The sequence below is a fragment of the Nocardioides pyridinolyticus genome (assembly GCF_054653575.1).
Window position 1 is genome coordinate 1 of the sequence record NZ_BAAIFY010000020.1, and the last position, 86,626, is coordinate 86,626.

Consider the following 86,626-nt stretch of genomic DNA (forward strand, 5'->3'; position numbering starts at 1 on the left):
GGTCGAGGTGATCATCTCGCCGCCGGCGCGCGCCTGCGAGACCAGCTGGTGGGCCCGGCGGGTGCGCAGGGCGCCGTGCACCCGCTCCCAGGAGTCGTCGGGCAGCCGGACGGCCAGGTCGAAGGAGTCGAGCCGACCGTCGAGTGACTCGCCGCGGCGCAGCGCGCCGACCACGTGGGACTCCAGCCGCGGCAACGCCTCCTCGTCGAAGTGGCCACGGGCGAGCTTGGTCGCGGCGACGGAGGACGCGGCCCGGCGCAGGTACTTGTTGTCGCTGTCGGCCCCGAGCATCCGGAGCGTGAGCGCGGCCGCCGCGGGGTCGGGCACCTCGGTCAGCAGGTTGAGGACCGGTGCGACCACCTGGGTGTCCGGGTCGGTCACGAACTGGCCGACGGCCATGATCAGGTGGCGCCGGGCGTTCTGGTGCCGGATGAAGGCGGCCGCGGCCTCGTAGCGGCGGACGTAGGCGGGGCCGGCGGCGACGCCCAGCTCCTTGACCAGTGTCTGGCACAGCGCGGTCCAGGCCGACTCGCGCAGGAAGACCCGATCGAAGCGGTTGAAGTGGTCGGACAGATGGAGCCAGTCGGCGCCGGTCGCGCCTCCGGACTCGGCGCGGTCGAGGAGCGAGTTGAGCTCGGGCTCCGCGAGCTCGGTGTCGCGCAGCGCGTTCTCGCGCGGCGTGGGCCCGGTGCCGAACGAGCGTCGCAGGCCGCCGGCCACCGCGACCAGGGAGCCCTCGGTCAGCCCCAACACGTCTTCGTAGGTGGACGCCACGCGCGTGGGCAGCGGCTGGAGCCCGGACTCCCAGCGCGAGACGCGCGAGGCGTCCGCCGGGACGCCTCGCGCGCGGAGCGCCGCGATGAACCCGTCGCGACGTGCGAGGTCGGGATCGGGACCGAGCACGCGGGCGACGGTGAGGAGCCAGGCGATCCGCTGCTCGCAGCCGACGACGCCAGTCGGGAGAGGGTGCGGGTCGTCGGGCAGGCGTTGCGGACGTCCACGCCGCCTGGTGGGCGGAGGCGTGTTCTCGACTGACATGAGCCCCCGATCGGTCCGTGCCCCCAGCATCTGTAGAGCATCCGTCGAGCACCTGGGGTCATTTATTGCAGGTTTCTGCGAGCCCTGCAACAACCGCGCCGTGACCTGACCAACCCCCTAACGTTCTGGGCGGCACCCGGGATCCGTGTACGGGTGCTGCACACACGAGGTCTCGGGCCTCATGTTCGGGATCGGGGGGAACCTCCCGGTCCATTCACTCCGGAAGGAAATTTCAGCATGAACAGCAGCGGCATCAAGCGCGGACTGGCCGGCTCGGCCGTCGCCGCGCTGGCGGTGACGGGTCTTCCGTTCCTCGCCTCTTCGGCTTCCGCCGCGTCCGATGACGAGCTCCACTTCGTCTCGGCCGGCCCGACGCGTGACGGCATCACCAACGCCGTCGGTGGCTACGTCACCCTCAAGGCCAAGGGCGTCGTCAGCACGGCGGACGCGCAGGCTCGAATCAAGGCGATCAACACCGACCTCGACGGTACGCCCAACAACGCGAACCAGACTATCGACGTGATCGAGACCGGCATCGTCTGGATTGCCGACGCGGCCAGCAACCCCAACGGTGGTCTCGACGGCTACGACGAGATCCTCGTTCCCGTCGCGGTCGACACGGCCACCACTGGCGCGACCGCGAGCTACGCCCTGTTCCTCGACGACTTCGCGGCGCCTGACACGACCGGTGACGGCGTAGTCCAGTCGACGGAGGCTCGTGTGCAGGTCAAGCAGACCACCTCCGGCGCTCCCGCGTCCCTCACGCTCGACCCGGTGACCCAGACCGCCCCGGCGAACGTGCAGAGCGGCGACTACGTCGGCACCGTGAAGGACTCGGCCGGTCGGACCACGCAGTTCCTCAGCACCGAGTCCGCCACGATCGACCCCGACGCCACGACCCAGGTCCAGAAGGCCGGCGATGCTGAGGGCGCGGCAGACGCTCCCGTGACCATCGCCGCGGCAGACGTCGCTCAGCGGGGCACCTTCTCGTTCAAGGCGCGCAGCTCGACCACGACCCTGCACACCATCCCGGTCGACGGTCCCGGCACCGCCGACGCCACGGCGCAACTCGACGTGGTGACCGCCGCTACTGGCATCACCCAGGGCCAGGTCGACGTCGTGACCGGCGCCGACACGCGCGAGGGCTTCGACGACGCCAACACCGCCGCCGTGACGGTCCGCCCGGACCAGTCGAACATCAAGCTCGACATCAACTCGCTCGCCAACGCCAACTCGACGGTGAGCGTCACCGCGGCCAGCGCTGCTGCTCCGAACAACGTCACCTTCGGTGGCGCTGCGTCCAAGACCTACACCGTCCGCCTCGACGCGCAGGGCAAGGGCTCCATCACGGTTGCTGTCGACGCGGCGTCGATCCAGTCGGGCGACCAGCTCGCGATCGACGGCTCCGGCATCGACATCGATGTCACCTACGCGGCGCCGGCCGTTACGGCCGCCACCGTGGCGACGGACGCGCAGACCTACCTCTCCTCCTTCGGCGGGACGGTCAACCCGACCGTCACGGTGACCGACCAGTACGGCAACCCGGTCACCGGCGTGTACGTCACGGTCGACCGCCGCAACGGTGCCAACGCCGCGGACAGCGAGTCGGCTCGCGTGGGCACCAACGCCGTCGGCAAGGCGTCCTTCGCTCTGACCGACACCTCCACCGGCACTGGTCCGAAGGCCAAGGACGACCTGTTCCTCACGATCTACCCCGGCCAGCTCGGCACCGAGCTCGTGGCGGCCTTCGACGCGGCGGACATCGTCTACTCGCAGGACGGCCGGGGCGAGGACTTCACGGTCACCGCCGACGGCTTCCTGCCGGCGGGTAGCGCGTACGACCCGAACGCCGTCTTCGCCCGCCCGCTGACCGACACGGCCGCGGCGGCGGGCGCGACCACCGACACGATCGACCTGGCTCTCACTGGCGGCACCGCCGGTGCTCCGGTCACCGTGACGGTCAGCAACGGCGCGCTGCTCCTCAAGGGTGCCGAGAACCGTCTGTCGCAGGCCTCCGCCACCGACAGCAGCACCGTCGGGGGTCCGGCGTTCCGCATCGTCGGCACCAAGTCCGGTCTCGTGGACGTCACCGTCACCAGCGGTGGTCGCACCAAGACCTTCCAGGTCTCGGTCCGCTCGCTCGCCCAGGACAACCAGGACGCGGCCGGCGACGCCCGCAACATCTCGCTCGCGGGCCCCGCGTCCGGTAGCGGCGAGGCTGGCGAGGTCGTCAACTTCACGGCCACCGTCACCGACGCGTTCGGCAACCCGGTTCGTGGCGTTGCTGCCAACACCATCCAGACCATCGTCACCGGCGGTGGCCAGGTCATCGGCAACAGCGGTGCGTCTAACTCGCTCGGCCAGATCGTGTTCCAGGTCCAGCTCGGCGAGGCTGCGGACGGCGACGTGGCCCTGCGGGTCACCGGCACCGGTGCGCAGTTCGGTGCGGCGGCGAACCGCCTCGCGGCGACCGACACCACCGACACCGGCACTGGCCTCACGGCTTCGAAGGCCTCGGACGCGGCGACCGTGAACGCGATCAACATCGAGAAGCTCGAGCAGGCTGTCGAGGAGGCGCAGGCCAAGGTCGACGCCGCGCAGGACGCTGTCGACGCCGCCAACGGCGACCTCTCGGTCGCTCAGGCCGAGAGGCGGGTCGCTCAGCAGGCCGTCAAGGCTGCGAAGAAGGACCTGCGTCAGGCCAAGAAGCAGGGCAAGGGCGTCAAGGCCGCCAAGGCTGCCCTCGCCGACGCGAAGGGTGACCGCGCGGTCGCCAACACCAAGGTCAAGGCCGCTCAGGGCAAGGTCAACCGTGCCGAGAACCGCCTCGACGCGGCCCAGGCCCAGCTCGAGGCTGCTGAGCAGGAGCTCGAGGACGCCCAGGGCTGAGCTCGGCCCTGAACGATCCCAGGTGAGGGAGGCCCCCGGAACCGTCCGGGGGCCTCCCGAACCGAAGATCTGACGGCGGGTCGGCTCTCAGGCAGATGAGTGACTGACTGAGGAGTCGGCCCCCTCCGGGGGCGCTGCTCCCGCAACCCCCGAGCACCACAACTGAACCAAGAAGTCGGGACACACAGACGCGGTCCGGGCCATTCTCTGTTTGCCGCTGCGCGAGAATGGTCCGGACCGCCTGTCTCACCCTAGGGCATGCGATTCCCGACGCCCGGCAAGCAAGCGCCACCGACCCCGGTGGCGCTTCTCGCCTGTCTGGACCTCTCTCAGAGGCGGGAACGCTTCACCGAGAGCACCCAGCGGCGGTGCGGGTGCTCGGTGACCGTCCAGAGCCGGTCTTGCCCGGGGTCGTGGGCCAAGTCCTCCGGCCCCATCGGCAGCGCGAGGCGACGCTCGCGGAGCGCACCCTCGCGGCCGCTCCAGAGCGAGCCGGGCGCCCACGGGCCGTGCGAGGCCGTGACGTACCACTGGTCGTCCACGTGGACGGCGCCCTGGGCCCGACGGACGCCGGCGTCGTGCACGACCAGGGGCGCGTCGACCGGGCCGTGGCCCAGGCGGCCGCCCTTGCCTTCGTACTCGCCCACGACGAGGTTCTCCCCGGCCAGCGAGGCGAACGAGAACCGGAAGGGCTCCGAGGGCTCCAGCCGGTGGTGCACGGGCAGCAGGTAGCCGTCCGGGCCGCGCACGATGTCGTCGGTCCGGCAGACCCAGAGACCCTGGCGCGTGGCTGCGACGTAGAGCCGGGTGCCCAGCCACACGATGCCGCCCGCGTGGGCGCGCAGCGGCTCGTGACCGTCCGCGGTCGCCGCGACCAGCTCGACGTGGCGGTAGCGCCGCCGGTGGGTGTCGAGGAAGGACAGCCGCACGCCGCCGTCCTTGGCGTACCAGGTGGTGACCACGTGGCGCCCTCCCGGCGCCACCGAGATGCCCTGGGGCCACCAGCGCGGGTCGGCCCGGTCCGCGCGCTCCCAGGTCCACGCCCGGTGCGGGGTGAGGCAGGGCGCGACGGTACGCCGCAGTCGCCGGTCGAGGTCGACGAGGACCGCCGGGAGGCCGACCCGGCCCCCGTGCCGCGCCGCGAGCGCGTCGATCTCGGTGCCGTGGTCGGGCGTCGGGGTCAGGTGCATCTCCTCAACGGTAGCGTCGCGCCGTGGCCGGTCGGGTGAGCATGGTGGTGGGCGCAGCGATCCTCCGGGACGGGCGGGTCCTCGCCGCCCGGCGCACGTTCCCCGCGGAGGCTGCCGGGCGCTGGGAGCTCCCCGGCGGGAAGGTCGAGCCCGGCGAGATCCCCGCGGACGCGCTCGTGCGCGAGGTCGCCGAAGAGCTCGGCTGTGCGATCGCGGTGACCGGCTGGCTGCCCGGGGAGGTCGCGATCGGGGAGCGGTACGTGTTGAGGGTCGCGGTCGCGGTGCTGCTCGACGGCGAGCCGGATCCCCGCGAGCACGACGAGATCCGCTGGCTGGCCGCCCAGGAGCTCGGCGAGGTCGACTGGCTGGAGCCCGACCGGCCCTTCCTGGCGCACCTCCCCCTGCGATGATGGAGCCGTGCGCGGCATCTTCTTCGACGAGGACCACGCCCGGGCGGCGGTGGCCCGGCTCGTCGCCGACGGGTACGACGCCCACGTCGAGCGCGAACGGCTGGCCGGCGAGGACGACGACGAGGACCACCCCTGGGCGGTGCTGACCGACGCGCCCGACCTCGTGCTCGAGCTGCTCGTCGACGAGTACGACGGCTGGCTGGACGGGGAACACGACGACCACCCGGTCGGTTGGCCCGCTCAGAGCCCCCTTGAGCTCCCGACGCAGCCGCGACGGATCAAGCGACCCACAGAGGACCATCGCCCATGACGTTCGACCAGCGCCTCCTGCTCGTGCACGCCCACCCCGACGACGAGTCGATCGGCCAGGGCGCGACGATGGCGAAGTACGCCGCCGAGGGACGCGGCGTCACGCTCGTGACCTGCACGGCCGGGGAGATGGGCGAGATCCTGGTGCCCGAGCTCGAGCACCTCGCCGCCGACCGCGAGGACCGCCTCGGCGAGCACCGCCGCGAGGAGCTCGCGGCCGCGATGAAGGAGCTCGGCGTCACCGACCACCGGTTCCTCGGCGGCTTCGGCACCTACCGCGACTCCGGCATGAAGTGGCACGAGGACGGCCACGCCGTCGCCGCGGACGACATCCACGCCAATGCCTTCTGGCGGGCCGACCTCACCGAGGCCGCCGACCACCTCGTCGCGGTCATCCGCGAGGTGCGGCCCCAGGTGCTGGTCACCTACGACGAGTTCGGCGGCTACGGCCACCCCGACCACATCCAGGCCCACCGCGTCGCGACGTACGGCGCGGCGCTGGCCGCCGTGCCGTCGTACCGCAAGGACCTCGGCGAGGCCTGGGACATCGCCAAGATCTACTGGGGCGCGATGTCGGAGAGCCGGTTGCGCGCCAGCCTGCGGGCGCTGCGCGAGGCCGGCGACACCACGACGTTCGAGGGCATGGACCCCGACGGACCGCTGCCGCACTTCATCACCGCCGACGAGGACCTCGCGGCCGCGGTCGACGCGACCGCCTACGTCGAGCGCAAGCTCGACGCCATGCGCGCGCACGCCACCCAGATCACCACCGACGGCCCGTTCTTCGCGCTGTCGAACAACCAGGGCAACGTGGTCTGGGGCACGGAGTTCTTCCGCATCGCCAAGGGCGAGCGCGGCCCGGTGGGGGAGGACGGCCTGGAGACCGACCTCTTCGCCGGCCTGGAGTGAGACGGCTCGCCGCGGCGACCGGCCTCCTGGTCGCCGGCGCGGCCACGGCCGTGGCGGCCGTGGCGCTGCACGACCTGGGATGGGGCTTCGCGCTCACCGTCGCGGCCGTCCTGGCCGCGGTCGTCGCGCTGCCGGCGGGGTGGTGGTCGCGGCTGGCGTTCGTCGCCGGCTTCGACGCCGTCCTGGGCTGGCTGGCCGTCCCCCGGCCCGAGGGCGACTACCTCGTCAGCCAGGACTGGCAGGGGTACGGCCTGCTCGCGTTCGGGCTGGTCCTGCTGGTCGGTGCACTGGCGACCCTCCCGCGGAACCTAGGATGACGGCCGTGACCGAGCGCGAGAACGAGGGCGGCAAGGTCGTCCTGCTCATGCTGCTGGGGCTCGCCCTGCTCTGCGGCGGCCTCTACGTGGCGGCGTACCTCGCCGCCGGCGACCAGGTGCCGCGCGGCACCACGGTCGCCGGGGTGGACATCGGCGGGCGCAGCGCGGACGAGGCCGAGAAGGCCCTCCGTGCCGGCCTCGCCGACCGCGAGAACCGCGCGGTCACGGTCACCGACGAGAACGGCACCACGGTCCGGCTCGTCCCCGACGAGGTCGGACTCTCGGTCGACCACGAGGCGTCCGTGGCCGCCGCCGGCGCCGAGCGGAGCTGGAGCCCCGGGCGGCTCTGGGACTACTGGACCGGCGGCGACGACCTCGACGCGGTGATCAACGCCGACGGCGCGCTCGACGCGCTCAGCGAGGACGTCGGCACCCCCGCACGCGACGGTGACATCCGGTTCCGCGACGGCGAGATCGTCGTCGTGGACCCGCGGCCGGGCGAGACGTTCGACTCCGCGGCGGCGTACGCCGCGCTCCAGGACGCCTACCTCTCCGACGACCCCACCGTCGAGCTGGAGAGCGTGGTGGTCGAGCCCGAGATCGGCCAGGACGCCGTCGACGAGGCGCTCGAGACGTTCGCGAACCCGGCCATGTCGGGCCCCGTGTCGCTGGTCTTCGGCGACTCCCCGGTCCAGCTCCAGCCGGAGGACTTCTCGCGGGCGATCGGGATGAAGCCCGAGGCCGGCGAGCTCGTGCCCGATCTCGACGTGAAGGCGCTGGTGAAGCTCGTCGACGCCGGTGTCAGCGACGAGGACCAGCCGGTCGACGCGACGGTCGCCCTGGTCGACGGCGAGCCGAAGGTGATCCCCGCCAGGCCGGGCGTGACCTACGACCCCGAGGACGTCAGCAGCGTCTTCCTCGAGCTGGTGACCCGCGAGGGCGGCGACCGGGAGATGGAGGTCGACGCCACCGTCGCGGAGCCGGAGTTCACCACCGCCGACGCCCGGGCCCTGAAGATCAAGGAGCAGGTCTCGACGTTCACGACGTACTACCCCTACGCGGAGTACCGCAACGTCAACATCGGTCGCGCCGCCGAGATCATCGACGGCACCGTGCTCAAGCCGGGCGACGTGTTCTCGCTCAACGGCATCGTCGGCGAGCGGACGGTCGAGAACGGCTTCACCGAGGGCTTCATCATCAGCGACGGCATCTTCAAGCAGGACCTCGGGGGCGGCGTCTCGCAGATGGCGACCACGACGTTCAACGCCGCGTTCTTCGCGGGCCTGAAGGACATCGAGCACAAGCCGCACTCGTTCTACATCGACCGCTACCCGGTGGGCCGGGAGGCGACGGTCGCCTGGGGCGCGGTCGACCTGCGCTTCGAGAACGACACGCCGTACGGCGTGCTGATCCACGCCACCGTGCAGCCCAGCACGCCGTCCTCGCAGGGCGTCGTCACGGTGTCGATGTACTCGACGAAGTACTGGGACATCACCTCGACCACCTCGGAGCGCTACAACTTCCGCGAGCCCGCGACCCGCACGCTGAGGACGCCCGACTGCTACCCGAACACCGGCTACGCCGGCTTCGACGTCGACGTCACCCGCACCTTCCGCAAGCCCGGCTCGGACGAGGTCGTGAAGACCGAGAGGTTCCACACCTCCTACACACCGTCCGACACCGTCATCTGCAAGCAGCCGCGGAACGGCTGACGGGACCCCGATCAGCTCACCGCCGACCTCGGCTCACCGTCCCCCGCCGAGTCGGCGCTGTTTCATGGTGAATCAGCGCCGGCTCGGCGTCGGAGCGTGCCCGGCGTCGCGGCCGTGGTGCTCGCCGCCGACCTCGGCGGGGACACGATCACCCGGCTGCGCACCGTCGCCCAGAACAGGTAGCCGTCGTCGTTGTCGGGCGCGATGTCGGGCTGGACCCGGCCGAGGCTGTCGGTGGCGCGGGTGACGACCGTGTGGTCGCCGGTGACGGTGGGGATCCAGGGGTGCTCCCACTCGACGCAGCCGGAGACCTCGTTGGGCCCGGTCAGCGACGCCTCGTCCCACGTGCGCCCGCCGTCGACGGAGACCTCCACGAGTCGGATCGACGCCTCGCCGGCCCACGCGCGGCCGCGCAGCACGGTGAGCGCGCCGACCGCGGGCTCGCCGGCCGCGTCGAGGACGCTCTTCACCGGCATCCGGCCGAGCTCGCCGACGGGGCCCTCCCAGCCCGCGCCGTGCATGCGGTACCACCGGGTGTTCCAGGGTGAGTCGACCCGCGTGGTCGTCACCCGCAGCTCGCCGAGCCACTTGATGCTCGCGATGCCGACCCAGCCCGGCACGACCAGGCGCACCGGGTGGCCGTGCTCGCGGGGGAGCGGCTCGCCGTTCATCTGCCACGCCACCAGCACGTCGTCCAGCGCCTTGGCGATCGGCATGGGGCGGCGCACGTGGCCCCAGTCGACGCCGTCGTCGACGTAGGTGTCGTCGAGGCCGACGCCCATCACCTGCACCGCGTCGTCGCGCAGGCCGGCGTGCCGCAGCACCGTCCGCAGGGGTACGCCGGTCCAGCTGGCCACGCCGATCGCGCCCAGGCCCCACGGGGTGCCGGGCCGGGGCGTGCCCTGCTGCTCGGCGAACAGCGCCCGCCCGTTGCCGGTGCACTCGACCGCGCGCTCGTAGGTCTCGGTGGTGAACGCCTGGAGGCCCTCCAGCGAGTAGACCCGGTCGCGGAGCACCCCGTCACCGCTGACCAGGAGCCGCCACGCTCGGGCGTCGATCCGGGGCGCGGTGGTGTGGTTGCGCACGTAGAACCGGTCGTTCGGGGTCAGGCGCGGCACGTCCTCGTCCCAGACGGTCTCGGAGTCGGTGCCGTGCCGGACGGTGTGGCTGGGCAACATGGACAAACCATACTGAAGAACTCGGGATAGGTGAGGACGTCCCGTCAGGTGTCGAGCAGTCCCGCCGCGAGCGCCCGGGCGAAGGCGGGCGACGCCGGCAGCCGAGGGACGAGCGTGGCCTGGAACGCGTGGTACACGTCCGGCTTCCCTGACCAGGTGCCTGCGCCGGGGCGGTTGTCCGGCCGCAGCTCGTGGTGCCACGAGCCGTGCTCCCGGTCGACGAGGTGGCGCTCGGCGTACCCCCACCAGTGCGCGTGGCAGACGGCGTACACGGGGTCGCCGGTCGCGCGGTGCAGCGTGGCCGCCGCCGCGAGGGCCTCGGTGACCACCCAGTGCATCCGCTGGCGCACGACCGGCGTTCCGTCCCAGTCGACGGTGTAGACGAAGCCCTCGGCGCCGTCGACCGCCCAGCCCTCGCGCACGCCGGCGTCGAACAGCGACCGCGCGTCGTCGAGCATCCACGCCGGCGCGTCCACGCCGAGCGCCTCGCGCAGCGACAGCGTCAGCCGGCTCCACTCGAACCAGTGGCCGACGGTCGCGCCGTAGGGACGGAACGGGTGGGCGGGCTCGTCGCGGTTGTAGGAGGGCAGCGGGTTCCAGTCGGCGTCGAAGTGCTCGGGGATCCGCCATCGGTTCGCGCGCGCGAATCCGTGCACGACCCGGGTCAGGATCCGCGACGCCCGCTCGAGGTCGCCGACCGCGAGCAGTGCCTCGACCGTGTGCATGTTGGCGTTCACGCCGCGATAGCCGTCCAGCGACGTCCACGCCTGGTCCCACTCCTCGACGACCATGCCGGCGTCCTCGTCCCAGAACCGGCGGTCGAGCACGTCCAGCGCGTCGGCGAGCAGCGCGTCGGCGCCGGGCCGGCCGGCGATCGCGGCCGAGGACGCCGCCAGCACCACGAAGGCGTGCTCGTACGCCGTCTTCGACCGCGTCACCGGCCCGCCGGCGTCGACCGCGGCCCACCAGCCGCCGTGCTCGTGGTCGCGCAGCCGCCCGGCGAGCGAGGCGACGCCGTGGTCGACGAGGTCGGCGGCGTACGGGCGGCCCATCAGGTGGGCCAGCGCGAAGACGTGCGTCATCCGGCAGGAGATCCACAGCTCCACGGGCCGGTCGAGCTCGGGCCGGCCGTCCTCGGACAGCCAGGCGAAGCCGCCGTCGGGGTGCACCGACGCCCGGGCGAACTCCAGCAGCCGGTCGCCCTCCGCCTCGAGGTCCGCGCGGTCCACGGGGTCAGCCTAGGGCGAGGTAGCGGTAGGCGTGGTGGGTGCTGAAGCCGAGCTGCTCGTAGAGCGCGAGCGCCGGAGTGTTGTCGCCGAGCACCTGGAGGTACGCCGTGGTCGCGCCGCGCTCGGCGCCCCACTCGAGCAGCGCCGCCATCACCGCCATGCCGAGGCCCTGACGGCGGTGCGCCGGGTCGACCTCGATGCCGCGGAACCCGATCCAGTCGTCGGCGTACGCCGCCACGCCGCGCGCGCGGTCGCCGATCCGGACCGTCACCAGGTCGCCCCGCTCGTCGTAGCCCGCGTCGTCGGGGACGGTCAGGCCGCGGAGCGCCCGGGATACACCGGCGATCTGGAACAGCGTGTCGGCATCCTGGCTCTCCAGGCCCCAGCCGTGGGAGCGGAACAGCGCGTCCTCGTCGGAGTCGGGCAGCACGGCCGCGATCGGGCGGCCGGTGCGGGCGGCGTAGAACTCGACCACCCGCGCGTAGTCGCCGTCGGCGCCGGAGGGTCCCAGGGCCAGCACCGAGTTGGCCCGGCGCGCGGTGGAGGTGGGGGAGTGCCGCAGGATCCAGTCGCCGAGCGGCTCGGTCTCCAGGTCCGGCCACAGCGCGAGCGCCCGGCGCTGCGCCTCGGCGGGGGAGACCCGGTGCCGCGACGGCGGCCGCGGCGGGACGGGCTTGCCGGAGACGATGTCGGCGACGGCGATCGCGAGCGTCGTCCCGTCCTCGCGCCGCAGCACGCAGGTCCCGTCGGCCCAGGAGAGGCAGACGCCGAGGGCGTCGGTGAGGGCCGGTCCGCCACTCGGCCCGGTCTCGCCGCGCAGCACCCGGCGCACCACGATCCGCTGGCCCACCACGTGGGGGCCGAGCATGTGCTGGTGGAGGGCCTGGTTCACATACTGGGGGTCTGCCGCCTCGGCCACACCCGGGATACTAGGCTGTGGTCGAGCACCTGCTCTCGTGAGTATCAGGAGGAATCGGTGACCTACGTCATCTCCCAGCCGTGCGTGGACCTCAAGGACCGGGCCTGCGTGGACGAGTGCCCGGTCGACTGCATCTACGAGGGCAAGCGGATGCTCTACATCCACCCCGACGAGTGCGTCGACTGCGGTGCGTGCGAGCCCGTCTGCCCGGTCGAGGCCATCTTCTACGAGGACGACACCCCGGAGCAGTGGAAGGGCTTCTACGACGCCAACGTCCACTTCTTCGACGACCTCGGCTCGCCCGGTGGCGCCGCCAAGATGGGCGAGATCGACCACGACCACCCGATGGTCGCCGCGCTGCCCCCGCAGGAACAGGACCACTGAGCCTGTTGTCCGGGAGCCCGTTGGTCGGCAGCCCGGTCTCCGGGCGGCTCCCGGACTTCCCGTGGGACCACCTGCTCGAGCACGGTGAGCGGGCCCGGTCGCACCCCGACGGGATCGTCGACCTCTCCGTCGGCACGCCCGTCGATCCCACGCCGGAGGTCGTGCAGGAGGCGCTGCGCGCTGCCGCGGACTCGCCGGGCTACCCGCTGACGATCGGCCGGGCGGAGACGCGCCAGGCCGCGATCGACTGGCTGGCGCGCCGCCACGGCGTCACCGGTCTCTCGCTGGGCGCGGTGCTGCCCGTGATCGGCTCCAAGGAGCTGATCGCCTCGATGCCGGGGCACCTCGGCATCGGCGCGGGCGACCTCATCGCCTACCCCGAGCTCGCCTACCCGACGTACGAGGTCGGCGCCGCGCTGGCCGGCGCCCGCGCGGTCGCCACCGACTCGCTGACCGCGCTCGGCCCGGAGCGGCCGGCGCTGCTCTGGCTGAACTCGCCCTCGAACCCGTCCGGCAGGGTGCTGCCCGTCGAGCACCTGCGCAAGGTCGTCGACTGGTGCCGCGAGCGCGGCACGATCCTGGTCTCCGACGAGTGCTACATCGAGTGCGCGTGGGAGGCCGAGCCGGTCTCGGTGCTGCACCCCGACGTCTGCGGCGGCAGCCACGACGGCATCCTCGTCGTCCACTCGCTCTCCAAGCGCTCCAACCTGGCGGGCTACCGCTGCGCGTTCGTCGCCGGTGACGCCGCCCTGGTCGGCGAGCTGCTCGCCGTGCGCAAGAACCTCGGGCTCCAGATGCCCGGCCCGCAGCAGGTCGCCATGCAGGCCGCGCTCGCGGACGACGCGCACGTGGTCGAGCAGCACGCCCGGTACGCCGCCCGTCGCGCCAAGCTGCGCGAGGCGCTCCAGTCCGCGGGGTTCCGCATCGACCACTCCGAGGCCTCCCTCTACCTCTGGGCGACCCGCGACGAGGACTGCTGGGACACCGTCTCCTGGCTCGCCGAGCGCGGCATCCTCGTCGCCCCCGGCGGCTTCTACGGCTCCGCCGGCAACCGCCACGTCCGCGTCGCGTTCACCGCGACCGACGAGCGCGTCGAGGCGGCCGTCAGCCGGCTCGCGGGCTGACGCCGAGGCGACTGGTCGTCGGGTCGGATCAGCACCTCCGGCTCGACGCGCAGACCGGGCGCGTGGAGCGCGATCGCAGGCAACGAGCACTTGCGGCCGGTGCCGGTGCCGGCGCCGGCGCTGGTGCCGGCGCAATTGCGCGGCAGGGGCGACTCGGGCGCGGTTCGGGCTGCGCTTGCGGCGCAATTGCGCGGAAAGGGCGACCCGGGCGCGGTCCCGGCTGCGCTTGCGGCGCAATTGCGCCGGTTGAACGCATTGGCCGCCTCCCCGCGGGCGACCCGGCTCACGCCGGGCCGGCGGCCACGGCCGGTGCGAGCGCGGCGCAGCGCGCGGTCGACCTCGGCGCGTGACGTCAGGCGGACGAGGCTCGACCGGGTCGCGACGCCCCCGAGGACGGTGAGGGCATCGACGACCGGCTGCACGCGTCAGGCGCTGAGCAGCAGGTGGTCGGCGCCGTCGGGCGTCAGGTAGTGGCCGTCGTCGAACAGCACGATCCCGTTGCAGAGCCGGCACCAGCCCTGGTCGGGCAGGTGGTCGTCGACCACGTGGGCGCTGCAGCAGTCGGTCGCGTCGATCTCGGGACAGCCGGGGGTGTGGGTGCACATGTCGGGCCTCCTCTCCCCGAAAGTCTTGCCGGGGGAGGTACGCCGAAACGGTGGTCTGGTCCGCCTGTGGAGAACGCCGGGTGGCTCAGACGAACACGTCGACGTGGACGTGGTCGCGGTGCTCCAGGATCGCCCGGTCACCGGCCCGGTCGGGCGCGTCGTAGTCGCGCCAGCCGTCGCCGGACCGCGAGCCCGAGGTCCAGATCCGGCCGTCGAAGATCACCGTCCTGATCGAGAGCCGGTCGGCCATCGCGACGAGGTACTGCGCCATCGCCCACCCGCGGATCTTGTTCTCGGCGTTGATCGGCCGGACGAACACGTCGACGGCGCGGCCCTCGTAGTGCGCCGAGCCCTCGATGTGGCCCGTGCTGACGCCGCCGGGCTCGAAGCCCCCCATCGGCGGGTCGGCGAACAGCTCGTCGATCTCCTGCCGGACGACGTCGGCGCGCCGGGTGAGACCGGAGTCGGTCAGCCGGTCACGCTCCGGCGCGGGCTCGCCGCCGATCCGGCAGCTGAACGCGTGCGGCGAGTTGCCCGTCAGCGCGGAGGCGAGCACGCGCGCGTCCGCCTCGTGGTCGGCGTACGCCTCCGGGAAGCCGGACCGTTGGACCCGCTGCGCCGCGTCGGTGACCTCCATCGACTCATAGCCCTCGACCTCGGCCAGCTCGTCGTAGAAGGCGTTGGTGGCGTACCACGGGTCGGTCACCTGCTCGAACGTCCCCCAGCCCTGGGACGGCCGCTGCTGGAACAGCCCGGCCGAGTCGCGGTCGCCGTGCTCGAGGTTGTAGAGCTTCGACTCCTGGTACGCCGTCGCGAGCGCGATCGTCGCGGCGCGGGCCGGCAGCCCGCGACCGACGGAGACCGCCGCGATCAGCGCGGCGTTCTCGGCCTGCTCGACGTCGAGCTCGACGGTCCGCCCGCCGACGGTGGCGGTGCACTCGTCGCTGCTGAGGAACGGCGCGACGTCGTCGAGCAGGCTCGAGACGCCGTAGCCGACAGCGGCGGCGACGCCGACACCGGCGAGCGCCAGCACGGCGACACCGGTGCGGATCCTCATGGGGCCATTGTCAGTTGGCGTGCAAAACCGAGTTCAGCGCGACGCCGTCGCTCTGCCACGGGACGGCCTCGATGGCGCCGGTGACCGAGTTGCGGCGGAACAGCACGTTGTCGGCACCGGAGAGCTCCAGCGCCTTGACCACGCGCGGCTTGCCGTCCATGTCGGTCACGGTGACCTTGGTGCCGGCGGTGACGTAGCAGCCGGCCTCGACGACGCAGTCGTCGCCGAGGGAGATGCCGATGCCGGCGTTCGCGCCGAGCAGGCAGCGGCGGCCGATGGAGATGACCTCCTTGCCGCCGCCGGAGAGCGTCCCCATGATCGACGCGCCGCCGCCGACGTCCGAGCCGTCGCCGACCACGACGCCGGCGGAGATCCGGCCCTCCACCATGGAGGCGCCGAGCGTGCCGGCGTTGAAGTTGACGAAGCCCTCGTGCATGACCGTGGTGCCCTCGGCGAGGTGGGCGCCGAGCCGGACCCGGTCGCCGTCGGCGATCCGCACGCCGGACGGCAGGACGTAGTCGACCATCCGCGGGAACTTGTCGACGCCGAAGACGGTGACGTGGCGGCCGTTCGCGCGCAGCTTCGCGCGCACGGACTCGAAGCCCTCGACCGCGCAGGGGCCGGCGCTGGTCCACACGACGTTGGTCAGGAGCCCGAAGACGCCGTCCATGCTGATCGAGTGTGGCGTCGCCAGCCGCGAGGAGAGCAGGTGCAGGCGCAGCCAGACGTCCTCGGTGGTGGCCGGTGCGGCCTGGAGGTCGGCGATCTCCACCAGCAGCACGTCGCGTGTGACACCGCGGTCGGTGTCGGTGCCCTGGAGCGAGCTCAGCTCGGACGGCGGGACGGCGTCGGCCGGCTTCTCGCCGAGCGTGGGCTCGGGGAACCACACGTCGAGGACGGTCCCGTTGCCGTCGATGGTCGCGAGCCCGAAGCCCCAGGCCTTCTGTTCAGTCACGGGAGCACAGCCTAGTTGGCTGGTACGGCGGCCCACGCGCCCGTCCAGCCCGAGAGCGGCTGTACGCTTGCGACACAGGCGTTCGAGCCGTCATCAGCGGCGAGCCTCCGGAAGAAAGCCCTCGGGTGAGTAGAACCGGACGGGTAGGCCCGTCACAGCCGTGAACGAGGGGCCGCTCCCGGGCGGCAAGTGAGGTGGTACCGCGGCACACGTCGTCCTCACGTGACGACGACGCACAGGAGACCACCGATGACCTACCCGAAGAACGACTCCGGCAGCGTGCCCTCGAGCCCGCGCTTCCCGGAGATCGAGGAGCGCATCCTCGCGTTCTGGGAGCAGGACGGGACCTTCCAGGCCAGCGTCGACCAGCGCGACCCGGGCGAGAACGGCGCCAACGAGTTCGTCTTCTACGACGGCCCGCCGTTCGCCAACGGCCTCCCGCACTACGGCCACCTGCTCACCGGGTACGTCAAGGACCTGATCCCGCGCTACCAGACCATGCGCGGCAAGCGGGTCGAGCGCCGCTTCGGCTGGGACACCCACGGCCTCCCGGCCGAGCTGGAGGCGATGCGGCTCAACGGCATCAAGACGACCGACGAGATCCTCGAGCTCGGCATCGAGAAGTTCAACGAGGCCTGCCGGGCGTCGGTGATGAAGTACACCGGCGAGTGGCGCGAGTACGTCACCCGCCAGGCGCGCTGGGTCGACTTCGAGAACGACTACCGCACGATGAACGCCGACTACATGGAGTCGGTGATCTGGGCCTTCAAGCAGCTCCACGACAAGGGGCTGATCTACGAGGGCTTCCGGGTGCTGCCCTACTGCTGGAACGACGAGACCCCGCTCTCCAACCACGAGCTGCGGATGGACGACGACGTCTACCAGAACCGCCAGGACCCGGCGGTGACGGTCGGCTACGACGTCACGACCGAGGGCCCGTTCCAGGGCGTGAAGCTGCTCGTCTGGACGACGACCCCGTGGACGCTGCCCAGCAACCTCGCGGTGATGGTCGGCGAGGACATCGACTACGTCGTGGTCGACGTCGAGGGCACGCGCTACCTGCTCGCGGAGGCGCGCCTGGCGTCGTACGCCCGCGAGCTGGGGGAGAGCCCCGAGGTGGCGTGGCGCGGGCCGGGCAAGGACCTGGTCGGCCTGGTCTACACCCCGCCGTTCTCCTACTACCTGGGCCACGAGAACGCCTTCCGCGTCGTGGCTGCCGAGTTCGTGACGACCACGGACGGCACGGGCCTCGTGCACACCGCCGGCGCCTTCGGTGAGGACGACAAGGTCGTCACCGACCGCGAGGGCATCGAGGCCGTGATGCCGGTCGGCAAGGACGGGAGGTTCACGTTCCCGGTCGTCGACTACGAGGGCATGCAGGTCTTCGACGCCAACCCCCACATCATCGACGACCTCAAGGCGACCACGAACGGCGAGCAGAGCGGCTCGGTCACCCCCGGCACCGTCCTGCTGCGCCGCGAGACCTACGACCACAGCTACCCGCACTGCTGGCGCTGCCGCGAGCCCCTGATCTACAAGGGCGTCTCGTCGTGGTTCGTCGAGGTGACCGCCTTCAAGCAGCGGATGCTCGAGCTCAACCAGCAGATCAACTGGGTGCCCGACCACATCCGCGACGGCCAGTTCGGCCGCTGGCTCGAGAACGCGCGCGACTGGTCGATCACCCGCAACCGGTTCTGGGGCAGCCCGGTGCCGGTGTGGAAGAGCGACGACCCGACGTACCCGCGGCTGGACGTCTACGGCTCCTTCGAGGAGCTCGAGCGCGACTTCGGGCGGCTGCCGCGCGACAAGGACGGCAACCCCGACCTGCACCGCCCCTACGTCGACGACCTGGTGCGCCCGAACCCCGACGACCCGACCGGGAAGTCGATGATGCGGCGCGTCTCCGACGTGCTCGACGTGTGGTTCGACTCGGGCTCGATGAGCTTCGCCCAGGTCCACGTGCCGTTCGAGAACGCCGACTGGTTCGAGCACCACTTCCCGGCCGACTTCATCGTGGAGTACATCGGCCAGACCCGCGGCTGGTTCTACACGCTGCACATCCTGGCCACCGGCATCTTCGACAAGCCGGCGTTCGAGAACTGCATCAGCCACGGCATCGTGCTCGGCTCCGACGGCAACAAGATGTCGAAGTCGCTGCGCAACTACCCCGACGTGCGCGAGGTGTTCGACCGCGACGGCGCGGACGCGATGCGCTGGTTCCTCATGTCCTCGCCGATCCTGCGCGGCGGCAACCTGATCGTCACCGAGCAGGGCATCCGCGACTCGGTCCGGCAGGTGCTGATCCCGCTCTGGAACAGCTGGTACTTCTTCCAGCTCTACGCCAACGCGGCCAAGAGCGGGCAGGGGTACGACGCCAAGGTCCGGACCGACTCCGACGACCCGCTCGACCGGTACCTCCTCGCCAAGGCGGGCGAGTTCGTCGGCGGCATGACCGAGTCGCTCGACGGCTACCACGTCGCGGACGCGTGTGAGCAGACGCTCGACTTCCTCGGGATCCTCACGAACTGGTACATCCGGCGCTCCCGCGACCGCTTCTGGGCGGAGGACGCGGCGGCGTTCGACACGCTGTACACGGTGCTCGAGGCCACCATGCGGGCGGTGGCCCCGCTGCTGCCGCTGGTGACCGAGGAGATCTGGCAGGGCCTCACCGGCGGCCGCTCGGTCCACCTGGCCGACTACCCGCGTGAGCAGGAGCTGCCGCTGGACCAGGCGCTCGTGCGCCGGATGGACAAGGTGCGCGAGGTCTGCTCGGCGACCTCCTCGCTGCGCAAGGCCCGGCAGCTGCGCAACCGGCTGCCGCTCGCCCGGCTGACGGTGGTGGGCACCGACCTCGGCGGGTTCGAGGACCTGGTCGCCGACGAGGTGAACGTCAAGGAGGTGCGGCTGCTGGCCGCGGACTCGCCGGAGGCGGCGGCGTACGGCGTCTCGCAGCGTCTCACCGTGAACGCGCGTGCCGCGGGTCCCCGCCTGGGGCGCGAGGTGCAGAAGGCGATCGCCGCCGCGAAGGCGGGCGACTGGGAGGTCCGCCCCGACGGCGCGGTCGTCTCGGGCGGGCTGCTGCTGGAGGAGGGGGAGTACGCCCTCGAGACCGTGGCCGGGGCCGCCGACGACGCGACGGCCGTCGGCATGCTGCGCGGTGGCGGCTTCGTCGTCCTCGACACCGAGGTCACACCGGAGCTGGCCGCGGAGGGCCTGGCCCGCGACCTGGTGCGCCAGGTCCAGCAGGCGCGCCGCGACGCCGGCCTCGACGTGTCCGACCGGATCGCGCTGACCGTCGCCGGCTCGGCGGACGTGGTGGCCGCGGCGACCGCGCACCGGGACCTGATCACCGCCGAGACCCTGGCGACGTCCTTCGACGTCACCGAGGGTGCCGACGGAGATCCGGTCGTCACCGTCACCAAGGAGGTTTGAGGTCCTCCTCCGCGCTGCATGATCCGCGGCATGGAACGTGCTCGGGCGATCTGGGGAGTGGGGGCTGCCTGCCTGGCGCTCCTCGTGACGGCGACCGCGTGCGGTGACGAGGAGGGCGGGGCCGGGTCCGGCTCGTCCGGCGGCTGGAGCGTGGCCGGCAGCGTCGCGCAGCTCCCGGCGCTCGAGGACGGCCCGCTCTGGATCACGACCGCGGACCTCGACGCCGTCGCCGAGGCCAACGGCCTGGAGACGCCCGACGGCGTCGACGACGCCACCCCCGACTGGCTGGCGACGATGACCGGCCGGGACGATGCCGCGGCGGTCGTGGTGCCGCCGAACTTCGCCCGGGCGTCCACGCCGGACGGGCTCGTCGAGTCGACCGGCTTCTGGTGGGGCGCGGCCGACTCGTTCGCGTCGGTCGCGGTGCCCTCGGAGGAGCTCAGCGTGTTCGAGGGCGAGGACCTGGGCGAGCCGGAGGCGACCGACCCGCTCCAGGTCGCGACCACCGACGACGGCGCGGTCGCGGTCTCGGTGTCGGACGCCCTGCTCCAGGACTGGGTCGACGGGGGCGCCACGACCCTCGACGGTGACGAGCAGGTGACCACCGTGGCGGGGGCGCTGGACGAGGCCGGGGCGATCTCCGCCGTGATCGTCGGCGTCCCCGACCCGCCACTGATGGTCGGCATCGGCTGGGTCGGCGAGGACGACGGGGTCGCGCTCGTGGCGGTCGTCTACGGCTTCGGCTCCGAGGAGGAGGCGAGCAGCGCGGAGGCCGGGCTCGCGGACGGGTTCTCCGAGCTCGGCGACCTCCTGCAGGTCGACGAGGTGGCGGCGAGCGGGAGCACGGTGACCGTGACGGTCCGGGTCGCCCCGGGCCGGGCGAGCGCTCCGTACGAGCTGCTGGTCGTCCAGCGCGACCTCCCGATGCCGCGGTGAGCCCCTCGGCGATCAGGCGGTGAGGCCGAGCCGTCCGGCGAGGCGGTCGAGCGAGCCGAGGACCTCGTCGGGGGTCTTGTCCGGCACGCCCCAGATCAGCTCGGTGGCGCCCTGCTCGGCCCAGACCGTCAGGTCCTCGGGGCTCGGCCTGGAGGCGATGAGGATCCGGATCTCGGGAGCGCCCTCGCGCCCGGCGTCGGCCCACGCCTTGGTGAGCGCCTCGATGTGGCCGGAGACGTCCTGCTGGGTCGGGGTGGTCATCCACCCGTCGGCGTTCGCCACGATCCACGCGAAGGTCCGGGGCCCGCCGCCGGCGCCGATGATCAGCGGGATGTGCGCGGCCGGCTTCGGGTAGGCCCAGGACGGCCCGAACGACACGAACTCCCCGTCGTAGGACGCCTCCTCCTGCGTCCACAGCGCGCGCATCGCCTCGACGTACTCCTTGAGCACCGTCCGCCGCCTCGTCGCCGGGACGTGGTGGTCCGCGAGCTCGTCGGTGTCCCACCCGAAGCCCGCGCCGATCTCCACCCGTGCGCAGGTAGCGGTCGTCGGGCAGCGACGCGTCGCCGGTGCCGGGGTGCGCCGCGGTCCGCCGCACCGGGATGTGGGTGTGCTCGGGCACGTAGAACGTGGCGAAGCCCCGCTCCTCGGCGGCCGTGCCCAGCGCGGCGGGGGTGATCCCGCGGTCCGAGGTGAACAGGACGAGGCCGGGGCGCATGCACCGATGCTAGAACACGTTCTATTCAGCGGAACTGCTTGGATGAGGGCATGGACGTGGACCTCGACCTGGACCTCACCGTCGACGCGGTCACGCTCACCGAGCAGCTGGTGAACATCGAGTCCGTCAGCCGCCACGAGCAGGCCATCGCGGACGCGGTCGAGACCGCGCTGTCGGCGTACCCCCACCTGACGGTGAGCCGGCACGGCCACACCGTCGTGGCGCGGACCGACCTGGGCCGCGCCGAGCGGGTGGTGATCGCCGGGCACCTCGACACGGTGCCGGTCAACGACAACCTCCCGGCGCGGCGCGAGGGCGCGATCCTGCACGGCCTCGGCACCTGCGACATGAAGGGCGGCGACGCGGTCATCCTGCGCCTCGCCGCGACGCTGCCCGAGCCCAACCGCGACGTCACCTACATCCTCTACGAGGCCGAGGAGATCGACGCGGAGTACAACGGCCTCCGCCTCCTGGCGCAGAGCGACCCGGAGCTGATGGCCGCCGACTTCGCGATCCTCATGGAGCCGTCGAACGCCGTCGTCGAGGCCGGCTGCCAGGGCACGCTGCGGGCCGAGGTCCGGACGACGGGGGAGCGGGCGCACTCCGCGCGCAGTTGGCGCGGCGTGAACGCGATCCACGGCGCCGCCGAGGTGCTGCGCCGGCTCAACGAGTACGACGCCCGGAGGCCCGTGATCGACGGGCTGGAGTACCACGAGGGACTCAACGCGGTGTTCATCCGCGGTGGGGTGGCCGGCAACGTGCTGCCCGACGAGTGCGTGGTCGAGGTGAACTTCCGGTTCGCCCCGGACCGGTCGGAGGCGCAGGCGGAGGCGTTCGTCCGCGAGTTCTTCGACGGGTTCGACGTGACCCTCACCGACTCGGCCCCGGGCGCGCTGCCGGGCCTGGACGTGCCCGCGGCGAAGGCGTTCGTCGAGGCCGTCGGCGGGGAGGTCAACCCCAAGTTCGGATGGACCGACGTCGCCCGCTTCACCGGGCTCGGCGTCCCGGCCGTCAACTTCGGTCCGGGCGATCCGATGCTCGCCCACAAGCAGGAGGAGCACGTGCCCGTGGAGCACATCGAGCGGTGCGAGCAGCAGCTCGTGCGGTGGCTCTCGTGAGGGCGAAGTTCAAGGGCCCGGTCGTCCAGCGGCGCGGCCAGGTCGACGCCGGCACGACCGACCAGCGGCTGCTCGACTCCCGCGGCCCGTCGGACTGGGTCCACACCGATCCGTGGCGCGTGCTGAGGATGCAGGCCGAGCTGGTCGAGGGCTTCGGCGCGCTGGCCGAGCTCGGCCCCGCGGTCGCCGTCTTCGGCTCCGCCCGGCTGGGCCCCGAGCACCCGTCGTACGCCGCCGCGGAGGCCGTCGGCCGCCGGCTCGCCGAGGTGGGCTTCACGGTGATCACCGGCGGAGGGCCGGGGGCGATGGAGGCCGCGAACAAGGGCGCCAGCGAGGCCGGTGGCGTCAGCGTCGGCCTCGGCATCGAGCTGCCGTGGGAGTCCGGCCTCAACGACTGGGTCGACGTCGGCGTGCACTTCCGCTACTTCTTCGCCCGCAAGACCATGTTCGTGAAGTACTCCCAGGGCTTCATCGTCCTGCCCGGCGGGCTCGGCACCCTCGACGAGCTCTTCGAGGCCGCCACCCTGGCGCAGACGGGCAAGATCACCAGCTTCCCGATCGTGCTGCTCGGGTCGGCGTACTGGTCCGGGCTGGTCGGCTGGCTGACCGAGACCGCGCTCGCGGAGGGCACGATCAGCCAGGGCGACGTCGACCGGCTCGTCGTCACCGACGACGTCGAGGAGGCCGTGGCGCTCATGGTGGCGGCGCGGGAGGTGGACCCGTCGTGATGTGGTTCTTCGCGATCCTGATCGTGCTGGCCCTCGGCGGCGTCGCGGTGGTGGCCGCCGGCCGCGGCGCTCCGCTCGCCGAGGTGTACGACGACCGCCCCGACGCCCAGGTGCCCGCGGAGGGCCGCCTCCGGCCGTCGGACCTGCGGCAGGTGCGCTTCTCGCTGGCCTTCCGGGGCTACCGGATGTCGGAGGTCGACGCGCTGCTGGACCGGCTCGCCACCCAGCTCGAGGAGGACCCCGGGAAGCGGCCCGCGGACGAGCATCGTAGCGACGACCAGTCCGGGTAGGGCACACTCCCTGTCCATGCCGACCGAGGCCATCGTCTACGTCCTGACCGCGCTCGCCGCGGTCGTGATCGTCCTGACCCGCCTCCGGCTGGGACGCGGCGACCGCGGGGCCGGCCGGCTCCAGACCGGCCAGGGCTTCGTCAACGTCCACACGATCGCCGGCGTGCTCGCGCTCGGCACGTGGGTCGTGTTCCTCGTGGTCGGCAACGAGGTGCTCGGCATCGTCTCCCTCGCGTTCTGGTGGGTCGTGGCGGTCGCCGGCCTGGCCATCCTCGTGCGCTGGCTGCCCAGCCGCGGCAAGCACGCCTCGGAGGGTCAGGAGGACAGCTGGTCGGAGGGGCCCGGCCTGTCCGTCCTCGCCCACGTCGGCATGCTCGTCGGCGTGGGTGTGTTCACCTGGGCCTACCTCACCTCCGCGGTCTGACCGTCTAGGGTCGGTGGCCATGCGCCTCGGGACCCTGCTGACCACCCTGTTCACCGGCACCGCCCTCGCGGCGGGACTGCTCACCTCCGTGCCGGCCCCGGCCGAGGCCCACCGCCCACCGGCGGAGCGCCCGGCCGTCATCGAGAAGCGGATCATCGGCCGCACCGTGGCGGGCCGGCCGATCCCGGCGTACCACCTGGGACAGCGCGGCTACCCCAAGGTCGTGCTGATCTCGACCATGCACGGCGACGAGGGCCACACCCGCCAGATCCTGCGCACCCTGCGCGACGGCAAGCCGATCCGCCGGCTCAACCTGTGGGTGGTGCCGGTCTACAACCCCGACGGCCTGGCTCGCGGCACCCGCAAGAACGCCCGCGGCGTGGACCTCAACCGCAACTACCCCTACCGCTGGGCCGACCTCGACGGCGACTACGAGTCCGGCCCGCGGGCGGGCTCCGAGCCGGAGACCCGGGCGATGATGGGCTTCCTGCGCGACGTGAAGCCGCGCTGGATCATCAGCTTCCACCAGCCGCTCTACGGCGTCGACACCGACACCAAGAGCCCGAAGTTCTCCCGGCGGGTGGCCCGCCACCTCGACCTGCCGCGCAAGTCGTTCACCTGCGGCGGCGTCTGCCACGGCACGATGACCGGCTGGTACAACGCGAACTTCAAGGGCGTCGCCATCACGGTCGAGTACGGCTCCCGGCCGTCCAAGCGGCTGATGACGAAGACGGCGCCCCGGCAGGTCCTGGGCATTTGGGACGCCGTCCGTCGGTAGGGCTTCGGTGGGATAGTCCCTGACGAACCGGGGGTCCGCCCGGCGTGTCGACCCCCACTTCGTCAGGGACTATCCCACCGGTCAGCGCCCCTCGAAGACCGGCTTCTCCTTCGCCACGAACGCCGCGACCGCGGCCCGGTGGTCGGCGGTGGCGCCGGTCTTCTGCATCATCCGGCTCTCGAGGGCCACGGACTCCTCGAGGGTGTGGCCGGCGGCGTACGCCACCGACTGGCGGATCGCGCCGAGCGCGACCGTCGGCCCGGCGGCGAGGCGGGCGGCGACCGCGGCGACCTCGTCGGCGAGCAGGTCGGCCGGGACGACCTTGGTGGCCAGACCGAGCTCGAGGGCCTCGGCGGCGGTGATCGTGCTCGGGAAGTAGAGGAGCTCCAGGGCCTTGGCCGGGCCGACCAGCCGCTGGAGGGTGTAGCTGGAGCCGGTGTCGCAGGAGAGCGCGACGTTCGCGAAGGCCAGGTTGAAGCCCGCGGTGTCGGCGACGATCCGCAGGTCGCAGGCGAAGGCCAGGCTGGCGCCGGCGCCGGCCGCGACGCCGTTGACGGCCGCGATCACCGGCTTGGCCATGCCGGCCAGCGCGGTGACGGTCGGGTTGTAGTGCTTGTCGACGGTCGTGAACAGCACGTCGCTGCCACCGTTGTTGAGCAGCTCGATGTGCTCCTTGAGGTCCTGCCCGCTGCAGAAGGCCTTGCCGCTGCCGGTGAGCACCACGCACCGCACGGCCGGGTCCTCCGCGACCTGCTGCACCGTCTCGAGCAGCAGCTCCTTGGTCGCGACGTTGAGGCTGTTGTAGGCCTCCGGGCGGTTCAGGGTGATGCTGCCGACGCCGTCGGCGACGTCCAGCAGGACAGGGGAGTCGCTCATGCGACGAATACTGTCAGGCGCCCAGGCAGGACGCGACGAAGCGGTCGGCGCCGGGCTTGAGCCGGGTGGCTTCGGTCGCGAACAGGGCGGCCGCCTCGCGGCCCCGCCAGTCCTCCGGCAGCAGCGCGTCGGGCAGCCCTGGGTCGGCGAAGAGGAACTTCCGCCACTCGTGGACGAGGTGGAAGCGCGCCGCGAACGCCGCCTCGTCCTGGTCGGCGTGGGCCGCGAGGTGCCGGCCGGTCAGCTCCTCCGCCCCGTCCATCCAGCGGTCGTACGACGCCCGCAGCGCGTCGAGGTCCCAGGCGTCGAGCGGGTCGGGGTCGAACCGGTCGGCGCGGGCGGTCCGGGCGGTGGCGCCCGCCCGCTCCAGGATCGAGCCGAGCTCGGCCCGCGGGTAGGGGCTCACCCAGACGTGGTCGGCGAGCTCGGCGTAGCCGACGAAGGCGAGGTCGGCGCGTAGCCGGGTGCGACCGGACCGGTCCGGCGGCGGGTCGACGAACGCGAGGTGCCAGTCGCCGTCCCACTCCGGCAGCCCGCGGCGGTAGACCCGGTTCAAGGTCTCGTCGAGGCGACGGTTGGCGCGCTCGGTCGTCCGGTAGCCCCGGCCGCCCTCGAGCTGCACCGGCTCCAGCCAGCCCTGCATCACCATCCGCGAGATCGCGGTCCGGACGGCGGGGGCCGCGATGCCGACCGGGTCGAGCAGCCGCACGACGGCGGCGACCGGCGCCTCGCTGCCGCGCGGGCGCAGGTGGTCGCCGTACACGTCGAACAACGCGGAGCGCGCCTGCATGGAGGGAGTCTGCCAGCCCCGTTTCGCCGGCCGTTCGTCCACCGTCTTCCACACCTGTGCTCCGTGTCACCGCGCGATAGGGGATACTGGTCCTCGCGTATGGCGCACAGGGGTCGCTCGGTGGTCCCTCTGGCCCTGACAGAGCAAAGGAAGGAACGCGGATGGCGGCGATGAAGCCGCGGACAGGCGACGGTCCGCTGGAGGTCACCAAGGAGGGGCGCGGCATCGTGATGCGCGTCCCGCTCGAGGGTGGTGGCCGCCTTGTTGTCGAGCTCAACGCCGAGGAGGCCGGCGCACTCGGGGATGCCCTCAAGGACGTCGTCGGCTGACCTGACTGGTTGACGACGTGCCCGAGACCCCTCACCTGACCCTCCCGCCGCAGGTCTCGCCACCGGGGTTCGCGCTGAGCGCTGCCCTGCCGCACGCCGTCCTCGGTGCCGAGGTCGCGGCGATCCCGGTGCTGCCCGGCGAGGCCGACGGCGACCCGGTCGTCCTCGGCCCGGGCGGCGAGGAGCTGTCCGACGTCCTGGGGATCGACCTGCTGGCCGTCCTCGAGCTCGACCGGGCCACGGGCCGCGCCGGCGACGTCACCTCGGTGCCGGTGCCGTTCGGAGCTCCGGACGACGCCGAGCCCCGGCTCGTGCTGCTCGTCGGCGTCGGGGACCAGCGCCCCGACGACCTCCGGCGGGCGGGCGCGGCCCTGGCCCGGGCGACCCGCGACCGCGCGTCGGTCGCGACGTCGGTCCCGGCGGTCGCGGGCGACGAGGGCCTCGAGGCGTTCGTGGTCGGCGCGATGCTCGGCTCGTTCGGCTTCCACTGGCGCTCGGCCGCCCCGGAGCACCGGCCGGTCGGCCGGGTCGTGCTCGCCGACCTGCCTGACTCGCTCACGCCGCTCCTCGAGCGGGCCGTGGCGATCGGCGGCGCCGGCTGGCGCTCCCGCCTGCTGGCGACGGTCCCGTCCAACCTGAAGAACCCCGCCTGGCTGGCCGCCCAGGCCGAGCAGATCGCGGCGGAGGCCGGGCTGGACGTCACCGTCCGCGACGAGGCCTGGCTCGCCGAGCACGGCTTCGGCGGCCTGGTCGGCGTCGGGCAGGCCTCGGTCTCGCCGCCCCGGCTGATCCGCCTCGACTACACGCCGCGCAAGGCCGGCCGGAAGACCCCGACCGTGGCGCTGGTCGGCAAGGGCATCACCTTCGACACCGGCGGCCTCTCGCTCAAGCCGGGCGAGGCGATGGTCAACATGAAGCGCGACATGACCGGCGGCGCCGTCGTGATGTCGACGATGGCCGCGCTGGCGGCGGTCGGCTGCCCGGTGCGGGTCGTCGGCCTGGTCGCCGCGGCCGAGAACGCCGTCGGCGGCAACGCGCTGCGCCCCGGTGACGTCATCCGGCACTACGGAGGACGCACCACCGAGGTCACCAACACCGACGCCGAGGGTCGGCTCGTCCTCGCCGACGCCCTCACCTACGCCGTGCGCGACATCAAGCCCGACGTCGTCGTCGACGTCGCCACCCTGACCGGTGCGATGAAGGTCGCGCTCGGCCCGCAGATCGCCGGCTTCTTCGCCAACCGCGACGCCCTGGCCGACACGCTGCGGTCCGCGTCGGTCGCCGCCGGGGAGCCGCTGTGGCGCTTCCCGCTCGCCGACGCCTACGAGAGCAAGCTCCACTCCCACGTCGCCGACGCGGACAACGCCCCGGGTGGGCCCGGGGCGATCGCCGCGGCGCTCTTCCTCCAGCACTTCGTGGGCGACGTGCCCTGGGCGCACCTCGACATCGCCTCCGCCGGTGACACCGCCGAGGAGTCCTTCGAGTGGACGAAGGGCCCGAGCGGCTTCGGCGCCCGCGCGCTCCTGCACTGGCTGGGCTCCGCGGAGCCGCTGGCCGGTCTGTGACGGCTACTCCGCCTCGGGCGACCAGACCTTCTTGGCGGCGAGCAGCCCGTCGCCGACGGGCAGCAGCACCGGCACCAGGTCCTCGCGCTCGCTGATCGTGCGACCGAGGTCGCGGATCGCGACGGTGTCCTCGTCGCGCTGCGACGGGTCGGCGACCCGGTCGTGCCAGAGGGCGTTGTCGAAGGCCACGACCCCGCCGGGGCGCAGCAGCCGCATCGCCTCGGCGAGATAGGCGCCGTACTCGGTCTTGTCGCCGTCGCAGAACACCAGGTCGTAGTGGCCGTCGGTCAGCCGGGGGAGCACGTCGAGCGCCGCGCCGGAGATCGTGCGCACCCGCTGGCTGGCGATGCCGGCCTCGGTGAACGACTCGCGTGCGAGCCGCTGATGCTCGGCCTCGATGTCGACGGTGGTGAGGACGCCGTCGGGGCGCATGCCGCGCAGCATCCAGAGGCCCGAGACGCCGGTGCCGGTGCCGATCTCGACGACCGCCCGGGCGTCGAGGACCGCGGCGAGGAACCGCAGCACGCTGCCACCCCCGGAGCCGATCGGCACGACGCCGACCTCTTCCGCTCGGGCCCGTGCGGCGGCGAGGACGTCGTCCTCGGCGACATAGGTCTCGGCGTAGGACCAGCTCGCGGGCTTCACGCGGCCAACGTATCGCGAGGAGGCCGCCCGATGAGGGAACACCGGCCGTGGCTCGCTCGTTCTCACGACTGACAGCGAGCCTTCGACGAGTGACACTGTTCTCACAGCGAATCTTCAGCAGGCATCCCTACGGTGAGGAAGGACGACAGCCGGTGTTCGGCGGACAACGCAAGGAGGCTCCGATGGAGACGACACAGGACGTCCCCTCCTGGGAGGAGATCGTCGAGCAGCACTCCGACCGGGTCTACCGCCTCGCCTACCGGCTGACCGGCAACCGGCACGACGCCGAGGACCTCACCCAGGAGGTCTTCGTCCGGGTGTTCCGCTCCCTGTCGACCTACACCCCCGGCACCTTCGAGGGCTGGCTGCACCGCATCACCACGAACCTCTTCCTCGACCAGGCCCGCCGCAAGCAGCGGATCCGCTTCGACGCGCTCTCCGACGAGAAGGCCGACCGGCTGACCAGCACGACGCCGACCCCGGACGCGGCGTACGCCGACCGCACCTTCGACGACGACATCGAGCGTGCCCTCGCGACGCTGCCCCCCGACTTCCGCGCCGCCGTGGTGCTGTGTGACGTCGAGGGCCTCAGCTACGAGGAGATCGCCGAGATCCTCGGCGCCAAGCTCGGCACCGTGCGCTCCCGCATCCACCGCGGCCGCGCCATGCTCCGCACCGCCCTCGCGCACCGCGCACCCACGGCCGGCCGCACCCGGATCGCCGGACCGGTGCTCGCGCCCTGGGGGTCCCCGACGTGATCGGGCACCTGGGCTCGCGGGTCAGCGCGCTGCTGGACGGTCAGCTGACCCCCGAGGAGACCGACCGCGCGTGGGACCACGTCCACACGTGCCACACCTGCCGTGACCGGGTCGAGCGCGAGGGCTGGGTGAAGACCCGGCTCACCGGGCTCTCCTTCGAGGTCGCCGCTCCCTGCGCCCCCGACTCGCTCAAGGGCTCCCTGCTCGGCGCGGCCGTGTTCGCGGGTCCCCCGGGCGAGGCCTACCTCGCGGGCGCCCCGGCCGGCCGGCGTACCGCCGTCGGCCTGGCGGCCATCGGCGGCAGCGCCGTGGGCGCCGCGGTGATGGGCGTGCTGGTGCTGGGCGTCGGCCCCGCGTCGGCTCCGGCGCCGACCACCCCGGTCACCTCGATCACCCAGGACGCACCGCGCACCCCGGCGCCGTCGACGGCCCGGCGGGCATCGGTTTCGCCCGACGGGTCAAGATAGGTCTGTGACGCAGGACGAACCCACCCAGCCGATCGGCCCGAGCGCTCCCCCGAGCGCGCCGCCGCCGAGCTGGGTGCCCCCGGTGGTGCAGTCGCCCCCGCACGCCTGGATGCCGCCGTCCGCCTCCCCGCCGCTGCCGCCGACGCGGCACGCCGCCCCGCGGGGCCGGGTTCCCGGCTGGATGTGGCCGGTCGTCTGCGTGCTCGCGCTCGTCGTGGGCGTGCTCGGTGGCTTCGTCGGCAGCCTCGCCCACGAGCGGCTCTCCGACGTCCCGATCGGCACCGTCGCGGACGGGCTGGACGGCGTCGACACCCTCAGCGAGGCGCCGCTGCCGGTGGACAACGGGTCGATCACCGCGGTCGCCGAGCGGCTGCTGCCGAGCACGGTGCAGATCTCCGCGGAGTTCGAGGGCCAGGAGGGCGGCGCGACCGGCTCCGGCTTCGTGCTGGACCGGCAGGGCCACATCGTCACGAACAACCACGTCGTCGAGGAAGCCCATGCCAACGAAGGCCTGATCGAGGTCGTCGACGAGGAGGGCAACCGCTACCCCGCCGACGTGGTCGGACGCAGCCCGGTCTACGACCTCGCCGTCCTCTTCGTTCCGAAGGCGCGCGACCTCGAGCCCGCCGCGCTCGGGGCCTCGCAGAGCCTCCGCGTCGGCGAGGCCGTGGTGGCGATCGGCTCGCCGCTCGGGCTGAGCTCGACCGTCACCGCGGGCATCGTGAGCGCCCTGCAGCGCCCGGTCACCACCGGCAACTCCGGTGACAACTCCTCCTACATCAACGCCGTCCAGACCGACGCCGCCATTAACCCGGGCAACTCCGGCGGCCCGCTGGTGAACCTGCGCGGCCAGGTCGTCGGCGTGAACTCCGCGATCGCCACCACCGGCGGCGCGATCGGCGGCGAGTCCGGCAACATCGGCGTCGGCTTCGCGATCCCGATCGAGCAGGTGCGCGTCACCGCCGACCAGATCCTGCGCACCGGCGAGGCTCAGTACCCGGTCATCGGCGCCCAGGTCCGCACCGGCGGCCAGCCCACCGGCGACGGCGCCGAGGTCGACGAGGTCAACCCGAACACCCCGGCCGAGGAGGGCGGGCTGAAGAAGGGCGACGTCATCACCGAGGTGGACGGCGAGCGCGTCGTGGACGGCATCGCCCTCATCGTCGCCATCCGGGCACACCGGCCCGGCGAGGAGGTCGAGTTCACCATCGAGCGCGACGGCGAGGAGCGCACGATCACCGTGGTGCTGGGCGCCGAGACGGGCTGACCGCGGCCCGGGACCGCCTGGGCCGATGGGTCGATGGGTCGATACCCACGGACGAAACGGAGGTGGAACCGGCGTCCGGACGACCGTTTCGCCCGTGGGTACGCCGACGGACCGCGCCGACGCCCACGGCCCGATAGCCACGGTCGATACGGATGTGGAGCCGGCGTCCGGAGGACCGTTTCGTCCGTGGGTACGCCGACGGAGCGCCGCCGACGGACCGCGACCAGACCCTCAGTCCGACTCGACGTACGGGTGCTCCTCGACGAACGCCTTCGTGTCGGCGTACATCTTCGCGATGAAGTCCTCGAGCGCGTCGGACTCGACCCGCCACTGGCCCCGCCCGCCGATCTTGATCGCCGGCAGCTCGCCGCGCCGCACCAGCGCGTAGACCTGCGCGCTGGAGGTGTTGAGCACCTCGGCCACGTCGGCGAGCGTGAGGAAACGGGGGGAGCCGGCCATGGCCCCATGGTCCCACCTCGCCCGACCCGGGACGCCGGGACGGGCCGCGCCTGTGGAGAACGGGTTTCGGAGGCGCGGCGGAGGGCGAGAATCCTCGCGTGAGTCTCGGCACGACCCAGAGCGCCACGCAGCGCCCTGCGGCTCCGGCGGCCCCCGCCCCGGTCCCGCCGGCCACGCGTGCCACGCGCTCCGGCTGGCGCGACCCCCGGCTGTGGGTCGGCGTCCTGATCGTGGTCGTGTCCGTGGTCGCCGGCTCCCGGCTGCTCGCCGCGGCCGACGACACCGTCACGGTCTGGTCGGTCGCGGCCGACGCCGGGCCGGGTGCCCGGCTCGACGTCGGCGACCTCGAGCCGACGCGCGTGCGGTTCGCCGACGAGGGCGATCTCGCCGCCTACTTCTCCGTCGACGACGAGCTGCCGGCCGAGCTGGTGCTGCTCCGGGGCGTCGGCGCGGGCGAGCTGCTCCCGCGCGCGGCCATCGGCACCGCCGAGACCTCCGCCGACACCGTCGAGCTCCCGGTCGCCGTCGACACCGAGCAGGTGCCGCCCGCGGTGCAGGCGGGCTCGGTCGTCAGCGTGTACCTCGTCGGCTCCCGCGACTCCGGCCCGCTGCTCGACGACGCGACCGTCGTCGACGCCCCGCCGCTGGAGAGCACATTCGGCACCACGACCGGTCGCCGCCAGCTCGTGCTCGCCGTGCCGGCCGAGGACGCCGCGGCGTTCCTCGCCGAGCTCGGCCGGGTCGACCAGCCGGTCCTGACCGTCGTCCGCCATGGCTGACTATGGCTGACCGCGCCCTCGTCATCGTGGTCGCCTCCGGGGCGGCCTGGGAGCCCGCGGTGCTCCAGCGGCTCGGCGACCACCCCGGCATCGTCGTGCTCAAGCGCTGCGTCGACGTCGACGACCTGCTCGCGGCGGCCACCGCCGGCCAGGCCGACGTCGCCGTGCTCGGCCTCGACTCGCCCGGCCTCGACCGGTCCGCGGTCGACCTCCTCCAGCGGTACGGCGTCCGTCCGGTCGCCATCGCCGCCGGCGGCGCCACGCTGGACGGCGGCCGGCTCCGCGCCGCGCGGATCGGCATCGCGCGGGTCGTCACCGACGACGACCTGGACTCGCTGCCCGGCGCCGTGCTCGCCGAGGAGTCTCCGGACACCGTCGTGCGAGCCCCGCAGCCCGGCGGGCCGCCCCCGGCGCCCGTCCCCGGATCGGCCGGCCGGGTGGTCGTGGTCTGGGGCCCGGCGGGCGCGCCCGGCCGCACGACCGTCGCCGGGGCGATCGCGTCCGAGCTGGCCCGGCGCAAGCGGCGTACCGTCCTCGTCGACGCCGACCCCTACGGCGGCGCGGTCGCCCAGCAGCTCGGCATCCTCGACGAGGTCTCGGGCCTGCTGTCCGCGGCCCGGCTGGCCGCGTCCGGCCAGCTGGAGGAGCGGTTCGGCTCCGTGCAGCGCGGGATCGACGGCCACCTGAGCGTGGTGACGGGCCTGCCCCGCGGCGACCGCTGGATCGAGGTCCGGACCGGCACCGTCGAGCACCTCCTCGAGGTCGGGCGGGAGCAGGCCGAGGTCGTGGTCGACACCGGCTTCTGCCTCGAGGACGACCCGGGCTCCGACTACGGCACCCGGCCCGGCCGCAACCGGATGACGCTCGGTGCGCTCGAGGTCGCCGACGAGGTGGTCGCCGTCGGCAGCGCCGACCCGGTGGGCCTGACCCGGCTCGCCCGCGGCCTGGTCGCGCTCGCCGAGCTCGGGCGCGAGCCGCACGTCGTCGTCAACCGGATGCGGGCCACCCTGGGCTGGTCCGAGCGCGAGATCGCCGCCATGGTCACCGGCTTCGCCCGGACCGCGAGCGTGCACTTCCTGCCCGAGGACCAGGCGACCGTCGACCGGGCCCTGGTGGCCGGCCGCACGCTCGCCGAGGTCGGCGACTCGCCGCTCGCGCGGGCGGTGGGCCGGGTGGTCGACGGGCTCTACGCCGCGAACAGCAAGTACAAGCCCCCCACGGTGAACGCCACCATGGCGAACAGCAGCGGGAGCTGACCGGTCAGCTGGTGCCGCTTGGGCAGCACCTGGATCGCGCGCTCATGCGCCGCGACCACCCCGAGCACGTGGCCGATGACGACCGCGAGCACCTTGATCGTGGCGAGCGCGGTCGGGTGGTAGTAGATCCCGTAGTTCGGGTCGTAACCGGCCGTGCCGAACCAGTTGCTGCCGTTGCTGAACGGGTCGGACAGGTTGACCAGCGTCTCCTGGCCGACGACCACGAAGTAGCTCAGGTAGTGCGCGACGAAGTAGCCGGCCACGATCGGGACGACCGAGTGGGCGAACAGGTTCGGGAGGTCGCGGCGCCGCAGGTCGTCCCCGAGACCGGTGAGCATGCAGCCGACGGCGAAGATCACGCCCGCGCCGACGCAGAACGCCAGCAGCGCCAGGTTGTCCAGCGTGTACTTGGTGAAGGTCTCCTGCGACTGGATGAACTGGATCCAGTCCTGGGAGTCCTTGAACGAGTCGAACGCCGTGCTGCCGAACAGCACCGCGACCACCGCCACCAGCCCGGGGCGCGCCGGGGTCGTGTCGAGGTTCGCGAGCGGCGTACGCACCACGAGCAGGTCGCCGCGCCGGCCCCAGACCGACATCCGGGAGACCAGGGTCGAGAAGACCTCGAACGGGTCGGCGCGCTCGTAGAAGGTGTTGCCGAACAGGGCGCCGCCGACCAGCATCACGGCGACGTACGCCGCGCACCAGAGACGGATCGGGCCGATCTCGGTGGAGTAGGGGTAGACGAGCTCCATCCACACGAACGCCAGCAGGCCGAGCGCCGCCGGCCAGTACCCGAGCCGCTCGGGGTAGGTGAGGACGCCGCGCTCGGGGTCGCCGCCGGAGATCTTCGCGAACGCGAGGTTGAGCGTGCGGACCGGGCTGATCGCCTTCCACACCGGGCCGAACAGCAGCGAGAGCGGCACCAGACCGACCCACAGCCACACGTAGAAGATGCCGAGCAGCGGGTTGTTGACGACGTCACGGCCGAAGACCGCAGCCATCGCGGTGTAGAGGAAGAGCAGGAAGCCCAGCGTGCGCAGGGCGATCCGCCACCCGGCGGAGTCGACGAGCCGGGCGATCCAGCCCGGCGCCGGGCGCCCGCTCGTGGCGGCGTCGTAGCGGGGGGTGCGCCACGCGACGGCGAGCACGGTGAACGAGATGACCAGCGCCGCCGTCGCGCCGGCGATGGTGAGCTCGGTCGGGATCGGGAGGTCCTTCGCCCCGCCGATGCCGTGCGCGAGCGTGATCCCGTCGGAGCCGCTCAACGTGCTGGGCAACTCAGCGGACTTCGAGCTGGACGATGACCTTCTCGAGCGTGTGCGACTCGACGTCGACCGTGCTCGGGGTGTCGATGCCCTGGATGGTCACGGTGGTCTCGCCCGCGCCGTACTCGAGCTCCTGCTCGGGGTCGGAGTGCACGTGGATCTCGCCGGGCTGGTCGGCGGTGATCTCCAGCTCGACGTCCTGGCCGGCGGAGACGTCGACGCGCTCGCCGTTCGGCGTGACGGAGTCGCCCTTGAAGGTCACCTCGATGACCTTCGGCTCCGAGCTGTTGCCCGCAGGCTTCTCCTCGTCGCCGCAGGCGGTCAGCGGCAGCGCGCACAGCAGCACGGTCAGGGTCGCGAACGCTCGTCGCATGAGCGGCATCCTCCGGGTGTGACGGATTCGGGCGTGACGTCTGCCAGAATCCCATGTTGATCCAACCGCCGGCACGGGTGTCCCCCTGATGACCAGACGGAAAGAGGCGGAGAGCACATGAGCGAGCGGCTGCGGCCGCGGGACGTGGCGTTGCTGGCCGAGGAGTCGCCGTCGACGCCCATGCACAACGCGACGGTCGAGATCTTCGAGCTCGGGGAGTCCGGGTTCGACTACGGCAAGCTCGTGCGCCTCGTCCAGGAGCGAATCTCGTTCGTGCCCCGCTACCGGCAGCGCGTCCAGACGGTGCCGGGCCGGATCGCCAACCCGGTCTGGGTGGACGACGAGAGCTTCGACATCGGCTACCACGTACGCCGGTCGGCGCTGCCGCGTCCCGGCAGCCTGGACCAGCTGCGGGAGCTGGTGGCGCGCATCGTGTCGCGGCCGCTCGACCGCAGCCGACCGCTCTGGGAGATCTACTTCGTCGAGGGCCTGGCCGACGGCCGGGTCGCGATCCTGTCGAAGTCGCACCAGGTGCTGGTCGACGGCATCCACACCGTCGACCTCGGGCAGGTCCTGCACGACACCTCGCCCGAGCCCAAGCTGCTCGGCGGCGACGAGTGGCGCCCGGACGGCTCGCCCTCGCCGTTCTCGTTGATGGCGGACGCCGTCAAGGACACGGTGACCGCGCCCGCCACGGTCGCGGACACCGCGCGCAGCGCCAGCGGAGCGGTGTTCCGCGGCGCCGCCGGGGCGTTGCAGTCCGCCGGCCGGGTCGTGGACGCCCTCACGAACCGGACGCCGTCCGCGGACTCGCCGATCATCGGACAGCTCTCGCAGCAGCGCCGCGTGGTCGCGATCAGCACCCCGCTGGCGAGCTACCGCACCATCCGCGAGGCGCACGGCGGCACGGTCAACGACGTCATCCTCGCGACCGTCACCGGCGGCCTGCGCGCGTGGCTGATGGCCCGCGGCGAGTCGATGCGCGGCGTCCGCCAGATCCGCGCGGTCGTGCCCGTCTCGGTGATCGACGACGAGCTCGAGGCGACCTCGCTCGGCAGCCAGATCGCGCCGCACTTCGTCGACCTGCCCGTCTGGGAGACCAGCCCGGTGGTCCGGCTGCACCAGGTGTCGTACTCCTTCCAGACCCACAAGGAGACCGGCCGCGCGGTCGCCGCGAGCCGCCTCACGAGCATCTCCGGGTTCGCACCGGCGTCGTTCCACGCGATCGGCTCGCGGGTCGCCGCCGCCGAGCGGCGGAGCTACCACCTGAACGTCACCAACGTCCCCGGGCCGCAGGCGCCGCTCTACGCCGCCGGCGCCAGGATGGTCGAGACCTACCCCGTGCTGCCGCTGCTGGAGGGCCACCCGCTGGCGATCGGCGTGACGTCCTACGACGGCAAGGTCTTCTACGGCATGACCGCCGATCGTGACATGCTGCCGGACGCGGACCTGCTCGGCGCGTGCGTGCTGGAGGCGCTCGACGAGCTGCTCGACTCCGCCACCGGCGGGCGCACCCGCGCCCCGCGCGGCCGCCGCAAGCGCAGACAGGAGACGAGCACGTGAGGGTCTACCTGCCGACGACGATCGCGCTGCTGGCCGAGCAGCACGCCGCGGGCGCGGTCGTCGTGACCGACGAGCTGGTCGTGGCCGAGGACGACAGCGAGGACGCCGAGTACGCCGCGCTGATGACCGCCGCGGACGCCTCCGCGGCCGTGCTCGCCGGCCCCGGCCGCCGGGTCGTGGTCGTCGCCGAGCTCGACCGGGAGCCCGAGCCCGGGTGGACCGTCCCGCTCAAGCGCGTGGTCGCGGTGCACGCCGACACCGAGGACCGGCCCGCCGGGGCCGACCCCGACGAGGACCTCGGGTGGTTCGCGACCCAGGAGATCCCGGACCTGTTCTGACGGTTACCCTCGCAGGCATGGACGCTGTCACCACCCCGCCGGCTCCCACCAACGAGCCGAACCTGACCTACGCGCCGGGCACCCCCGAACGGGAGGCCCTGGTGGTGGAGATCGAGAAGCTCGAGAAGAAGCAGAAGAACCTGCGCGGCTACGTCGGTGGACGGTGGAAGGCCGGTGGCGGCGCCGAGACCCAGGTGGTCCAGCCGCACGACCACCAGCACGTGCTGGGCACGCTGAAGAACTCCACGCAGGCCGACGCCCGCGCGGCCATCAAGGCCGCCGGTGAGGCCGCGCCGGGCTGGCGCGACATGGACTTCGACGACCGGGCGGCGGTGCTGCTCCGGGCCGCGGACCTGCTGGCCGGCCCGTGGCGCCAGCGGCTCAACGCGGCCACCGTGCTGGGCCAGTCCAAGACGCCGTTCCAGGCCGAGATCGACGCGGCGTGCGAGCTCATCGACTTCTGGCGCTACAACGTCCACTACGCCCGGGAGATCCTGGCCGACCAGCCGATCGCCAACAGCCCCGGGGTGTGGAACCGCACCGACCACCGTCCGCTCGAGGGCTTCGTCTACGCGATCACGCCGTTCAACTTCACCGCGATCGCCGGCAACCTGCCCACCGCTCCGGCGCTGATGGGCAACACGGTGATCTGGAAGCCGTCGCCGACCCAGCAGCTGGCCGCGTCGCTGACGATGGAGCTGCTGGAGGAGGCCGGGCTGCCGCCGGGCGTGATCAACATGCTGCCCGGGGACGGCCTGGAGGTCTCCGAGGTCGCGCTGGCGCACCCGGACCTGGCCGGCATCCACTTCACCGGCTCGACGCCCACCTTCCAGCACCTGTGGCGGACCGTGGGCGAGAACATCGCCGGCTACCGGTCCTACCCGCGGATCGTGGGGGAGACCGGCGGGAAGGACTTCATCGTCGCGCACTCCTCGGCCGACCCCGACGTGGTGCGGACCGCGATGATCCGCGGCGCCTTCGAGTTCCAGGGCCAGAAGTGCTCGGCCGCCTCGCGGGCGTACGTCGCCCGGTCGGTGTGGAACAAGATGAAGGACTCGCTGGTCTCGGAGATCGAGTCGATCACCGTCGGCGACCCGACGGACTTCTCGAACTTCATGGGTGCGGTCATCGACGACCGCGCGTTCGCCAAGCACCAGGCGGCGATCGCGCGGGCGAAGCGGTCCCGCAAGCTCGACGTGCTGGTCGGCGGCACGCTCGACGACTCGGTGGGGTACTTCGTGGACCCGACCGTGGTCGAGGGTGGCGACCCGACCGACGAGATGTTCACGACCGAGTACTTCGGACCGATCCTCGCGGTCCACGTCTTCGACGACGGTGACTTCGAGAAGGTCGTGCGGAACATGGAGTCGATCGCGCCGTACGCCCTGACCGGCTCGGTCATCGCCCGCGACCGCCGCGCCGTCGCGTGGGCGCAGGCCGAGCTCCGCTTCGCCGCCGGCAACTTCTACATCAACGACAAGCCCACTGGTGCGGTCGTCGGGCAGCAGCCCTTCGGCGGCGGCCGCGCGTCGGGCACCAACGACAAGGCCGGCGCCGCGGTCAACCTGCTGCGCTGGACCTCGCCGCGCTCGATCAAGGAGACCTTCGTCCCGCCGACCGACTACCGGTACCCCTACCTGGGTCGATGAGCGGTCGATGATCCTGATGCACATGGGTGCGCTGCACCCGGTCGAGAAGCTGCTGACGCTCGCGCTGGCCTTCGGACCGTTCCTGGTCCTGGCGGCGGTGGTCCTGATCCGCCGCCGCCACGACCGGGCGGAGGAGTCCCGGGAGGCTCAGCGGGACAGGTAGTCCCGGCCCGCCTCGTTCTCCGCCTCCAGCGCCTTGCGGAGCATGTGCGCGACCAGCTTCTCGATCTTGCCGGCCACCAGCGGGATGCGGACCCGGATCTCGAGGTCCACCTTCTCCACGGTGCCGCCAGCGGTCTCCTCGAGCACAGCCGAGCCGACCATCTCCCCGGGCTTGCCCGGGATCGACACGTGGACGTCGGCCTGCCGGCCGCCGGTCCAGGTCTCCTCCTGGACGATCTGGATCTCGTCGCCGACCAGCTTGGTCGCGAACGACGGCAGACCCTTCGCAGGCTGCACCTGGTCGATGGTCACCACGGTCGCGTCGCCGGACTCCGCCACGGCCGCGGTAGCGCGGAGCACCTTCATCCGGTGGCAGGCCCCCTCGCGGAACGCGGGGTCGGTCAGCATCGCGTAGACCTCGTCGGGGGAGGCGTCGTAGGCGAGCTCCATCGTCACCTTCGTGGTCATCGGCGCTCAGCCGCCAGCCAGGCGACGCCGACCGCGTGCTCGGCGTCCATGCCGGCGGCGATCCTCTCGGCGAGCAGCTTCTCCAGCTTGCCGCCGACGAGGGGGACCTTGATCTTCAGTTCGAGTTCCACGACCTCACGTGTACCCGATCCCTCGGCGCGCAACGTGATCGTGCCCCGCACGTCCGACGGCTTGCCGGGTGCCTCGATGCTCAGCGTGCCACCGGTCGAGTCCTCCCACTCCTCGTGCTGGATCGCCCGCGTCGAGTCGCCGGCGAAGGTGCGCGCGAACCCCGGCAGGTCGTCGGTCCGCTGCTCCTGGTCGATGGTGAGCGTGAACCCGTTGCCTGTGCGCTCGAGATGCACCTCGGCCGAGATCACGTCCTGCGCGGCGCACGAGGCCTCGCGGAACGCCGGATCGGCCAGCATCGCGAACACGTCCGCCGGAGGGGCGTCGTAGGTCAGGTCGTGTCGGAACTTCATGCGGACATAGTCTCAGCCTCATGACCGCCGAGGACGCCTCCGAGACTTTCGTCTCCTTCGGCGAGCAGGGTGCCCAGCTGACCTACGGGTCGTACCTCCGGCTTCCCCAGCTCCTCGACTCCCAACACCTCGAGTCGGACCCGCCGGCACACGACGAGCTGCTCTTCATCACGATCCACCAGGTCTACGAGCTCTGGTTCAAGCAGCTGCTGCACGAGGTCTCCTCGGCGCGCGACGCCATGCTGGCCGGTGCGGGCGGCGGTCGCCTGTGGTGGGCCCAGCACCTCCTCGCCCGGGTGCACGTGATCGAGCGGGTGCTCGTCCACCAGGTCGACGTCCTGGAGACGATGACCCCGCAGGACTTCCTGGAGTTCCGGCAGCGGCTCGCCCCGGCCAGCGGCTTCCAGTCGGTGCAGTTCCGGGAGCTGGAGTTCGTCTCCGGCGCCAAGGACGCCCAGTACCTCGACCGGTTCAAGGGCATCACGCCCGCCGAGCGGGAGCGCCTCGACGGCCGGCTCGCGGAGCCGACGCTGTGGGACGCCTTCCTCGCCGTCCTGCGCTCGGTCGGCCTGCCCGCGGACACCGACGCGGAGGTCTCGGCGTCGATGCGCAGCGTCGCCCACGACCGCGACCAGTACGCCGTCGTGTGGGCCCTCGCCGAGGCGCTGCTCCAGCACGACGAGCTCGCGGCGAGCTGGCGCGCGCGGCACGTCGTCATGGTCGAGCGGATGATCGGCAGCAAGTCGGGGACCGGCGGGTCCAGCGGCTCGACGTACCTCCGCTCGCGACTGCCGGTGCAGTACTACCCGCTGCTCTGGGACCTGCGCAGCGAGCTGTGAACTCGGGGCCCGGACTGGTGGGTAACCGATCCGGGGTCCTACTGTCGGATCGTGTCAACGGCGACGCGTGATCTCGACCTGTCCACCCTCCTGTCCGGGGCCATCGAGCTGGCCCGGAGCGGCAAGGGGACGGGGGGACCGCCGCACGACACCGTTGACCGGCTGCTGAAGACGTACTACCGACACGTCGCGGTCGAGGACCTCGCCGGGCGCAGCGACGTCGACCTGTACGGCGCGTTCGCGTCGCACTACAAGCTCGCGGCCAGCCGTCCGCAGGGCACCGCCCGGGTGCGGGTCTTCACGCCGACCACGGCCGAGCACGGCTGGTCGGCCGAGGGGCACTCGGTGGTCGAGGTCGTCGTCGACGACATGCCGTTCCTCGTGGACTCGCTGACGATGGAGCTCTCACGCCAGCTGCGCGACGTGCACCTGGTCATCCACCCGCTGCTCGACGTCAGCCGCGACATCACCGGCGCGGTGCTGGGCGTCCGCCCGGTCGACGAGGCCGACGACTCCTCCAACGACACCCAGGACGGCATGGACGGGGAGGTCCGCGAGTCCTGGATGCACGTCGAGATCGACCGGCTGGCCGAGGGCGAGGACGTGGCGGCGATCGAGGACGCCATCCAGCGCGTGCTCCGCGACGTCCGCGAGTCCGTCGAGGACTGGGCGAAGATGCACGCCCAGGTGGACGACATCGTCCGCGAGCTCGAGACCGCGCCCGAGGGCGTCGGCGCCGAGGAGGCGCGGCAGGCGCGCGAGCTGCTCCAGTGGCTGGCCGACGACCACTTCACGTTCCTCGGCTACCGCGAGTACGCGCTCGAGCGCCGCGACGACGGCGAGTACCTGCGCGCGGTCCCCGGCTCCGGGCTCGGCATCCTGCGCGCCGACCAGGACATGGCGGCGAGCGGCAGGCTGCCCGACGCCGCTGCAGCCAAGGCGCGCGAGAGGACCGTCCTGGTGCTGACCAAGGCCAACTCGCGCTCGACCGTCCACCGCCCGGCGTACCTCGACTACGTCGGCGTGAAGAAGCTCGAGAACGGCGAGGTGGTCGGTGAGCGCCGCTTCCTCGGGCTCTACTCCAGCGCCGCCTACACCGAGTCGCTGACCCGGATCCCGCTGCTGCGCGAGCGGGCCGCGGCGGTGCTGAAGCGGATCGGGTTCTCCCCGAACAGCCATGACGGCAAGGCCCTCATGGACACCCTCGAGACCTACCCGCGCGACGAGCTCTTCCACACGACCGTCGACGAGCTCGCGCCGATGGCCGAGCAGGCGATGCACGCCCGCGAGCGCCGGCAGCTGCGGCTGTTCATCCGCCGCGACACCTACGGGCGCTACGTCTCCGTGCTCGTCTACCTGCCCCGCGACCGCTACAACACCTCGGTCCGCGAGCGCTTCTCCCAGCTGCTCAAGGAGCAGCTCGGCGGCGAGTCCGTCGAGTTCACCGTGCGGCTGACCGAGTCCACGACCGCACGCGTCCACTTCGTGGTGCACCCGCCGAAGGGCTCGTCGATCCACGAGGTCGACACCGCGGACCTCGAGCGCCGCCTGCAGGAGGCGTCCCGCTCGTGGCGCGACGACTTCGCGATCGCCGTCCTCAACGAGTACGGCGAGGAGGCCGGCTCGCGGCTGGCCCGTCGCTACGCCGAGGCGTTCCCGGAGGCCTACAAGGAGGACTTCACCCCCCGGCGTGCCGCAGTGGACGTCGGGCGTCTCGAGGCGATCGAGGTCGGCGAGGACGGGACCGGCATCGACCTCGCGATGTACGAGGACCTCGACGCCGGCCGCGGCGAGGCGCGGCTGAAGGTGTTCCGCGTGGGACGTCCGCTGTCGCTCTCCGGGATCCTGCCGACGCTGTCGTCCATGGGCGTGGAGGTCGTCGACGAGCGGCCCTACGAGCTCGACGGCGTGGACCGGCCGACGTTCGTCTACGAGTTCGGCCTGCGCTACGGCAGCGCCCTGCCCGACAACTCCCGCGAGCTGTTCCAGGACGCCGTCCGCGCGGTGTGGGACGGCCACAACGAGATCGACGGATTCAACGCGCTGGTGCTGGGGGCCGGCCTGACCTGGCGGCAGGCGACCGTGCTGCGGGCGTACGCGAAGTACATGAAGCAGGGGAACTCGCCGTTCGCCCTCGACTACATCGAGGACGCACTGCGCAACAACGTCGACATCACCCGGCTCCTGGTGCTGCTCTTCGAGATCCGGTTCGACCCGGCATCGGACCGAGCGCGGGCGCAGATGGTGGAGGAGCGGATCGCGCGGGCGCTGGACGACGTCGCGAGCCTCGACCACGACCGCATCCTGCGCTCCTACCTGACGCTGATCCGGGCAACGCTGCGCACCAACTACTTCCAGCCGGCGGCCGACGGCACGACCAAGCCGTACATGTCGTTCAAGCTGGAGCCGTCGGCGATCCCGGACCTGCCGGAGCCGCGGCCACGCTTCGAGATCTTCGTCTACTCGCCGCGGGTCGAGGGCGTGCACCTGCGCTTCGGCGCAGTCGCCCGAGGTGGCCTGCGCTGGTCGGACCGCCGCGACGACTTCCGCACCGAGGTGCTCGGGCTGGTCAAGGCCCAGATGGTGAAGAACACCGTGATCGTGCCGGTCGGCGCGAAGGGCGGCTTCTTCTGCAAGCAGCTGCCTCCCCAGAATCCGGCAGGTCCGTCGGACCGCGACGCCTGGCTGGCCGAGGGCGTCCGCTGCTACCGCACCTTCATCTCCGGCCTGCTCGACATCACCGACAACCTGGTCGACGGCGAGACCGTGCCCCCGCGCGACGTGGTCCGCCACGACGGCGACGACTCCTACCTCGTCGTCGCGGCCGACAAGGGCACGGCGACGTTCTCCGACATCGCCAACGAGGTCGCGAAGTCCTACGGCTTCTGGCTCGGCGACGCGTTCGCCAGCGGTGGCTCGGTCGGCTACGACCACAAGGCCATGGGGATCACCGCCAAGGGGGCGTGGGTCTCGGTGCAGCGGCACTTCCGCGAGCGCGGCATCGACTGCCAGACCGAGGAGTTCACCTGCGTCGGCATCGGCGACATGTCCGGCGACGTGTTCGGCAACGGCCTGCTCTGCTCGGAGACCGCGAGGCTCGTGGCGGCCTTCGACCACCGCGACATCTTCCTCGACCCGGACCCCGACCCGGCCGTGTCGTTCGCGGAGCGCCGGCGCCTCTTCGAGCTGCCGCGGTCGAGCTGGCAGGACTACGACCACGAGAAGATCTCCGAGGGCGGCGGCGTCTACTCCCGCTCGCTGAAGAAGATCCCCCTGAACGACGCCGTCCGGTCCGCGCTGGGCATCGACGCACCGGTCGAGTCGATGACGCCGGCCGAGCTGATGCGGGCGATCCTGCTGGCGCCGGTCGACCTGCTGTGGAACGGCGGCATCGGCACCTACGTGAAGGGCTCGACCGAGTCCCACGCCGACGCGGGGGACAAGGCGAACGACGCCATCCGCGTCGACGGCGGCGACCTGCGCGTCCGGGCCGTCGGCGAGGGCGGCAACCTCGGCTTCACCCAGCTGGGACGGATCGAGTACGCGCGCGCCGGTGGCCGGATCAACACCGACTTCATCGACAACTCAGCGGGCGTGGACACCTCCGACCACGAGGTGAACCTCAAGATCCTGCTCGACCGGGTGGTCAAGGACGGCGACCTGACCGAGAAGCAGCGCAACAGCCTGCTGGCGCAGATGACCGACGAGGTCGCCGGGCTCGTGCTGGACGACAACTACGAGCAGAACCTCGCCCTGGCCAACGCGGTCGAGCACGCACCGTCGCTGCTGCACGTCCACGAGGCGTGGATCCGCAAGCTCGAGGGCGACGGCATCCTCAACCGAGAGCTCGAGGCGCTGCCCAGCCGCAAGGAGGTCCAGCGGCGGCTGGACACCGGCGAGGGCCTGACCGCACCCGAGCTGGCGGTGCTGATGTCGTGGACCAAGATCGTGCTGGCCGACGAGCTCCTCGACAGCGAGATCGCCGAGGACCCCTACTTCGAACAGGACCTGCGCGCCTACTTCCCGACCGCGGTCCGTGAGGGCTTCGGCGAGCAGGTGCACGACCACCCGCTGCGTCGGGAGATCATCGTGACCCAGGTGGTCAACGACCTGGTCAACGGGGCGGGCATGACCTTCTGGCCGCGTCTCGCGGGGGAGACCGGCGCGACCGCCGTCGAGCTCACCCGGGCGAACTTCGTGGCCCGGGAGATCTTCGGGTCACTGCCGATGCGCCAGGAGCTGAGGTCGTTCGACAACCGGCTCGACGCGGGCGTGCAGACCAGGATGCGCCTGGAGATGCGCACGCTCGTCGAGCGCGCCTCGCGGTGGCTGGTCAACAACCGGCGGCCCCCGCTGGACAGCCAGGGCACCGTCGAGCTGTTCGCCGAGCCCGTGCAGCGGGTGATGGCGCAGCTGCCCGAGCTGATGACCGGCCGCGAGCTCCAGGCGTTCCTCGATCGGCGTGCGCGCCTGGAGGCCAACGGTGTCCCCGAGTCGCTCGCGACGCGAGTTGCCGTCCTCCCGCCCGCGTACACGCTGCTCAACATCGTCGAGATCGCGCAGCGTGAGGACCTGGACCCGGCCGAGGTCGCGCGGGTGCACTTCGCGCTCGGCGAGCGGCTCGGGCTGCCGGCACTGGTCCAGCGGATCCTCGCGCTGCCGCGTCACGACCGGTGGCAGACGATGGCGCGGGCCGCGCTGCGCGACGACCTGCACTCCGTCCACGCCCAGCTCACCGCGCAGGTCCTGGCGACCACCGACCGCGACGACGCCGCCCCCGCGCGGGTCGTCGCGTGGGAGAACGCCAACGACGTGGTGATGCCGCGCGCCACCGCCACGCTCGACGAGATCTGCGCCGACGAGCACGCCGACCTCGCGCGACTGTCGGTCGGGCTCCGGGTGGTGCGGGGGCTGCTCGCCACGAACTGACGGCCGCCGCCTGCCGTTTGTGGGGCTGGTGGCGCGGGTACGAGCCCACGCACCAGATGTCCCGTCGAGTGCAAGGTGATCCGTCATGGGGAACAACGAAGAAGTCCGGGGCCTCTCCGAGGCCGAGCTCGCCGCCGAGGAGGGCACCTCCCTGCCCGACAAGGAGGTCGTGTCGATCCTCGACCTCAACGCCGACCTCGACCTGGCCATCGACGCCGCCGCCCCGATCGACCTCGGCGTCGCCGCGAACGCCAACGTCGCCGCGCCCATCAACGCCAGCGTCGGCGCGAACGTCCTCTCGGAGGGCTCGACGGCCCAGGCGCTGTCCGACCAGGGTGCGCTGATCAACCAGGACGTCACCGCGGACGCGACGGCGAACGCCACCCAGGACAGCAGTCTCGAGCAGGGCGCCTCGCCCGACCAGGCCGACGGCGCCGCGACCGGCGACACGGGCACCGCCGCCCCGGGCGTCGCGCTCCCGCCGGACGCCGGCACTGCCGCCGGCGACCTCGGGACCACGGTGGGCGATGTCGCCGACGGCGACCTGCTCAACGTGAACGTCGACCTCGCCGCCGACGCGAACGTGGCTGCCCCGATCAACGGCGCGGTGGCGGCCAACGCCAACGTGGCGGCGCCGATCGACGCCGCGGTCGCCGCGAACGTCGGCTCGGTCAACAGCGACGCCGTCTCGATCGCCCAGCAGGACGCGATCATCAACCAGAACATCGACGGCTCCGCGACCGCGAACTCCGACCAGACCTCTGACATCACCCAGCCGTGACCGCGACGGGGCAGCGCGGCGGGGGGCCTGCTCCGGACGGTCCGGTCGCCGCGCCGCCCGCGCCGGCGAAGGCGGACGGCGTCCAGCTCATGGGGGAGCTCCCCGGGTCCGGCTACCGGGAGCCGCCGGCTCTCGCGCGCCGCGCCGACGGGCAGGTCGTCCAACTGACGCCGTTGCTGTACGCGCTGCTCACCCAGGTCGACGGCCGGCGGGGGTACGCCGACCTGGCGACCGCGCTCGCGGAGGAGACCGGACGCCCGGTCTCGGGCGAGAACGTCGCCCAGCTCACCGACAAGCTCCGGCGGCTGGGACTCGTCGCTGCCGCTGACGGCAGTGATCCGGAGCTGAAGCGCAGCAACCCACTGCTGGGCCTGCGCTTCAAGGCGGTCGTCTCCGATCCCGAGCGCACCCGGCAGCTGACCGCGCCGTTCGCGCACCTGTTCAACCCGGTGCTCGTGGCGGCGGTCGCCGTGGCCTTCGCGTGGACCACATGGTGGGTGCTGTTCGAGCGCGGGCTGGCCGGCGCGACCCACGACGCCTTCGCCCGGCCCGGGCTGCTGCTCGCGGTGCTGGCCGTGACCGTGCTGTCGGCGGGCTTCCACGAGTTCGGCCACGCCGCGGCCGCCCGCCGAGGCGGCTCGACGCCCGGTGCGATGGGCGTCGGGGTCTACCTGATCTGGCCGGCGTTCTACACCGACGTCACCGACTCCTACCGGCTCAGCCGTGCGGGCCGGCTGCGCACCGACCTCGGCGGCCTGTACTTCAACGCGCTGGTCGTCGTCGCGACCGTGGCCGTCTGGTGGTTCAGCGGAGACGACGCCTTCCTGCTCCTGGTCGCCACCCAGGTCCTGCAGATGCTGCACCAGCTGCTGCCGTTGGTGCGCTTCGACGGCTACCACGTGCTCGCCGACCTCACCGGCGTCCCGGACCTCTTCCAGCGGATCGGCCCGACGCTGCGCGGCCTGCTCCCGTGGCGGTGGCGCGACCCCGAGGCGCGGGCGCTCAAGCCGTGGGCCCGGGCCGTCGTGTCCGTCTGGGTGCTCACCGTCGTGCCCGTCCTGGCCCTCACGCTCGTGATCCTGGTGACGACCTTCCCGCGGATCGTCGGCAGCGCGTGGGCCAGCAGCCAGCTGCAGTGGTCGGCGCTCACCTCGGCGTGGGGCGAGGCCGACGCCGTGGCCGTGCTCGCCCGCGGGCTCTCGGCGCTGATCGTCCTGCTGCCGCCGCTCGCCATCGGCATCGCCCTGGCCCGGGTCGCGCGGCGAGCGGGGACGAGCGTCTGGACCCGGACCGCGGACCGGCCGGTGCGTCGCGCTCTGGCCGTGGTGGTGGCGGCCGCGCTGGTGGCCGGTCTGGTGTGGACCTGGTGGCCGACGCCCGAGCGCTACCGCCCGGTCCAGGCCTACGAGGGCGGCACCATCGGCGACGTCCTGCCGGCCGCCCGGCCCGCCGGTGGTCTGGCCGTCGGCACCGAAGGCCGGGCCGCGATGGCCCTGCCCGCCGGACAGGCGATGCCCACGCGCGACGACCCGATGCTCGCGGTCGTCCTGGTTCCGAACGGCGACGGGACGGGCGCGCAGCCGACCTCCGCGGCCGGCGACTCCGCGGCCGGGACCGACGCCGCCCCCGGAGCGTGGGTCTTCCCGATCAGCCAGCCGCTGGCGCCCGGCGAGGGCGACAACCAGGCACTCGCGGTCAACACGACCGACGACTCGGTTACCTACGACGTCGCCTTCGCCCTGGTGTGGGAGGACGGGACCGGCACCGTCAACAACACGAACGAGGCGTACGCCCTCGCCAGCTGCGAGAACTGCGCCGCGGTGGCGATCGCCTTCCAGGTCGTGCTCGTCACCGGTGAGACCGACGTGGCGGTGCCCGAGAACCTGGCGGTCTCCGTCACCAGCGACTGCGTCGGCTGCCTCACCTACGCCCTCGCGGTGCAGCTGTTCGTGACGCTCGACGGCCCGCTCGGCGACGACGCGATGGCCGCCCTCGACCAGCTGTGGCAGGAGATCCTCGCGTTCGGAGCCGACCTGGAGAACGTGCCGCTCGACGAGATCCAGGACCAGCTGAGCGAGTACGAGGAACAGATCCTCGCCATCATCGAGGCGGACCAGGGTCCTCTGGCGCCCACCCCGACGCCCGGCGCCGAGATCTCACCGTCGGAGCCCACCTCGAGCACTGCGGTCTCCGGGTCGCCGTCGCCGTCCGGCTCGCCGACCGGGACGGCGAGCCCCACCGAGTCCGGCGCGACCTCGACCACCCCGCCGTCGGGCACCGGGAGCCCGACCCCGTCGAGCGAGCCCTCGGCCACCACGTCCAGCTCGCCGTCCCCGTCCCCGTCGTCCTCGACCACGTCCTCGGCCACGCCGACGCCGTAGGGGCCCGCCGCGGCCGGCTCCGCACCGACGCGCTCGGTAGGGTCCTCGCATGACCGACCTCGCGCGCGCCGGAGTGGCCGACACCGCCCGTCTCGTCGCCGGAGGGGAGGTCTCCGCGCGGGGCGTCGTCGAGCAGGCACTGAGCCGGATCGCCGAGCGCGACCCGGAGCTGAACGCCTTCTCCCGCGTGCTCGTGGACGAGGCGCTCGCCGAGGCGCAGGCCCGCGACGAGGCGCTGGCCGCGAACGGCCCGGTGGGGCCGTTGCACGGCGTCCCGATCGCCGTCAAGGAGGAGATCGACGTCGCCGGCACCGTGACGACGTTCGGCGGCGAGGGCAACTCCACGCCGGCAGCCGAGGACGCCGAGGTCGTGAAGCGGCTGCGGGCCGCCGGCGCGGTGATCGTCGGGAAGACCACGATGCCGGAGTTCGGCGCGTTCCCGTTCACCGAGTCCGCCTCGCGCGGCATCACCCGGAACCCGTGGGACCGCAGCCGCACGCCCGGCGGCTCCAGCGGAGGTACGGCGGTCGCCGTCTCGGCCGGGATGGTGCCGGCCGCCATCGGCGGTGACGGCGGCGGCTCGATCCGCATCCCCAGCGCCAGCTGCGGCCTGTTCGGCCTCAAGCCCGCGCGCGGGCGGGTCACGACCGCCCCGCACGCCCACCTGTGGTGGTCGCTCGGCACCGCCGGCCCGCTGGCCCGCAGCGTGCTCGACAGCGCGCTCGTCTACGACGCGATCCGCGGCAACGTCGAGGGCGACCTCTACACGGCGTCCGGCGACGAGCCGTTCGTCGACGCGGTCGGCCGCGACCCGGGCCGGCTCCGGATCGGCTGGACCACGAAGCCGGTGACCCTCGGGGTCCGTCCCGACCCCGTGCACACGCGGGCGGTCCGCGACACGGTCGCGCTGCTCACCGACCTGGGCCACGACGTCCGCGAGGTCGACCCGCGCTACCCGGACCCGACGGCCGCGTTCGTGCCGCAGTGGTTCGCCGGCATCCGCTCCGAGGCCGACCTCGTCGAGCACTACGACCGGCTCGAGCGGCGTACCCGCGAGACCTGCCGGCTCGGCTCGTGGGTCAAGCCGAAGGTCTTGGAGTGGGCGCTCGGCCAGACCGAGCAGGTGTCGGCCAAGGCGAACCGGGTCTTCCAGGACGTCGACGTGCTGCTCACCCCCGCGATCGCGCACCGGCCCCCGAGGGTCGGGCGGCTCGACGGCGTGGGCACCGTGCGGGCGTCGCTGCGCGCGATGCCGTCGATCGCCTACGCCGCGCTCTGGAACGTCGCCGGCAACCCGGCCGCCTCCGTGCCCACCGGCGTGGCCGCCGACGGCCTCCCGGTCGCCGTGCAGCTGGTCGGGCGGACCGACGACGAGGCCACGCTGTTCTCGCTCTCCGCGCAGCTCGAGCAGGCGCGGCCGTGGCCCCTGCTGGCCGGCGAGGACTCTCGAGCGGCTAGAGGAGCATCGCGACCGCGGCGGTGACGCCGACCAGCACGATCAGCGTGCGCAGCGCGGTCGGGTTGAGCCGGCGGCCGATCCGCGCACCGACGTACCCGCCGACGACCGAGCCCACCGCGAGCAGCACCACCGCGTGCCAGTCCAGCTCGGCGACGACGAGGAAGATGACCGAGGCGACCAGGTTGCTGGCCAGGATGGCCAGCGTCTTGAGCGCGTTCACGACCCGGAACTCCAGCGTCGAGCCGATGCCCAGCACCGCCATCATCATCACGCCGGAGCCGGCACCGAAGTAGCCGCCGTACACCCCGACGAGCGTCGCGAGGAACGTGGTCGCCGGCGACAGCCGGACGTGCTCGGCGAGGGTGTCGTCGTGCGTACGGCGCAGCCACCGGCTGATCCGCGGCTGCGCGCCGACGAGCAGGCACGTGCCGAGGATCAGCCACGGCACGACCGCCTCGAACACCTCGGCCGGCAGCGCGAGCAGCAGCACCGCACCGAGCACCGCGCCCGCGGCGCAGGTGGTGATGATCGCGACGGTGACCTTCGGGTGGACCCGCAGCTCCTCGCGGTAGCCCACGGAGCCGGTGAGGCTGGCCGGGACCATGCCGACCGTGTTCGAAGCGTTGGCGACGACCGGCGGGATGCCGATCGCGACCAGCACCGGGAAGCTGAGCAGCGAGGCGACCCCGACGGTCGAGGTCATCACTCCGGCCACGAGACCCGTGGCGACGATCGCCAGCTGCTCGAGTCCGCTCATCACTTCACCTTAAGCGGGTAAGAGCAAGGACATGGGTGCTGAATGGGTGGCGATCCTCGCACTGGTCGCGCTGTTCGTGATCGGGACGGTCCTGCCGATCAACATGGGGGCGCTCGCGTACGTCGCCGCCTGGCTCGTCGGCATGTACGCGCTCGACCTCGAAGAGAAGGAGATCCTCGCCGGAGTCAGCGGCGACCTGATCCTCACACTGATCGGCGTCACCTACCTGTTCGCGATCGCGCGCAGGAACGGCACCGTCGACCTGATCGTCAGATCCGCGGTCCGCGGCGTCGGGGGACGGGTGGTGATGATCCCGTGGGTCATGTTCGGCGTGACCGGCGTGCTCACCGCGATCGGCGCGGTCAGCCCGGCCGCGTGCGCGATCATCGGTCCGATCGCGCTCGGCTTCGCCGGCCGCTACGCGATCAGCCCGCTGCTCATGGGCATGCTCGTCGTCCACGGCGCCCAGGCCGGGGGCTTCTCGCCGATCAGCATCTACGGCACGATCACGAACTCGGTCATGGCCGAGAACGGCCTGCCCGACCGCGAGCTGACGATCTTCTTCGCCAGCCTGGTGGTGAACCTGATCCTCGCGATCATCCTGTTCGTCGTCCTCGGCGGCCGGAAGCTGGTCGGGAGGCGCGCCGATCCCGACGACGCAGTGCCCGACGACGCCCCTGACCGGGTCCCGGCGGCGCAGTGGCTGACGCTCCTGGCCTTCGTGCTGGTCGCGGTCGTCGCACTGATCTTCGACAAGAACATCGGGTTCGTCGCGATCACCGCCGCGGTGGTGCTCTCGATGATCAGGCCGAACGAGTACAAGGACACCGTCAAGGACATCGCCTGGCCGACCGTGCTGCTGGTCGCCGGCGTCTCGACCTACGCCACGATCCTGGAGCTCGCCGGGTCGCCGGAGTTCGTCGGCAACTGGGCGGCCGGGCTGAGCACGGTCCTCATCGGCGCGCTCGTGCTCTGCTACGTCGGCGGCGTGGTGTCGGCGTTCGCGTCCTCGACCGCGCTGCTGCCGGTGATCATCCCGATCGCGATCCCGCTGATCGCCGACGGCGGCATCAGCGCCGGGCTCTTCGTCGCCGCGCTCGCGGTGTCGTCGACGATCGTCGACGTCAGCCCGTTCTCCACCAACGGCGCCCTCATGCTCGCCAACAAGCCGGACTCGATCGCCGAGCCGGTCTACTACCGGCAGATCCTCACCTACAGCGTCATCGTCGTGGTGGCAGGCCCGCTGCTGGTGTGGTCCGCGCTCGTGCTGCCCGGTTGGTAGCGCTCTCCACGACCTCTCCACACCGTCTCCAAGGATCGACCCCGGGTCCACGGCGACCGTGAGGGGGTGAGGACGCGAGAGGACGAGTACGACGTCGTCGTGGTCGGCGCGCGCTGCGCCGGCGCCGCGACGGCCCGGATCCTGGCCGAGCGCGGGTTGCGCGTGGCGCTCCTGGACCGGGGGACGCCGACGTCCGACACGCTGTCCACCCATGCGATCGCGCGCGGCGGCGTCGTCCAGCTCGACCGCTGGGGACTGCTCGACCACGTCGTCGCCAGCGGCGCGCCGCCGATCCGGGAGGTGTCGTTCCGGGCGCCGGGGCTCGAGCGCGTCCTCCCGGTCAAGGACCGCTCGGGCGTCGACCACCTGGTCGCTCCGCGACGCCACGTCCTCGACGCCATCCTCGCCGATGCCGCGGTCGCCGCGGGCGCCGAGCTGCGTACAGGCACCACGGTCACCGACCTCCTGCCCGACGACGCCGGACGGGTCGCCGGGGTGCGGGCCGGCGGGCGGACGCTGCGCGCCCGGCACGTCGTCGGGGCCGACGGCCTCCGCTCACCGGTCGCCCGGCTCGTCGGCGCCCCGGTGCGCCGCGGGTTCAGCGCGGACGTCTCCACCTACTACGCCTACGTCGTCCACCCGTCCTGGCGCGGCCACGAGCTCGATGTTGCCGAGGACGCCTTCAGCGGCGCGTTCCCGACCCACGGCGGGGCCGCGTGCGTCTGGACGATCCGGCCGACGCACCTGCTCGACCCGGTCCGGACGGCCGGTTCCGCCCGGCCGGCCGCCTTCGTCGACGTGCTCGATCGGGTCGCTCCCGCGCTCGCCGAGCGGGCCCGCACCGGTGAGCTCGTGGCCCCGGTGCGCGGCGCCGTCTCTCTCCCGAACCACGTCCGCGCGGCGTACGGCCCCGGATGGGCGCTCGTCGGCGACGCGGGCTACCACCGTGACCCGATCACCGGGCACGGCATCACCGACGCCTTCCGCGACGCCGAGCTGCTCGCGGACGCGATCGTCGCGGACGACCTGCCGGCGTACGAGCGCGAGCGCGACCGCGCGCTCGACGAGACGTTCCAGCTGACCGAGGCGCTGGCCCGGTTCCCGGAGCCCGCCCGCTTCGTCGAGCTCCAGGTCGAGCTCGCCGAAGCCCTCGATCGTGAGGCGGCCGACCTCGCCTCACGCTTCACCCACCAGAGAGAGGACGTGGCATGACCACCACGCAGCAGCACCACACCAACGGAGTCGACACCGACGCCCTGTTCGCCACCATCGGCGCCGTCCGCGACGCCCCGGAGCTCGCACGCTTCCAGTTCCGCGCCCAGACCCGCTGGGTCGACGGCACCTACAACACCACGACCATCGACGGCTTCCACGGCGCCGGCGCCGAGCAGGCACGGGAGCGCCCGTTCGTCGTCGAGGCCGACCACCCGGCCGTGCTGACCGGCCAGGACCGCGCGCCCACGCCGGCCGAGCACCTCCTTCAGGCCCTCGGCAGCTGCCTGATGAGCGGGCTGGCGAACATCGCCGCCGCGCGCGCGATCCAGCTGGGGGAGGTGACCGCGCGGGTGGAAGGGGACATCGACCTGCTCGGGATCCTCGGCCTCGACGACAGCGTCCGCAACGGCTTCGAGCAGGTGCACGTCACCTTCCACGTGCAGGGCGAGGCCGAGGCGCGCGAGCTCGCCGCGCTCGTCGACCAGGCGCGCAAGCGCTCGGCCGTGTACGACGTCCTCACGAACGGGGTCCCGGTCGCGATCGACGTCGCGGCGGGCTGACCCCCTCCGCTCGGGCCGCCGGCGTGGGACCATGGCCTGCGTGGTCCTGATCCTGGCCGGCGGCCTGGAGCTCGACGAGACGGTGTTCGAGCTCCGCCGGGACGGCCACGCCGTACCCCTGGAGCCGCAGGCCTTCGACGTCCTCGTGCACCTGGTCCACCACCGCGAGCGCGTCGTCGCGAAGGAGGAGCTGATGGACGCCGTCTGGGGCGGCCGGTTCATCAGCGAGACCGCGGTGACCAGCCGGATCAAGCAGGTCCGCCGGGCGCTCGGCGACGACGGCCGCACGCAGTCCCTGGTGCGGACCGTTCACGGCCGCGGCTACCGCTTCGTCGGCGACGTCGCGGACGAGCCGGTCGTCGAGGACCGGCCGCCGGTCCGTTACACCGTGAGCGACGGCCTGCACGTCGCCTACCAGGTCAGCGGCGGCGGTGACCTCGACCTGGTGTTGATCTCCGGCTTCGTGTCGCACCTCGACCTGGACTGGGACGATCCGCGGCACGCGCACTTCCTCGACCGCCTCGGCCGGATGGGCCGGCTGCTCCGGTTCGACAAGCGCGGCACGGGCATGTCCGACCGGCCCTCCGGCGTACCCGACCTCGAGACGCGGATGCACGACATCCTCGCCGTGATGGACGCCGCCGCGTCGGGTCGCGCGGTGCTGGTGGGCTACTCGGAGGGCGTCCCGATGGCGCTGCTGATGGCCGCCCTGCACCCGGAGCGGGTGCGGGGGCTCGTGCTGTACGGCGGCTACGCCCGCCGCGGCTGGGCTCCGGACTACCCGTGGGCGCAGACCCCGCAGGAGCGGACCGCCTACACCGAGCGGCTGGTCACCTCGTGGGACTGGCCCGCCGACCTGCGCTGGCGCTGCCCGTCGGCGGACCGGGCGATGGAGCTGTGGTGGCAGCGCCGGATGGGTGCCGCCGCGACGCCGACCACGGTGCGGGCGCTCCTGGACATGAACAGCCTGGTCGACGTGCGCCACGTCCTCCCGACGATCTCCGCGCCGACGCTGCTGCTGCACCGCACCGGGGACAAGGTGCTCGACCACCGTGGGAGCGGCTACATCGCCGAGCGGGTGCCCGGTGCGGTACTGCGGCTGCTCAGCGGGAGCGACCACCTGCCGTGGAGCGACGCCGATCAGGTGCTCGACGAGGCGGAGCCGTTCGTGCGGTCGCTCCCCGAGCAGGAGCCCCACCGCGCGCTCGCCGCCGTCGTCGCGGTCGCTGGACCGGCGGCGGAGACCGCACGACAGACGCTCGTCGCCGGCGGCGGACGCCTGCGCACCCACGCCGACGGCACCCCGGTCGTGCTCTTCGACGGCCCGGCCACCGCCGTCCGCGCCGCGGGTGCCCTCACGGGGCCGGTCTCCGCGGGCGTCGGGATCGCGGAGGTGGTCGTCGTGGGCGGGCCGGTGGCGGGCGACGGGGTCGACCGAGCGATCGCGCTGGCCGAGGCGGCACCGCCCGGCGAGGTGCTGGTCAGCGAGACCGCGGCCGTGCTGCTCGCAGGGTCCGGGATCGACCTCGCCCCCGCGAAGGAGGGGTCCCGCGTCGTGTCATGACCCGGCGCGGGTCCCTGACGACGTCCGGCGTTGCTAACCTCCGGAGCATCTGGGTACTCGGTCGTCGCATCATCGGCTTCGGTCTCCGGCACACGTGCACACGAGGCCCAGGATGTGGAGTCGTGAGGAAAGGACAGGCGTGGCGGCGACGCCTGACCCTGTGGCCGCAGAGAGGCTCGCTGTCCTCGACGGCCTGGAGGCGTTGCCCGCCGCTGCTCAGGCCACCGACACCACGTTCGAATCGGGACCGGCCTCATCACCCCACGAGAGGACTCGTTCTGCGCGCACACGAGCCAGACGCCTGGTCCCCTCGTGGTCTCCGACGCCCGGACCGACAGCCGCTTCGCTGCGAACCCTTTGGTCACCGGGGATCCGAACATCCGCTTCTACGCCGGCCAGCCTCTTGCCGCTCCGACCGGCGAGCGGCTCGGCGCGATCTGTCTCGTCGACGACCGCCCCCGGGACCTCACCGACGACCAGATCGATCTGCTGAGGCTCCTCGCCGACTGGGTCGAGCGAGAGCTCGCGATGCAGGACGAGCTCGACCGGGCCGCTCAGGTCCAGGCCGACCTGCTGCCCCCAGCGCCGCCGCCGACCCGTGAGCTCCAGGTCGCCGGGATGTGCCATCCCGCACGCTGGATCGGCGGTGACTTCTTCGACTGGTTCACCCTGCCCGACGGTCGTGTCCAGCTGCTCATCGCCGATGTGATGGGCAAGGGGCTGTCGACCGGCATCGTCGCCGCGAACGTCCGCGCGGTCCTGCGAGCCGGCCTCCGCTTCAACGAGGCGGCCGAGGCCGTCACCCGTGCGGCCCTGGCGCTCGAGGACGACCTCGAACGCTCCGGGGTGTTCGTCACCGCCTTCCTCGCCCGCATCGACGAGCGGGACTGGAGCGTGGAGTACGTCGACGCCGGACACGGTCTGGCGCTCGTCCTAGGACCGGACGGCGCGATGCGGCGACTCGAGACCGGGGGACTTCCGCTGGGCGCGCTACGGGGGGAGCGGTGGAGCTCCGGGCGGACGGTCCTGCAGCCCGGCGAGACGTTCATGACGGCCAGCGACGGCTTCCTCGACCCGTTCGCCGACGGCGCGGCCGTCCTCGAGTTCGCGATCAGAGCGAACCAGGCGGCAGGCACCGCGCAGGATGTTGTCGACACGTGGGCCAAGCTGGCGTCCGAATTCGACCCCGAAGACGACATGACCTTCCTCGCCGCGCGTCGCCCTGCGTGAGGGGAGGTTCGACGGTCGATCTGGTGCGCCTGGTGCCTGACACTGCCGTCTATCCCATCAAGGGGTCGCGCTGAGCCAGCTCTGCACTCGCGCCGATGAGCCCGGAGCAGAACCCCGACCATCCCGCCTCGCAGTCGTGCGCGTAGAGGTCGGGCCTCCGCTGGCGTGAGCTCGTCGGAGCCGGGAACGGGAGCGGTCGACCTTTCGGCGCAATTGCGCTGAAAGGACGACTCAGGCGCGGTGCGGGCTGCACTTGCGGCGCAATTGCGCCGCTTGGGCGACGGCGGAGCTCGCCGACTCCGCCCGGCACCGAGACCTCAGCTGGCCTTCTTGGCGGCGGCCTTCTTCGTCGTCGACTTCTTGGCGGTCTTCTTGGCCGCCGTCTTCTTCGCGGGCGCCTTCTTGGCGGTGGACTTCTTCGAGGCGGTCTTCTTCGCCGGCTTCTCGTCCTCGTCGTCCTCGTCGTCCTCGTCATCGGCGGACGACTCGCCCCGGGCGGTCTTGGCCGCGTCGACGGAGCGCTGGAGGGCGGCGAGGAGGTCGACGACCTCGCCGGAGGACTTGGTGGAGGTGGCGGTGCGCTTCACCTCGCCGCCCTCGATCTTGGCCTTCACGAGCGCCTCGACGGCCTCGGCGTAGTCGTCCTCGAACTCGGTCGGGTCGAAGTCGCCCGCGAGGGTCTCGACGAGCATGTTCGCCATCTTGACCTCCTGCGGCTTCACGTCGCCGGTCTCGACGGAGAAGTCGGGGGTGCGGACCTCGTCGGGCCACATCATCGTCTGGAGCACGATCACGTCGTCCTTGACCCGCAGCACGCCGACGGTCGTGCGCTGCCTCAGGGCGACGGTGACGACGGCCATCCGGTCGGCGTCGAGGAGGGCCTGGCGGAGCAGGGCGTACGGCTTGGCGCCGCTCTTCTCCGGCTCGAGGTAGTACGACTTCTCGAACAGCATCGGGTCGATCTGCTCGGAGGGCACGAACTTCTCCACGGCGATCTCGCGCGACGACGTCGACGGCAGCTCGGCCATGTCGTCGTCGGTGAGGATCACCATCTCGCCGTCCTCGGTCTCGTATCCCTTGGCGATGTCGGCGTACGCGACCTCCTCGCCGTCGAGCGAGCAGACCCGCTGGTACTTGATCCGCCCGCCGTCCTTGGCGTGCACCTGCCGGAACGAGACGTCGTGGGACTCGGTGGCGGCGTACAGCTTCACGGGCACGCTGACCAGCCCGAACGACACCGCGCCCTTCCAGATCGCACGCATGGGGAAGCCTCTCTGGTTGTCGACCACGGCCAGTATGACCGTCGCGCAGCCCTCCACTCATCGAACGCCTCGCCGGACGTCCTGGTGGGGGTTGTACCCGAACACGGACGTCAGACGCCTGTTGTACGGCGACAGGCATGATGTCGGCATGCAACCCATGCTCGCTACCCGGGGGACCGCAGTGCCTTCAGGCGACGCGTGGGTCCATGAGGTGAAGTGGGACGGCATCCGGATCCTCGTCGAGGACGGCTCGTCCGGCCCTCGGCTCTTCAGTCGCAACGGCAACGACGTCACGGTCGCGTGGCCCGACATCGCCGGGTCGGCCTCCTCCCGCGACCTCGTCCTGGACGGCGAGATCATCGCGATGAACGATCGCGGCCTCCCCGACTTCCGGGTGCTGCAGGATCGGATGCACGTCCGCGACCCGAAGAAGATCGAACGCCTCGCCCGTTCGGCTCCCGCCTTCTACATGGCCTTCGACCTCCTACGTCTCGACGGTCGGGAGCTCCACCACGAGCCCTGGGAGGTCAGGCGCGAGCTCCTCGAGAGCATCGACCTGCAGGGCTGGCAGGTGCCGCCGACCTACGAGGACGGCGACATGCTCTGGGCCGCCACGCGGGAGCAGGGTCTGGAGGGCGTGGTCAGCAAGCGACGGCGCTCCCCCTACGCGTACGGGGTCCGGAGCGCGGACTGGATCAAGCTGCCCCACCGGCACCGGCTGTCCTACGTCGTCGGCGGCTGGCGCCCGCAGGAGGGCACGTCCGACCGCCTGGCCTCGCTGCTCGTGGGGGAGCTGACCGCCGACGGGCTGCTCTACCGCGGCCGGGTGGGCAGCGGCATCGGGCCGCGGCAGGGTAAGGTGCTGGCCGGGCTGGTCGCGGAGCTCGGGCGTGAGGCGAGCCCCTTCGACAACGAGGTGCCCCGCGTCGACGCGCGCGGCACGCACTGGCTGGACCCGGTCCTCGTCGTGGACATCGACACGCACGGCCGCGGGTACGAGCGACTGCGGCAGCCCTCGTTCCAGGGCGTCCGCACCGACCTCACACCGGAGGACCTCCTCGCATGAAGATCCTGGCCGCACTCGTCCTCGCCCTCACCCTCCTGGCGCCGCTCCCGGCCGACGCCGCCGCTCCGCGGCACGTCCGCCTCGACGGCGTCACCGTGAACCTGAAGGCCGGCACCACCCAGGTCGTCACGGTCAACCACACCGGCGGCCACCACGCCCGGGTCACGCTCTGGGCGAAGGACGGCGACGGCTGGGAGCGGCGGCTCCAGGCGACCGATGGCCGGATCGGCTACGGCGGGCTGGTCCGCGGCGTGGACCGGCAGCAGGGGACCGGCACGACCCCGCTCGGCACCTACGAGCTGCCGTGGGCCTTCGGCCAGGTGGCGGAGAAGCGGGCGTGGAAGCTGCGCTACCGCAAGGTCCGCCACGGCGACTACTGGGTGCAGGACAACGCCTCGGCGTACTACAACCGCTACCGCAACAAGAGCCAGGGCGGCTTCCGGTGGCGGCTGCCCGCGAGCGACCCAAACTCCTCCGAGCGGCTCCAGGACTACCGGCAGCAGTACGAGTGGTCGATCGTCACCAGCTTCAACCAGCGCCAGGTGCGCCACCGCGGCTCCGGGATCTTCCTCCACGTCAACGGCTCCGGAGCGACCGCGGGATGCGTGAGCGCGCCGCGCTGGTTCATCCGCGCGCTGATGTTCCGCCTCGACCCCGACCGCAGGCCCGTCATCGCGATCGGCAGGTGAGCGTGGCGGAGAAGGAGGAGGTCCGGGTCCAGGTCGACGGGCGCACGCTGACGATCAGCAACCTGCACAAGGTGCTCTACCCCCGCACCGGCACGACCAAGGGCGAGGTGCTCAACTACTACGCCCAGATCGCGCCCGTCCTGCTCCCGCACCTCGCCGGCCGCTGCGTCACCCGGATCCGCTGGCCCCACGGCGTCCAGGACACGAGCTTCTTCGAGAAGAACGCCCCGGGCGGCACGCCGTCCTGGGTGCACACCGCGAAGGTGCCGACCACCGGCTCCCGGGCGCAGTCCTCGAGCGACACGCTCGTGTTCCCGATCGTGGACGACCTCGCCACGCTGACCTGGTTGGTCAACCTGGCCGCGCTGGAGCTGCACGTGCACCAGTGGACGGTGGGTCGGAACAACCAGCCCCGGGGAGCGGACCGGCTCGTGATCGACCTCGACCCGGGTGAGCCGGCGGGGCTCCACGAGTGCTGTCAGGTGGCGCTGCTCGTCCGCGAGAAGCTGGCCGAGCGCGACCTCGAGGCCCGGCCGGTCACCAGCGGCTCCAAGGGCCTGCACCTCTACGCGACGCTGCCCCAGCGGCTGGCCCCCGACGAGTCGACCGCGCTCGCCAAGGAGGTCGCGGAGGAGCTCCAGGCCGAGCACCCGAAGCTGGTGACCGCGACGATGACCAAGGCGAAGCGGTCGGGGAAGGTCTTCCTGGACTGGTCGCAGAACGCCGGCTCGAAGACCACGATCTCGCCGTACTCCCTCCGCGGGCGGGAGCACCCGACGGTCGCCACACCCGTCTCGTGGGCCGAGGTCGAGGGCGGTGCGGAGGACCCGCTGGAACTCGGCCAGTTCCACTTCGAGGAGGTCCTCGAGCGGGTGTCCGAGCGCGGCGACCTGTTCGCCTGAGGCGCCCGGCGCCGCCCGGCATCTGTTACCCAACGGTGGCTCTCCGGTGGAGATCGTGTGGATCTGGCGTGGAACCGGCGGCCCTACCTTCATGGATGTAGCACCTGAAGCACCGGGGGGATGCTGATGACCACGACGACGATTGCCGCCATGGCGAGGAAGTTCCTTCTTCCTGTGGGCAGCGTCGTCGGTGCCGGCGTGCTGGCCATGGTGATGGGCGTCCCCTGGACAAGTGCCAGCGAAGGCTCCTCCGGGATCCGGCTGCTGGCGGACGACGACCAGGGCGCGACCTTGACCATCACCAAGATCGAGCCCGGGGAGTCTGTGTCGCGGAGCGTGACCATCCGGAACTCGGGCGGGTTGGCCTCGCGACTGTCGTTCCAGGAGACAGGAGACCCCTCACCGTTCGCGGACGGTGAGCTCCACTTGGTCATCGACCAGGACGGAAGGACGTTGTACGACGGCGACTTCGCCGCGATGAGCGACATCGCGCAGGACGTGGGAACGGTCGATCCGGGGGGGTCGAGCACGTTCACGTTCACGGTTTCGCTCCCGGAGGAGGCGCCGTTCGCCAACCAGGGCGAGCCGGCGACGGTCGCGTACACGTGGGTCAACTCGGATCCCGGGCGTGCTGAGGGTTCGTGGAGCGACTGAGCACCACGACGGGATGACAAACGACCGGCCGCGCGTCTGGGGGGAGCGCGGACGGTCACCGGCCGACCGGTGACGGGTCGGGCAGTCCGGCGCTGTTGGGGGGAGCGCCGGACGCCCGCCCGGACGAACCACACTCGGAGAGTCCCTGACCATGGAGATCACCACCTCCCCGCACCGCCCGGCGTCGACGCCGTGGGGGCGGCTGGTCGCGCTCGTGGTGGTCCTCGCGCCGGTGACCGTACTGGTCCTCCTGCCGATCGGTCTGGGTCTCCAGCGCTACGTCGTGACCGGCCACTCGATGGCGGGTGACGGTCCCGGCTCCATCTCGCGCGGCAGCGTCGTCTTCGAGCGATCCGTCCCGGTGAGCGACCTGCGGCCCGGCGACGTCATCACCTACCGCCCGCCGGCCTCCGCCGAGACGGACGGCCTGGTGACCCACCGCATCGTCGACATCGGCCCGCACGGCATCCGCACGCAGGGCGACGCCCGCTCCGAGCCGGACCCGTGGCTGCTGGAGCCCGACGGCCCCGTGGTGCCCCGCGTCGTCTTCGCGCTGCCGTACGTCGGCTACGCCTACCTCGTCCTGGGTGGCCCGCTCCAGTGGGTGCTGGTCGCGGCTGGTGTGGGCCTGCTGATGCTGGCGGTGAGCCGTGCGGCGCGCCGCACGAAGCCCGCCCTCACGTCGGCTCCCCCGGACCGGATCCGGGCCGGCGCGGGGGCCGAACAGTGACGACTGTCAACGAGCCCGGGGTCGCGCCCCCTATGCTCAGGGCCATGGCGCAACGAGTTCTGGTGGTGGAGGACGAGGAGGACATCGCGTTCCCCCTCGTGCGCACTCTGGAGCGTGAGGGGTACGACGTCTCCTGGGTGGACAGCGGCCAGAAGGCCCTGGACACCCTTTCGTCGGCTCCGGAAGTGGTGATCCTCGACCTCGGGCTGCCCGACATCGACGGGCTGGAGGTCTGTCGTCGTGCCCGCGAGGCCGGCTTCGAGGGGGCGATCATGATCGTCACCGCCCGGGCCGGCGAGCTCGACCGTGTGGTCGGGCTCGACTACGGGGCCGACGACTACCTGGCCAAGCCCTTCGGGCTGGCCGAGCTGCAGGCGCGCGTGCGCGCGCTGTTGCGCCGTACCTCCTCGCCCACGACGGCCGAGAAGCAGGCCACCGACGGCCTGCGGATCGACGTGGAGGCCCGGCGTGTGTACGCCGGCACGGAGGAGGTCCCGTTGACCGGCAAGGAGTTCGAGGTCCTGAACATCCTGGCCGCCAACCGGGACAAGGTGGTCTCCCGTGGTCGGCTCATGGCCGACGTGTGGGACGAGAACTGGTACGGCTCGACCAAGACGCTGGACGTCACGATCGGTCGATTGCGCCAGAAACTCGAGAGCGTGGGTGTGACGGATCGGGTCGTGGCCGTTCGGGGCGTGGGTTTCCGCCTCGAGGGCGGCACGGACGATGCGTGAGCGCCTGACCGTCGCCTTCATCGTCCTGACAGTGGTCCTGCTGCTGGGAGCGGGCGTCGTGCGCTCCTTCGTGCTGCGCGACCTGGTGCGGGAGCAGGAGGCGCAGCAGCTCCAGCAGGAGGTGGGCCTGATCGCGGCGATCGTCGAGGATCGCCAGTCCTCCGGCGGCGCCGTCGACGAGGAGTTCCTCCAGGCGCTGGTGGGCCCGCAGACCCGCCTCGAGCACGACCCGAGGCGGGGCGCGCCGGTGGTCGTCGAGGGCGACGACTACTCCGGCGACGACGACCCGTCCCAGGACCTGGCGGTCACCGAGGAGGTCGCGGGCGGCACGATCACGCTCAGCCAGTCCGACGAGGTCATCAAGGACATCGTCGGGCGCGACCTGGGCTCGATCGTGGCGCTGTTCCTCCTCATCGGCGTGGTCGCCGGCATCGCCGGCTTCGTGATCGCCTCGGCGCTCTCCTCGCCGTTCCAGCGGCTGGCCGTCGCGGCCGGCAACCTGGGTCGCGGCCGGTTCGACCTCGAGCTGCCGAAGACCCGGATCCCCGAGGCCCGCGCGATCTCGACCGCGCTGCGCTCCAGCGCGCTCCAGCTCGAGCACCGCGTCCACCGCGAGCGCGACTTCGCCGAGCACGCGTCCCACGTCCTCAAGACCCCGCTCACCGGCCTCCGGCTCGAGCTCGAGGAGCTCACGCTGCGCGACGACGTCCCCGAGGACGTCAAGGAGGCCGCCGCCCGCAGCCTGGCCGCCGTCGACGACGTCAGCGCGATCGCGGGCGAGCTGGTCGAGCTGTCCCGCCGGGGCAGCCTGGTCGCGGGCTCGGAGCTGCCGCTGGTCGACCTGGCGACCCAGCTGGCGCAGCGCTGGGCGGACCGCCTCGGCGTCCGCAGCCGCACGCTGACCGCCGCGGCCGAGGGCAACCTGGCGCTGACCTACACGCCGGGCCCGGTCGAGCACGTCACGGACCTGCTGCTGGCCGACGTGGTCCGTCGCAGCAGCGGGCTGGTGCGGCTGGTGTTCCACGGCGAGGAGGCCGGCCAGCTCCGCATCCGGGTGGAGGCCGAGGGTCGGGCCGCCGAGAACGGCGAGGACACCCTGGACCGGATCGGCCAGGCCCGCGCGGTCGTGGAGTCGTTGGGCGGACGGGTGCTGGGCGAGCACCCCGCGGACGGCATCGAGGCCCTGCTGCCTCGTCGCTAGGGGGCCGCTAGGGGGCCGCTAGGTGCTGGGAGGATGGCGCCATGACCTCGCGGCCGATCGAGACCTGGCTGACCGACATGGACGGCGTGCTCGTGCACGAGGACGTGCCGATCCCAGGTGCCCAGGAGTTCATCGAACGGCTCAAGGCCTCCGGCCGCCGGTTCCTCGTGCTCACGAACAACTCGATCTTCACCCCGCGCGACCTGCGGGCCCGCCTGCTCGGCAGCGGCATCGACGTGCCCGAGGAGGCGATCTGGACCTCGGCGCTCGCCACGGCGCAGTTCCTCGCTGAGCAGCGGCCGAACGGCACGGCGTACGTCGTGGGCGAGGCGGGGATCACCACCGCGCTGCACGACATCGGCTACGTGATGACCGACCGGGACCCCGACTACGTGGTGCTGGGGGAGACCCGCACCTACTCCTTCGAGGCGATCACCCGCGCCATCCGGCTGGTCGCCGCGGGCGCCCGCTTCATCGCCACCAACCCCGACCCGAGCGGGCCGAGCCAGCACGGCATGCTCCCCGCGACCGGGTCGGTCGCCGCGCTGATCAGCACCGCGACCGGACGCACGCCGTACTTCATCGGCAAGCCGAACCCCCTGATGATGCGCAGCGCCCTGAACCGCCTCGAGGCGCACTCCGAGACCACGGTGATGGTCGGGGACCGGATGGACACCGACATCATCAGCGGCCTGGAGGCGGGGCTGCGGACCATGCTGGTCACGACCGGCTCGACCCGTCCCGAGCAGGTCGAGACCTTCCCGTACCGGCCGACGCACGTGGTCGACTCCGTCGCCGACCTGATCGAGCTGGTCGCGGGAACCACAGCCGTGTGACTGTGTGACCTTCAACTACTCCTCGGTCACGGCTCCCGCGGGGAGTGTGGCCGGGGCCACGCGGATCCGGGGTGGGCGGTTCGCGCGCGCCCGGATCGTGTGGTTACGGTCCTGGCTCGCCTGCACCAGGCAGGCACCCGCCCCGGCACGCCGAGTCCTGCCCGCCGGGGGCACGGGATCGAGTCCTCGGGCAGGAGTGGGGGACCCACCTTCGCCGCCGACGACACCGCCGGCGGCTCGGGGTGAAGCCACCAGCACGGTGGCCGGACACCTTCTGCGTCCGAACCCGACAGCTCACCTCACAGGCGCCGGAAGGAACCATGCTCACCAAGCACGTCCTGCGCGCCGTCGCGAGCGGCGCCCTCGCCGTCGGGCTGCTGGCCACCGCGCCGACCGCCGACGCCCACGCCGCCGCCCAGTCCTCGGAGCGCCAGCAGCAGTCGCACCGCGAGCGCACCGCGAAGAAGATCGTCTCCGCCCTGGAGATCGCCCGGAAGCAGAAGGGCGATCCCTACCGGTACGGCGCCGCCGGTCCCGGGGCCTTCGACTGCTCCGGCCTCACCTACTTCGCCTTCCGCCGGGCCGGCTTCGGCAACATCCCGCGGACGTCGTCGGCGCAGGCGGGCTTCGCCCACCGGATCAGCCGGGCCAAGATGCAGCGCGGCGACCTGATGTTCTTCTACGACGGCGGCGGCGTCTACCACGTCGGCGTGTTCGCGGGCGCCGCCAAGGGGCAGCGCTACGTGCTGCACTCGCCGTACTCCGGCACGCGGGTGCGCACCGACCGGGTGTGGACCGACCGGTGGTTCCCGGGGACGCTCCGCTTCCGCTGAGCTACTTCCACTCCACGGAGGCCAGCACCGAGTCGATGATCTGCTGCTGCTCCTGCGCCGGGGTGTCCCTGTCCAGGAGGAACTCGATCACGGCCAGGCTGTCGTTGTGGCTGGTGCCGAACTGCTCGAAGCGCGTGTAGGGGTCGTTGGGACCGGCGACGTGGTACCACTCCACCCCGGCGATCTCGACGGGGTCCAGCTGCTTCGAGCGCTTCCGGATGTCGAGGGTGTACTGGGCCAGACCCTCCAGTGAGGGCTCGTCCTGGCCCGGCAGGTCGCTGAGCGACACGTGGCTGTAGGAATCGGGGTCGTAGGCCTGGAGGAGGAACGTCGACAGCGGGTCGTTCTTCTTCCAGCCCTCGGGCGCGTTCATCCGGATCCGGTCCAGGTCGATGAGGAAGCCGGACGCCGGCTCCACCGCAGGCTCGGACGCCGACGGGTCGGCGGCGGCGGACGTCGTCGCGTCGGTCGGCGTACCGGTGGGGACGGCCTCCGGGTCGTCGCCGTCGCCGCACCCGGCGAGCAGGAGGGTCGCCGCGACGAGACTGGCGAGGATGGTCCGGCGCAAGATGGGGCTCCTGGGGGTCCGAGAGTGGTGACGACCGTAGCCGGTCGAGATCGGTCTACCCGTCCTGGTTTCGTTCTACCCCGGCCTGGGCAGGGGACTTCCCGGAGTGAAGGCAACGGCGGGACGCGGACGCGCGGCCACGCTCTCGGGCACAGGGGGAACACAGCAGAATGAGAGTTCTCGATTTTCTCGGCACCATCGGGGTCGACCGCGAGACGATCGGCCGGATCAGCGCGATGCTGGAAGAGACCGGCGGGATACTCCGGGAGAGCCGGCCGTCGGGCCAGACCGAGGGGGCGTTCGGCGCGTCGCCCGCGGGCCGTGACCTCGACGCCCAGACGATGACGGCGCACCACCACGTCGTCGAGGCACTCGAGGAGATGATGGCGGGCTTCCGCGCGTTCGCCGGCAATGTCGAGAAGTTCGGCACCGACATCCTCGGCCTCGACGAGGACGTGCAGGCGCAGCTCCTGCGCGGGACCCGCGCGGCCGCGACGTACGCCTCCGACGGCGACTTCCACGACAACGGCATCGCCCCTCCGGCTTCCGACGGGGGCGGTGCGGGCCACGGGGGTGACCACTGATGCCCGGTCCGGAGGAGCGCCGGCTGATCCAGGCGCTGAACGGCATCATGCCGGGTCGCGCCGGCGGCGGTGCGCAGGAGTGGGACGAGTGTGCTGAGATCCTGGTACAGCTCGGTCAACGCCTCCACGCGACCACGATGCCGATCCCGCCCGGCGAGGCCGGCGCGCAGACCGCGCAGGCGATGGACACCGCGTTCAAGCGCTCGGCGACCGCGATGATCGAGCGCGCCGAGAAGCTGCGCCACGGCGTCCGAGCACTGCGTGACGCCCAGGGCGTGATGGAGGACGCGCGCACGGCGTACGAGACCCTCGGTCCGGAGACCTCGGGCCCAGGTGAGTTCCGGTCCACCGCGGACCCGAAGTCCCCGGAGTACATCACCGCCAAGCAGCAGCACGGCGCCGCGGAGGCGGCCCACCTCGAGGAGCAGCAGCGCCGCGAGCGCGTCTCCAAGCATTGGGCCGACCAGCTCGACGCGACGTTCACGAAGTCCGCGGGCACCATGCGCGAGATCCACGGTGAGCCGCCCCCGCCGCCTCCGCCGAGCGGCTACCAGGGCAGCCACCGGGGAGTCTCGGCGCCCGGTGGCGGCGTCGGTGGCCACACCGCCCCCTCCGGTGGCGGCGTGGGCACTCCCGGCGGCCGCGGCGAGCACCACCTCGCCCCCACGGGTGGCGACGTCGGCACTCCCGGTGGCAGCGGCGGCGAGCACAACCTCCCGCCCACCGGCAGCGGCGGCACGCCGCAGGGCACCCCGCTGACGCCCTACGACCCGGGCACGCCAGGGGGTACGACGACCGTCGGCGGCACCACCGGCGGGGGCGTCAGCCCCGCGGCCGGGCTCGGTGTCGCCGGGGCCGCAGGCGGTGCCGCTGCGGGAGGCATCATCGGTGCCGGCCTCGCCACGGGAGGCCTCCGCGGCGCCATCACCCCGGCCCTGGTCAACCCCGGCACCGCCGCGAGCGGTGTCCGCGGGATCGGCGCCACCTCACGCACCGGCGTGTCCGGTGCCCTCGGTCGCCCGGCCGGCGTGTCCGGCACGCCGGGCGCGGGCGCGGCCAGCTCCGGAACCGCTGCCCGGAGCGGCTCGGCTGCCCGGTCCGGGGTCGGCGCCGCGCGTAGCGGTGCCGCCTCGGCGGGCAGTCGTGGGTCCGCGGGTGGCCGCGGGACCGGCGCGGCTGTGCGGGGCGCAGGAGCGCGCGGCTCGGCCGCCGCCGGCGGCGGTGTGGCACGTCGTGGCGGTGTCGCAGGTCGCGGCGGTCGCGGCAAGGACGAGGAGCGCCGCGGCCAGGACGACCCGTTCGAGGCCCCCGAGGACTGGGTGGGCGAGGACGAGGCGTCGCCGGCCATCCTGGACTGACCTCTTCGTTGAGTTGGGCCTTGCGCCCCGTTGAGTCGGGCCTTGCTCCCCATTGAGTCGGGAGTTTCTGACGGTCGCCGCCAGGGGATGACCTGTCTGTGAGGGATGTGAGCCGTGCCGTGCGCACCAACCGGATAGTGCTGACGGTGTGCACGCTCGGGCTGCTGCTGGCGCTCGGCGTGCTCGCCGCCATCGGCGGCGGCACCACGCGGTCCTCCGTGGGACTGATCGGCCTGGCCCTCATCCTGGCCGGGGTCGGTCTGGTCACGCTCGACGCCTGGCTGTGGTTCCCGCGGCCGGAGCTCCGGGTGGTCGCCGGTGGCACGCGCCTCCAGGGCGTGATCAGCGGTCCCGTCGCGATGGTGCTGGTCGCGGCCGGCCTGACGCTGATCGCGGTCTCGTTCCTGCTGGCGTCCAGCCTGGAGGACGTCAGCCCGGGGCGGCGCGGCGCCGGCTGGGCGTACGTCGTGGTCGTGGCCGCTCCGGTCATGCTGGCCGCTGCGGTGGCGCTGCTCGTCCGCCGCGACCAACTGCTGCTCACTCCGGAGGGGATCGCGGCCCGGCGCGTGGGCCGCACCCGCGCGGTCCGCTGGGACCAGATCCGCCAGGCGGAGCCGGTGCCTGACGACCCCGGTCTGGGGCTCCGTGTCACCGGCGCCGACGGCTCCTGGGTGCTGGTGTCGACCCGCCAGCTGGCCCTCTCGATCGGCGAGCTCGCAGCGGTCGTCCGGCACCTCGGGGCGACTCCGGCCGACCGGCCCCGGCTCGCGACCGTGGAGGCGCTGCCGCTGATCGACGGATTGCGCCGGGGAGTGGCCCAGCCGTGATCGACGCCGCGCCCGACCACCCTCCGCCGGACGACCCGTTCCCCGGCGCCGTCCGGCTCGTTGTCCACAGGTAGCGGAGCGGACCTGGTTTCACCGGTCCACCTGCGGAAAAGACTGCCCCCGCTCCGAGCGCCGCCCCCACGTTGAATCGTGGGTTCTGGCCCGTTGAATCGGGAGTTGTTCCCGGGGCTGTGGATGACCCCCTCGGACGGTCGGTGGTCGCGCTGACAGTGGCGAGCAGCCGCGGTCCGGACGGGTCGCGGACGTCCCGCTCGGAGGAGAACCCCATGACCACGTCCACGCACGCCGACCTCAGCACCAACGTCCCCTCAGCGCGTCCTCGCTGCGAGTGCCTCCATCGCAGCCCACTCGGCGAGGAGGAGTGCGGTCGCCCGGCCGGATACCGGGTCACGCTGATCTGCGTGATCGAGGACTGCGACCACGCGGCGCTGGTCCTGCTGGCGTGCGCTTGCTGTCTCCGCGGCTGGGAGGCGGCAGCGGCCCACAACCCCGATGCACCACAGATGCGCGTTCGGCGCATCTGAGCCGGGCCTCCTCAGCGGCTTCCGGGACGGCCTGGTCCAGAGCCGGTCACCAGCTGCTGGTGACCGATGCCAGACAGTCGTCCTCTGACCTGGAGGTAGGACACGCGACGAGAAAAGCCGGGATGACACGCTCGAACTCCGCGGCCCCCACCCGGTAGCGGACGGTCACGCTGTCACGGACATCGTAGGCGTCGGCGGTTATCCGGTAGCCGAGAATGAGCATGTAGACCGCCCCCGGCTCCAGCGTGGCGCCTTCTGCCGGCACCTGGAACCGCCGCGCGACGGCCGCAGGTGGATAGCCGGGCATCCTCTGGTTGAAGTCGTCACGGCGTCCCGGCATCCCCAGGCGTGCGCCCAGGAACTCCAAGGCCTTGTCTGCTCCATCCGGAGTGACCGAGACGATCGTCGCCGGCTCGGCTCCGGTGTTCTGGAAGGTCTCGAAACCGTCGCTGAAGACCTCTCCCACGTTGCCGGCCTTCACCGACCACACGTGGGGTTCGGTCCCGGGGACCGGACCTCCGTCCGCTGGTCCAGTCGGCGGCGGATTGTGTTCGCTCCCGGGCGCACACGCGGCCGTCGCGAACACGATTCCGACCGCGAGTGCCCCGAGGAAGCGGAGACAGGCGCCTCGGCTCACGTGACTTCTCGAACGAACGCAGAGTTCGACAAGGACGATGAGTTGCTGCCGCAGTAGCGTGCCGTTTCGCCCGCATCAGGGTCGATCGTCAGTGACGTGCTCGACGTCTGGGTCTGCTTGTTGTCCAAGTACGTCGTGATGGAGCTGGTGCTTCGCGGTGGCTTGACCGTGATGGCGAACCAGCCGCCCCAGCTCGTGGTCACGGTGTCCTTGAGGATCACTTCGCTGTTCACCGGGCCGGTGATTCGGCAGGTGAAGTCCGGGTTGTTGCTTACAGGCTTGGTGAACTCCAACGTCTCGTACGGGCGCCACTTCCACAGGTTCAGCGGGGTCGGCGGGGGCGACGGAGGCGGGCCGCCGTAGCACCAGGCTCGGTACCGCCGATACCTCCACTGCATCTTGACCAACTTGCTCGTGTCGTGCGGCCAACCTGGAGAGACGGTCAGGGAGTCGCTCTCGTTTCTCGAACCTTCAAGGCCCGCTGTCATGGCGCTGTCGCTGCTGTAGGCCGCGATCTCGAGGTCGGACTGCTTGGTGGTCGTGAACGAGTAGTGGAGCCTTGAGTGGGTCAAAGTCCGGCTGACCTTGAGCGGAACCCAGACCTTCTTGTACTTGTTCTCCGGAACGTAGGCGTAGTTGCACGTCTTCGGCGAGGCGTCCAGACCGACGGCGTCCGGTGCGGCTCCGAAAGCTCCCATGTCGGGAGCGTCGGCCGGCCCACTGGTGTCCTGATCTGTCTCGACGTCGCCAGCGCCAGCAATCCACGTGGTGTCGTCAACGAAGCCGGCGGCTGGTGCGGCCGCCGTGGCCTGGTCGCTCTGCTCGACCTGACCGATGCCTTCCTGAAGGACCAACGGCGAGGAGTCCGAGCCGGTGGCGTCTCCGGGTGCGGCGAAGTTGTAGATCAACGGCTGCCCGTTGAAGAACGTCCTGGCCTCCAGCAAGGTCCCTGCAGGGACCGGCAGGTCGTCCACGGACCACGATCCGTCCGCAGAGGTCGTCACGGTGGCCACGAGGGTGGCCCGCTGGATGTTGTCCACGTCGTCATGAAGGGCGACCACGGTGACGTCCACCCCCGCCGCCGGAGTCCCGTCGTGTTGGAGGAGCTGGCCGAACAGCAAGGGTGCGTCGGCTGCCGTCGACGAGGGAACGTCGACTGCGCTCACCATGGTCATGGCGCTCAGCGCCCCGACGGCTAGTCCCATTCGCCATGTGTTTCGTTGCCCCAGGATGGTCCTCCTCGACCTGCACCCCTCCTGTCGGGCGCTCAGGATTCGTTGAGCGGGACACCACTGGGAGTCCCAGCGGTGAACCCTCTTGTCACTGAGCCGGATGGTCGAGCTGCGTCTCGGGCCGTTCGGCAGGTGCGGCTGGATCTGCAACGCCTGAGTATGGCGTGCGTCACGTTCCAGCTGAACAGCAAGGGCATGGTCTAGACCTCGGGTCGCATATCGAACGGGTCGCGCGGTGCTTCTCGCCGCCGCTGCCCTCCGCGCGTCTGGCTCGTTGTCCACAGGTAGCCGAACGGACCTGGTTTCACCTGCCCACCTGCGGAAAGACTGCGCAGGAGAAGGAACCACTCGGGGGACCTGATGTCTTTGACCCATGCCGCCACCAGCGGCGCCCACGACCAGCTCGTCGAGCAGCTCGACCAGCACGTGCGCGAGCTGGTACGCCGTGAGGCGGTCGACCCTCAGCGCGACGCGGCCGTCGTCCGGCGCATCGCCGAGGGCGTCGTCCGGGCCCACGACGACCGCAGTCTCACCGGTCAGGTTGCGCCGGTCCCCGACGTGGAGTCGATGGTCGGCGAGCTGGTCGCGCGGGTGTCGGGCTTCGGGCCGCTCCAGCCGTTCCTCGACGACCCGGCGGTGGAGGAGGTCTGGATCAACGACCCCAGCCGCGTCTTCATCGCGCGCCACGGTCGCCACGAGCTGACCAACCTGGTGCTCAGCTCCGCGCAGGTGCAGGAACTGGTGGAGCGGATGCTCAAGTCGAGCGGCCGCCGCATCGACCTCAGCCAGCCATTCGTCGACGCGATGCTCCCGGAGGGGCACCGGCTGCACGTCGTGCTGGAGGGCATCAGCCACGGGTTCTCGGCCGTGAACATCCGCAAGTTCGTGCTCCGGGCCGCGCGGCTGCGCGACCTCGTCGAGCTCGGCAGCCTGACCGCGCAGGCCGCCGCCTTCCTCGAGGCGTCGGTGCGCGCCGGGGTGAACATCCTGGTCGCCGGCGGCACCCAGGCCGGCAAGACCACCGCCCTCAACTGCCTGGCCGCCGCGATCCCCGGGGGCGAGCGGGTCGTGTCCGCGGAGGAGGTCTTCGAGCTCCGCTTCCCGCACCCCGACTGGGTCGCGCTCCAGACCCGCCAGAGCGGACTCGAGGGCACCGGCGAGATCCGGCTGCGCCAGCTGGTCAAGGAGAGCCTGCGGATGCGGCCGAGCCGCATCATCGTCGGCGAGGTCCGGGCCGAGGAGTGCTTGGATCTGCTGCTCGCCCTCAACGCCGGCCTGCCCGGCATGTGCACCATCCACGCCAACTCCGCGCGCGAGGCGCTGGTCAAGATGTGCACGCTCCCGCTGCTGGCCGGCGAGAACATCTCCGCCCGCTTCGTGGTCCCGACGGTCGCGTCGAGCGTCGACCTCGTGGTCCACCTCGGCATCGACGAGCACGGCGTACGCCGCGTGAACGAGGTCGTCGGCGTGCCGGGCCGTGTCGAGAACGACGTCATCGAGACCGAGACGGTCTTCGAGCGCCGCGGCGGCGAGCTGCGCTGCACCGGAGGTCGCCCGCCGCATCCGGAGCGCTACGAGCGCACCGGGCTCGACGTGCACCGGATCCTGGCCGGGGACCCCTGATGGGCGCGCTCGTCGGTCTCGGCGTCGGCCTCGGGCTGATGCTCGTCTGGAGTGCGTTCTTCCTGCCCCGGTCCACCACGCCGGCCACCCGGACCGGCCGCACCGCCGACCTGTTGTCGCGCGCGGGCCTCGGCGGGGTATCGGCCACGGGGTTCGTCGTGCTCTGCCTGGTCTGCGGGATCGTGACCACGGCGCTCCTCCAGGCCGTCTCCGGTACGCCGCCGGTCGCGGTCGTCTTCGGCCTGATGGGCGCCTGGCTCCCCGTGGCCGTGGTGACCGGCCGCGCGCGGCGCCGGCAGCGCGAGCTCGCCGAGGTCTGGCCCGAGGCCGTCGACAACCTGGTCTCGGCGGTCCGCGCGGGCATGTCGCTGCCGGACGCCCTGTCGGCGCTGGGGACCCGAGGTCCCCAACCACTGCGCCCGGCGTTCGACCAGTTCGCGCTCGACTACCAGGTCACCGGGCGGTTCGGCGAGTGCCTCGACCGGCTCAAGGAGCGGCTCGCCGACCCGGTCGGCGACCGCGTCATCGAGGGCCTCCGCGTCGCCCGTGAGGTCGGCGGGGGAGAGCTCGGCCGGCTGCTGCGCGACCTGTCGGCGTACCTCCGCGACGACCTGCGCACCCGCTCCGAGCTCGAGTCGCGGCAGGCCTGGACGGTCAACGGTGCCCGCCTCGCGGTCGCGGCGCCGTGGCTGGTGCTGCTGATGATGTCGTTCCAGTCCGACGTGATCCGGCGCTACGCCTCGCCCGCTGGCGTCGTGGTGCTCACCGTCGGCGCCGTCGCGTGCGTCGTCGCCTACCGGCTGATGATGCGCATCGGCCGGCTGCCGGTCGAACGGCGGATCCTCTCGTGAGCCCCACGACGTGGGGGGCATTGCTCGGCGCGACGTGCGCGGGCGGGATGCTGCTGGTCGCCGCGCGGGTCCGGGTGATCCGCCGGCCCCAGCTGGCCGTCCGCGTCCTGCCCTACGTGCGCGACCTGCCCCAGGCGCGGGGCTCCTCGGTGCCGACCGACCACTCGCCCGTGCGGATGGCGGCCGACCTCGTCGAGCGCGTGCTGGGCGGCACGACCACCGTGCGACGCCGACTCGAGCGCGCCGACCTCGACCTGACCGTGCACGAGTTCCGCGTGCAGCAGGTGCTCTGGGGCGTCATCGGCTTCGGTGTGGCCGCCGCGCTCGGCGTGCTCCGGATGTTGACCGCGCCGGCGTCGTCCGCCGTGACCTGGCTGCTGGTCTGCGCGATCGCCTTCGTCTCCGGCGTCCTGGTCCGCGACACCTGGCTCACCAGCCAGGTGCGGTCGCGCGAGCGCCGGATCCTCGCGGAGTTCCCCACGGTGGCCGAGCTGCTCGCCCTCTCCGTGGCCGCCGGCGAAGGACCGGTCGCCGCCCTCGACCGCGTCGTACGCCGCAGCGCCGGCGACCTCTCGCGCGACCTCGCCCGCGTGCTGGCCGACATCCGCACCGGCGAACCCGTCGGCACCGCCTTCGACCGGATGGCCGCGTCGACGGGTCTCCCGGTCGTGGCCCGCTTCGCGCAGGGCATCGCGGTCGCGGTCGAGCGCGGCACCCCGCTCGCCGACGTCCTGCACGCCCAGGCCACCGACGTCCGTGAGGCCGGACGCCGCGAGCTGATCGAGACGGCCGCCCGCAAGGAGGTCTTCATGATGGTCCCGGTGGTGTTCCTCGTGCTGCCGGTGACCGTGCTCTTCGCGTTCTGGCCGGGCGTCATCGGCCTGAGCATGACCACTCCCTGAGGAGGAACCGATGGAACACCTGACCCTGACCATGGCCCGGATCTGGCTGGCGCTGACCGCGCCGCGGGTCCGTGACGAGCGCGGCGACGTGCCCGGCTGGGTGATGATCACCGTGATGACGGCCGGCATCGTCGTCGCCCTCACGACGATCGCGCAGCCGCAGCTCAAGGCGATGCTCGACTCCGCCCTCTCGTCGGTCAGATGACCCGTCACGACGAGCGCGGGTCCGCCGTCGTGGACTTCGTGCTCGTCCTCGTGGTGCTGGTCCCGCTCGTCCTCGGCATCCTGCAGGTCGCGCTCGTCCTGCACGTGCGCAACACCCTCGCGTCCGCCGCCGCCGAGGGCGCCCGGTACGCCGCCACCCTCGATCGCGGCCCGGCCGACGGCGTCGCCCGGACCCGGAGCCAGATCGACGGCGCCGTCTCGGGCCGGTTCGCCCAGGACGTGGCCGCCCACCCGGCCACCGTCGACGGGGCGCCCGGCGTGGAGGTCGTCGTCCACGCGACCGTGCCCGCGCTCGGCCTCGGCGGTCCCGGCATCGAGCTCACCGTCACCGGCCACGCCGTGGAGGAGCAGCGGCCGTGAGGACCAAGGACGAGCGCGGCAGCGCCCTGGTCGAGCTGGTGTGGCTCGGCGTGCTGCTGCTCGTCCCGCTCCTGTGGATCGTCGTCTCCGTCTTCGACGTGCAGCGCGGTGCGTTCGGCGTCAACGGCGCGACCCGCGCCGCCGGGCGCGCCTACGCCCTCGCCCCGAACGACGCCGCGGGCCGGGCCCGCGCCGAGGCCGCCGCCCGCCAGGCGCTCGCCGACCAAGGGGTCGACGAGCCGGTCGACGTGCGGATCACCTGCTCGCCGTACCCCCACGACTGCCACAGCGGCACGTCGGTGATCACGGTGCGCGTCGCCTCGCGGGTCGACCTCCCGCTGCTGCCGGACTTCCTGGGCGGCGACGCCCCGAGCATCGCCCTCGACGCCACCCACACCGTGCCGATCGGCCAGTTCCAGGAGGTGTCCGGTGCGGCGCAGGACTGAGGAGGGCCAGGCGACGATCCTCGTCGTCGGCTTCGCGTTCGTGCTGCTGATGGCGATCGCGATGGTCGTCGACGCGTCCGCGGCCTACCTCCAGCGGCAGGGCCTCAACACGGTTGCCGACGGCGCCGCCCTGCGCGGCGCCGACCTCGGCGCGACCGGCCGCGAGGTGTACACCGGCGGCGTGCCCGAGGGCAGGCTCGACCTCACCGCCGACGCCATCCGCCGGGCCGTGCACGACCACCTCGCCGCCAGCGGCGCCTACGCGGCGTACCCCGGTCTCACCTTCAGCGTCGACATCGACCAGGCCACCGAGACGGTGACCGTGCACGTCGAGGCGCCGCTCGACCTGCCCCTCACCGTCCCCGGCTCGCCCGAGATCGCCACCATCGGCGCGAGCGGGTCGGCGGTCGTGGTCGCCGAGCGGTGACCGCGCGAGCGGGGCCTCCTTGACGCGGCGCGATCCGTCCGGCCTACCCTCGCGCGTGACCCCAGAGACGCCCCGGGCCACCGGCCAGTGCCTGTGCGGTGCGATCACGTTCTCGGTCCTCGGCGAGCTCCGCAACGTCTACAACTGTCACTGCCACCGGTGCCGGCGGTTCACCGGCCACCACATGGCCGCCACGGCGACCGATGCCGCCGATCTCGTCGTCGACGACGAGGGCGGCAACCTGCGCTGGTTCCATCCCGCCCCGGAGGCCGGCTACGCCTTCTGCCGACAGTGTGGGTCGTCGCTGTTCTGGCAGTCCGACGACACGCAGCACACCTGGATCTGCGCGGGCACCCTGGATCCGCCGACCGGGCTCTCGACCGAGCAGGCCTGGTGGGTGAGCGAGGCCAGCGACTACCACACCAGGCCGCCGCTGCCCGAGCGCGAGACCGAGTGACGACTCGGCGAGCCCGCGGCTACCGGGAGCTGCGCTCCTCCAGGAGCTCTCGCCAGAACCTCAGCGCGGTGTACTCCAGCTCCAGCCCCAGCTGCAGGGGCACCATCCGCGCCGCGACGTCCTCGCGGTCGGAGAAGCGGGTCTGCATGGACTCGTAGACGTCGATCCGCTCCTCGTGCTGGCGGATCTGCTCCCGGGCGAGGTTCAGCACGTCCTCGGGCCGGGCCAGCTCGCCGAAGAAGAGCTTCAGCTCGGCGACGTCGCGGACCTGGAGCTGCTCGGTGGTGGGCTCGGCCAGCCAGGCGGTCACCGCGCGGCGGCCCTCGGGGGTGATCGTGTAGGTCTGGCGACGCCGTCCGGTCGGCTCCACGTCCAGCTCGAGCAGGCCGAGCTCCACCAGCCGTTTCGGCTCGGAGTAGAGCTGGGCATGAGGGAAGGGCCAGAAGTAGCCCACCGAGTGGTTCACGGCGCGCTTGAGGTCGTAGGACGTGCTGGGTCCGCGCACCGCCACCATGCCGAGTACGACGTACGACGTGGTCGTCAGCCGATCCATTGACATGGTCCGAACCGTACCGTAACGTGCGGGACGTTCTTTCCAGATGGTCTGAATCATACGATCGGATATGGATCATGGATCTCGCCACCGCCTTCCGCTGGACAGCGGAGCGCTACCCCCACCGCCGCGCCGTCGGCGGCCCGGCCCCGTTGACGTACGCCGAGTGGGACGCCCGCACGGATCGGGTCGCCCACGCCCTCCGGCTCCTGGGGGCCGACGCCGGGCAGCGGGCGGTGTTCCTGCTCCGAGGCGGTGAGCCGCTGGCCACGCTGCACCTCGCCGCCCAGAAGGCGGGCATCGTGTCCGTGCCGCTCTCGACCCGGTTCGGGGCCGACGAGCTCGCCTACTGCATCACCGACTGCGCGCCCACGCTGATCGTGGTCGACGAGACCACCCACCCGCTCGCCGTCTGGGCCCTGGAGGCCGTCGAGGAGCCGCCGCCCCTCCTCGTGTGGGCCGGCCCGGCCGAGGACGCGCCCGCGGGCACCGCCTCGTTGGCCGCCGAGGTCGACCGGGCCCCCACCGGCGCGCTCCCGACCTGGCCGAGCGCCGCGGACATCAGCGTGATGCTCTACACCTCCGGCACCACCGGCCGCCCCAAGGGCGTGCCCCGCACGCACTCCGCCGAGCACTACGCGGCCCTCGCCCACCTCGTGCAGACCGGCCACGGCCCCGGCGAGGTGACCCTCGGCGTCATGCCGCTCTTCCACACCATGGGCCTGCGCAGCCTGCTCGCCACCGTGCTCGCCGCCGGCACCTGGGTGCCCCAGGCCAAGTTCGACGCCGAGGAGTCGCTCGAGCTGATCACCCGGGAGAAGGTCGGCGCGCTCTACCTCGTGCCGACGATCTACTGGGCCCTGCACCAGACCGGCCGCCTCGACGAGGCCACGTCGGTGCGCAAGGTGGCGTACGCCGGGGCCTCGATGACCCCGACCCTGGCCGAGAAGCTGGCCGGGGCGCTCAACCCCGAGCGCTTCGTCAACCACTTCGGCAGCACCGAGATCTACACGTTCTCGATCGGACCCGACAGCGCCGCCAAGCCCGGGTGTGCCGGCCGGGCCGGGGTCTTCAGCCGGCTCCGCCTCGTCGACCCCGACCCGGCCGCCCGACCGGACCAGCTGGTCGGCCCGGGCGAGCAGGGCCAGGTGGCCGTCTCCATGGACAGCCTCGAGGCATTCGCCGGCTACTGGAACCGTCCCGACGCGGACGAGAGGGCCATCCGCGACGGGTGGTACTTCACCGGAGACCTGGCCACCACCGACGAGGACGGCGACCTGTGGGTCTCCGGCCGGGTCGACGACATGATCAACTCCGGCGGGGAGAACATCTACCCCGAGGAGATCGAGAACACCCTCGCCCGGTGCCCCGACGTGGCCGAGGTCGTCGTCGTCGGCACGCCCCACGACAAGTGGGGCCACGCGGTCACCGCCTTCGTCGTGGGGGAGAGCGGCGTGGACGCGGCCAGCACGCTGGCGAAGGTCGAGGCCTTCGCCCGCGAGTCCTCGGGCCTGCCGTCGATGAAGCGGCCCAAGCGGATCGTCGTGGTCGACCAGATCCCGAAGTCCGCGGTTGGCAAGATCCTGCGCCGGCAGCTCGTCGCGGGCGACTTCTCCTCGCTCGCCGAGACCGACGAGGCGCCGCGATGACCCCGCCGACGACCACGCCGGACAAGACCGGACCCGCGCGGGTCGAGGACGCCGCCCTGGTGACCGGGCAGGGGCGCTTCCTCGACGACATGGACCCACTGCCGGGGACCCTGGTCGCCACCGTCGTGCGCAGCCCGCACGCGCACGCCCGGATCACCCGGGTCCACCTCGACGCCGCGCGTGAGCACCCCGGCGTGGCCGCGGTGATCGGCCCCGACGAGGTCCTCGCCACCCTGCGACCCTTCCCGCTGTCGGTGAAGGCGGCGACGCCCTACTACCCGACGGCCACCGACAAGGCCCGCTTCGTCGGCGAGCCCGTCGCGGTGGTCATCGCCACCGACCGCTACGTCGCCGAGGACGCCGCCGAGCTCGTCGAGATCGACTACGAGCCGCTGCCGGTGGTCGTCCGCACCGACGACGCGCTCCGCGAGGACGCGCCGCTGCTGCACGACGAGGCCGGCAGCAACGTCGCCACGGACCGCACCTTCACCTTCGGCGACGTCGACGGCTCCTTCGACCGGGCGGCCCGCACCGTCACCGGCCGCTACGCCTTCCCGCGCTACTCCTCGATGCCGATGGAGTGCTACTCGGTGGTCGCCGACTGGCAGGACCGGGCCGACGGCCCCGAGATCACCGCCTGGGCGAACTTCCACGGCCCCTTCTCGATGGCCCCGGTCGTCGCCGGCGCCCTGGGCATCCCGACCTCCTCGCTGCGGCTCATCGTGCCCGCCGACATCGGCGGCAGCTTCGGCATCAAGTCCGGCGTGTACCCCTACATCGCGCTGATGGCGCTGGCCAGCAAGCACGCGGGCCGCCCGGTGCGCTGGACCGAGGACCGGCTCGAGCACCTGCAGGCCAGCTCGGCGGGCTCCGACCGGACGATGACGTTCTCCGCGGCGGTCGACGACCAAGGCGTCATCAGCGCGCTCCGCGTCGACCTGATCGACAACGTGGGCGCCTACCTGCGCCCGCCGGAGCCGAGCACGCTCTACCGCTGCTTCGGCAACATCACCGGCGCCTACCGCATCGACGACGTCGAGATCCGGGCCCGCGCGGTCGTCACCAACAAGACCCCCACCGGGCTCAACCGAGGGTTCGGCGGCCAACAGCTCTACTTCGGTCTGGAACGGCTGATCGACGACATCGCGGCCGAGCTCGGGCTCGACCCCGCCGACGTCCGCCGCCGCAACATGATCCAGGCCGACCAGTTCCCCTACGCCACGCCCAGCGGGGGCATCTACGACAGCGGTGACTACCACCGCGCCTTCGAGCTGGCGCTCGAGAACGTCGCCTACGACCGGCTGCGCAAGGAGCAGGCCGTCGCTCGCGAGAACGGCGAGTGGGTCGGGATCGGCATGGCCACCATCGTCGACCCCTCCGCGACGAACATCGGGTACGTCGGTCTCGCGACGCCGGTGCAGGACCGGACGGCGAAGCGAGGCAAGTCGGGCTCGACCGAGCACGTCCGGATCACGGTGGACCCCCAGGGCGTGGTCTCGGTGCTGCTCGGCACGGTGCCGCAGGGGCAGGGCCACGCCACCGTGGCCCGCGACGTGGTCGCCCGGCACCTCGGCCTGCCCGTCGAGGAGGTCCGGCCCCGCGTCGAGATGGACACGGCGACCACGCCGTGGACGATCAGCTCCGGCAGCTACTCCTCCCGCTTCGCCCCGCTGCTGACCAGTGCCCTGCTCGAGGCCGCCGACCGGATCGCCGCCACCATCAAGCTCGCCGCCGGCGTGCTCCTGGAGGCCGACCCCGAGAGCCTCGAGCTGGCGGACGGCCAGGTGCGGGTCGCGACGGACCCCCAGCGGGCGGTGGCCTTCCGGCACGCTGCCGGCCTGGTGCACTGGGACCCGGGCTCGCTGCCGGAGGGCGTCTCCGCGCGGCTCTACGAGGAGGCGGCCTTCACCCCGCCCCAGTCGAAGGCGGCCTCGCGGACCGACCAGATCAACTCCAGCCTCTGCTACGGGTTCGTGGCCGAGGTGGTGGTGGTCCGGATCGACCCGGAGACGATGCAGGTCACGATCGAGAACGTCTCGAGCGTCCACGACGCCGGCACGATCCTGAACCAGACGCTGCTCGACGGCCAGATCCACGGCGCCCTCACCCAGGCGCTCGGCGGGGCGCTCTACGAGGAGATGACCTACGCCGACTCGGGCCAGCCCACGGCGGGCACGTTCATGGACTACCTGTGCCCGACCTCGGCGGAGTCGTGCTTCCCGCTGATCAGCGACCACGTGGTGACCCCCTCGCCGCTCACCCGGCTCGGCGCCAAGGGCTCCGGTGAGGGCAGCTCCATGAGCCTGCCGGTCGCTATCGCCAACGCCGTCGCCGACGCCCTCGCCCCCGAGGGCGTGAAGGTCGACTCACTGCCGCTCCACGGAAATGTTCTCCACCACCTGCTCCACCAGACGGAAGGAAACTGAAGATGCCCCTCACCGGAGGCGAGATCCGGCTCGACCGCAGCCACGACGGCCGGGTCGCGAACCTGACGCTCTCGCACGGCCGCTACAACATCATCACCTGGGAGACCCGCCAGGTGATGGCCGACCGCTTCGCCGAGATCGACGCGGACAAGGACGTGCAGGTGGTGGTGATCCGGGCCGAGGGCGAGCACTTCACCTCCGGCGGTGACATCGCCGGCTTCATGGAGGTGGACCCGGTCGACCTGACCGACCTGGGCCAGAACGTCACCGCGCCCGCACGGAGCCCCAAGCCGGTGATCGCGGCCATCGACGGCTACTGCTTCGGCGTCGGCCTCGAGCTGGCGCTGTCCTGCGACATCCGGATCGCGACCGACCGGTCGCGCTTCGCCCTGCCCGAGATGAAGCTCGGCATGATCCCGGGCAGCGGCGGCACCCAGCGACTGGCCCGGCTGATCGGCCTGTCCCGGGCGAAGTACCACATCCTGACCGGCGAGCGGATCACCGGGCAGCAGGCCCTCGACTGGGGTCTCACGTCCCACAACTGCGCCGACGCCGACGAGCTCGAGAAGCAGACCGAGGCCGTCGTCTCCACGCTCCTCGGCTTCTCGCCGATGGCGATGCGGACCGCCAAGGAGGTCCTCGACCGCGGCGTCGACGGGCCTCTCTACACCGGCATCGAGCTGGAGCGGAAGGCCTACTCCATGCTCCGGGCCAGCCACGACTTCGCCGAGGGCGTCGCCGCCTTCAACGAGAAGCGCACGCCGAAGTTCGAGGGTCGGTGATCTCGCGGTGAAGCCCGCCCCCTTCGCATACGTCCGCCCCGCCACGACCGACGACGCGCTGGCCGAGCTCGGGCGCGACGGCGCCAAGGTGCTGGCCGGTGGCCAGTCGCTCGTGCCGGTGCTGGCCATGCGGCTGGGGCGGCCTTCCACGCTCGTCGACATCAACGCCGTCCCCGAGCTGAGCCGGATCTCGCGCCGAGACGACCGGCTGCACGTGGGAGCGACGGTGCGCCAACGACAGGTCCAGTACGACGACGCGGCCGCCGCGGTCCCCCTGCTGCGCCACGCCCTGCCCTGGGTCGGCCATCGCGAGATCCGCAGCCGCGGGACGCTGTGCGGCAGCATCGCGCACGCCGACCCGTCGGCGGAGCTGCCCGCGGTCGCCGCGTGCCTGGACGCGACCATGGTCATCGCCAACGCCGACGGCGTGCGGGAGGTCCCGGCGAGCGAGTTCTTCACCGGCGCGATGAGCACCGTGATCCAGCCCGACGAGCTGCTGATCGAGGTCCGGTTCCCGGTCGCGCAGGCCGGCGAGGGCTTCGGGTTCGGCGAGTTCGCGCGCCGGCACGGCGACTTCGCCCTGGCGGGCGTGGCGGCGCGGGTCCGCGCCACCGCCGCCGGCCCCGAGGCCCGGGTCAGCTGCTTCGGCGTCTCCGACCACCCGGTCACCCGCGACGTCTCGGCTCAGCTGCGCGCGGCGCTCGACGTCGCGGGCGCCGACGCCGAGGAGGCCGACGTCCGCCGGGCGCTGGCCGATCCGGCCCGCGCCATCGCCGACGACGTGGTGGAGACGGCGGGCGACGCGCACGCGAGCCCGGCGTACCGCCGCCAGCTGGTCGCCGGCCTGGTCTCCCGTGAGCTCGCCCGTGCGTACGCGAAGTCGGTGCGGTCCAACGGAGGGGTGGGGTCGTCATGAGGCTCCCGGAGGCCCACGCCCGCGCCGAGGCGGACGAGACCGTCGAGGTCACGATGACGATCAACGGCAGCCCGACCACCCTGTCGCTCCCGGCCCGGGTGACGCTGTCCGACGCGCTGCGTGACCACCTCGGCCTGACCGGCACCCACGTCGGGTGCGAGCACGGCATCTGCGGGATGTGCACGATCCTGGTCGACGGCCAGGCGGCCCGGGCGTGCCTGCTGTTCGCGGTCCAGCTCGAGGGGGCCGAGATCACCACGGTCGAAGGCCTCGGCCGCCAGGACGACCTGCATCCGCTGCAGGAGTCGTTCAGCAAGCACCACGCCCTCCAGTGCGGCTTCTGCACGCCGGGCTTCCTGATGAGCTCCTACGACCTGCTCACCCACGAGCCGGACGTCACCACCGAGGACCTGCCCGCCGAGCTGTCGGGCGTCCTGTGCCGGTGCACGGGCTACCGCAACATCATCGACGCCGTCGACGAGGTGGCCCACGCCCACCGCGACGGACTGCCCGAACCGGGCAATTGCGGCCGCCGCACGCTGGTGGGACGTACGCCGGCCGGGGCGGCCGCGACCGGGGCCGCGGCGGTCGCCGAGGTCCAGGCCGCCGGGGGGCACCCCGACGAGATCGCCCTCCCGGGGGGTGCGCCGACGATCACCGTCGACGTCACGAGCCAGCTGAAGTCGGGACCGGCCGAGGTGGCCCGCGTCTTCGGGGACATCCGCCTGCTGGCCCGGTGCCTGCCCGGCGCGGAGCTGACCGACGAGCTCGGGGACGACTGGTACCGCGGGCGGGCCCGGATCGCCCTCGGCCCCGTCCGGCTGTCCTTCGACGGCTTGGCCCACGTGCTGGAGCAGGGCGACGACCGGCTGACCCTGCGCGGCCAGGGCAAGGACGCCGGTGGCGGCGGCGCCCAGGCGGAGATCGTGATGACGGCGACGCCCTCGGGGAGCGGCGTCTCGCTGCACGCCGAGGCCCGGGTCTTCCTCACCGGCCGGATCGCCGGGTTCGGACGGTCCCTCGCCGGAGACGTCAGCCGCCGCATGTTCGAGGACTTCGCGCGGGCCATGGACCGGGCCGCGGCCGGTGCCGAGCCCGACGTGGACGCCCGCCCACCCGGCGGCGTCGCGCTCCTCCTCGGTGCGCTGTCCGACCGGGTCCGCACCCGACTCCGCAACCTCCGGCACGCCCGCCGGGACCGCACTGCGCGACGCGACGCGCGTCGTACTGACTCCAGAGACGAACGGTGACCCATGTCCAAGTCCACGAGTGACCCCGCTGTCGACGCATCCCAGAGCAAGTCGGCGCTCCCCGCCGCCTTCGCCTCCGTGGCCGGTTGGGCGTTCGACCTGTTCGACCTGTTCCTGCTGCTCTACGTCGCCAAGGCGGTCGGCCACCAGATCTTCCCCGCCGAGTCCGAGACGCTCAGCCTGGCGCTCGTCTTCGCGTCGTTCGCGGTCAGCATCGTGATGCGTCCCGCGGGTGCGGCCTTCTTCGGCGAGCTCGCCGACCGCAAGGGGCGCAAGACGATCATGGTCGCGGTCATGGCCGGTGTCGGCCTGTCGACCGCGGCGATGGGCCTCGTCCCGGCGTACGCGACCATCGGCGTCGCCGCCCCGATCATCTTCCTGGTCCTCCGCATCGTCCAGGGCCTCTTCGTGGGCGGCGTGACCGCGACCACGCACACCCTGGGCACCGAGAGCGTGCCGCCCCGCTGGCGCGGCCTGATGAGCGGCCTCATCGGCGCCGGCGGCGCCGGCATCGGCGCGGCGCTGGCGAGCGTCACGTTCATCGTCGTGAGCCACTTCTACCCCGGTGACTCGTTCGACGAGTTCGGCTGGCGGGTGATGTTCTTCAGCGGCCTGATGGGCGGCCTCCTCAGCCTCTTCGTGCTGCGCAAGGTCGAGGAGTCGCCGATGTGGCTCGCCGCCCAGGAGGCGGCGAAGAGCGGTGCCCCGGCCGCGCGCATGCGGTTCGTCGACCTGGTCAAGGGCGAGTACGGAAGCATCACGCTGCTCAACATCGCGGTCGCCGCCGGCGGTGGCGCCATGTACTACCTGACCTCGGGCTTCCTGCCCACGATGCTCGACTCGGTCGTGGAGATGCCGTCCGGTCCTCGAGGCGTGGTGCTCCTGGTCAGCAGCCTCGTGGTCGTGGTCGCGTCGGTGATCGCCGGGGAGGCGAGCCAGCGCTACGGACGGCGCCGGACCATGCTGGCGCTGGGCGTGATCAACGTCGTCGCGCTGCCGGTCCTCACCCTCTTCATCGCCCGCAGCGACCCGGACAGCACGACGCAGATCCTGCTCGCGGCCTGCCTGCTCGCGTTCCTGGCCAACGCCGCCTACTCGCCGGTGATGATCTTCCTCAACGAGCGCTACCCGACCCCGATCCGCTCCCGGGGCACCGCGGTCTCGTGGAACACCGGCTTCATGCTCGGCGGCCTGCTGCCCACCTTCGTCAACCTGCTGAGCCCGACCGTCTCCGACATCCCCGGGCGACTGGTGGCGTTCATCATCGGCGCCGCAGCGGTGTTCATCGCCGCCGTGCTGTTGAGCCCCGAGACCCGTGGCCGGCTCGACGGCGAGCACGCCGGTCACTCGTCCGGTCACTCATCCGGTCGACGGTCTGCCTGACGATCTGGCCGACGCCAGGTCGGCGGCGTCGGCTCCGAACCTGAGCGCCGCTGCCACGCGAGCTGGGAGCACGCGCCGCGCCGGGTTACGGTGAGACGAGGTCCGACGTCCAGCCCATGCCCAGGAGGAGACATGAGGACCCGCATTCTCGGGTTGACCCTCGCGCTCACGGCGTCCCTGTGGTGCGCGCCTGCCGCGGCACTGACGCCGCAGGGCGAGTACCAGCGTGACGTCTTCCGCGCCACCAACAAGCAGCGCGCCCAGCACGACCTGGTGCGCCTCCAGCGGCAGGCCTGCGTGCAGAAGTACGCCGTGCGCCAGGCGAAGCGGATGGCCCAGCAGGAGCGCATCTTCCACCAGGACCTCCTGCCCATCCTGCTGGAGTGCGGCCTGCGCAAGGCCGGCGAGAACGTCGGCTACGGCTACGCCACCGGCAAGGCCCTGGTGAACCGGGGCTGGATGCGGTCGCCGGACCACCGCGACAACATCCTCGACCGGGAGTTCCGGGTGCTGGGCGTCGGCGCGCGGCGCAGCGACGACGGCACGTGGTACTCCGCCCAGGTGTTCGGCCGGGCGCTGCT

The 86,626-nt window shown here is 72.3% G+C and carries 87 protein-coding genes and 1 riboswitch; of the genes, 64 read left to right on the forward strand and 23 right to left on the reverse strand.

The annotated features are described in order from the left end of the window. Positions 1 to 1,038, reverse strand: a 1,038-nt coding sequence (locus tag ACYQ0U_RS16295; RefSeq protein WP_459974776.1) for a hypothetical protein, incomplete at its 3' end; no start/stop codon positions are given. A gap of 237 nt (positions 1,039 to 1,275) precedes the next feature. Here ACYQ0U_RS16295 and ACYQ0U_RS16300 point away from each other — a divergent pair. After that, positions 1,276 to 3,927, forward strand: coding sequence for a hypothetical protein (locus ACYQ0U_RS16300; RefSeq protein WP_459974778.1), 2,652 nt, complete (start codon positions 1,276 to 1,278; stop codon positions 3,925 to 3,927). A gap of 329 nt (positions 3,928 to 4,256) precedes the next feature. Here the strand turns inward: ACYQ0U_RS16300 and ACYQ0U_RS16305 are convergent, their stop codons facing one another. Then, the gene (locus ACYQ0U_RS16305; RefSeq protein WP_459974780.1) at positions 4,257 to 5,117 is read right to left on the reverse strand and encodes a hypothetical protein; all 861 of its coding nucleotides are present in this window, start codon (positions 5,115 to 5,117) and stop codon (positions 4,257 to 4,259) included. 23 nt (positions 5,118 to 5,140) lie between these two features. On the opposite strand from ACYQ0U_RS16305, the gene ACYQ0U_RS16310 reads away from it, so the two are divergent. From ACYQ0U_RS16310 to ACYQ0U_RS16330, 5 genes are read left to right on the forward strand one after another with little or no spacing between them, the layout of a single operon-like run. Next, on the forward strand, positions 5,141 to 5,527 hold the full coding sequence (locus ACYQ0U_RS16310; RefSeq protein WP_459974783.1) for a (deoxy)nucleoside triphosphate pyrophosphohydrolase: 387 nt from the start codon (positions 5,141 to 5,143) through the stop codon (positions 5,525 to 5,527). Positions 5,528 to 5,534: 7 nt separating this feature from the next. After that, positions 5,535 to 5,837 carry a hypothetical protein gene (locus ACYQ0U_RS16315; protein WP_459974785.1) on the forward strand — a complete coding sequence of 101 codons (303 nt, stop codon included), beginning with the start codon at positions 5,535 to 5,537 and terminating at the stop codon, positions 5,835 to 5,837. Beyond that, entirely contained in the window at positions 5,834 to 6,745 is a 912-nt protein-coding gene (gene mshB, locus ACYQ0U_RS16320; RefSeq protein ID WP_459974787.1) for an N-acetyl-1-D-myo-inositol-2-amino-2-deoxy-alpha-D-glucopyranoside deacetylase, read from the forward strand. The genes ACYQ0U_RS16315 and mshB overlap by 4 nt, the downstream gene beginning before the upstream one ends. Continuing rightward, positions 6,742 to 7,062, forward strand: coding sequence for a hypothetical protein (locus tag ACYQ0U_RS16325; protein ID WP_459974789.1), 321 nt, complete (start codon positions 6,742 to 6,744; stop codon positions 7,060 to 7,062). Before mshB ends, ACYQ0U_RS16325 begins: the two co-directional genes overlap by 4 nt. Before the next feature lie 5 nt (positions 7,063 to 7,067). Further along, positions 7,068 to 8,774, forward strand: coding sequence for a VanW family protein (locus tag ACYQ0U_RS16330; RefSeq protein WP_459974791.1), 1,707 nt, complete (start codon positions 7,068 to 7,070; stop codon positions 8,772 to 8,774). 62 nt (positions 8,775 to 8,836) lie between these two features. Here ACYQ0U_RS16330 and ACYQ0U_RS16335 read toward each other — a convergent pair whose 3' ends face one another. Genes ACYQ0U_RS16335 through ACYQ0U_RS16345 form a run of 3 tightly spaced genes read right to left on the reverse strand, consistent with a single transcriptional unit; the run spans position 8,837 to position 12,100 of the window. Next, positions 8,837 to 9,952: a sulfite oxidase gene (locus tag ACYQ0U_RS16335; protein WP_459974793.1), complete on the reverse strand. Its 1,116-nt coding sequence runs from the start codon at positions 9,950 to 9,952 to the stop codon at positions 8,837 to 8,839. Between the two features lie 44 nt (positions 9,953 to 9,996). Continuing rightward, positions 9,997 to 11,181 (reverse strand): AGE family epimerase/isomerase, encoded by a 1,185-nt coding sequence (locus tag ACYQ0U_RS16340; protein ID WP_459974795.1) that lies wholly within the window; start codon positions 11,179 to 11,181, stop codon positions 9,997 to 9,999. Between the two features lie 4 nt (positions 11,182 to 11,185). Next, on the reverse strand, positions 11,186 to 12,100 hold the full coding sequence (locus tag ACYQ0U_RS16345) for a GNAT family N-acetyltransferase (protein WP_459974797.1): 915 nt from the start codon (positions 12,098 to 12,100) through the stop codon (positions 11,186 to 11,188). Positions 12,101 to 12,157: 57 nt separating this feature from the next. On the opposite strand from ACYQ0U_RS16345, the gene fdxA reads away from it, so the two are divergent. Together fdxA and dapC are read left to right on the forward strand one after the other, a co-directional pair. Further along, the gene (gene fdxA / locus ACYQ0U_RS16350) at positions 12,158 to 12,484 is read left to right on the forward strand and encodes a ferredoxin (RefSeq protein ID WP_459974799.1); all 327 of its coding nucleotides are present in this window, start codon (positions 12,158 to 12,160) and stop codon (positions 12,482 to 12,484) included. Positions 12,485 to 12,489: 5 nt separating this feature from the next. Then, a complete protein-coding gene (gene dapC, locus ACYQ0U_RS16355) occupies positions 12,490 to 13,608 on the forward strand; it encodes a succinyldiaminopimelate transaminase (RefSeq protein WP_459974801.1) in 1,119 nt (372 codons plus the stop codon). 425 nt (positions 13,609 to 14,033) lie between these two features. Here dapC and ACYQ0U_RS16360 read toward each other — a convergent pair whose 3' ends face one another. From ACYQ0U_RS16360 to dapD, 3 genes are all read right to left on the reverse strand, one after another. Then, entirely contained in the window at positions 14,034 to 14,213 is a 180-nt protein-coding gene (locus ACYQ0U_RS16360; RefSeq protein ID WP_459974803.1) for a DUF5999 family protein, read from the reverse strand. An 85-nt stretch (positions 14,214 to 14,298) separates the two neighbouring features. After that, positions 14,299 to 15,270, reverse strand: coding sequence for a VldE C-terminal domain-containing protein (locus ACYQ0U_RS16365; protein ID WP_459974805.1), 972 nt, complete (start codon positions 15,268 to 15,270; stop codon positions 14,299 to 14,301). Between the two features lie 10 nt (positions 15,271 to 15,280). Beyond that, the gene (gene dapD, locus ACYQ0U_RS16370) at positions 15,281 to 16,225 is read right to left on the reverse strand and encodes a 2,3,4,5-tetrahydropyridine-2,6-dicarboxylate N-succinyltransferase (protein ID WP_459974807.1); all 945 of its coding nucleotides are present in this window, start codon (positions 16,223 to 16,225) and stop codon (positions 15,281 to 15,283) included. Between the two features lie 249 nt (positions 16,226 to 16,474). On the opposite strand from dapD, the gene ileS reads away from it, so the two are divergent. Then, positions 16,475 to 19,657 (forward strand): isoleucine--tRNA ligase, encoded by a 3,183-nt coding sequence (gene ileS / locus ACYQ0U_RS16375; protein WP_459974809.1) that lies wholly within the window; start codon positions 16,475 to 16,477, stop codon positions 19,655 to 19,657. A gap of 30 nt (positions 19,658 to 19,687) precedes the next feature. Continuing rightward, positions 19,688 to 20,593, forward strand: coding sequence for a hypothetical protein (locus ACYQ0U_RS16380; RefSeq protein ID WP_459974811.1), 906 nt, complete (start codon positions 19,688 to 19,690; stop codon positions 20,591 to 20,593). Between the two features lie 12 nt (positions 20,594 to 20,605). Here ACYQ0U_RS16380 and ACYQ0U_RS16385 read toward each other — a convergent pair whose 3' ends face one another. After that, positions 20,606 to 21,121 (reverse strand): LLM class flavin-dependent oxidoreductase, encoded by a 516-nt coding sequence (locus ACYQ0U_RS16385; protein ID WP_459974813.1) that lies wholly within the window; start codon positions 21,119 to 21,121, stop codon positions 20,606 to 20,608. 240 nt (positions 21,122 to 21,361) lie between these two features. Here ACYQ0U_RS16385 and dapE point away from each other — a divergent pair, with 240 nt between their 5' ends. The 5 genes from dapE to ACYQ0U_RS16410 are packed head-to-tail and all read left to right on the forward strand — an operon-like array spanning position 21,362 to position 24,649. Beyond that, positions 21,362 to 22,429 (forward strand): succinyl-diaminopimelate desuccinylase, encoded by a 1,068-nt coding sequence (gene dapE / locus ACYQ0U_RS16390; RefSeq protein ID WP_459974815.1) that lies wholly within the window; start codon positions 21,362 to 21,364, stop codon positions 22,427 to 22,429. Beyond that, on the forward strand, positions 22,417 to 23,157 hold the full coding sequence (locus tag ACYQ0U_RS16395; protein WP_459974817.1) for an LOG family protein: 741 nt from the start codon (positions 22,417 to 22,419) through the stop codon (positions 23,155 to 23,157). The genes dapE and ACYQ0U_RS16395 overlap by 13 nt, the downstream gene beginning before the upstream one ends. Then, entirely contained in the window at positions 23,157 to 23,447 is a 291-nt protein-coding gene (locus tag ACYQ0U_RS16400) for a DivIVA domain-containing protein (RefSeq protein ID WP_459974932.1), read from the forward strand. The genes ACYQ0U_RS16395 and ACYQ0U_RS16400 overlap by 1 nt, the downstream gene beginning before the upstream one ends. Positions 23,448 to 23,463: 16 nt before the next feature. Next, on the forward strand, positions 23,464 to 23,871 hold the full coding sequence (locus ACYQ0U_RS16405) for a hypothetical protein (RefSeq protein WP_459974818.1): 408 nt from the start codon (positions 23,464 to 23,466) through the stop codon (positions 23,869 to 23,871). Positions 23,872 to 23,890: 19 nt separating this feature from the next. Then, positions 23,891 to 24,649 (forward strand): M14 family zinc carboxypeptidase, encoded by a 759-nt coding sequence (locus ACYQ0U_RS16410; RefSeq protein ID WP_459974820.1) that lies wholly within the window; start codon positions 23,891 to 23,893, stop codon positions 24,647 to 24,649. A gap of 81 nt (positions 24,650 to 24,730) precedes the next feature. Here ACYQ0U_RS16410 and ACYQ0U_RS16415 read toward each other — a convergent pair whose 3' ends face one another. Both ACYQ0U_RS16415 and ACYQ0U_RS16420 read right to left on the reverse strand, forming a co-directional pair. Further along, complete coding sequence (locus ACYQ0U_RS16415; protein WP_459974822.1) at positions 24,731 to 25,525, reverse strand: enoyl-CoA hydratase/isomerase family protein; 795 nt, start codon at positions 25,523 to 25,525, stop codon at positions 24,731 to 24,733. Positions 25,526 to 25,538: 13 nt separating this feature from the next. Continuing rightward, complete coding sequence (locus ACYQ0U_RS16420) at positions 25,539 to 26,315, reverse strand: PaaX family transcriptional regulator (RefSeq protein WP_459974824.1); 777 nt, start codon at positions 26,313 to 26,315, stop codon at positions 25,539 to 25,541. 161 nt (positions 26,316 to 26,476) lie between these two features. Between ACYQ0U_RS16420 and ACYQ0U_RS16425 the strand changes: the two genes are divergently transcribed. Beyond that, positions 26,477 to 26,644 carry a DUF3117 domain-containing protein gene (locus ACYQ0U_RS16425; RefSeq protein ID WP_082574674.1) on the forward strand — a complete coding sequence of 56 codons (168 nt, stop codon included), beginning with the start codon at positions 26,477 to 26,479 and terminating at the stop codon, positions 26,642 to 26,644. Positions 26,645 to 26,661: 17 nt separating this feature from the next. Further along, positions 26,662 to 28,209, forward strand: a complete 1,548-nt coding sequence (locus tag ACYQ0U_RS16430; protein ID WP_459974827.1) for a leucyl aminopeptidase family protein — start codon at positions 26,662 to 26,664, stop codon at positions 28,207 to 28,209. A 3-nt stretch (positions 28,210 to 28,212) separates the two neighbouring features. On the opposite strand, the gene ACYQ0U_RS16435 is transcribed toward ACYQ0U_RS16430, so the two are convergent. After that, positions 28,213 to 28,854, reverse strand: a complete 642-nt coding sequence (locus ACYQ0U_RS16435) for an O-methyltransferase (protein ID WP_459974829.1) — start codon at positions 28,852 to 28,854, stop codon at positions 28,213 to 28,215. A 182-nt stretch (positions 28,855 to 29,036) separates the two neighbouring features. Here ACYQ0U_RS16435 and sigE point away from each other — a divergent pair, with 182 nt between their 5' ends. From sigE to ACYQ0U_RS16450, 3 genes are read left to right on the forward strand one after another with little or no spacing between them, the layout of a single operon-like run. Continuing rightward, on the forward strand, positions 29,037 to 29,612 hold the full coding sequence (gene sigE / locus ACYQ0U_RS16440) for an RNA polymerase sigma factor SigE (protein ID WP_459974831.1): 576 nt from the start codon (positions 29,037 to 29,039) through the stop codon (positions 29,610 to 29,612). After that, a complete protein-coding gene (locus ACYQ0U_RS16445; protein ID WP_459974833.1) occupies positions 29,609 to 30,079 on the forward strand; it encodes an anti-sigma factor family protein in 471 nt (156 codons plus the stop codon). Before sigE ends, ACYQ0U_RS16445 begins: the two co-directional genes overlap by 4 nt. A gap of 4 nt (positions 30,080 to 30,083) precedes the next feature. Continuing rightward, the gene (locus tag ACYQ0U_RS16450; protein WP_459974835.1) at positions 30,084 to 31,346 is read left to right on the forward strand and encodes a S1C family serine protease; all 1,263 of its coding nucleotides are present in this window, start codon (positions 30,084 to 30,086) and stop codon (positions 31,344 to 31,346) included. Positions 31,347 to 31,577: 231 nt separating this feature from the next. On the opposite strand, the gene ACYQ0U_RS16455 is transcribed toward ACYQ0U_RS16450, so the two are convergent. Next, positions 31,578 to 31,805: a helix-turn-helix domain-containing protein gene (locus ACYQ0U_RS16455; protein WP_459974837.1), complete on the reverse strand. Its 228-nt coding sequence runs from the start codon at positions 31,803 to 31,805 to the stop codon at positions 31,578 to 31,580. Positions 31,806 to 31,903: 98 nt separating this feature from the next. Here ACYQ0U_RS16455 and ACYQ0U_RS16460 point away from each other — a divergent pair, with 98 nt between their 5' ends. After that, on the forward strand, positions 31,904 to 32,584 hold the full coding sequence (locus tag ACYQ0U_RS16460) for a hypothetical protein (protein WP_459974839.1): 681 nt from the start codon (positions 31,904 to 31,906) through the stop codon (positions 32,582 to 32,584). Between the two features lie 2 nt (positions 32,585 to 32,586). Continuing rightward, positions 32,587 to 33,840 (forward strand): CpaE/TadZ family protein, encoded by a 1,254-nt coding sequence (locus tag ACYQ0U_RS16465; protein WP_459974841.1) that lies wholly within the window; start codon positions 32,587 to 32,589, stop codon positions 33,838 to 33,840. Here ACYQ0U_RS16465 and ACYQ0U_RS16470 read toward each other — a convergent pair. Further along, positions 33,771 to 35,105, reverse strand: a complete 1,335-nt coding sequence (locus tag ACYQ0U_RS16470) for a hypothetical protein (RefSeq protein ID WP_459974843.1) — start codon at positions 35,103 to 35,105, stop codon at positions 33,771 to 33,773. The two genes, ACYQ0U_RS16465 and ACYQ0U_RS16470, sit on opposite strands and share 70 nt — an antisense overlap. Positions 35,106 to 35,118: 13 nt before the next feature. Next, entirely contained in the window at positions 35,119 to 35,478 is a 360-nt protein-coding gene (locus ACYQ0U_RS16475) for a hypothetical protein (protein ID WP_459974845.1), read from the reverse strand. Positions 35,479 to 35,595: 117 nt separating this feature from the next. On the opposite strand from ACYQ0U_RS16475, the gene ACYQ0U_RS16480 reads away from it, so the two are divergent. Genes ACYQ0U_RS16480 through ACYQ0U_RS16495 form a run of 4 tightly spaced genes read left to right on the forward strand, consistent with a single transcriptional unit; the run spans position 35,596 to position 39,191 of the window. After that, on the forward strand, positions 35,596 to 37,041 hold the full coding sequence (locus ACYQ0U_RS16480; RefSeq protein ID WP_459974846.1) for a WS/DGAT/MGAT family O-acyltransferase: 1,446 nt from the start codon (positions 35,596 to 35,598) through the stop codon (positions 37,039 to 37,041). Beyond that, a complete protein-coding gene (locus tag ACYQ0U_RS16485; protein WP_459974848.1) occupies positions 37,038 to 37,379 on the forward strand; it encodes a DUF6912 family protein in 342 nt (113 codons plus the stop codon). The genes ACYQ0U_RS16480 and ACYQ0U_RS16485 overlap by 4 nt, the downstream gene beginning before the upstream one ends. A 17-nt stretch (positions 37,380 to 37,396) precedes the next feature. Then, positions 37,397 to 39,028: an L-glutamate gamma-semialdehyde dehydrogenase gene (gene pruA / locus ACYQ0U_RS16490; RefSeq protein WP_459974849.1), complete on the forward strand. Its 1,632-nt coding sequence runs from the start codon at positions 37,397 to 37,399 to the stop codon at positions 39,026 to 39,028. A 7-nt stretch (positions 39,029 to 39,035) separates the two neighbouring features. Next, on the forward strand, positions 39,036 to 39,191 hold the full coding sequence (locus ACYQ0U_RS16495) for a hypothetical protein (protein WP_459974851.1): 156 nt from the start codon (positions 39,036 to 39,038) through the stop codon (positions 39,189 to 39,191). On the opposite strand, the gene ACYQ0U_RS16500 is transcribed toward ACYQ0U_RS16495, so the two are convergent. Together ACYQ0U_RS16500 and ACYQ0U_RS16505 are read right to left on the reverse strand one after the other, a co-directional pair. After that, positions 39,176 to 39,658 carry a DUF2505 domain-containing protein gene (locus ACYQ0U_RS16500; RefSeq protein WP_459974853.1) on the reverse strand — a complete coding sequence of 161 codons (483 nt, stop codon included), beginning with the start codon at positions 39,656 to 39,658 and terminating at the stop codon, positions 39,176 to 39,178. The genes ACYQ0U_RS16495 and ACYQ0U_RS16500 overlap by 16 nt on opposite strands. Further along, entirely contained in the window at positions 39,655 to 40,140 is a 486-nt protein-coding gene (locus ACYQ0U_RS16505) for a DUF2505 domain-containing protein (RefSeq protein ID WP_459974855.1), read from the reverse strand. Before ACYQ0U_RS16505 ends, ACYQ0U_RS16500 begins: the two co-directional genes overlap by 4 nt. A 20-nt stretch (positions 40,141 to 40,160) precedes the next feature. On the opposite strand from ACYQ0U_RS16505, the gene ACYQ0U_RS16510 reads away from it, so the two are divergent. From ACYQ0U_RS16510 to ACYQ0U_RS16530, 5 genes are all read left to right on the forward strand, one after another. Beyond that, positions 40,161 to 40,979, forward strand: a complete 819-nt coding sequence (locus tag ACYQ0U_RS16510; protein ID WP_459974857.1) for a tryptophan 2,3-dioxygenase family protein — start codon at positions 40,161 to 40,163, stop codon at positions 40,977 to 40,979. 51 nt (positions 40,980 to 41,030) lie between these two features. Continuing rightward, positions 41,031 to 45,908 (forward strand): NAD-glutamate dehydrogenase, encoded by a 4,878-nt coding sequence (locus ACYQ0U_RS16515; RefSeq protein WP_459974859.1) that lies wholly within the window; start codon positions 41,031 to 41,033, stop codon positions 45,906 to 45,908. A gap of 85 nt (positions 45,909 to 45,993) precedes the next feature. Continuing rightward, positions 45,994 to 46,689, forward strand: coding sequence for a hypothetical protein (locus ACYQ0U_RS16520; RefSeq protein ID WP_459974861.1), 696 nt, complete (start codon positions 45,994 to 45,996; stop codon positions 46,687 to 46,689). Then, positions 46,686 to 49,070, forward strand: a complete 2,385-nt coding sequence (locus ACYQ0U_RS16525; RefSeq protein WP_459974862.1) for a hypothetical protein — start codon at positions 46,686 to 46,688, stop codon at positions 49,068 to 49,070. The genes ACYQ0U_RS16520 and ACYQ0U_RS16525 overlap by 4 nt, the downstream gene beginning before the upstream one ends. 49 nt (positions 49,071 to 49,119) lie before the next feature. Then, positions 49,120 to 50,553 (forward strand): amidase, encoded by a 1,434-nt coding sequence (locus ACYQ0U_RS16530; RefSeq protein WP_459974864.1) that lies wholly within the window; start codon positions 49,120 to 49,122, stop codon positions 50,551 to 50,553. On the opposite strand, the gene ACYQ0U_RS16535 is transcribed toward ACYQ0U_RS16530, so the two are convergent. Beyond that, positions 50,525 to 51,286, reverse strand: coding sequence for a sulfite exporter TauE/SafE family protein (locus tag ACYQ0U_RS16535; protein WP_459974866.1), 762 nt, complete (start codon positions 51,284 to 51,286; stop codon positions 50,525 to 50,527). The genes ACYQ0U_RS16530 and ACYQ0U_RS16535 overlap by 29 nt on opposite strands. Before the next feature lie 31 nt (positions 51,287 to 51,317). On the opposite strand from ACYQ0U_RS16535, the gene ACYQ0U_RS16540 reads away from it, so the two are divergent. The 5 genes from ACYQ0U_RS16540 to ACYQ0U_RS16560 all read left to right on the forward strand — a co-directional run bounded on the left by ACYQ0U_RS16540 (position 51,318) and on the right by ACYQ0U_RS16560 (position 57,137). Further along, positions 51,318 to 52,568, forward strand: a complete 1,251-nt coding sequence (locus tag ACYQ0U_RS16540) for an SLC13 family permease (protein ID WP_459974868.1) — start codon at positions 51,318 to 51,320, stop codon at positions 52,566 to 52,568. Between the two features lie 66 nt (positions 52,569 to 52,634). Continuing rightward, complete coding sequence (locus ACYQ0U_RS16545; protein WP_459974870.1) at positions 52,635 to 53,780, forward strand: NAD(P)/FAD-dependent oxidoreductase; 1,146 nt, start codon at positions 52,635 to 52,637, stop codon at positions 53,778 to 53,780. Further along, positions 53,777 to 54,343, forward strand: coding sequence for an OsmC family protein (locus ACYQ0U_RS16550; protein WP_459974872.1), 567 nt, complete (start codon positions 53,777 to 53,779; stop codon positions 54,341 to 54,343). The genes ACYQ0U_RS16545 and ACYQ0U_RS16550 overlap by 4 nt, the downstream gene beginning before the upstream one ends. 40 nt (positions 54,344 to 54,383) lie before the next feature. Then, positions 54,384 to 55,907: an alpha/beta hydrolase gene (locus ACYQ0U_RS16555; RefSeq protein WP_459974874.1), complete on the forward strand. Its 1,524-nt coding sequence runs from the start codon at positions 54,384 to 54,386 to the stop codon at positions 55,905 to 55,907. A gap of 255 nt (positions 55,908 to 56,162) precedes the next feature. Next, positions 56,163 to 57,137: a SpoIIE family protein phosphatase gene (locus ACYQ0U_RS16560; protein ID WP_459974934.1), complete on the forward strand. Its 975-nt coding sequence runs from the start codon at positions 56,163 to 56,165 to the stop codon at positions 57,135 to 57,137. 317 nt (positions 57,138 to 57,454) lie between these two features. On the opposite strand, the gene ku is transcribed toward ACYQ0U_RS16560, so the two are convergent. Further along, positions 57,455 to 58,399 (reverse strand): non-homologous end joining protein Ku, encoded by a 945-nt coding sequence (ku, locus tag ACYQ0U_RS16565; RefSeq protein ID WP_459974876.1) that lies wholly within the window; start codon positions 58,397 to 58,399, stop codon positions 57,455 to 57,457. Positions 58,400 to 58,556: 157 nt separating this feature from the next. Between ku and ligD (ACYQ0U_RS16570) the strand changes: the two genes are divergently transcribed. From ligD (ACYQ0U_RS16570) to ACYQ0U_RS16610, 9 genes are all read left to right on the forward strand, one after another. Then, positions 58,557 to 59,465 (forward strand): non-homologous end-joining DNA ligase, encoded by a 909-nt coding sequence (gene ligD / locus ACYQ0U_RS16570; protein WP_459974936.1) that lies wholly within the window; start codon positions 58,557 to 58,559, stop codon positions 59,463 to 59,465. After that, positions 59,462 to 60,154 carry a L,D-transpeptidase family protein gene (locus tag ACYQ0U_RS16575; protein ID WP_459974878.1) on the forward strand — a complete coding sequence of 231 codons (693 nt, stop codon included), beginning with the start codon at positions 59,462 to 59,464 and terminating at the stop codon, positions 60,152 to 60,154. The genes ligD (ACYQ0U_RS16570) and ACYQ0U_RS16575 overlap by 4 nt, the downstream gene beginning before the upstream one ends. Next, positions 60,151 to 61,056: a non-homologous end-joining DNA ligase gene (ligD, locus tag ACYQ0U_RS16580; protein ID WP_459974880.1), complete on the forward strand. Its 906-nt coding sequence runs from the start codon at positions 60,151 to 60,153 to the stop codon at positions 61,054 to 61,056. The genes ACYQ0U_RS16575 and ligD (ACYQ0U_RS16580) overlap by 4 nt, the downstream gene beginning before the upstream one ends. A 126-nt stretch (positions 61,057 to 61,182) precedes the next feature. Beyond that, positions 61,183 to 61,710, forward strand: coding sequence for a COG1361 family protein (locus tag ACYQ0U_RS16585; RefSeq protein ID WP_459974881.1), 528 nt, complete (start codon positions 61,183 to 61,185; stop codon positions 61,708 to 61,710). A 151-nt stretch (positions 61,711 to 61,861) separates the two neighbouring features. Then, positions 61,862 to 62,440 (forward strand): S24/S26 family peptidase, encoded by a 579-nt coding sequence (locus tag ACYQ0U_RS16590; protein WP_459974882.1) that lies wholly within the window; start codon positions 61,862 to 61,864, stop codon positions 62,438 to 62,440. A gap of 44 nt (positions 62,441 to 62,484) precedes the next feature. Continuing rightward, positions 62,485 to 63,174, forward strand: coding sequence for a response regulator transcription factor (locus ACYQ0U_RS16595; RefSeq protein ID WP_459974884.1), 690 nt, complete (start codon positions 62,485 to 62,487; stop codon positions 63,172 to 63,174). Continuing rightward, positions 63,167 to 64,375, forward strand: coding sequence for a histidine kinase dimerization/phospho-acceptor domain-containing protein (locus ACYQ0U_RS16600; RefSeq protein ID WP_459974886.1), 1,209 nt, complete (start codon positions 63,167 to 63,169; stop codon positions 64,373 to 64,375). The genes ACYQ0U_RS16595 and ACYQ0U_RS16600 overlap by 8 nt, the downstream gene beginning before the upstream one ends. Before the next feature lie 41 nt (positions 64,376 to 64,416). Then, positions 64,417 to 65,211, forward strand: a complete 795-nt coding sequence (locus ACYQ0U_RS16605) for an HAD-IIA family hydrolase (protein ID WP_459974888.1) — start codon at positions 64,417 to 64,419, stop codon at positions 65,209 to 65,211. A gap of 179 nt (positions 65,212 to 65,390) precedes the next feature. Beyond that, a riboswitch (cyclic di-AMP (ydaO/yuaA leader) is annotated at positions 65,391 to 65,516 on the forward strand. A gap of 15 nt (positions 65,517 to 65,531) precedes the next feature. Next, the gene (locus tag ACYQ0U_RS16610) at positions 65,532 to 66,044 is read left to right on the forward strand and encodes a C40 family peptidase (RefSeq protein ID WP_459974890.1); all 513 of its coding nucleotides are present in this window, start codon (positions 65,532 to 65,534) and stop codon (positions 66,042 to 66,044) included. 1 nt (position 66,045) lies between these two features. On the opposite strand, the gene ACYQ0U_RS16615 is transcribed toward ACYQ0U_RS16610, so the two are convergent. Then, on the reverse strand, positions 66,046 to 66,612 hold the full coding sequence (locus tag ACYQ0U_RS16615; RefSeq protein ID WP_459974892.1) for a hypothetical protein: 567 nt from the start codon (positions 66,610 to 66,612) through the stop codon (positions 66,046 to 66,048). 170 nt (positions 66,613 to 66,782) lie between these two features. Here ACYQ0U_RS16615 and ACYQ0U_RS16620 point away from each other — a divergent pair, with 170 nt between their 5' ends. The 4 genes from ACYQ0U_RS16620 (at position 66,783) to ACYQ0U_RS16635 (ending at position 69,926) form a co-directional block, all read left to right on the forward strand. After that, positions 66,783 to 67,196 carry a hypothetical protein gene (locus ACYQ0U_RS16620; RefSeq protein ID WP_459974894.1) on the forward strand — a complete coding sequence of 138 codons (414 nt, stop codon included), beginning with the start codon at positions 66,783 to 66,785 and terminating at the stop codon, positions 67,194 to 67,196. Continuing rightward, positions 67,196 to 68,554, forward strand: a complete 1,359-nt coding sequence (locus ACYQ0U_RS16625; protein WP_459974896.1) for a hypothetical protein — start codon at positions 67,196 to 67,198, stop codon at positions 68,552 to 68,554. Before ACYQ0U_RS16620 ends, ACYQ0U_RS16625 begins: the two co-directional genes overlap by 1 nt. Positions 68,555 to 68,673: 119 nt before the next feature. Beyond that, positions 68,674 to 69,381 (forward strand): hypothetical protein, encoded by a 708-nt coding sequence (locus ACYQ0U_RS16630; protein WP_459974898.1) that lies wholly within the window; start codon positions 68,674 to 68,676, stop codon positions 69,379 to 69,381. Positions 69,382 to 69,668: 287 nt separating this feature from the next. Beyond that, a complete protein-coding gene (locus ACYQ0U_RS16635; RefSeq protein WP_459974900.1) occupies positions 69,669 to 69,926 on the forward strand; it encodes a hypothetical protein in 258 nt (85 codons plus the stop codon). A gap of 46 nt (positions 69,927 to 69,972) precedes the next feature. Here ACYQ0U_RS16635 and ACYQ0U_RS16640 read toward each other — a convergent pair whose 3' ends face one another. Then, a complete protein-coding gene (locus ACYQ0U_RS16640; RefSeq protein ID WP_459974938.1) occupies positions 69,973 to 70,407 on the reverse strand; it encodes a hypothetical protein in 435 nt (144 codons plus the stop codon). Between the two features lie 152 nt (positions 70,408 to 70,559). Next, positions 70,560 to 71,738 (reverse strand): hypothetical protein, encoded by a 1,179-nt coding sequence (locus tag ACYQ0U_RS16645; RefSeq protein WP_459974901.1) that lies wholly within the window; start codon positions 71,736 to 71,738, stop codon positions 70,560 to 70,562. A gap of 417 nt (positions 71,739 to 72,155) precedes the next feature. Between ACYQ0U_RS16645 and ACYQ0U_RS16650 the strand changes: the two genes are divergently transcribed. Genes ACYQ0U_RS16650 through ACYQ0U_RS16685 form a run of 8 tightly spaced genes read left to right on the forward strand, consistent with a single transcriptional unit; the run spans position 72,156 to position 77,086 of the window. Further along, complete coding sequence (locus ACYQ0U_RS16650; protein WP_459974903.1) at positions 72,156 to 73,418, forward strand: TadA family conjugal transfer-associated ATPase; 1,263 nt, start codon at positions 72,156 to 72,158, stop codon at positions 73,416 to 73,418. After that, entirely contained in the window at positions 73,418 to 74,269 is an 852-nt protein-coding gene (locus tag ACYQ0U_RS16655; protein ID WP_459974905.1) for a type II secretion system F family protein, read from the forward strand. Before ACYQ0U_RS16650 ends, ACYQ0U_RS16655 begins: the two co-directional genes overlap by 1 nt. Next, positions 74,266 to 75,171: a type II secretion system F family protein gene (locus ACYQ0U_RS16660; protein ID WP_459974907.1), complete on the forward strand. Its 906-nt coding sequence runs from the start codon at positions 74,266 to 74,268 to the stop codon at positions 75,169 to 75,171. Before ACYQ0U_RS16655 ends, ACYQ0U_RS16660 begins: the two co-directional genes overlap by 4 nt. Before the next feature lie 10 nt (positions 75,172 to 75,181). Then, the gene (locus ACYQ0U_RS16665; protein WP_459974909.1) at positions 75,182 to 75,376 is read left to right on the forward strand and encodes a hypothetical protein; all 195 of its coding nucleotides are present in this window, start codon (positions 75,182 to 75,184) and stop codon (positions 75,374 to 75,376) included. Beyond that, positions 75,373 to 75,756, forward strand: coding sequence for a TadE/TadG family type IV pilus assembly protein (locus ACYQ0U_RS16670; protein ID WP_459974910.1), 384 nt, complete (start codon positions 75,373 to 75,375; stop codon positions 75,754 to 75,756). Before ACYQ0U_RS16665 ends, ACYQ0U_RS16670 begins: the two co-directional genes overlap by 4 nt. Then, positions 75,753 to 76,202 (forward strand): hypothetical protein, encoded by a 450-nt coding sequence (locus ACYQ0U_RS16675; protein WP_459974911.1) that lies wholly within the window; start codon positions 75,753 to 75,755, stop codon positions 76,200 to 76,202. The genes ACYQ0U_RS16670 and ACYQ0U_RS16675 overlap by 4 nt, the downstream gene beginning before the upstream one ends. Continuing rightward, on the forward strand, positions 76,186 to 76,629 hold the full coding sequence (locus tag ACYQ0U_RS16680) for a Tad domain-containing protein (RefSeq protein ID WP_459974912.1): 444 nt from the start codon (positions 76,186 to 76,188) through the stop codon (positions 76,627 to 76,629). Before ACYQ0U_RS16675 ends, ACYQ0U_RS16680 begins: the two co-directional genes overlap by 17 nt. A gap of 55 nt (positions 76,630 to 76,684) precedes the next feature. Next, positions 76,685 to 77,086, forward strand: a complete 402-nt coding sequence (locus ACYQ0U_RS16685; RefSeq protein ID WP_459974914.1) for a GFA family protein — start codon at positions 76,685 to 76,687, stop codon at positions 77,084 to 77,086. Between the two features lie 19 nt (positions 77,087 to 77,105). Here the strand turns inward: ACYQ0U_RS16685 and ACYQ0U_RS16690 are convergent, their stop codons facing one another. Then, the gene (locus ACYQ0U_RS16690; protein ID WP_459974916.1) at positions 77,106 to 77,645 is read right to left on the reverse strand and encodes a PadR family transcriptional regulator; all 540 of its coding nucleotides are present in this window, start codon (positions 77,643 to 77,645) and stop codon (positions 77,106 to 77,108) included. A gap of 71 nt (positions 77,646 to 77,716) precedes the next feature. Here ACYQ0U_RS16690 and ACYQ0U_RS16695 point away from each other — a divergent pair, with 71 nt between their 5' ends. From ACYQ0U_RS16695 to ACYQ0U_RS16725, 7 genes are all read left to right on the forward strand, one after another. After that, complete coding sequence (locus tag ACYQ0U_RS16695; RefSeq protein WP_459974918.1) at positions 77,717 to 79,288, forward strand: class I adenylate-forming enzyme family protein; 1,572 nt, start codon at positions 77,717 to 77,719, stop codon at positions 79,286 to 79,288. Continuing rightward, positions 79,285 to 81,714 carry a xanthine dehydrogenase family protein molybdopterin-binding subunit gene (locus ACYQ0U_RS16700; RefSeq protein WP_459974920.1) on the forward strand — a complete coding sequence of 810 codons (2,430 nt, stop codon included), beginning with the start codon at positions 79,285 to 79,287 and terminating at the stop codon, positions 81,712 to 81,714. The genes ACYQ0U_RS16695 and ACYQ0U_RS16700 overlap by 4 nt, the downstream gene beginning before the upstream one ends. Before the next feature lie 2 nt (positions 81,715 to 81,716). Continuing rightward, entirely contained in the window at positions 81,717 to 82,496 is a 780-nt protein-coding gene (locus ACYQ0U_RS16705; protein WP_459974922.1) for an enoyl-CoA hydratase/isomerase family protein, read from the forward strand. A gap of 7 nt (positions 82,497 to 82,503) precedes the next feature. Continuing rightward, a complete protein-coding gene (locus ACYQ0U_RS16710) occupies positions 82,504 to 83,412 on the forward strand; it encodes an FAD binding domain-containing protein (protein WP_459974924.1) in 909 nt (302 codons plus the stop codon). After that, a complete protein-coding gene (locus tag ACYQ0U_RS16715; protein WP_459974926.1) occupies positions 83,409 to 84,662 on the forward strand; it encodes a 2Fe-2S iron-sulfur cluster-binding protein in 1,254 nt (417 codons plus the stop codon). Before ACYQ0U_RS16710 ends, ACYQ0U_RS16715 begins: the two co-directional genes overlap by 4 nt. A 3-nt stretch (positions 84,663 to 84,665) precedes the next feature. After that, on the forward strand, positions 84,666 to 86,045 hold the full coding sequence (locus ACYQ0U_RS16720; RefSeq protein WP_459974928.1) for an MFS transporter: 1,380 nt from the start codon (positions 84,666 to 84,668) through the stop codon (positions 86,043 to 86,045). A gap of 132 nt (positions 86,046 to 86,177) precedes the next feature. After that, positions 86,178 to 86,626, forward strand: a 449-nt coding sequence (locus tag ACYQ0U_RS16725) for a CAP domain-containing protein (RefSeq protein ID WP_459974930.1), incomplete at its 3' end; no start/stop codon positions are given.

Excerpts from the sequence above, each read along its gene's own strand:
- ACYQ0U_RS16300 (WP_459974778.1), top strand. The coding sequence starts at position 1,276 with ATGAACAGCAGCGGCATCAAGCGCGGACTGGCCGGCTCGGCCGTCGCC.
- ACYQ0U_RS16305 (WP_459974780.1), bottom strand. The coding sequence starts at position 5,117 with ATGCACCTGACCCCGACGCCCGACCACGGCACCGAGATCGACGCGCTC.
- mshB (WP_459974787.1), top strand. The coding sequence starts at position 5,834 with ATGACGTTCGACCAGCGCCTCCTGCTCGTGCACGCCCACCCCGACGAC.
- ACYQ0U_RS16335 (WP_459974793.1), bottom strand. The coding sequence starts at position 9,952 with ATGTTGCCCAGCCACACCGTCCGGCACGGCACCGACTCCGAGACCGTC.
- ACYQ0U_RS16360 (WP_459974803.1), bottom strand. The coding sequence starts at position 14,213 with ATGTGCACCCACACCCCCGGCTGTCCCGAGATCGACGCGACCGACTGC.
- ACYQ0U_RS16365 (WP_459974805.1), bottom strand. The coding sequence starts at position 15,270 with ATGAGGATCCGCACCGGTGTCGCCGTGCTGGCGCTCGCCGGTGTCGGC.
- ileS (WP_459974809.1), top strand. The coding sequence starts at position 16,475 with ATGACCTACCCGAAGAACGACTCCGGCAGCGTGCCCTCGAGCCCGCGC.
- ACYQ0U_RS16380 (WP_459974811.1), top strand. The coding sequence starts at position 19,688 with ATGGAACGTGCTCGGGCGATCTGGGGAGTGGGGGCTGCCTGCCTGGCG.
- dapE (WP_459974815.1), top strand. The coding sequence starts at position 21,362 with ATGGACGTGGACCTCGACCTGGACCTCACCGTCGACGCGGTCACGCTC.
- ACYQ0U_RS16400 (WP_459974932.1), top strand. The coding sequence starts at position 23,157 with ATGTGGTTCTTCGCGATCCTGATCGTGCTGGCCCTCGGCGGCGTCGCG.
- ACYQ0U_RS16405 (WP_459974818.1), top strand. The coding sequence starts at position 23,464 with ATGCCGACCGAGGCCATCGTCTACGTCCTGACCGCGCTCGCCGCGGTC.
- ACYQ0U_RS16410 (WP_459974820.1), top strand. The coding sequence starts at position 23,891 with ATGCGCCTCGGGACCCTGCTGACCACCCTGTTCACCGGCACCGCCCTC.
- ACYQ0U_RS16415 (WP_459974822.1), bottom strand. The coding sequence starts at position 25,525 with ATGAGCGACTCCCCTGTCCTGCTGGACGTCGCCGACGGCGTCGGCAGC.
- ACYQ0U_RS16420 (WP_459974824.1), bottom strand. The coding sequence starts at position 26,315 with ATGCAGGCGCGCTCCGCGTTGTTCGACGTGTACGGCGACCACCTGCGC.
- ACYQ0U_RS16425 (WP_082574674.1), top strand. The coding sequence starts at position 26,477 with ATGGCGGCGATGAAGCCGCGGACAGGCGACGGTCCGCTGGAGGTCACC.
- sigE (WP_459974831.1), top strand. The coding sequence starts at position 29,037 with ATGGAGACGACACAGGACGTCCCCTCCTGGGAGGAGATCGTCGAGCAG.
- ACYQ0U_RS16455 (WP_459974837.1), bottom strand. The coding sequence starts at position 31,805 with ATGGCCGGCTCCCCCCGTTTCCTCACGCTCGCCGACGTGGCCGAGGTG.
- ACYQ0U_RS16465 (WP_459974841.1), top strand. The coding sequence starts at position 32,587 with ATGGCTGACCGCGCCCTCGTCATCGTGGTCGCCTCCGGGGCGGCCTGG.
- ACYQ0U_RS16475 (WP_459974845.1), bottom strand. The coding sequence starts at position 35,478 with ATGCGACGAGCGTTCGCGACCCTGACCGTGCTGCTGTGCGCGCTGCCG.
- ACYQ0U_RS16480 (WP_459974846.1), top strand. The coding sequence starts at position 35,596 with ATGAGCGAGCGGCTGCGGCCGCGGGACGTGGCGTTGCTGGCCGAGGAG.
- pruA (WP_459974849.1), top strand. The coding sequence starts at position 37,397 with ATGGACGCTGTCACCACCCCGCCGGCTCCCACCAACGAGCCGAACCTG.
- ACYQ0U_RS16495 (WP_459974851.1), top strand. The coding sequence starts at position 39,036 with ATGATCCTGATGCACATGGGTGCGCTGCACCCGGTCGAGAAGCTGCTG.
- ACYQ0U_RS16500 (WP_459974853.1), bottom strand. The coding sequence starts at position 39,658 with ATGACCACGAAGGTGACGATGGAGCTCGCCTACGACGCCTCCCCCGAC.
- ACYQ0U_RS16505 (WP_459974855.1), bottom strand. The coding sequence starts at position 40,140 with ATGAAGTTCCGACACGACCTGACCTACGACGCCCCTCCGGCGGACGTG.
- ACYQ0U_RS16510 (WP_459974857.1), top strand. The coding sequence starts at position 40,161 with ATGACCGCCGAGGACGCCTCCGAGACTTTCGTCTCCTTCGGCGAGCAG.
- ACYQ0U_RS16520 (WP_459974861.1), top strand. The coding sequence starts at position 45,994 with ATGGGGAACAACGAAGAAGTCCGGGGCCTCTCCGAGGCCGAGCTCGCC.
- ACYQ0U_RS16530 (WP_459974864.1), top strand. The coding sequence starts at position 49,120 with ATGACCGACCTCGCGCGCGCCGGAGTGGCCGACACCGCCCGTCTCGTC.
- ACYQ0U_RS16535 (WP_459974866.1), bottom strand. The coding sequence starts at position 51,286 with ATGAGCGGACTCGAGCAGCTGGCGATCGTCGCCACGGGTCTCGTGGCC.
- ACYQ0U_RS16540 (WP_459974868.1), top strand. The coding sequence starts at position 51,318 with ATGGGTGCTGAATGGGTGGCGATCCTCGCACTGGTCGCGCTGTTCGTG.
- ACYQ0U_RS16550 (WP_459974872.1), top strand. The coding sequence starts at position 53,777 with ATGACCACCACGCAGCAGCACCACACCAACGGAGTCGACACCGACGCC.
- ku (WP_459974876.1), bottom strand. The coding sequence starts at position 58,399 with ATGCGTGCGATCTGGAAGGGCGCGGTGTCGTTCGGGCTGGTCAGCGTG.
- ligD (WP_459974936.1), top strand. The coding sequence starts at position 58,557 with ATGCTCGCTACCCGGGGGACCGCAGTGCCTTCAGGCGACGCGTGGGTC.
- ACYQ0U_RS16575 (WP_459974878.1), top strand. The coding sequence starts at position 59,462 with ATGAAGATCCTGGCCGCACTCGTCCTCGCCCTCACCCTCCTGGCGCCG.
- ACYQ0U_RS16585 (WP_459974881.1), top strand. The coding sequence starts at position 61,183 with ATGACCACGACGACGATTGCCGCCATGGCGAGGAAGTTCCTTCTTCCT.
- ACYQ0U_RS16590 (WP_459974882.1), top strand. The coding sequence starts at position 61,862 with ATGGAGATCACCACCTCCCCGCACCGCCCGGCGTCGACGCCGTGGGGG.
- ACYQ0U_RS16595 (WP_459974884.1), top strand. The coding sequence starts at position 62,485 with ATGGCGCAACGAGTTCTGGTGGTGGAGGACGAGGAGGACATCGCGTTC.
- ACYQ0U_RS16600 (WP_459974886.1), top strand. The coding sequence starts at position 63,167 with ATGCGTGAGCGCCTGACCGTCGCCTTCATCGTCCTGACAGTGGTCCTG.
- ACYQ0U_RS16605 (WP_459974888.1), top strand. The coding sequence starts at position 64,417 with ATGACCTCGCGGCCGATCGAGACCTGGCTGACCGACATGGACGGCGTG.
- ACYQ0U_RS16610 (WP_459974890.1), top strand. The coding sequence starts at position 65,532 with ATGCTCACCAAGCACGTCCTGCGCGCCGTCGCGAGCGGCGCCCTCGCC.
- ACYQ0U_RS16620 (WP_459974894.1), top strand. The coding sequence starts at position 66,783 with ATGAGAGTTCTCGATTTTCTCGGCACCATCGGGGTCGACCGCGAGACG.
- ACYQ0U_RS16625 (WP_459974896.1), top strand. The coding sequence starts at position 67,196 with ATGCCCGGTCCGGAGGAGCGCCGGCTGATCCAGGCGCTGAACGGCATC.
- ACYQ0U_RS16635 (WP_459974900.1), top strand. The coding sequence starts at position 69,669 with ATGACCACGTCCACGCACGCCGACCTCAGCACCAACGTCCCCTCAGCG.
- ACYQ0U_RS16645 (WP_459974901.1), bottom strand. The coding sequence starts at position 71,738 with ATGACCATGGTGAGCGCAGTCGACGTTCCCTCGTCGACGGCAGCCGAC.
- ACYQ0U_RS16650 (WP_459974903.1), top strand. The coding sequence starts at position 72,156 with ATGTCTTTGACCCATGCCGCCACCAGCGGCGCCCACGACCAGCTCGTC.
- ACYQ0U_RS16655 (WP_459974905.1), top strand. The coding sequence starts at position 73,418 with ATGGGCGCGCTCGTCGGTCTCGGCGTCGGCCTCGGGCTGATGCTCGTC.
- ACYQ0U_RS16665 (WP_459974909.1), top strand. The coding sequence starts at position 75,182 with ATGGAACACCTGACCCTGACCATGGCCCGGATCTGGCTGGCGCTGACC.
- ACYQ0U_RS16670 (WP_459974910.1), top strand. The coding sequence starts at position 75,373 with ATGACCCGTCACGACGAGCGCGGGTCCGCCGTCGTGGACTTCGTGCTC.
- ACYQ0U_RS16690 (WP_459974916.1), bottom strand. The coding sequence starts at position 77,645 with ATGTCAATGGATCGGCTGACGACCACGTCGTACGTCGTACTCGGCATG.
- ACYQ0U_RS16695 (WP_459974918.1), top strand. The coding sequence starts at position 77,717 with ATGGATCTCGCCACCGCCTTCCGCTGGACAGCGGAGCGCTACCCCCAC.
- ACYQ0U_RS16700 (WP_459974920.1), top strand. The coding sequence starts at position 79,285 with ATGACCCCGCCGACGACCACGCCGGACAAGACCGGACCCGCGCGGGTC.
- ACYQ0U_RS16705 (WP_459974922.1), top strand. The coding sequence starts at position 81,717 with ATGCCCCTCACCGGAGGCGAGATCCGGCTCGACCGCAGCCACGACGGC.
- ACYQ0U_RS16715 (WP_459974926.1), top strand. The coding sequence starts at position 83,409 with ATGAGGCTCCCGGAGGCCCACGCCCGCGCCGAGGCGGACGAGACCGTC.
- ACYQ0U_RS16720 (WP_459974928.1), top strand. The coding sequence starts at position 84,666 with ATGTCCAAGTCCACGAGTGACCCCGCTGTCGACGCATCCCAGAGCAAG.